This is a genomic window from Pseudomonas stagnisoli (genome assembly GCF_048595745.1).
Classification (GTDB): domain Bacteria; phylum Pseudomonadota; class Gammaproteobacteria; order Pseudomonadales; family Pseudomonadaceae; genus Aquipseudomonas; species Aquipseudomonas alcaligenes_A.
Map to the genome: position 1 here is coordinate 1004586 of NZ_CP184361.1, position 113384 is coordinate 1117969.

Here is a 113384-nt window from a genome sequence, read left to right on the forward strand (position 1 = left end):
CCGCGGAGCGCGACTACCTGGTGGTGTCCAGCCAGGGCAACGACAGCTACCTGCTGCTCGACGCCGAGCCACCCTATGCGCTCAAGGGCGCCTTCCGCGTCGGCCTCAACGGCGACTTGGGTATCGACGGCGCGTCCGAGACCGACGGCCTGGAGGTGACCTCGGCCAACCTTGGCGGGCCCTGGAGCCAGGGCCTGCTGGTGGTGCAGGACGGGCGCAAGCGCATGCCGGAGAGCACGCAGAACTTCAAGCTGGTGCCCTGGGCCGACATCGCCCGCGCCCTCGGCCTGGAATAGCCCTGTCATCAGGCGGTAACCGTCGCGTAATCGAATAGCACCCATTCACCCTCTCCCACTGGGAGAGGGCCGGGGTGAGGGACGTGCAAGCACGACTCGCCCCCATACAAAGGAGGAACCACACCATGCACGCCACCCTGGAACAGATGACCGTCTGGAGCCTGGTCAACGACGCCAGCCTGCTGGTCAAGCTGGTCATGCTGAGCCTGCTCGCCGCTTCGCTGGCCAGCTGGTACCTGATCGTCCAGCGCAGCCTGCTGCTGGGTCGCAGCGAGCGCCTGGCGCGGGATTTCCTGCGCCGCTTCCGCGAGACCGGCGATCTCGCCACTCTGTACCGCGAAGGTGCCGAACGCACTGATGACGACGCTGCGCTGGAGCAGCTGTTTCGTGCCGGCTATGGCGAGTACGCGCAGTTGCGCCGTGATCCACAGGTGGCGCGCGAGACGCTGATCGACGGCGTCGAGCGCAGCCTGCTGGTGGCCATTTCCGAGCAGGAGGCCCGCCTGGAGAAAGGCCTGACGCTGCTCGCCACCATCGGTTCGGTCAGTCCCTACATCGGTCTGTTCGGCACCGTGTGGGGGATCATGAATTCCTTCATCGGCTTGTCGCAGGTGCAGCAGGCGACGCTGTCCACCGTCGCGCCGGGCATCGCCGAGGCGCTGATCGCCACCGCCATCGGTCTGTTCGCCGCCATCCCGGCGGTGGTCGCCTACAACCGCTTCTCCGCCCGCGTGGCGGCCCTGAGCACCCGCCTATATGCCTTCGGTAACGAGCTGCAGGGCCGCCTGCAGCGGCGCCTGCCGGCATCCGGCCTGGCCCAGGCGGCCTGAGGAGCAGGGTGATGCGCAAGCCGCAGTGCAAGCACGGCCCCAAGGCCGAGATGAACGTGGTGCCCTATATCGACGTGATGCTGGTGCTGCTGGTGATCTTCATGGTCACTGCACCCATGCTCACCCAGGGCGTGAAGATCGAGCTACCCAAGGTCGCCGCCGAGGCGCTGCCGACCGACAGCCAGCAGCAGGTGCTGACCCTCTCGGTGCAGGCCGACGGCGGCTACTACTGGAACCTTGGCAGCGAGCTGGACACCGAACACCGCACCGACAGTGCCGTGAGCCTGGAGGAGATGACCAGCAAGGTCGGCGCGCTGATTGCCGCGCGCGGCGACACCCAGGTGTACATCCGCGCCGACGGCCACGCCGACTACGCCACGGTCCTGGCCGGCATGGCTGCGCTGCAGAAGGGCGGGGTGAGCAACCTCGGCCTGATCACCGAGGCACCGCAGTGAGCACGCTGGCCATGTCCCGCCCGTCGTCCTTGGTGTTCGTACCGCTGACCGGCAACGGCTGGCGCAGCTTTGTCGCCGCCGGCGTGGCGGTGGGCCTGCACGCCCTGGTGCTCGCGTTGCTGCTCAGCCACTGGCAGGCCGACACGCCACCCGCACCGCAGGTGCAGACGCTGACCACGCGCCTGGTCACCCTGGCGCCGCCGGCCCCGCCACAGCCCGAGGCCGTGCTGCTGCCCGTGGTGCTGCCCGAGCCCGAGCCGGCCAAGCCGGTAGAGGCACCCAGGCCCGAACCACGCATCGAACAGCAGAAGCTGGAGCAGGCCGCCCTGGCGCGCAAGCGCGTCGAGCAGCAGCGCGAGCGTCAGCGCCTGGAACGCGAACAGGCCGAGCGCCAGCGCATTGAACGCGAGCGCCGTGCGGCCGAGGAACTGGCCCGCCAGCAGGCGCAGCAAGCCCAGGCCCGCGCCGCTGCCGAAGCCGCCGAACGCGCCCGCCAGGCCGAGGCCGCCGCGGCCGCCAGTCGCCAGTACCTGCCGATCGCCAAGGACGCGCCGGATTACCCCGAACGCGCCTTGGACAAGGGTATCGAGGGCGACTGCACGGTGAGCTACCGGGTCAACCCGCAGGGCCGCGTCGAAGACCCGCAGGTGGTGGGTGACTGTCATCCGCTGTTCATACGCCCGTCACTCAACGCCGCTAAAAGCTTCCGCTACCAGCCGCGCCTGGTCGATGGCCGCGCGGTGGCGGTGGAGGGGGTGAGAAACACCTTCCACTACCGCATCGAATGACCCAGAGCGGCCAGCCCACTCCGACCACCCCCTCTCCCTCCGGTAGAGGGCCGGGGTGAGGGTATGGCGACCACCTCAGGCCGTAGCCCGGATGCAATCCGGGAAACCACCACAAAATTCCCAAGAGACCCCTGATGAACGAACACAGCCACTTCCACGCCAGCCTGGAAGCCCACGACGACATCGCCATCAACCCCAGCAGCAACCCGCCGTTGGCCGACCTGATCAACCCGGCCCGGCGCAATGTGCTCAAGGGCGGCCTGACCCTGGCGGCGCTGGGCTTCTTCGGCGGCGGCCTGGCCGCCTGCGCGAAGGCCACTGCCAGCCCGCTGCTGGGCTTCAAGGGCGTGCCGGTGCAGCTCGACCCGCAGTTCGACCGCGTGCTGGTGGCCGAGGGCTATCGCGCCGTGCCGTTCTTCTCCTGGGGCGACCCGGTGGAAGCCGGCGCGCCGGCCTGGAACCCGGACGCCAGTGACGACTGGCAGGCCCAGCTCAAGCAGGCCGGCGACAACCACGACGGCATGAACTTCTTCCCCTTCGCGGGCGAGACGGATCGTGGCCTGCTGGTGATGAATCACGAGTACGTCAACCCGCCGCTGCACCCGTCCGGCAAGATCGACCAGAGCCAGCCGCGCCCGCTGGCCGAGGTACGCAAGGAGCAGGCGGCCCACGGCGTGTCGGTGATCGAAGTGAAGAAGGGCGCCGATGGCCAGTGGCAGCGGGTGATGGACTCGCCCTACAACCGCCGCATCAGCATGCTCACGCCGATGCGCATCGCCGGCCCGCTGGCCGGTCACGCGGTGATGAAGACCGCCAGCGACCCGGCGGGGCTGGAGGTGCTCGGCACCCTCAACAACTGCGCCACCGGCGTCACCCCCTGGGGCACCTTCCTCACTTGCGAGGAGAACTGGCCCAACTACTTCATCAACCGCGACAAGGCCGACTTCGAGGCGCGCGTTTCGCACAGGCGCTACGGCCTGGCCAAGGAAGGCACCAGCAAGAACTACGCGTGGGAGACTGCCGATCCGCGCTTCGACGCCACGCCCTACGCCGACCAGCCCCACGGCGGCCACGTCAACGAGCCGCACCGCTTCGGCTGGGTGGTCGAGATCGACCCCTTCGACCCGCAGGCGCAGCCGATCAAGCGCACCGCCTTCGGCCGCTTCAGCCGCGAGTGCGCGGCGCTGAGCCTGGGCAAGGACGGGCGCATGGCGTTCTACTCCGGCGACGATGCCAAGGGCGAGTACATCTACAAGTTCGTTCCCTCCGGCCGCTTCGATGCCGCCGACCCCAAGGCCGCGCGCAACCTGCTCGATGAGGGCACCCTGTACGTCGCGCGCCTCAATGACGATGGCTCCGGCCAGTGGCTGGCGCTGGTGCACGGGCAGAACGGCCTGACCGCCGAGAACGGCTTCGCCAGCCAGGAAGAGGTGCTGCTCAACGCCCGCGCCGCCGCCGACCGCGCCGGCGCCACGCCGATGGACCGCCCCGAGTGGGCGGCCGTGCACCCCACGACCGGCGAGGTCTACGTGACCCTGACCAACAATGACGGGCGCGGCGACAAACAACCCACCGACAAGGCCAACCCGCGCCCGCACAACCTGCACGGGCAGATCCTGCGCTTCAACGAGCAGGGCGCCGACCCGACCGCCACCGCCTTCGCCTGGGAGCTGTTCCTGCTCGCCGGCGAGGCGCGCGGCGCTAAGGACAAGGACGGCAAGCCGGTGCCGGCCAACCTGACCGGCACCATCAATGGCGACCTGTTCTCCTCGCCGGACGGCCTGGCCTTCGACGCTGCCGGGCGCCTGTGGATCCAGACCGACTACGACGACATCGAGCCGGCCATGCACAACATGGGCTGCAACCAGCTGCTCTGCGCCGATCCCGCCACCCGTGAGGTGCGTCGCTTCCTGGTCGGCCCGCGCGGCTGCGAGATCACCGGCCTGGCCTGGAGCCCGGACGGCAAGGCCATGTGGGCCAATATCCAGCACCCTGGCCTCAGCTTCCCGGCCAGCGACGGCAAAACCCGCCCGCGCTCGACCACGCTGCTGATCACCCGAAATGATGGCGGGGTGATCGGTAGCTGAGGCCACTTCGAGCAGGGCGTGTGCAACTCGCGTGGGCGGCTGCGCGGGCTGCACCCGCCCTACGGATGGGGCTCGGCGCTAGAATGTCGCTCTGTCTTCATGAGGTGCGACATATGAGCGAGCAGTACGGTGTCGGCGACGCGTCCTACCAGGCGGCCGGGGGTATCGAAGGCCTGCGCCGGCTGGTCGAGGATTTCTACCGCTGCATGGACGAGCTGCCCGAGGCGGCCGCCGTGCGCGCCATGCACCCGGCCAGCCTGGAGGTGTCGCGCGACAAGCTGGCCTGCTTCCTCAGCGGCTGGCTCGGTGGCCCCAGGCTGTTCGCCGAGCGCTACGGCTCGATTGCCATCCCCGCGTTCCATGCCCAGTGGCCGATCGACGAGGCCCAGGCCGAGGCATGGCTGACCTGCATGGCCCAGGCCATCGCGCAGCAGGACTACGCGCCGGCCTTCGCCGAGTACCTGCTGACCCAGCTGCGCGTGCCGGCCCGGCGCATCGTCCAGGCCAGCGCCGCGCGGCATGGCTGAGAGCGCAGACATGACTCAGCTGCGCGGCGACCTGATCGATACCCCGCTGGGCTGCATGATCGCCCTGGTGGACGAGCAGGGCGCTCTGCAGCGCCTGGAGTTCCTCGATGAGGTGCCGGGCGAGCCGCTGTACTGGCGGGGTGTGTTGGTGCAGCGCGAGTCGGCCGCCGCGGCCCCGGTAGCCCGGCAGTTGCAGGAATACTTCGCCTGCCGCCGTCGGGTCTTCGACCTGCCGCTGGCGCCCCAGGGCAACGCCTTTCTCCAGGAAGCCTGGCAGCACCTGCGCCAGGTGCCCTATGGCACCACCCTGAGCTATGGCCAGCTGGCCCTGAAGCTCAATCGCCAGACTTCGGCGCGCGCCGTGGGCCGTGCCAATGCGGTCAACCCCATCGCCATCATCGTGCCCTGTCACCGCATCATCGGTGCCGACGGCAAGCTCACCGGCTATGCCGGCGGCCTGCCGCGCAAGCAGGCGCTGCTGGAGCTGGAAGGTGTGCTGGCGCGGCAGTCCGCGCTGTTCTAGGCGAATCTTTACGCTTTTTTAACGCCGGATGCCCAGTCGGTTGGCGAAAATTGACGGCCAGCTATGCTGCGCTGAGCGGTTGCCTGCCGCTCGCCGTATTCGTCAGTCCCAGCGGGTTCCGGGGAGATCCAGGTGAGTTCCAATACTGCAGAGTCGGCCGCCGAGAGCCACGGCCGCACATCATCCTTTGGCCTGCTGGTGGCCGCCGCCGGCGTGGTCTACGGCGACATCGGCACCAGCCCGCTCTACACCCTCAAGGAGGTGTTCGCCGGGCATTACGGCGTGCGAGTCGACGCCGAGGGCGTGCTGGGCATCCTCTCGCTGATCCTCTGGTCGCTGCTCTGGGTGGTGTCGCTGAAGTACGTGCTGTTCATGCTGCGCGCCGACAATGGTGGCGAGGGCGGGGTAATGGCCCTGACCGCCCTGGCCCGCCGCGCCACCGCCGGTTATCCGCGCCTGAGCGCGGTGCTAGTGCTGCTCGGTCTGTTCGGCACGGCGTTGTTCTATGGCGACAGCATGATCACCCCAGCGATATCGGTGCTGTCCGCGGTCGAGGGGCTGGAAGTGGCGTTGCCGGCCCTGGGGCACTGGGTGGTGCCGGTCACCGTGGTGCTGCTGATCGGCCTGTTCGTGATCCAGAAGCACGGTACGGCGCGCATCGGCATTCTGTTCGGGCCGGTGATGGTGCTGTGGTTCGCGGTGCTCGGCGTGCTCGGCATTCAGGGCGTCGTGGTGCGTCCCGAAGTGCTGCAGGCGGTCAACCCGGTGTGGGCGGTGAACTTCTTCATCAGCCATCCGGGCATCGGCATCACCATTCTCGGGGCTGTGGTGCTGGCGCTGACCGGTGCCGAGGCGCTGTATGCCGACATGGGGCATTTCGGCCGCAAGCCGATCGCCCGCGCCTGGTTCGCCCTGGTGCTGCCGGGGCTGGTGCTCAACTACTTCGGCCAGGGCGCGCTGCTGCTGGAAAACCCCGAGGCGGCACGCAACCCCTTCTATCTACTGGCGCCGTCCTGGGCGCTGCTGCCGATGATCGGCCTCGCCACCCTGGCCACCATCATCGCTTCGCAGGCCGTGATTTCCGGCGCCTTCTCGCTCAGCCAGCAGGCCATCCAGCTCGGCTACATCCCGCGCATGCAGGTACAGCACACCTCCAGCGCGGCCCAGGGGCAGATCTACATTGGCGTTGTCAACTGGGCGCTGATGGTCGCCGTGGTGCTGCTGGTGATCGGTTTCGGCTCGTCCGGCGCCCTGGCTTCCGCCTATGGCGTGGCGGTGACCACCACCATGCTGATCGATACCCTGCTGGTGGCTGCCGTGGCTCTGCTGCTGTGGCGCGCGCCGCTGTGGCTGGCGCTGCCGCTGCTGCTTGGTTTCCTGGTGGTGGACGGGCTGTTCTTTGCCGCCAACGTGCCGAAGATCTTCCAGGGCGGCGCCTTTCCGGTGGTGGCCGGGGTGGCGCTGTTCGTCCTGATGACCACCTGGAAGCGCGGCAAACAGATGCTGTTCGCCCGGCTGGACGAGACGGCACTGCCACTGCAGGCCTTCCTCGACAGCATCCGCATCCAGCCGCCGCATCGGGTCGATGGCACCGCCATCTTCCTCAGCGCCCGCCCGGACGCCGTGCCCCATGCCCTGCTGCACAACCTGCTGCATAACCAGGTGCTGCACCAGCAGGTGGTGTTGCTCACGGTGGTGGGTGAGGACTGCCCGCGGGTCGAGGCGGGGCAGCGCATCGAGGTCACGCGGTATGGCGATGGCTTCTTCCGTGTGCTGCTGCACTTCGGTTTCATGGAGGAGCCCAACGTACCGGAGGCCTTGCGTCTGTGCCGGGTCGAAGGGCTGAACGTCGAGCCGATGCGCACCACCTACTTCCTCAGCCGCGAGACGGTGATCCCGACCAAGCGTTTCGGCATGGCGCCCTGGCGCGAGCGCCTGTTCGTGGTGCTGCAGAAGAACGCCAACAGCAGCATGAGTTACTTCCATTTGCCGGTGAACCGGGTGATAGAGCTGGGTACCCAGGTGGAGATCTAACCCGGACGGCGCATCTGCGGTCCAAGTAGAATCGCGCCGAGAACAGTTTTCCGGGACAACCGCGTGGATCTACAGCAGGGCTTCGTCCTGACCCGCCACTGGCGCGACACCGCCGCCGGCAGCGAGGTGGAATTCTGGCTGGCCACGGATGCCGGCCCGCGTCGCCTGCGTCTGGCGCCGCAGCCGGCGGTGGCCTTCGTGCCGCTGCAGCAACGCGCGCAGGCGCAAGCGCTGCTGCAGGGCGAGCGCGGTGTGGAATTGCGCGAGCTGGGCCTGCGCGACTTCCATCAGCGCCCGGTGCTCGGCCTGTACTGCGCCTCCTACCGCCAGCTGCTGAAACTGGAAAAGCGTCTGCGCGAGACCGGCGTGGAGGTCTACGAGGCCGACATCCGGCCGCCCGAACGCTACCTGATGGAGCGCTTCATCACCGCGCCGGTGCTGTTTGCCGGCACGCCGGATGCCGAGGGCGTGCTGTGCAACGGCCTGCTCAAGCCGGCGCCGGACTACCGCCCGCAGCTGCGCCTGGCCTCGCTGGACATCGAGACCAGCGAGCGCGGCGAGCTGTATTCCATCGCCGTGGAAGGTTGCGGCCAGCGCCAGGTGTACATGCTCGGCGAGGGCGCGGCGGTGGACGACTTCGACCTGACCTACTGCGCCAGCCGCGCCGAGCTGCTGCAGCAGCTGAATGACTGGCTGGCCGCGCATGACCCGGACGCCATCATCGGCTGGAACCTGGTGCAGTTCGACCTGCGCGTACTGCTGGCCCACTCCCGCGAGCTCAAGGTGCCGCTGCGCCTCGGCCGCGACGGCGGCGAGCTGCACTGGCGCGAGCATCGCAGCCACAACCACTACTTCGCCGAGGCGGCCGGGCGGCTGATCATCGACGGTATCGAGGCGCTGCGCTCGGCGACCTGGAACTTTCCCTCGTTCAGCCTGGAAAACGTTGCCCAGACCCTGCTCGGCGAGGGCAAGGCGATCGACACGCCCTACGAGCGGATGGACGAGATCAACCGCATGTTCGCCGAGGACAAGCCGGCCCTGGCCCGCTACAACCTCAAGGACTGCGAGCTGGTCACGCGCATCTTCACCCACACCCGGCTGATCGACTTCCTCCTCGAACGCGCCGCCGTCACCGGCCTGCAGGCCGACCGCAGCGGTGGCTCGGTGGCCGCCTTCACCCACCTGTATCTACCGCCGATGCACCGCCTGGGCTTCGTCGCGCCCAACCTGGGCGACATGCAGGGCGACAGCAGCCCCGGCGGCTTCGTCATGGATTCGCGCCCCGGCCTTTACGAATCGGTGCTGGTGCTGGACTACAAGAGCCTGTACCCCTCGATCATCCGCACCTTCCTGATCGACCCGGTCGGGCTGATCGAAGGCCTGCGCGAGCCCGACGATGCGCACTCGGTGGCCGGTTTCCGTGGCGCGCGCTTCTCGCGTACGCGGCATGCCCTGCCGGCCATGGTCGAGCGCGTCTGGCAGGGCCGCGAGGCGGCCAAGCGCGCCGGCAACGCGGCGCTGTCGCAGGCGCTGAAGATCATCATGAATTCCTTCTACGGCGTGCTCGGCTCCAGCGGCTGCCGCTTCTTCGACCCGCGCCTGGCCTCGTCCATCACCCTGCGCGGGCACGAGATCATGCGCCGCACCCGCGAGCTGATCGAGGCCGAGGGCTACCAGGTGATCTATGGCGACACCGACTCCACCTTCGTCTGGCTCGGCCGTGCGCACGAGAACGAGGCGGCGACGGCCATCGGCCGGGCGCTGGTCGAGCGGGTCAACCAGTGGTGGCGCGAGCACCTGCAGGCCGAGATGGGGCTGACCAGCGCCCTGGAGCTGCAGTTCGAGACCCATTACCTGCGCTTTCTGATGCCCACGGTGCGGGGTGCCGAGGAGGGCAGCAAGAAGCGCTACGCCGGCCTGGTCAGGCGTGCCGACGGGCGTGACGAGATGGTGTTCAAGGGCCTGGAAACGGTGCGGACCGACTGGTCGCCGCTGGCCCAGCAGTTCCAGCAGGAGCTGTACCGCCTGATCTTCGCGCGCCAGCCGCACCGCGACTACGTGCGTGACTACGTGCAGCGCACCCTGGATGGCGAGCTGGACGAGTTGCTGGTGTACCGCAAGCGGCTCAAGCGCAACCTCACCGACTACCCGCGTAATGTGCCGCCGCATGTGCGCGCCGCGCGCCTGGCCGACGAACACAACGACCGCCTCGGTCGCCCCCGGCAGTACCGGCGCGGCGCCTGGATCGGCTACCTGATCACCGTCGCCGGCCCCGAGCCGCTGGAGACCCGGCGCTCGGCCATCGACTACGACCACTACATCCAGCGCCAGCTGCGGCCGGTGGCGGACGCCATCCTACCCTTCGTGGGTGACGACTTCGCTGCGCTGATCGAGCGCCAGCTCGGACTGTTCTAAGGCCGGTGCCAGGCACGCACGATCACGCCCCTGCGTCTTGGCCTGATAGAGCGCCTCGTCGGCGCGCTGCAGCAGGTCGTTGACGCTGTCCCCGGCGCCGAGCTGGGCAACCCCCGCACTCAGCGTGCACGGCTTGCCGGTAGCCAGCGGCAGGCTCCGCGCCTGCGCCAGGATGCGCTCGGCCAGTTGCAGCGCCTGCTCGCCACGGGTTTCCGGGCAGATCAGCAGGAACTCCTCGCCACCCCAGCGCCCCAGGCAGTCGCCCTGGCGCACGGCGCGCGCCAGCAGCGCGGCGATGTCGCACAGCACCTGGTCGCCGACCAGATGGCCATGCTGATCGTTCACCACCTTGAAGTGGTCGATGTCGAACAGCACCACCGCCAGCGGCCGATGATGGCGGCGCGCGGTTTCAACGGTGCCCTGGCTGAACCGATTGAGCTGCTTGCGGTTGGCCAGGCCGGTCAGCGCGTCCGTGACCGCCTGGCGCGCCAGCTTGCGGTTCGCCCGGCGCAGGCGCACCACCCAGAACAGGTTGCTGGCCAGGATCAGCACGAACACAGCGACCACCTGCAGCAGCAGGCGATAGTCGACCGGCGTCTCCACCCGCACCGCCACGTAGCGATTGACGATGGCGTTGACCTCGTCCGGGGTGAGCGTGGCGATGGCCTGATCGAGGATGTCGCGCAGCATCGGCTCCGAGCGCAGCACGCCGATGCGGAACAGGTTGTCCAGTTCCGGCACCTGGCCGGCGATCTTCAGGTTGAACCAGCCCTCGTTCTTGATGGTGTCGGCGGCCATCACCAGCGAGCGCAGGGTGAACTCGGCCTGGCGCTCGTTGACCAGGCGCAAGGCCTCCGCCTCGCTGCCGACGATCACGAACTGCAAGCCGGGATAGAGGCGGCGCAACTTTTCCTCGACCGAGGTACCCGAGGGCAGGGCGATACGGGCACCGACGAAGTCGCCCAGGCTGGCGACGCTGGGGTGCTCCTCGCGGCTGATCAGCACATTGGCGTCGGTGAAGTAGGGCTGGGTGAACAGCAGCCAGGCGTCGCGGTCCGGGCTCTGGTTGAGAAAGCCGAGCAACTGGCACTCGCCAGCCTTGGAAGCGGCCAGCGAGGCATCCCAGTCCGGCGTGACGTGGATACGCAGCGTCAGCCCGGCGCGGCTGGCCAGCAGGCGCAGCAGGTCGGCGGCGATGCCCTCATGCTCGCCCCGGGCATTGAGGCGCTCGAACGGCGCCCAGTCCGGGTCGACACACATACTGATTTCGGGGTGGGCGCGCACATAGGCCTGCTGCTCCGGTGACAGCGCCACATCACCCCAGGCGTGGGCGCAGAGCAGGCCCAACATCAACAACAGATACCGCACGAACCGTCTCCCGGTCGATCTGCAAAAACGTCCGGGCTGACCGGTACGCGCAGAGCATACCGCTGCTACCGGCGCTCTGCAGCCTGTGCTGATACAGGGCTGTCCGGGCGCGCTTCAGCCGTGCGGCCTGGCCGCGAGGCCGGTTCCTGCGCGTTCACTGAGCTTCACGCCCTGCGGGCGGCAGCGGAAGCATTTGCATTGATTGACGGGTTGCCGATAGGTACGGCAGATGATGGGTGTACTCATGATGAATGCTCATGTCGGGCGCGCCGACGTTGTGTCTAGGCGCGCATGCGTTATGACCGGTAAGCCAGGCATGCGTTCGCAAGCTGGTTCAGCGGCGGCTAGTTGTCTCGACAGGAGGTGACGCCAGTAGGGACGATTGAGATCAAGCAGAACAGCTGCACGAACCTTGTCGAACAAGGCACTGCAGGGGAGGGGCGGCTTGCATCAATGCTGCACAGTGCATCTGCTCCTGATCTCAGGGGGGCAGAGCGTGTGCTCAAGTGGAGTGGTGTTCCAGATACATGCCAGGTCCGGGAAGGACTGCATTGCCGCATGGCTCAGGATGGCCGTTGCCATCTGCGCCTATCACCTTGCGGGGGCGGCACCATAACACGTTGCGGTGGACGGTTGTCGATTTTTTGATCAGAAAAGAAAAGCCTGATCTTCGGCTGGAAAATCAGGGGTTTGATTTGGTGGAGCGGGGGCGGAACCAGCTTCTAGCTCTGTTCTTTGATGATTTGCGTTAGCCAGAGTAGGTGATTTTAGTGTCTTCAGTCTCGCCCACTCTGGCTAGGGTTGGCATTCATTGGTCTCTGATTTCGACACTTTTTCGACAGTCTCACTAGACATTTTTCCCTCTGCCACCATAGTTTTCTTTCTCAGCAGCACCGCTTGGTGTCATGGTCTTGACGAGTGTTGCTTTTCATCCTGTTGCAAAAGAGGCAATCATGGCTACAACGATGTTTTTCGAAGAAACAGTCAAGTGCCAAGGCGGGAAAGAGGAAATGGATATTGAGTTCGGTCGCTCATCTTACTATGCTGAAGACAGCATCTATCTGAAAGTCGATGGTAAATCTCTAGTAATGGACCGCGAAACAGCTAAGCGATTTGTAGAGGCTGCCGCTGGGGTGGTTTATTACTTTGGCTTTCTCAAGTAGCACTCTAAGATCCTAATAATGGGCTTAAGTCTTCTGCTTCGCTAATTCGTCACGTCTCTGAGCTGTGCTTCGCGCCAGTGATCGGCCAAACGTAGGCCTAAGGAGGAAGTGCCATGGAAGATTTAATTATTCAGGCAATAAATCAAAAGAAACTTATTGAGTTTGCATATCAAGGCAAGTCGCGAACTGCTGAGCCTCACGTATTAGGTGTGACCAACCGCATTGTGCAGGTTCTATGCTATCAAATAGGAGGTCACAGCAGTCGTGGTGATCTTCCTGATTGGCGTCGCTTTGACCTTCATGAAATTGTCGGGCTAAGAGTTCTAGATACAAGTTTTCTCGGTCAGCGCCCTTATCCATCTGGGCGCCACAGCAGTTTTGATCATCGTATTGCCGTTGTGCGGTAATGGCCTAACAAGTCGTCGAAGCCGACCCCTTATGGGGGCGGCTTAATTCCAACGTTAAACATTACGGGGTGGCAGCCGTGGCTCAACTTGTCGATCCGAAACACGAATGGGCTGGTGAGATCGGTCGCATTGTGATTGCATTTGGCAACATCGAGCACATCACTATGCTCTGCCTCAACCAGCTTCCAAATGACCCTATCTATCCAGCGACAAGCCATCTAAATCTGGCGCCGCGGCTTGAACTGCTGGTCGCTGTCCTGCGTGGCAGCACTGATATCGCTGCCGAGAAGCTGGGACAGCTCCTGACGGAGGCCAAGGCTCTCGCTGAAGAGCGGAATCTTGTGGTGCACAACCCGCTGGTGCTGGATGTCTACCAAGATAGCGACGGTGGCTATAAGTTCGAACACACCATTCAGTCACTCCGACGCGTCGAAAAGCGGCTCGCGTTGCGCGACCTAGAAAGTATTAGAGAAAGGGCGGAGCGCCTTGCGACTGACCTCTACGAGGTGGCTTCTCCTATGCTGGAGCGGCGGTATAGGGCGGTGACTGGAAGTGGGGACATTGAAGCCTAACTACTCTGGTCAACTTTGCGTTAATCCCGTCTGACCTTCCGTATCCGGGCATACCAGCGCCTAGCTACTGGAGATCATCACCTTGATTTGTCTGGCCACTGGTACACGCTGGTCAGAGGCCGAGAAGCTCAAGCCAACCGGGCTGCGTTATGGGGTGATCACCTTTAGCGGCACCAAGATCGGCAAGGTTCGATCAGTGCCAATCACGCCCGAGCTGGAAGCCAAGATCGTTCGACACTGGAGAGAACACGGTCAGCCTAACTCCGCCATCACCTCGTTCCGCCGTGCACGATTCAGCTACCGAAGGGCCAGGCCGCACACGCGCCGCGTCATACCTTCGCTAGCCACTTCATCCAAAACGGCGGCAACATCCTCACCCTGCAGAGAATCCTGTGCCATTCCAATTTGGCCATGACTATGCGCTATGCGCATTTAGCTCCAGATTACTTGCTGGATGATGTTTCCAAAAGTCCCGTGGTAAGTCTTTACGATAAGAGTTTTTAATTATCGTCGCCGGAATTTACTTGGGGTGTGACGTCTAGCAGGCCGACTATTTTTGCCGTTGCTAGTTGTGCTGCGCCTTTCGTGAATATGGGGTCGAGCGTGGCGAAATTGGGGATATTTAAGTTGCTAAGGTGCTCAAGCCCTTGGAGTCCTTCAAGTCGAGGCAATGACTTTGTCGCTTCGAAAATAGACTTATATTTTTCATGCAGGTCTGTAATGCCGTTGATTCCAAATGATTTTGTGGGTTGATAGTTTAAATTTTCTAGGGCGGAGTTTTCTTTTAGCTTCTCTAGCTCGCTTTTTAATTTGTTTATGCTTTTCTTGTATTGAGCGCCCTGCCTTTTTTCATCTTGCAGTTCGGCTAGGGCTGCTTCCATTTTCCGCAAGGATTCATCCTTTTCGGCATGGGCAGTAGCTATCGTGTGCTCAGCGGTAAAGAGGGCTAGAGCCAGTTCTTTTACAAAGCCGCCCATTTCGTCTGCTTGCCCTGCGAGGCGGTTAAAAATCCCTAGAAAATAGCCAACTAGTTCATTTTCGGAGAAATTAGGGTAGCGAACTCTATGGTCAATCTCGCTCCATCCTTCTTCAAATATTGTTCTTACCTGTATTTCGGTAAATATTGTTCGGCGTAGAGGTTGCGTGGAGATGATGTAGTGGATTGAGCGATATCCCTTTGGGTGTTCTTGGTGCGCGAAAGAATTGGGGCCGAAATGGCTTTGGGGGGAGTCGTCACCTTTTCGTGTATATACTATCGGCTTTTCAGCAAGGCTCCAGCTTTCTCGAATGGCATCGTCAATATCTTCGCAGTCATTTTTGAAGAGATGTAAAGCTCTAACGCCAATTAGGTCAGTAATAATTGTAAAATAATTACTTGCTGTTATGTCTTGGTATTTGGGCGAGCCTTCACTGCGTTTTCTAACGATTTTTTCAAGCAGGTGCTCAGTGTCTTTGACGCGCCATCGTACTGAGTGCACTCCCTTAAATTTCTGCATCACGCGGGCAGTCATTTCCGCACTTGCGTGTAGCTGTTCCTGATTCGCCTCATGATCGATGCCGATGTCGTGCAAGGCCTTCCAGTCGAGCTTCGCAGCCTCCCAGGTTTCCTGAGTAATGCGATTTCTCTTCAAAAAAGCCTCAAGAGTGAGCTCCATTATCATCGTCGCATCCTTCACTGTGGAGGTTGGCATCTTCCAAAATAATGACACTACCAGCCAATGTGCTGCCGCAGAACCCCCACGAGAACTGGAGGTTACGAGGTAGATCTTGCTTTGGTTTGCGCAGACACGATATTAGATTCGACATTTTTTCGACGCCCAAAGAAAAACCCCTGACTTTCTCTAGGAAAATCAGGGGTTTGATTTGGTGGAGCCGGGGGGATTTGAACCCCCGTCCGCCAGCTCTCCGCTATCGGTTCTACATGCTTAGCCATCTCTACTGAGTTAACTCCGCGCCGCCCGAGTGGCAGGGTGCTTGGAGCGAGCTGCATAAGTTTTAGCCGTTACACCTGCAGCGTGCTTGGCGGCGATCCTGTTCTATCTGACAGACCAAATCTTCGGGTTTACAGGCATCCCCTAGGGTCTGCTGGCGCCCTTAGGCGGCCAGAGCGTAGTTGTCGTCGTTGGCAACTATGAAGTTGTGGCAGCGGATTTACGAGAACTGTCACCTACTCGGCATGCCCCTCAAGTTTTGTTACCGGCGTCGAATCCTAATCGGCCCCAGAACGCTCTTGCGAGGTTGGACGCGCAGTGTACGGCAAAGGTTCCTCAGCGTCGACCATCGTTCTGCCAGTACAATGCCCGGCCTGGGCTGGCCGATCAGCGGCCCTGTGCCATTCTCTTCAGATTGGAATTCGAGGAGCACCGGATGCCGCTTGCACCGCTAAAGCCCCTGCGTCGCTGGATCTGGCGAGCCTTCCTGCAGAGCGCATTGATCCCGCTGGTGCTGGTGGAGTCGGTGCTGATCGGCGTCTACCTCTATACCAATGAGTCCATTCGCGAGTCCCAGGTCGGTTACCTGCAGAGCAGTGCGCTGCAGGACCTGGACAGCGCCGTGCGCCGCGAGGGCAAGGTGATCGACAGCCGCCTGCGCGCCATCGAGGCACAGGTCGGTGTGTATCGCGATGCGGTGGCCGAGGCCCTGGCGGACGAGCGCTTTGAGCCCGATGCCCTGGAGCGCCAGCGCCATGCCAGCACCCCTGGCGGGGTGTTCCACAGCCGCAGCGACGACGGCCGTGCCGCCTCCTTCTATGCCGCCAGCACGCCGGCCGAGCGCCAGGACCGCGACAAGGCGCTGCGTCTGTCGCGGGTGGACCCGCTGATGCGCTCGATCAAGCAGGCCGATCCGCTGGTGGCGGCGGTCTACTTCAACAGCTGGGACAGCTACAACCGCATCTACCCCTATTTCGACGTGCTGCAGCAGTACCCGCACGACATGGTGATCCCGCAGTACAACTTCTATTACCTGGCCGATGCCACGCACAACCCCAAGCGCGGGACGGTGTGGACCGAGGTCTATCTGGACCCGGCCGGCCAGGGCTGGATGATGTCGGCCATTGCGCCGGTGTACCGCGGCGATTTCCTCGAGGGTGTGGTTGGCCTGGACGTGACGGTCGGCCAGATGCTGGCCGAGACCGGTAACCTGCAGGTGCCCTGGCAGGGCTATGCACTGCTGGTGGGGCCGGATAACGCGATCATGGCGCTGCCGGCGGCCGGCGAGAAGGATTTCGGCCTGCGCGAGTTGACCAGCTACTCCTACGCCGAGGCGGTGAGCCGTGAAGTGCTCAAGCCGGAAGATTTCAAGCTGGATCGTCAGCCCGGGCTGCGCCCACTGCTCGACGGCATGGCCGCCAAGCCCCACGGCGTGGTGGAGGTCCAGCTGGGTGGGCGCGGGCAACTGATGGCCTGGAGCGAGGTGCCGCAAACCGGCTGGCGCCTGCTGCTGGTGGTGGACGAGGCGGATATTTTCCGCGAGACCAATCGCCTGGCCGAACAGTACCTGAACATCGGCTACCTGCTGATCGCCGGCCTGGTGTTCTTCTACCTGCTGTTCGGGACCTGGATGTGGCTGCGCTCGCGGCGCCTGAGCGACGAGCTGGCCGAGCCCATCACCGGCATCGTCGGCATGATGCGTCGCCTGGCCGTGGGCGAACGCAAGCCGCAGGCGCCGGAGACGGCCATTCGCGAACTGGCGGAGATGGCCGGCGAGGTGCTGCATGCGGGCGAGCAGCTGCGCGCCAGTGAGGAAAGCCGCCTGCAGGCCCAGCGCACCCTGGAGCTGGTGCTGGAGAGCACCACCGAAAGCCTCTGGGAGGTCGAGGCGCCGAGCCTCAGCATCCGCGTCAGCGAGCGCTTCGTGCGGCGTTTTGGCCTGCCGGCCGACTCAATGCCTTTTGCCGAATTCAATCAGCGCGTTCACCCGGATGACCTGCCGCGCGTGCGCCATCTGCGCCTGAGCATGGCCGACGACAGCGCCGAGGACTTCTTCGAGGCCGAGTACCGCTATGCCGATGCCCAGGGCAACTACGCCTGGCTGCTCAGCCGCGGCAAGGTGATCGAACGTGACGAGCAGGGCCGGGCGGTGCGCGCCGCCGGCACCCATGTCGACATCACCCGGCTCAAGCAGGTGCAGGAAGAGCTGCGCCGCGCCAGCCTGGAGGCGCAGGCCGCCAGCCAGGCCAAGAGCCGCTTCCTGTCCAGCATGAGCCACGAGTTGCGCACGCCGCTCAATGCCATCCATGGTTTCGCCCAGCTGATCGAGCTGGAGGCGCAGGAGCATGCCGAGCGCAGTCAGGAGGCCGAGTACGCCCGCGAGATCGTGCTCGCCAGCCGCCACCTGACCTCGCTGGTGGACGACATCCTCGACCTTTCCAGCATCGAGAGTCGCCAGCAGCAGTTGCAGCTGCAACCGGTGGATATCGGGCCGCTGCTCAAGGGCTGCGCCGAGCTGGTGCAGCCGGAAGTGCAGCAGCGGCGCCTGCAGCTGCATCTGCAGGCCGAGGCCCATCCGCCGCTGTTCGTGCTGGCCGATCCGCGCCGGCTGCGCCAGGTGATGCTCAACCTGCTGTCCAACGCGATCAAGTACAACAGCCCGCAGGGCATGATCCGCCTGGGCTACGAAGTACGCGCCGGCGGTGTGCGGCTATGGGTCGACGACAGTGGCCCGGGGCTCAGCCCCGAGCAGCAGGAGCAGCTGTTCCAGCCGTTCCAGCGCCTGGGGCGGGAGAACTCCAACATCCCCGGAACCGGCATCGGCCTGGTGCTGTGCCGCGAGTTGGCCGAGCTGATGAATGGCGAGATGGGCTTTTCCAGCGATGTCGGGCTGGGCAGTCGCTTCTGGATCGAACTGCCCAGCGCCGCCGAGCCCGTGCCGGCTGCCGAGGTGGCGGGCACGCCGGCAACCGAGTCCGCCACCGCCCTGGCCGAGGTGCTGTGCGTGGAGGATCATCCGGCCTGCCTGCGCGTGTTGCAGGAAGCGCTGCGTGACATGGCGGTGGTCGGGGGCGTGGGCTCGGTACGCCGTGCCCTGCTGCAACTGGCCGAGCAGACGCCGGCGCTGGTGTTGCTCGACCTCGATCTGCCTGACGGCAGCGGCCTGGAGGTGCTCGACTTCATGCGTGGCCAGCCGCGCCTGACCGAGGTGCCGGTGCTGGTGGTGAGTGCCTCCGCCGATCAGGACCTGCTGGCCGAGGCCCGGGCCAGAGGCGCCCAGGCCTGCCTGCTGAAACCGGTGGATCTGCAGCAGTTGCGCCAGATGGCGTTGTCGCTGCTCGGCGAGGTGGTCTGAGGCCCTACTCGCTGGCCTGCAGCAGGTTCAGGGCCTCTTCCAGCACCTTCACCGATTCAGCGTGATTTCCGCTCTTGTGCAGTTGCTCGCCTTCGGCGCGCAGACGCTGCACCTCGGCCAGCACCTCGGTGTCGGCGGGCGGGTCGCTCTTGAGCAGCGCGTCGATCTTGGCCATTTCCTGCGGGCAGTGCATGGCGAATACCGGCGTGCTGAGCAGGGCAGCGGCAAGCAGTAGGGCGGTGCGGCGCATGGCGGTTCTCCCTGATGTGGCTGCAAGCAGTATGGCAGGCAAAAAAAGCCCCGCACGCAGCGGGGCCGAAACACGTGCCGGTGGGCACGCGCCTTGAGTTCAGCGGGCGCGGGTGACGCGGTCCACCAGGTACACCAGCCCGTGGTAGTCGATGCCGCTATGGGTCGACAGGCCGATCTCGCAGGTACGGCTGGTGGAGATGCCTTCCTCGCAGATCTGCACCGCATCCTTCAGCGAGCGCAGCGCATGCGCATTGAGCTCAGGCCTGGTGAAGCCCTTGTCGCCGGCGAAGCCGCAGCAGTGGATGCCCTCGGGGATCACGACCTGGGTCGAGCAGCGGCGGGCGATGTCGATCAGCCCCTGGGCCTCGCCCAGGTGCTGGGTCGAGCAGGTGACATGCACGGCCACCGGCTTGTCCTGCGGGGTGAATTCCAGGCGCTCGAGCAGGTGCTCGCGGATGAACTTCACCGGGTCGTAGAGCCTGAGGCGCGGGTCCAGCCCTTCCTGGACCAGGCGCAGGGTGCAGGGGCTGGTGTCGCAGTAGATCGGGTCGAGGCCGCCACGGCTGGCCTTGAGCAGGGCGTCGAGCAGCTCCTGCTGCTTGGCGGCGGCCTGTTCCGGGTAGCCCTTGGAGGCGAACGGCTGGCCGCAGCACAGGTTGTCCGCATTCTCGGCGAACACCACCTGGTAGCCGGCCTTCTCCAGCAGGGCGCGGGTCTTGTCGATCAGCGGCGTCTGCTCGGCATCGGCGTACGACGGGCCCATGGTGCGTGACACGCAGGCGGCCAGGTAGACCACGCGCGGGCGCTCATCCGTGCTGGGCGCGGCGAGGCGAATCGGCTGCGCCGCCTGCGGCATGGCCGCTGTCCACAGTGGCAGCCCGGCCGTGTCGTGCAGCACGCGCGCGGCCTTGCCCAGCAGCGGCGCGCCGAGCAGGCGGCGCGTGCCATTGGCGAGGTGCAGCATGAGCCGCGCGCCCTGCAGGGTGCGCTGGAAGTTGGCGGCCAGCCAGCTGGCCGTGCCGGTATGGCGGGCATCGCCGGCGCGCAGCTTGCGCACCAGGTCGCCGGTGTTGATGCCCACCGGGCAGCGCTGCGAGCACAGGCCGGTGGCGGCGCAGGTGTCCACGCCCTGGTAGTGGTAGGCGGCTTCCAGCTCGCGGGTGTCGATGCCGGCACGCTTGCGCGCCTGGATATCACGCCAGATGACAATGCGCTGGCGCGGCGTCAGGGTCAGCCCCTTGGACGGACAGACCGGCTCGCAGAAGCCGCACTCGATGCACTTGTCGACGATCTCGTCGGCGGCGGGCAGCGGCTTGAGGTGCTTCAGGTGGATCTGCGGATCTTCCGACAGCACCACATCCGGGTTGAGGATGCCCAGCGGGTCGAACAGGCGCTTGATGGTCCACATCAGCTGGTAGGCCTCGCTGCCCCACTCCAGCTCGACGAAGGGCGCCATGTTGCGCCCGGTGCCGTGCTCGGCCTTGAGCGCGCCGCCGAACTCCACGGCCACCAGCTGCGCAACGTCCTGCATGAAGGCCTCGTAGCGCGCGACCTGAACAGGGTCGTCGAAGCCCTGGGTGAACACGAAGTGCAGGTTGCCCTCCAGGGCGTGGCCGAACAGGATGGCCTCGTCGTAGCGGTGCTTCTCCAGCAGCTCGATCAGGCGGTTGACGCCTTCGGCCAGGCGCTCCACCGGGAAGGTGACGTCCTCGATGATCACCGTGGTGCCGGTCTGGCGCACCGCGCCGACGGCGGGGAAGGTCTCCTTGCGGATCTTCCACAGCTGGTTGTAGACGGCTGGGTCTTCGCTGAAGTCGACCTGCTTCTCCACCGGGAAGTGGGCGATGGACGCCATGATCAGGCCGATCTGCTCGTGCAGCAGCGATTGCGTCGCGGCGCGCGATTCGATCAGCAGCGCACAGGCTCCACTCGACAGGCTTCGCACCCACTCGGGCATGCCCTGCATGTTTTCCACCGAGCGCAGGCTGCGGCGGTCGAGCAGCTCGACGGCGGACACCGGCTGCTGTTTGAGCAGCGGCACCGCCTGGCAGCAGCTCTCCACCGTGGGGAAGACGATCAGCGCGCTGGCCTTGTGTGGGTGCTCCGGTACCGTGTCGTAGGTCACCGCGCTGATAAAGCCCAAGGTGCCCTCGGAGCCGACCATCAGGTGGTTGAGGATGTCGATCGGCTCGTCGAAGTCGACCAGCGCATTGAGCGAGAAGCCGGTGGTGTTCTTCAGCCGGTACTTGTGGCGGATCTTGTCGGCCAGCGCGGTGTTGGCGCGGGTCTGCCGTCCCAGTTCGGCCAGGGTGTCGAGCAGCACGCGGTGGCTCTGGCGGAAGGCGGCGATGCTGACAGGGTCCTCGCTGTCCAGCACGCTGCCGTCGGCCAGCACCACACGCAGGCCCGCGAGGGTCTTGTAGCTGTTCTGCGCCGTACCGCAGCACATGCCGCTGGAGTTGTTGGCGATGATGCCGCCGATCTTCGCCGCATTGATCGAGGCCGGGTCGGGGCCGATCTTGCGCCCCAGCGGCGCCAGCCAGGCGTTGGCCTGGGCGCCGATGACGCCGGGCTGCAGGCGGATCTGTGCGCCATTGGCACGGATGTCGCGGCCGTTCCAGTTGTCGCCGAGGACGATCAGCACCGAGTCGCTGATGGCCTGGCCGGAGAGGCTGGTGCCGGCGGCGCGGAAGGTCACCGGCACGCGCTGGGCGCTGGCCAGTTCGAGCAGGCGTACCACCTCGGCCTCCGACTCGACCCGCACCACCAGCTGGGGAATTAGCCGGTAGAAGCTGGCGTCGGTGCCGAAGGCCAGGGTCGACAGCGGATCGTCGAACAGGCGCTCGCGCGGGATCAGGCGGTGGACGTCGGCGAGGAAGGCGGCGGGCAGGCTCATGCGTGCTCCATATTTCACGGTGTTTTATCTCCCCTCTCCCGCTGGGAGAGGGGCCGGGGGTGAGGGCGCCTTGGGCGAATCGAACTTTCCCTCACCCTAGCCCTGGCTGCGCGCCCCGCTCCAGAGAGAGGGAACGAAAGCGGGCGTCAAACGCCCAGTTCACGCACCAGCGAGTCGCGGCTGATCTCGGCGATCGACTTGGCGCCGGTCAGGACCATGGCCACGTGCATCTCCTTCTCGAACAGGTCGAGCAGGTTGCTCACGCCGGCGCCACCGGCGGCGGCCAGGGCGTAGACGAAGGCGCGGCCGAGCATCACGCCATCGGCGCCGAGGGCGAGCATGCGCACCACATCGAGGCCGGTGCGGATGCCCGAGTCGGCGAGAATCTTCAGCTCGCCCTTCACCGCATCGGCGATGGCCGGCAGGGCGCGGGCGCTGGACAGCACGCCGTCGAGCTGGCGGCCGCCATGGTTGGATACGACGATGCCATCGGCGCCGAATTTCACCGCGTCCTTGGCATCCTCGGGGTCGAGGATGCCCTTGATCACCATTGGGCCGACCCAGAAATCGCGGATCCACTCCAGGTCCTTCCAGGAAATCGACGGATCGAAATTGGCCCCCAGCCAGCCGATATAGTCGGCCAGCCCCGTGGGGTTGCCACGGTAGGTGGAGATGTTGCCCAGATCATGGGGCTTGCCCAAGAGGCCCACATCCCAGGCCCAGGCCGGGTGGGTCATGGCCTGCAGCACCCGGCGCAGGGCGGCGTTGGGGCCGCTCATGCCGGAGTGGGCGTCACGGTAGCGCGCGCCGGGGGTGGGCATGTCGACGGTGAACACCAGGGTGGTGACGCCGGCGGCCTTGGCCCGCTCCAGCGCGTTGCGCATGAAGCCGCGGTCCTTCAGCACATAGAGCTGGAACCACATCGGCCGGTCGATGGCTGGCGCGACCTCCTCGATCGGGCACACCGAGACGGTGGACAGGGTAAAGGGAATGCCCTTGGCCGCTGCCGCGCGGGCGGCCTGTACCTCGCCACGACGGGCGTACATGCCGGTCAGGCCGACCGGGGCCAGGGCCAGCGGCATGGCCAGTTTCTCGCCGAACAGCTCGGTGGACAGGTCCAGCTCTGCCATGTTCCTCAGCACGCGCTGGCGCAGGGCGATGCCGGCCAGGTCCTCGACATTGCGCTTGAGCGTGTACTCGGCATAGGCGCCGCCGTCGATGTAGTGGAACAGGAAGGGCGGCAGCTTGCGTCGTGCGGCTTCGCGGTAGTCGGTGGAGGCGGAGATGATCATGGCGGCAGTTTCCCGAAGAAGATGCCGGGCCTCGCGGCCCGGCGGGTCAAACATCAATGCACCAGCATGCCGGTCAGCCAATAGGCCTGGACCAGCGTGATCAGACCGACGATGGTGGCGAAGATCAGGCTGTGCTTGAGGGTGAAGCGGAACAGGTCGGATTCCTTGCCGACCATGCCGGTGGCCGCGCAGGCCACGGCGATGGATTGCGGCGAGATCATCTTGCCGGTCACGCCGCCGCTGGTGTTGGCGGCCACCAGCAGGGTGTCGTTGACGCCGATCTGGTGCGCGGTGGTGGCCTGCAGCGAGCCGAACAGGGCATTGGACGAGGTGTCCGAGCCGGTCAGGAACACGCCCAGCCAGCCGAGGAACGGCGAGAAGAACGGGAATAGCGCGCCGGTGCCGGCCAGGACCAGAGCCAGTGTGGTGGACATGCCGGAGAAGTTGGTGACGAAGGCGAAGGCCAGCACCATGCCGATCGACAGGATCGGCCACTTCAGCTCGATGAAGGTTTCCTTGAGAGTGGTCAGACCAGTTTTGAGGTCGATCTTCAGTATCAGCATGGAGATCAGTGCCGAGAAGAAGATCGCGGTGCCGGTGGCAGAGATCGGGTCCAGCTTGAACACGGCGGGGATGGCGGTGGGCGCGGCGACGATCGGCGCTACCTTCATCACCAGTTGGTCCAGGTGCGGGATGGCGAACAGGAAGACGAAGCTCTCCAGCGCGCCGCCCGGGGCGAACATGGCCTTGAACGGCTTGAGGGTCCAGAGGGTCACCAGCACGGTCAGCACCAGGAACGGTGACCAGGCCTTGAGGATCTCGCCGAAGCTATAGGGCGACGGGGTGGCGCCGCTGTGGCCACCGAAGCCGCCGAGGGCTGCGGCGCCGCCGGAGACACTGATCACTTCGCTGTCTTCAGCGCGGCGCGGGCTCCAGACCTTGAGGAACAGGGTCAGGCTGATCAGGCTGACCAGGGCCGAGGTGATGTCCGGCAGTTCCGGGCCGATGAAGTTGGAGGTGAAGAACTGGGTGACGGCGAAGCTGCTTCCAGCCACCAGTGCGGCCGGCCAGGTTTCCTTCACGCCTTTCCAGCCATCCATCATCGCTACCAGCCAGAACGGCACGATGATCGACAGCAGCGGCAGCTGGCGGCCGGTCATGGCGCCGATCTTGAACGGGTCGATGCCGGTGACCTGGCCGGCCACAGTGATCGGAATGCCCAGGGCGCCGAAGGCCACCGGCGCGGTGTTGGCGATCAGGCACAGGCCAGCGGCGTACAGCGGGTTGAAACCTAGGCCGACGAGCAGGGCGGCGGTGATCGCCACCGGCGCGCCGAAGCCGGCGGCGCCCTCGAGGAAGGCGCCGAAAGAGAAGCCGATCAGCAGCACCTGCAGGCGCTGGTCGTCGGTGATCGACAGCACCGAGCTGCGAATCACCTCGAACTGACCGCTTTTCACCGTGAGTTTGTAGAGGAATACCGCAGCGACAATGATCCAGGCGATCGGCCACAGGCCGTAGGCGAAGCCGTAGCCGGCAGCGGCGAAGGCCTTCTCGGCCGGCATGTCGAAGGCAAAGATCGCCACCAGCAGCGAGAGTGCCAGGGTGATGGTGCCGGCGATGTGGCCCTTGAGGCGAAACACGGCCAGGGCCAGGAAGAAGAACACGATAGGAATCAGTGCGGCGAGTGCCGACAGGCCGAGGCTGCCGAGCGGAGTGTAGAGCTGTTGCCAGGTTTGCATTGTGGGTGGCTCCCTAATTGTTTTTGGAGGTGCCTCGCTCGGTGATCGACAGGCTTATGGCCTGGCGTCGGCAGCCCGAGCTTCTCAATGACTTTGTGGTAATTGGTAATACCAATTTACAAAGGCGAGGGCTCAGGGTAAAAGCCTGGCTTGTGGTGTGTCAATTTGTCCGCTTGCGACTTTGGTCGAGCATGCTCTTCGATTGCGCTCGCTTGCTGCTCTATACGTGGCTGGTTAGTCTGCTCGACGGAGGCCGTGAATAGCAGGCCAGACGGGCGTCGGGTAGCAGGGGAAGAGGGTGGGAAGTGGTATGACATTCGGTCAGGTGCGGCAGCGCCGCCTGTCGGACGACATCGTCACGCAGCTCGAGTCGATGATCCTCGAGGGCACGCTAAAGGCCGGCGAACGCCTGCCGGCGGAGCGGGCGCTGGCCGAGCAATTCGGCGTTTCACGGCCGTCGCTGCGCGAGGCGATCCAGAAGCTGGTGGCCAAGGGCTTGCTGGTCAGCCGCCAGGGCGGCGGCAACTATGTGGCGGCGGAACTGGGCTCGACCTTCAGCGACCCGTTGTTGCATCTGCTGGAAAGCAACCCGGATGCGCAGCGCGACCTGCTGGAGTTTCGCCACACCCTGGAGGGCTCCTGTGCCTTCTATGCGGCGCAGCGCGCCACGCCGGTCGATCACGAGCGCCTGCGCGCCGCCTTCGATGAACTGCAGCGCTGCTATGCACCGAACAGCAAGGCCAGCCGGGCGGAGGAGGGCGCTGCCGATGCGCGTTTCCACCTGGCGATTGCCGAGGCCAGCCACAACGCGGTGCTGCTGCATACCATCCGCGGGCTGTTCGACCTGCTCAAGCACAACGTGGTGACCAATATCGGTGGCATGTATCTGCAGCGCAGCGAGACCCGCGACCGACTGCGCGAGCAGCATCAGGCGTTGTTCGAGGCGATCATCGAGCGGCGAGCGGATGCGGCGCGCGACTTGTCGCACCAGCACATCCACTACGTGCAGGAGGTGCTGGCCGAGGCGCAGCAGGAGGTCAAACGGCTGGAGCGGGCGCAGCGGCGCCAGGGACTGTAGGGCAGCAATGAAAAAGGGCGGATGACCGCCCTTTTCTTATTCTTCCTTGCCCTTGTTGCGCATGACGCGGGAGATCTCGCGATCGGAGTCGCGTTCCTTCTCCGTGGCGCGCTTGTCGAATTCCTTCTTGCCCTTGGCCAGGGCGATCTCGCACTTGATCAGGTGCTTCTTCCAGTACAGCGCCAGGGCTACGCAGGCGTAGCCTTTCTGCTGCACGGCACCGAACAGCTTGCCCAGCTCGCGCTTGTGCAGAAGCAGCTTGCGGGTGCGGGTCGGGTCGGCAATCACGTGGGTGCTGGCGGTTTTCAGCGGCGTGATGTGGGCGCCGAAGAGGTAGGCTTCGCCGTCCTTGAGCAGCACGTAGCTGTCGACCAGCTGGGCCTTGCCTGCGCGCATGCTCTTCACTTCCCAGCCGGACAGGGCGATGCCGGCCTCGAATTTGTTTTCGATGGAATAGTCGTGCAGCGCCTTTTTGTTCAGCGCGATGGTCCCGGTGGGATGTTTCTTCTGTTTGGCCATAGGGCGCGCATTATAGGGAGTCGGCGCGTCCCTGGCGACAGGCGCGCTTGAGGGGGCTGGTCGAATTCCGCACAATGCGCGCTCCGTGGCGCCGGCAGCCGGCGCAGCAGTTCAGGAATCCAAGGCTGATGAGCACCCGCATCCAACGCTCGGCCCTGTTGCCTTACCCGGCGCAGGCTCTCTACGACCTGGTCAACGACGTGGCCAGTTACCCGCAGTTCCTGCCCTGGTGCGCGGCGTCGGTAGTGCTGGAGGCCAGCGAGAGCGAGATGCGCGCCACCCTGACGGTGGCCAAGGGCGGCATGAGCCAGCAGTTCACCACGCGCAATGTGCTGACGCCGGGTGCGTCCATCGAGATGCGCCTGGTCGACGGGCCGTTTTCCCAGCTGCACGGTCTCTGGGAGTTCAAGGCGTTGGGCGACAAGGCCTGCAAGATCAGCCTGGACCTGACCTTCGATTACGCCGGGCCGCTGGTCAAAGCGACCCTGGGGCCGCTGTTCACCCAGGCTGCCAATACCATGGTCGATGCCTTCTGCCAGCGGGCCAAGCAGCTTCATGGCTGAGATCGAGGTCGAGGTGGTTTATGCCCAGGCCGTCGAGCAGCGGCTGCTGTGCCTGCGGGTGCCAGTTGGCACCACGGTGCGCGAGGCGGCACTGCGTTCTGCCATGGATGAGCATTTCCCCGGCCTCGATCTGAGCAGCGCGCCGCTGGGGATTTTCGGCAGGCTGGTGGCCAAGCCGGAGGAGCGCCTGCTCGAAGCCGGCGATCGGGTGGAGATCTACCGCCCGCTGCTCGCCGATCCCAAGGAAGTGCGCAAGGCGCGCGCGGCGCGAGCGAAGGCGGCACGGCAGGCGGACTGAGTTGCGCAGGCATGAAAAAGCCCGGCATTGCCGGGCTTTTTTCTGTGAGCCGTTTACTGCGGCTGCGGGTCCAGCGGTTCCGGAATCGGCACCGGGATCGGCTCGGCGGCGTCGACTTCGTTCTGGATCTGTTCCAGCAGCGAGCCGGGCTTGGCCGGTTCGTCCCGAACTTCGGTCTGCGGCTGCTGCACGCGGGTGTCGCTGCCTTCGCCGAGGATTTCCTGGTCGCGGCTGACGCCCGGCATGAAGTCGCCGGCCAGGCCGATGAGCTGGTCGTTGCCGTCGAACATCAGGCTGATGCGTTCCTGGTAACGCTGACGGCCACCGGGCTGGATGCTGTACAGATAGTCCCAGCGCTTGGCGTGGAAGGTATCGGTGATCAGCGGATTACCCATGATAAACCGCACTTGGCGTTGGGTCATTCCAGGCTTCAACTGGTCTATCATGTCCTGCGTAACGACATTGCCCTGCTGGATGTCGATCTTGTAGACCCCGGGAAACGAACAGCCGGCGAGTGCGAACAGACCCACGAGGGTGAGGCTGGGCAGCAAGAGCTTGGTGTTTTGCATCGGTGGGTGACTTCCACTATCTTGGCTGGGCAAATTAAACCCCGATCATACCCGCATTAACGGGAGCTGCGAAGCAGCAACCACGAGAAAGCAGACCATGGTTGAAAACAGCGAACTGCGCAAGGCCGGCCTCAAGGTCACCCTGCCGCGTGTGAAGATTCTGCAGATGCTCGATTCGTCCGTCTCCGGACAGCGCCACATGAGCGCCGAGGATGTGTACAAGGCTCTGATGGAAGCCGGTGAGGACGTGGGCCTGGCCACCGTCTACCGCGTACTGACCCAGTTCGAGGCCGCCGGCCTGGTCGAACGCCACAACTTCGATGGTGGTCATGCCGTATTCGAACTGGCGGATGGCGGTCACCATGATCACATGGTCTGCGTGGATTCCGGCGAGGTCATCGAGTTCTTCGATCCGGAGATCGAGAAACTGCAGAAGGAAATCGTCAAGCAGCACGGTTTCGATCTGGTCGATCACAATCTGGTGCTGTACGTGCGCAAGAGAAAGTAAGCGCAGGTCTCAGCGGAATAAAAAAGGCGCCCGATGGGCGCCTTTTTTATTGCTGGCTTTTTCAGGCCTGGGCCTTGGTCACCATCTTGCGCGCATGGGCCAGGGATTCCTCGGTCAGGTCGACGCCGCCGAGCATGCGGGCGATCTCCTCGACCCGGCCTTCCGGCGTCAGGCAGGCGACTGCCGTCTGGGTGCTGTCCTGGCCGCGCGCCTTGTGCACGAACAGGTGCTGGTGACCCTGGGCGGCCACCTGCGGCAGGTGGGTTACGGTCAGCACCTGGCCACGCTCGCCGAGGCGGCGCAGCAGCTGGCCGACCACTTCGGCGGTGGGGCCGCCGATGCCGACATCGACTTCGTCGAATACCAGGGTCGGCACGCGCGAGGTCTGTGCGGTGATCACCTGGATGGCCAGGCTGATCCGTGAAAGCTCGCCGCCGGAGGCGACCTTGGCCAGCGATTTCAGCGGCTGGCCGGGGTTGGCGCTGACCAGGAATTCCACCTGCTCCAGCCCCTGCGGTTGCGGCTCGTCGCTGGTGCCCGCCTGCAGTTCGATGCTGAAGCGACCGCCCGGCATGCCGAGGGTCTGCATCTCCGCCTGCACCGCCTCGGCCAGACGGCTGGCAGCCTGCCGGCGCAGGGTGCTCAGTTCATCGGCCTTCTCCCGGTAGTGACGTTCATAGGCGGCCAGTTCCTCGCCGAGGCGCTCGACCGCCTCGTCGTCGGCGTTCAGGCCTTCCAGTTCCTGCAGCAGGCGTTGCTGCAGCTCGGCCAGTTCGAAGGGCTGCACCCGGTGTTTGCGCGCCAGGCCATAGATGGCGTCCAGGCGCTCCTCCAGCAGCTGCTGGCGCTGCGGGTCGGCATCGAAGTGATCGATGAAGCGGTTCAGTTCGCCGATCGCCTCCTCGACCTGGATCTGCGCGCTGGCCAGCAGGTTGGTGGCTTCGCCCAGTGCTGGCTGGTCACTGAAGCCGCCCAGGCGGTTGAGGCTGGCCGTCAGTGCCGACAGTACGTTGCCGGCATCGCTTTCGCTGCATAGGTCGAGCACCTGACGGCAGGCACCGAGCAGCTGCTCGGCATTGCTCAGGGCCTTGTGCTCCTGCTCCAGCTGTTCCAGCTCGTTGTCGCCCAGGGCCAGGTTCTCCAGCTCTTCCAGCTGGTAGCTGAGCAGCTGATGACGAGCGCGTTGTTCGTCGCCGCTGGAAGACAGGCGCTGCAGTTCCTGGCGCGTCTGGCGCCAGCGTTGCGCGGCCAGCTGCACCTGGCGCGCCAGTTCCTGGCTGCCGGCATACTCGTCGAGCAGGCGGCGGTGGGTGTCGGGTTTGAGCAGCGACTGGTGCTCGTGCTGGCTGTGGATGTCGATCAGCAGTTCGCCGAGGGCCTTGAGATCGCCCAGCGGGCAGGGGGAGCCGTTGATATAGCCGCGCGAGCGCCCTTCGCTGGTGATGACCCGGCGCAGAATGCACGGGCCGTCGTTGTCCAGGTCGCGTTCGGCCAGCCAGGCGCGGGCCTCGGCGATGTCCTCCAAGTCGAAGCTGGCGAGGATGTCCGCCTTGTCCGCGCCGGGGCGGACCACGCCGCTGTCGGCGCGGTCGCCCAAGGCCAGGCCGAGGGCGTCGAGCATGATCGACTTGCCGGCGCCGGTCTCGCCGGTGATCACCGACATGCCGCGCTGCAGTTCGAGGTCCAGATGTTCGACGATGGCGTAGTTGTGAACGGACAGGTGCACCAGCATGGAGAGCGCTCCCAAAAGTTTGTGCTGGGTATTTATACAGTGTTTTGTTTTGTCCGGGCAATAACCCTTGAAACCCTGTGCGCGGCCCCCATATAGGCGGCAAGAAGCGCGGGCCATGACCCGCCGACGTTTAATCAGGAGGACCCAATGGCAGACGAACAGACCCTGGACACCAACCCGCAAGAGCAGCAGGCGAACGAAGCGGTCGCCGGTGACGAGCTGGCTGCGCGCGTGCAGAGCCTCGAAGAGCAGCTGGCCGCTGCCCAGGATCAGTCCCTGCGCATGGCGGCGGACCTGCAGAACGTGCGCCGCCGCGCCGAGCAGGACGTGGAGAAGGCGCACAAGTTCGCCCTGGAGAAGTTTGCCAACGACCTGCTGCCGGTGGTCGACAGCCTGGAGCGCGGCCTGGAGCTGACCAGCGCCGCCGACGAGGCGAGCAAGGCCATCCGCGAAGGCATGGAACTGACCCTCAAGCTGTTCGTTGACACCCTCAAGCGTCACCAACTGGAGGCGGTCGATCCGCACGGTGCACCCTTCAATCCGGAGCACCATCAGGCCATGGCGATGGAAGAAAGCATTCACGCCGAGCCGAACACCGTACTCAAGGTGTTCCAGAAGGGTTACCTGCTGAACGGCCGCCTGCTGCGCCCGGCCATGGTGGTGGTGAGCAAGGCGCCGCTGACCCCGCCGCCGTCGATCGACGAGCAGGCTTGAAATAGTTCGCGGCGACCCCATCTACAGGGCAAGCGATTCATTAGGTGACGGCGGGCAACCAGGCGCGCCGTACTCAAGGTTAAAGACACAGTTTCGGAGATAATGAACATGGGCAAGATCATCGGTATCGACTTGGGAACCACCAACTCCTGCGTCGCCATTCTGGAAAACGGTAACGTCAAGGTCATCGAGAACGCCGAAGGCGCGCGTACCACCCCGTCCATCATCGCCTACACCAATGACGGCGAGACCCTGGTCGGCCAGAGCGCCAAGCGCCAGGCCGTGACCAACCCGCACAACACCCTCTACGCGGTGAAGCGCCTGATCGGCCGCCGCTTCGAGGAAGACGTGGTGCAGAAGGACATCAAGATGGTTCCCTACAAGATCGCCAAGGCCGACAACGGTGACGCCTGGGTGGAAGTGAAGGGCCAGAAGATGGCGCCGCCGCAGATCAGCGCCGAAGTGCTGAAGAAGATGAAGAAGACCGCCGAGGACTACCTGGGCGAGCCGGTCACCGAGGCGGTGATCACCGTTCCGGCCTACTTCAACGACAGCCAGCGCCAGGCCACCAAGGACGCCGGTCGCATCGCCGGTCTGGACGTCAAGCGCATCATCAACGAGCCGACCGCCGCGGCTCTGGCCTATGGCATGGACAAGGCCAAGGGCGACCACACCGTGATCGTCTATGACCTGGGCGGCGGTACCTTCGACGTGTCGGTGATCGAGATCGCCGAAGTCGATGGCGAGCACCAGTTCGAAGTGCTGGCCACCAACGGCGACACCTTCCTCGGTGGTGAAGACTTCGATATCCGCCTGATCGACTACCTCGTCGACGAGTTCAAGAAAGAGTCCGGTATCGACCTGAAAGGCGATCCGCTGGCCATGCAGCGCCTGAAAGAGGCGGCCGAGAAGGCCAAGATCGAGCTGTCCTCCAGCCAGCAGACCGATGTCAACCTGCCGTATATCACTGCCGACGCGACCGGTCCGAAGCACCTCAATGTGAAGATTTCCCGCGCCAAGCTGGAGGCCCTGGTCGAGGAGCTGGTGGCCCGCACCATCGAGCCGTGCCGCATCGCCCTGAAGGACGCCGGCCTGGACGTCGGCAGCATCGATGAGGTGATCCTGGTCGGTGGTCAAACCCGCATGCCGCTGGTGCAGCAGAAGGTCGCCGAGTTCTTCGGCAAGGAAGCGCGCAAGGACGTCAACCCGGACGAAGCCGTGGCCATCGGTGCTGCCATCCAGGGCGCCGTGCTGGCTGGTGACGTGAAAGACGTGCTGCTGCTCGACGTCTCCCCGCTGACCCTGGGCATCGAGACCATGGGCGGCGTGATGACTCCGCTGATCGAGAAGAACACCACCATCCCGACCAAGAAGTCGCAGGTGTTCTCCACCGCCGACGACAACCAGAGCGCCGTGACCATCCACGTGCTGCAGGGCGAGCGCAAGCAGGCCGCGCAGAACAAGTCGCTGGGCAAGTTCGACCTGGCCGAGATCCCGCCGGCCCCGCGTGGCGTGCCTCAGATCGAAGTGACCTTCGATATCGATGCCAACGGCATCCTGCACGTGTCCGCCAAGGACAAGGCCACCGGCAAGCAGCAGTCGATCGTGATCAAGGCCAACTCCGGCCTGTCCGACGAGGAAATCGAGCGCATGGTGCGTGACGCCGAGGCCAACGCCGAGGAAGACCGCAAGTTCGAAGAGCTGGCCGCGGCCCGCAACCAGGGCGACGGTCTGGTCCACGCCACCCGCAAGATGATCACCGAGGCGGGCGACAAGGCCACTGCCGACGAGAAGGCGGCCATCGAGAAGGCCATCGGCGACCTGGAAGTGGCCCTCAAGGGCGACGACAAGGCCGAGATCGAGGCCAAGATCAATGCTCTGTCCGAAGCCACCACCCCGCTGGCGCAGAAGATGTACGCCGAGCAGCCGCAGCCGGGCGCTGCCGCCCAGGGCGCCGAGGGTGCCAAGGACGCGGCCGACGATGTGGTCGATGCCGAGTTCGAAGAGGTCAAGGACAACAAGTAAGCCCCGCTTACTAGGGTGCCAGTCGGCCGCGTTGCGGTCGGCGATTCTCCGCGCGGGGGCTTGCTCCCGCGTTGGCGTGTCTGGAGCCTGTGAATCAGAGGTGTTGAGGATTTATGGCCAAACGTGACTATTACGAAGTGCTCGGAGTCGAGCGCGGCGCCAGCGAAGCGGAGCTGAAAAAAGCTTACCGCCGCCTGGCGATGAAGTACCACCCGGACCGCAACCCGGACGACAAGGGCGCCGAAGAGAAATTCAAGGAGGCCAACGAGGCCTACGAGGTGCTCTCCGACGCCGCCAAGCGTTCGGCCTACGACCAGTACGGCCATGCCGGGGTCGATCCGCAGATGGGCGGCGGCGGTGCCGGCGGCTTCGGCGGCGCCAACTTCTCCGACATCTTCGGTGACGTGTTCAGCGACTTCTTCGGTGGCGGTCGTGGCGGCCAGCGTGGCGGTGCCCAGCGCGGCTCCGACCTGCGCTACACCCTGGAACTGGACCTGGAAGAGGCGGTGCGCGGCACCACCGTGACCATTCGCGTGCCGACCCTGGTCGGTTGCAAGACCTGCGATGGTACTGGCGCCAAGAAGGGCACCAGCCCGGTGACCTGTACCACCTGTGGTGGCATCGGCCAGGTGCGCATGCAGCAGGGCTTCTTCTCGGTGCAGCAGACCTGCCCGCGCTGCCATGGCAGCGGCAAGATGATCACTGACCCCTGTGGCAGCTGCCACGGTCAGGGGCGCGTGGAAGAGAGCAAGACCCTGTCGGTCAAGGTGCCCGCGGGTGTCGATACCGGCGATCGCATCCGCCTGTCCGGCGAGGGCGAGGCGGGCTCCCATGGCGGGCCGGCCGGCGACCTCTACGTGGTGGTCAACGTGCGTGAGCACCCGATCTTCCAGCGTGACGGCAAGCATCTGTATTGCGAGGTGCCGATCAGCTTCGCCGATGCGGCGCTGGGCGGCGAGCTGGAAGTGCCGACCCTGGATGGCCGGGTCAAGCTGAAGATCCCGGAAGGCACCCAGACCGGCAAGCTGTTCCGCCTGCGTGGCAAGGGCGTGGCACCGGTGCGTGGCGGCGGTGCCGGCGATCTGCTGTGCAAGGTGGCGGTGGAAACCCCGGTCAACCTGGACAAGCGCCAGCGCGAGCTGCTGGAAGAGTTCCGCAAGACGCTCGAAGGTGACAGCTCCCACTCGCCCAAGGCCAGTGGCTGGTTCGATGGCATGAAGCGTTTCTTCGGCGATATTTAAGGAATCGGCTATGCGACGTATTGCAGTGATGGGCGCCGCCGGGCGCATGGGCAAGATCCTGATCGAGGCGGTCGGCCAGGCCGAAGGTGCCAAGCTGACCGCGGCTGTGGATCGCCCGGACAGCAGCCTGATCGGTGCCGATGCCGGCGAGCTGGCGGCGCAGGGCAAGATTGGCGTTACCCTGGTGGGTGAGCTGGATGCCGTGCTCGATCAGTTCGACGTGCTGATCGACTTTACCCACCCTTCGGTGACCCTGAAGAATCTGGAAGTATGTCGTCGCGCCGGCAAGGCCATGGTCATCGGCACCACCGGCTTCTCGCCGGAGGAGCGGCAGCAGCTGGAGGCCGCCGCGCAGGAGATCCCGATCGTCTTCGCCGCCAACTACAGCGTGGGTGTCAACCTCTGCCTGAAGCTGCTGGATACCGCCGCGCGGGTGCTGGGCGATGATGTCGACATCGAGATCATCGAAGCGCACCACCGGCACAAGGTCGACGCGCCGTCCGGTACCGCACTGCGCATGGGTGAGGTGGTGGCCAACGCCCTGGGGCGTGATCTGCGCAAGGTCGCGGTCTATGGACGCGAAGGCCAGACCGGTGCGCGTGAGCGCGAGACCATCGGCTTCGCCACCGTGCGTGCCGGCGATGTGGTGGGCGACCACACCGTGCTGTTCGCCGCCGACGGCGAGCGCGTGGAGATCACCCACAAGGCCTCCAGTCGCATGACCTTCGCCAAGGGCGCGGTGCGCGCAGCGCTGTGGCTGCAGGCACAGCCTGCTGGTCTTTATGACATGCAGGACGTGCTGGGCCTGAACTGAAAATACCTTTTCGGTCCATGCAATTGCTGGACCGAAAAGGGCTTTTCCTGTAAGCTGCCCGCTTTAGTGTGTCCACTAAAAGTAACGCAGAATGAATCAGATAAAGAAGCGGGGTGACGGTCAATACGTCATCCCGCTTTTTTACAACCTGCGTTTGAACAAGCAGCAGATCTAAGGGAGGTCTTCTTGACTAAGCCAGCCATACTCGCACTCGCTGACGGCAGCATTTTCCGCGGCGAAGCCATTGGTGCCGATGGCCATACCATTGGTGAGGTGGTGTTCAACACCGCCATGACCGGCTATCAGGAAATCCTCACCGATCCTTCCTATGCCCAGCAGATCGTCACCCTGACCTACCCGCATATCGGCAACACCGGCACCACGCCGGAAGACGCCGAATCCAACCGCGTGTGGGCCGCCGGCCTGATCATTCGCGACCTGCCGCTGATCTCCAGCAACTGGCGTGACAAGCAGCCGCTGGATGAGTACCTGAAGGAAAACGGCACCGTCGCCATCGCCGGCATCGATACCCGTCGCCTGACCCGCATCCTGCGCGAGAAGGGTTCGCAGAACGGCTGCATCCTGGCTGGCGAAGGCGCGACCGAGGAGAAGGCCCTGGAACTGGCGCGCAGCTTCCCCGGCCTCAAGGGCATGGACCTGGCCAAGGTGGTCAGCTGCATCGGGCGCTACGAATGGCGTTCCAGTGTGTGGAATCTGAAAACCGACAGCCACCCGGAAATCGCCGCCAGCGAGCTGCCCTACCATGTGGTCGCCTATGACTACGGGGTCAAGGTCAACATCCTGCGCATGCTGGTCGAGCGTGGCTGCCGCCTGACCGTGGTGCCGGCGCAGACTCCGGCCAAGGACGTGCTGGCGCTGAACCCGGACGGCGTGTTCCTCTCCAACGGCCCCGGCGATCCCGAGCCGTGCGATTACGCCATCGCCGCGATCAAGGAAATTCTCAATACCGAGATTCCGGTATTCGGTATCTGCCTCGGCCACCAGCTGCTGGCCCTGGCCTCCGGTGCCAAAACCCTGAAGATGGGCCACGGCCACCATGGTGCCAACCACCCGGTGCAGGACCTGGACTCCGGCGTGGTGATGATCACCAGCCAGAACCACGGTTTCGCCGTGGACGAAGCCAGCCTGCCGGGCAACCTGCGCGCCACCCACAAGTCGCTGTTCGACGGCACCCTGCAGGGTATCGAGCGCACCGACAAGGCAGCCTTCAGCTTCCAGGGGCACCCGGAGGCAAGCCCCGGCCCGCACGACGTGGCCCCGCTGTTCGATCGCTTCATCGAAGCCATGGCCAAGCGCCGCTAAGCCCCGCCGACTGACCCAAGGATTCGAGTAAGAAACATGCCAAAACGTACAGACATCAAAAGCATCCTGATCCTCGGCGCCGGCCCCATCGTCATCGGCCAGGCCTGCGAGTTCGACTACTCCGGCGCCCAGGCCTGCAAGGCCCTGAAGGAAGAAGGCTTCCGCGTCATCCTGGTGAACTCCAACCCGGCCACCATCATGACCGACCCGGCCATGGCCGACGCCACCTACATCGAGCCGATCAAGTGGGCCACCGTGGCCAAGATCATCGAGAAGGAGCGTCCGGACGCCCTGCTGCCGACCATGGGCGGCCAGACCGCGCTGAACTGCGCTCTGGACCTGGAAAAGCACGGCATCCTGGAAAAATTCGGCGTCGAGATGATCGGTGCCAATGCCGACACCATCGACAAGGCCGAAGACCGTTCGCGCTTCGACAAAGCGATGAAAGACATCGGCCTGGCCTGCCCGGTTTCCGGCATCGCGCACAACATGGAAGAAGCCTACGGCGTGCTGGAGAAGGTCGGCTTCCCCTGCATCATCCGTCCGTCCTTCACCATGGGCGGCACTGGCGGCGGCATCGCCTACAACCGTGAAGAATTCGAAGAAATCTGCGCCCGCGGCCTGGATCTGTCGCCGACCAGCGAGCTGCTGATCGACGAGTCGCTGATCGGCTGGAAGGAATACGAGATGGAGGTGGTCCGCGACAAGAAGGACAACTGCATCATCGTCTGCTCCATCGAAAACTTCGACCCGATGGGCGTGCACACCGGTGACTCGATCACCGTGGCGCCGGCGCAGACCCTGACCGACAAGGAATACCAGATCCTGCGTAACGCCTCCCTGGCGGTGCTGCGCGAGATCGGCGTGGAAACCGGCGGCTCCAACGTGCAGTTCGGCATCTGCCCGAACACCGGTCGCATGGTCGTGATCGAGATGAATCCGCGCGTGTCGCGTTCCTCGGCGCTGGCCTCTAAGGCCACCGGCTTCCCCATCGCCAAGATCGCCGCCAAGCTGGCCGTCGGTTACACCCTCGACGAGCTGAGCAACGACATCACTGGCGGTCGCACCCCGGCCTCGTTCGAGCCGGCCATCGACTACGTCGTCACCAAGATCCCGCGTTTCGCCTTCGAGAAGTTCCCCAAGGCCGACGCCCGCCTGACCACCCAAATGAAGTCCGTGGGTGAAGTCATGGCCATCGGCCGCACTTTCCAGGAGTCCATGCAGAAAGCCCTGCGCGGCCTGGAAGTCGGCGTGGCCGGTTTCGACGAGAAACTCGACCTGAATGACCCGGAAGCCGAGAGCACCTTGCGTCGCGAGTTGACCGTGCCGAGCGCCGACCGCGTCTGGTACGTGGCCGACGCCTTCCGCGCCGGCAAGAGCGTGGCCGAAGTGTTCGAGTTGACCCGCATCGACGAATGGTTCCTGGTGCAGATCGAGGATCTGGTCAAGGAAGAGGAGAAGGTCAAGACCCTCGGCCTGTCCGCCATCGACTACGACCTGATGTTCAAGCTCAAGCGCAAGGGCTTCTCCGACGCACGTCTGGCCAAGCTGCTCGGCGTCTCCGAGAAGAGCCTGCGCGCCCACCGCCACAAGCTGAAAGTGCTGCCGGTGTACAAGCGCGTCGACACCTGCGCCGCCGAGTTCGCCACCGACACCGCCTACATGTACTCGACCTACGAGGAAGAGTGCGAGGCCGCGCCGTCGGGCCGCGACAAGATCATGATCCTCGGCGGCGGTCCCAACCGTATCGGCCAGGGCATCGAGTTCGACTACTGCTGCGTGCACGCCGCGCTGGCGATGCGTGAAGACGGTTACGAGACCATCATGGTCAACTGCAATCCGGAAACCGTCTCCACCGACTACGACACCTCCGATCGTCTGTACTTCGAGCCGGTGACCCTGGAAGACGTGCTGGAAATCGTCCGCGTCGAGCAGCCCAAGGGCGTGATCGTGCAGTACGGTGGCCAGACCCCGCTGAAGATTTGCCGCGCCCTGGAAGAAGCTGGCGTGCCGATCATCGGCACCAGCCCCGAGGCCATCGACCGCGCCGAAGACCGCGAGCGCTTCCAGCAGATGGTCCAGCGCCTCGGCCTGCGTCAGCCGGCCAACGCCACCGCGCGCAGCGAAGACGAGGCCCTGGCCCTGTCCAAGGGCATCGGTTACCCGATGGTGGTGCGTCCGTCCTATGTGCTGGGCGGACGGGCGATGGAAATCGTCTACCAGGAAGAAGAGCTCAAGCGCTACATGCGCGAAGCGGTGAAAGTGTCCAACGACAGCCCGGTGCTGCTCGATCGCTTCCTCAACTGCGCCATCGAAGTGGACGTGGATGCGGTGTGCGACGGCGAGACCGTGGTCATCGGCGCGATCATGCAGCACATCGAACAGGCCGGCGTGCACTCCGGTGACTCCGCCTGCTCGCTGCCGCCATACTCGCTGCCGGCGCACATCCAGGACGAGATCCGCGAGCAGGTCAAGAAGATGGCCCTGGAGCTCGGCGTGGTTGGTCTGATGAACGTGCAGATGGCCGTGCAGGGCGAAGACATCTACGTCATCGAAGTGAACCCGCGCGCCTCGCGTACCGTGCCGTTCGTCTCCAAGTGCGTTGGTGAGTCGCTGGCCAAGGTCGCGGCCCGTGTCATGGCCGGCAAGAGTCTGGCCGAAGTGGGCTACACCCAGGAAATCATCCCGCCGTTCTTCAGCGTCAAGGAGGCGGTGTTCCCCTTCGCCAAGTTCCCGGGTGTCGACCCGATTCTCGGCCCAGAGATGAAGTCCACCGGTGAAGTCATGGGCGTCGGCGATACCTTCGGCGAAGCGTTCGCCAAGGCTCAGCTGGGTGCCAGCGAAATTCTGCCGAACTCTGGCTGTGCTTTCATCAGCGTGCGCGAAGATGACAAGGCCGAGGCCGTTCAGGTTGCGCGCGATCTGGTAGCGCTGGGCTTCGAAGTGGTGGCCACTGCGGGCACCGCCAAAGTGATCGAGGCGGCCGGTTTGCCGGTACGCCGGGTGAACAAGGTGACCGAAGGTCGTCCGCATGTCGTCGACATGATCAAGAACGACGAAGTCACCCTGATCATCAACACCACCGAGGGGCGTCAGTCCATTGCTGACTCCTACTCGATCCGTCGTAACGCTCTGCAGCACAAGATCTACTGCACCACCACCATCGCGGCGGGGCAGGCGGTCTGCGAGGCGCTCAAGTTCGGTCCCGAGAAGACCGTGCGCCGGCTGCAGGATCTGCATGCAGGAATCAAGGCATGAACAAGTACCCCATGACCGTCCAGGGCGCTCGCGCCCTGGAAGAGGAACTCGCGCACCTGACCAAGGTGCGCCGTCCCGCACTCAGTCAGGCGATTGCCGAGGCTCGTGAGCTGGGTGACCTCAAGGAGAATGCCGAGTATCACGCCGCTCGTGAGGAGCAGGGCATGGTCGAGGCGCGCATCCGTGATATCGAGGGGCGCTTGCAGCATGCGGTGGTGATCGACGTCACCACCATCCCGCACAGTGGCAAGGTGATCTTCGGCACCACCGTTGATATCGCCAACTGCGAGACCGACGAGACCGTGACCTACCAGATCGTTGGCGAGGACGAAGCCGACATCAAGATCGGCAAGCTGTCGGTCAGCTCGCCTATCGCCCGTGCCCTGGTGGGCAAGGAGGAGGGTGACGTGGTGGCGGTGCAGACCCCCAGCGGCCTGGTCGAGTACGAGATTGTCGAAGTCCGTCATATTTAAGCGCCAACCGCTGCGCGCGGGCGCCATCAGCTGGCAGCTGGCCCAGACCTTCTGGGTTGGCGGCCTCTGGCTGCTGCACTTCGTTATGCTGCCGGCACTGGAAAAGATGGGCCTGGCGCCGCTGCTGATCGAGGAGGTCGACGCGGCGCTGAGTCCCTTGCTCATCGGTTTTGCAGCATTCTGCGTGTTGGTGCAGGGGATGGTGCTGGTGCAGGCGCACGGACTTTCCAGTCTGTGGCGCGAGTTGCGCGGTCAGTTGCTACTGATTGTACTGGCCATGGCGGTAGCGTTCTTCGCTGTGCGCTACTGGCAGCCGGATGCCGCGCGCTGGCTGCTGTTCAACTACCTGGTGCTGGCGCTGTGCGGTCTGGTACTGGTGCTGCAGCCGCTGCCGGGGCAGCGGAGCGAGTGAGGCGATGGGCCTTCAGGCCTGGTAGCGATGGATGTTGGACAGGTTCTTGTTCGGCTTGGGGTTCTTGCGATAGATCAGTGCCATCTTGCCGATCACCTGGACCAGCTCGCAGCGGCCAACAGTGGCCAGTTCGTCGATCAGGGCGCGGCGGTCGTCACGCTCGGTGAGGCGAAACTGCACCTTGATCAGCTCATGATCGTTGAGCGCGCGCTCCAGCTCGGCCAGTACGCCCTCGGTCAGGCCGTTCTCGGCCACGATCAATACCGGTTTCAGGTGGTGGCCGATAGATTTGAAGTGTTTCTTCTGTTCGTTGGTAAGCGCCATAATCTGACCCTGTTGCAATGGGAGGCGGCTCCGTGCGATGGGGTGACTCCGGTCTACCCATCTCGTGTCCGGCGCGCCGTTCGAAAAGTCGCGTAGTCTACCCGAGCCGGCTCGGCCTTGCCCGTTTCTATTCGTGTGCGAAGCTTGAGATTAGCCCGCGTTGTCCGGGTAGGCCTTGTGATTGTCGATATGGCCCCCATTAAGGGTAGAAATACCCTCCATGCTCTGCATATAGACTGGTATTGGCGCTGTGAGCCTCGGTCGGGGTCTCATAAAGGGTTACAGACGGCTCCTGCCTGTGGCGGGGGTTGTGTAGTAAGTTAGGTTGGTACTCCACCAGCCGTCATGTGAAACGTGTTTCAGGACGGGGCTCGTTTCCGAGGGTAGCGAATTGAACGACATGGCAAAGAACCTGATCCTCTGGCTGATCATCGCAGCCGTCCTGGTCACGGTGATGAACAATTTCTCCAGCCCGAGCGATACCGGCAAGCTGAACTATTCCGAGTTCATCCAGCAGGTTCAGGAAGGCAAGGTCAAACAGGTCACCGTTGATGGGTTCATCATCAGCGGCAAGAACCTGGATGGCACCACCTTCGAAACCGTGCGTCCGGCCATCGAGGATCGTGGTCTGATCAAGGATCTGATCGACAACAATGTCGAGATCGTCGGCAAGCAGCCGGAGCGTCAGAGCATCTGGACCCAGTTGCTGGTAGCCAGCTTCCCGATCCTGGTCATCATCGCCGTATTCATGTTCTTCATGCGCCAGATGCAGGGTGGCGCTGGTGGCCGCGGCGGCCCCATGAGCTTCGGCAAGTCGAAGGCGCGCCTGCTCTCCGAGGATCAGGTCAAGACCACCCTGGCTGACGTTGCCGGTTGCGACGAGGCCAAGGAAGAGGTCGGCGAGCTGGTCGAGTTTCTGCGTGATCCGGGCAAGTTCCAGCGCCTCGGTGGCCGCATCCCGCGCGGCGTGCTGATGGTTGGCCCGCCCGGTACCGGTAAGACCCTGCTGGCCAAGGCCATTGCGGGCGAGGCCAAAGTGCCGTTCTTCACCATTTCCGGTTCCGACTTCGTCGAGATGTTCGTCGGCGTTGGTGCCAGCCGCGTGCGTGACATGTTCGAACAGGCCAAGAAGCATGCGCCCTGCATCATCTTCATCGACGAAATCGACGCAGTCGGTCGCCACCGTGGTGCTGGCCTGGGCGGCGGTCACGACGAGCGCGAGCAGACCCTCAACCAGTTGCTGGTAGAGATGGATGGCTTCGAGATGAACGATGGCATCATCGTCATCGCCGCCACCAACCGCCCGGATGTGCTCGATCCGGCGCTGCTGCGCCCGGGGCGTTTCGACCGCCAGGTGGTGGTCGGGCTGCCGGATATTCGTGGTCGCGAGCAGATTCTGAAAGTGCACATGCGCAAGGTGCCGATCGGCGACAACGTTGAGCCGGCGGTGATCGCTCGTGGTACCCCGGGCTTCTCGGGTGCCGACCTGGCCAACCTGGTCAACGAGGCGTCTCTGTTCGCCGCTCGTGCCAGCAAGCGTCTGGTCGAGATGAAGGAGTTCGAGCTGGCCAAGGACAAGATCATGATGGGCGCCGAGCGCAAGTCCATGGTCATGTCCGAGAAGGAGAAGCTCAACACCGCGTATCACGAAGCCGGACACGCCATCGTCGGTCGTCTGGTGCCGGAGCATGATCCGGTCTACAAGGTGTCGATCATTCCGCGTGGCCGCGCTCTGGGCGTAACCATGTTCCTGCCGGAAGAGGATCGTTACAGCCTGTCCAAACGCGCACTGACCAGCCAGATCTGCTCGTTGTTCGGCGGTCGTATCGCCGAAGAGATGACTCTCGGTTTCGACGGTGTCACCACCGGTGCCTCCAACGACATCATGCGCGCTACTCGACTGGCGCGGAACATGGTGACCAAGTGGGGCCTGTCCGAGAAGCTCGGTCCGCTGATGTATGCGGAGGAGGAGGGCGAGGTGTTCCTCGGTCGCAGTGCCGGCAGTCAGGCCACCAATGTGTCTGGCGAGACCGCCAAGGCCATCGACGAGGAGGTGCGCAGCATCATTGATGGCTGCTACGGCACCGCCAAGCGCCTGCTGGAAGAAAATCGCGACAAGCTGGACATGATGGCTGACGCGCTGATGAAGTACGAGACCATCGATGCCGACCAGATCGACGACATCATGGCTGGTCGTACGCCGCGTGAGCCGCGTGATTGGCAGGGTGGTTCCGGTACGCCGGCTGCCAAGGAGCAGGCTGATCGTCCGGAGGCCCCGATCGGTGGTCCGGCTGGTGAGCACTAAGGCTGGCGAATGATTGTTCCGCAGTACCCGCCCCGGCTGTCCTGTGGCAGCCGGGTGCTCGATCTGGCCCAGCCTCAGGTCATGGGCATACTTAATGTCACGCCCGACTCTTTCTCCGATGGTGGTCGTTACGCTGCCCGTGATGCTGCGCTGCGTCACGCGGCCGAGATGGTGGCGGCCGGCGCAACTCTGATCGATGTGGGTGGCGAATCAACCCGTCCCGGTGCGCGGCCGGTTTCTCCCGTGGAGGAGCTTGAGCGGGTTGCGTCCGTGGTCGAAGCCATTGCCACCGAGCTGGACGTGATCATCTCCCTCGATACCTCGACGCCTGCTGTTATGCGTGAGGGGGCTCGCCTCGGCGCGGGGCTGATCAACGATGTGCGCGCGCTGCGTCGCGAGGGTGCCCTGGAGGCTGCGGCCGATACCGGCTTGCCGGTCTGCCTGATGCATATGCTGGGCGAGCCGGGCAATATGCAGCAGAATCCCTACTATCAGAATGTGGTGAGCGAGGTCCGCGACTTCCTTGCGCAGCGCATGGCTGCCTGTGTAGAGGCGGGTATTCCTGCTGAGCGAGTCGTGCTTGACCCAGGGTTCGGGTTCGCCAAGAACCTGACGCACAATCTGAGTCTGTTCAAACACCTTGAAGCGCTGCATGTGCTGGGGCGGCCCCTGTTGGTAGGGGTGTCGCGCAAAAGCATGATCGGGCAGGCGCTGGGGCGTGAGGTTCATGAGCGTCTCCCCGGTGGGCTGGCGCTGGCGGCCCTGGCGGTTGCCAAGGGGGCCTGCATCCTGCGCGTCCATGACGTGACCGAGACTGTCGATGCGGTGCGCATGGTCGCCGCCGTGCAGGCCGCAGAATAAGAAGTTGGAGTGACTATGAGCAGAAAATACTTCGGTACCGACGGTATCCGCGGGCCTGTCGGCCAGTTTCCCATCACTCCCGAATTCATCCTCAAGCTGGGTTGGGCGGCTGGTATGGCCTTTCGTCGCCAAGGCAAGTGCCGCATCCTGATCGGCAAGGACACCCGTATCTCTGGCTACATGTTCGAGTCCGCCCTAGAGGCCGGTCTTGTGGCAGCCGGGGCAGACGTGATGCTGCTGGGGCCTATGCCGACGCCGGCCATCGCCTACCTGACCCGCACGTTCCAGGCTGATGCCGGCATTGTCATCAGCGCCTCGCACAACCCGCATCACGACAACGGTTTCAAGTTCTTTTCCGGCAAGGGCACCAAGCTGCCGGATGAGATCGAACTGATGATCGAGGAGCTGCTTGATCAGCCGATGAGCGTGGTGGAGTCGGACCAGATCGGCAAGGTGTCGCGGATCAACGATGCGGCCGGGCGCTACATCGAGTTCTGCAAGAGCAGCGTGCCGAGCAGTACCAGTTTTGCCGGGCTCAAGCTGGTCATCGACTGTGCTCATGGTGCCACCTATAAAGTTGCGCCCAGCGTATTCCGCGAGCTGGGCGCGCAGGTCTCGGTCCTCTCGGCCCAGCCTAACGGCCTGAATATCAACGACAACTGTGGCTCGACCCATGTCGAGGCGCTGCAGGCCGAGGTGTTGGCCCAGCAGGCTGATCTCGGCATCGCCTTCGACGGGGATGGTGATCGCGTGCTGATGGTGGATCACACCGGCGCGGCGGTCGATGGTGATGAGCTGCTCTACATCATCGCTCGCGACCTTCAGGAGCGCGACAGGCTTCATGGGGGGGTGGTTGGCACCCTGATGAGCAACCTCGGGCTGGAGCTTGCGCTAGGCGAACTGAAGATTCCTTTCGTCAGAGCCAAGGTCGGTGACCGCTACGTGATGGCTGAGCTGCAAGAGCGCGAATGGCAGTTGGGCGGCGAAAACTCAGGGCATCTGGTGTGCTGTCAGCACACCACCACCGGTGATGCGATCATTGCCGCGCTGCAGGTGCTGATGGCGCTCAAGCGCAGTGGGCAGATTCTCGCCGAGGCGCGTCAGGCGGTGCGCAAGTGCCCGCAGGTGCTGATCAATGTGCGTTTCTCCGGCGATGTCGATCCGGTCGAGCATGTTGCGGTCAAGGATGCCTGTGCTCGCGTGACCGACCTGATGGCGGGGCGCGGTCGCGTGTTGTTGCGCAAGTCCGGTACCGAGCCGTTGGTGCGTGTCATGGTCGAAGGTGATGACGAAGCCCAGGTGCGCGCCTATGCCGAAGAGCTGGCCAAGGCGGTTGGCGAGGTTTGTGCCTGAATCGGCTTGCGAGGGTAGAGGCTCTTGGGTAACATCTGCGCCCACTTTGAACGACGAGGTTCGGCATGCGTCGCCCCCTGGTAGCTGGTAACTGGAAAATGCACGGTACCCGCGCCAGTGTCGCAGAGCTGATCAAGGGTCTGCGCCAGTTGGCGTTGCCGACAGGCGTTGAGGTCGCAGTCATGCCGCCTTGTCTGTATATCAGTCAGGTGCTGGTGGGGCTGGACGGCAAGGCGATTGCCGTCGGTGCGCAGAACTGCGCGGTAGAGCCGATGCAGGGTGCGCTGACCGGCGAGATTGCGCCGAGCCAGCTGGCTGATGCCGGTTGCACCATGGTGCTTGTCGGTCACTCGGAGCGTCGCCTGATTCTGGGTGAGCGCGATGAGCAGGTCAGTCGCAAGTTTGCTGCGGCGCAGTCCTGTGGTCTGATTCCGGTGCTGTGCGTCGGTGAGACCTTGGAGCAGCGCCAGGCAGGCAAGACACTCGAAGTGGTTGCTGCGCAGCTGGGTAGTGTGATCGAAGAGCTCGGTGTGGGCGCTTTCGCGCGGGCCGTAGTGGCTTACGAGCCGGTCTGGGCCATTGGCACCGGGCTGACGGCGTCACCGCAGGAGGCGCAGGAAGTCCATGCTGCCATTCGTGCGCAGCTGGCTGCCGAAAGTGCTGAAGTGGCGCGCGGTGTAAGAATTCTGTATGGCGGTAGTGTCAAGGCCGCCAATGCTGTCGAACTGTTCGGCATGCAGGATATCGATGGGGGGCTCATTGGTGGGGCTTCCTTGAACGCAGATGAGTTTGGTGCGATCTGTCGCGCCGCAGGAAACAGATAAATGCTGGAAACAGTCGTAATTGTCGTACATCTGCTGGGCGCTATTGGCGTTGTTGCTCTGGTTCTGCTGCAGCAGGGCAAGGGTGCTGACGCGGGTGCCTCCTTTGGTGCTGGCGCTTCGGCTACCGTGTTCGGCAGTCAAGGTTCTGCTACCTTTCTGAGTCGTTTTACTGCTATACTCGCCGCAGCTTTTTTCATTACCAGCTTGGGTTTAGCCTTCTTTGCTAAAGAAAAAGCTGATAACCTGACGCAAGCAGGTCTGCCGGATCCGGCGGTTCTTGAAGTGCAGCAGAAGCCGGCCGTCGAAGACGTTCCGGTGCTCGAAGAGCAGAAGAGCGCAGCCGGTCAGGCTGACGTTCCGGAAGCTCCGGAGCAGAAGTAATACCCTCTTTGCCGAGGTGGTGGAATTGGTAGACACGCTACCTTGAGGTGGTAGTGGCCATAGGCTGTAGGGGTTCGAGTCCCCTCCTCGGTACCATATTTCGGCAGGGCCCGCACTTCGCGGGCCTTGTCGTTTCCCGGAGTTCGGTTGACCCTCAGGGGTAACGTCCGTATACTCTTGGCCCAGCTTTGGCGCGGGGTGGAGCAGTCTGGTAGCTCGTCGGGCTCATAACCCGAAGGTCGTTGGTTCAAATCCAGCCCCCGCAACCAGTTGTAGAGAAGCCCCTTATTCAGGGGCTTTTTGCTAGCTGGACAATCCGCCACCGGCGTTATGCACGGTTGGCACGATGGATGGGCGTTTCGCCCATTTTTTATTTCTACGGCATGCGCGGAGGGCTTCGGGTGTCGAGCAAGCTGGAACAGTTGCAGGCCATGTTGGCCCCGGTGGTTGAATCGCTCGGCTATGAATGCTGGGGTGTCGAATTCATTTCCCAGGGGCGGCATTCCCTGCTGCGTGTGTACATCGACCATGCCAACGGCATTCTGGTCGACGATTGCGAGGCCGTGAGTCGGCAGGTCAGCGCCGTGCTGGATGTCGAGGACCCGATCAGCAGCGAATACACCCTTGAGGTGTCCTCGCCGGGCATGGATCGGCCGTTGTTCACCCTCGAACAGTTCGCCAAGCACGTTGGCGAGCAGGTGAAGATCAAGCTGCGCTCGCCCTTCGACGGGCGGCGCAATTTCCAGGGGCTCCTCCGCGGTGTGGAGGATCAGGATGTGGTGGTGCTGGTGGATGACCACGAATTCCTGCTGCCGATCGATCTGATCGACAAGGCCAATATTATTCCCCGTTTTGACTGAGACGCGGATCCCGCGGATCCAATGGATTGCGAAAGGCGAGGCGTACGATGAGTAAAGAAGTACTGCTGGTTGTAGAGTCGGTGTCCAACGAGAAGGGCGTGCCGGCCAATGTTATTTTCGAAGCGCTGGAACTGGCTCTGGCGACGGCGACCAAGAAGCGTTTCGACGATGAAGTCGAGTTGCGCGTGGCGATCAATCGCCAGAACGGCAACTACGAAACCTTCCGCCGCTGGGAAGTGGTAGCCGAGGATGACCTGGAAAATCCGGCCGCCCAGCTGACCGTCGAGCAGGCGCAGGAACGCGAGGCCGGTGCCAAGGTCGGCGACTTCATCGAAGAGCCGGTCGAGTCCATCGAGTTCGGTCGCATCGCCGCGCAGACCGCCAAGCAGGTCATCGTGCAGAAGGTGCGCGAGGCTGAGCGCGCGCAAGTGGTCGATGCCTATCGCGAACGTGTCGGCGAGATCATCTCCGGTACCGTTAAGAAGGTGACCCGCGACAGCGTGATCGTCGATCTTGGCAATAACGCCGAGGCGCTTCTGGCCCGTGAAGACATCATCCCGCGCGAGACTTTCCGCGTCGGCGCCCGCGTGCGTGCGCTGCTCAAGGAAATCCGCACCGAGAACCGTGGCCCGCAGCTGATCCTGTCGCGCACTGCGCCGCAGATGCTGATCGAACTGTTCACCATCGAAGTGCCGGAAATCGCCGAAGGCCTGATCGAAGTGATGGCCGCTTCCCGTGATCCGGGTTCGCGCGCCAAGATCGCCGTGCGCTCCAAGGACAAGCGTATCGACCCGCAGGGTGCCTGCATCGGCATGCGCGGCTCGCGTGTTCAGGCTGTCTCCGGCGAGATCGGCGGCGAGCGCGTGGACATCGTGCTGTGGGACGAGAACGTCGCGCAGTTCGTGATCAATGCCATGGCTCCGGCCGAAGTGGCGGCGATCATCGTCGACGAAGATGCCCATGCCATGGATATCGCCGTGGCCGAAGACAATCTCGCCCAGGCCATCGGTCGTGGCGGTCAAAACGTGCGCCTGGCCAGTCAGCTGACCGGCTGGACCCTCAACGTGATGACCGAGGCCGATATCCAGGCCAAGCAGCAGGCCGAGACCGGCGACATTCTGCAGCGCTTCGTCGAAGAGCTGGATGTCGACGAGGAGCTGGCTCAGGTACTGGTTGAAGAGGGTTTCACCAGCCTGGAAGAGATTGCCTACGTACCGATGGAAGAGATGCTCAGCATCGATGGTTTCGACGAGGACATCGTCAACGAGCTGCGCGCTCGTGCCAAGGACCGTCTGCTGACCAAGGCCATCGCCAGCGAAGAGAAACTGGCCGATGCCCATCCCGCCGAAGACCTGCTGTCCCTGGACGGCATGGACAAGACCCTGGCTCACGAGCTGGCGGTGCGTGGCGTGGTAAATCGCGAAGACCTGGCCGAGCAGTCGATTGACGACCTGCTCGACATCGACGGCATGGACGAAGAGCGTGCCGGCAAGCTGATCATGGCCGCCCGAGCCCATTGGTTCGAGTAAGCGGTTGCGGCCTGAGGAGAGAGATGCATGACGCAAGTCACGGTGAAAGAACTGGCCCAAGTGGTCGACACACCAGTGGAGCGCCTGCTGCAGCAGATGCGTGAGGCAGGTCTGCCGCACACCAGCGCCGAGCAAGTGGTAACTGACAACGAAAAGCAGGCGCTGCTGGCTCACCTGAAGAGCAGCCACGGCGAGAAGCTGGAAGAGCCGCGCAAGATCACCTTGCAGCGCAAGACCACCACCACCCTGAAGGTCGCCGGTAGCAAGACCATCAGCGTGGAAGTGCGCAAGAAGAAGACCTACGTCAAGCGCAGCCCTGACGAGATCGAAGCCGAGAAGCAGCGCGAGCTGGAAGAGCAGCGTGCCGCCGAAGAGGCAGCCCGCCTGAAGGCCGAGGAAGAGGCACGCAAGCAGGCCGAGGCCGAAGCACGCAAGCAGCAGGACGCTGCCGCGCTGGCGGCCGTTGCTCCGGCTGCGGAAGTGGTGGCCGCGGCTCCTGCCGCCGAGCCGGCTTCTGCAGCCGTAGCTGCCGAGCGCAAGAAAGAAGAACTGCGTCGCGTCGAGAAAGACAAGCCGGCGCGCACCGACGACGACGAACGTCGTGATCGCAAGCATGCCCAGCATCGTCCTGCTCCGAAGGACAAGGCGCCGACACCGCGCGTTGCGCCGCGCAGCACCGACGAGGAAGTGGATGACTTCCGTCGCGGTCGTGGCGGCCGGATGAAGCCGAAGAAGCGTAATCAGCACGGGTTCCAGAGCCCGACAGGACCTATTGTGCGCGAAGTAGCGATCGGCGAGACCATTACCGTTGCCGACCTGGCCGCCCAGATGTCGGTCAAAGGCGCCGAAGTGGTCAAGTTCATGTTCAAGATGGGCACCCCGGTGACCATCAACCAGGTCCTGGACCAGGAGACCGCACAACTGGTCGCCGAGGAAATGGGCCACAAGGTCAAACTGGTCAGCGAGAACGCGCTCGAAGAGCAGCTGGCCGAGTCGCTGAAGTACGAAGGTGAGGCCTTCTCCCGTGCGCCGGTGGTGACCGTGATGGGTCACGTCGACCACGGCAAGACCTCGCTGCTCGACTACATTCGTCGCGCCAAGGTGGCCGCTGGTGAAGCCGGTGGCATCACCCAGCACATCGGTGCCTACCACGTGGAAACCGACCGCGGCATGGTCACCTTCCTCGATACGCCCGGCCACGCTGCATTCACCCAGATGCGTGCCCGTGGTGCCAAGGCCACCGACATCGTCATCCTGGTGGTGGCGGCAGACGACGGCGTGATGCCGCAGACCCAGGAAGCCGTGCAGCATGCGAAAGCGGCTGGCGTGCCGATCGTGGTCGCGATCAACAAGATGGATAAGCCGGATGCCAACCCGGACAACATCAAGAACGGCCTGGCCGCGCTGGATGTGATTCCGGAAGAGTGGGGCGGCGATGCTCCGTTCGTCGGTGTCTCGGCCAAGGCTGGTACCGGCGTCGACGAGCTGCTGGAAGCCGTGCTGCTGCAAGCCGAGGTACTCGAGCTTACCGCCACGCCGTCGGCCCCTGGCCGTGGTGTCGTGGTCGAGTCGCGCCTGGACAAGGGCCGCGGTCCGGTGGCCACGGTGCTGGTCCAGGACGGTACCCTGCGCCAGGGCGACATGGTTCTGGTCGGCGTCAATTATGGTCGCGTGCGTGCCATGCTCGACGAGAACGGCAAGGCCATCAAGGAAGCCGGTCCGTCGATTCCGGTCGAGATCCTGGGTCTGGACGGTACGCCGGATGCCGGTGACGAGATGACCGTGGTTGCCGACGAGAAGAAGGCACGCGAAGTCGCGCTGTTCCGTCAGGGCAAGTTCCGCGAAGTGAAGCTGGCCCGTGCTCACGCCGGCAAGCTGGAAAACATCTTCGAGAACATGGGCCAGGAAGAGAAGAAGACCCTCAACATCGTCCTCAAGGCCGACGTGCGTGGTTCTCTGGAGGCGCTGCAGGGCTCGCTCAGCGGCCTGGGCAACGACGAAGTGCAGGTGCGTGTGGTCGGTGGCGGCGTCGGTGGTATCACCGAGTCCGATGCCAACCTGGCGCTGGCCTCCAACGCGGTGCTGTTCGGCTTCAACGTGCGTGCCGATGCCGGTGCGCGCAAGATCGTCGAGGCCGAAGGCCTGGACATGCGTTACTACAACGTGATCTACGACATCATCGAAGACGTCAAGAAGGCCCTGACCGGCATGCTCGGCAGCGATGTCCGCGAGAACATCCTGGGTACCGCCGAAGTGCGTGACGTGTTCCGTTCGCCGAAGTTCGGCGCTGTCGCCGGCTGCATGGTCATCGAGGGCACCGTCTATCGCAACCGTCCGATCCGCGTACTGCGCGAGGACGTGGTGATCTTCGAGGGCGAGCTGGAATCCCTGCGTCGCTTCAAGGACGACGTCGCCGAAGTGCGTAACGGCATGGAGTGCGGTATCGGCGTGAAGAGCTACAACGACGTCAAGGTCGGGGACAAGATCGAAGTGTTCGAGAAGGTCCAGGTGGCGCGTACCCTGTAAGGGACGGCCCGCAACACCGGACGCCCGGCCCCGCATCAGCGCGGCCGGGCGTTTGCCGCTTGTGAGCCTGCTGCCAGTAGCGGCGGGCGAGGTAGGAAGAAATGGCAAAAGTGTATAGCCGTACCCAGCGTATCGGCGATCAGATCCAGCGCGAGCTGGCGCAGATGATTCCGCGCGAGGTCAAGGACCCGCGCCTTGGCTTCGTCACCATCACTGCCGTGGAAGTCAGTCGCGACGTCGGTCACGCCAAGGTATTCGTGACCGTGATGGGTGAGAACGATGCGGAGAAAATCCAGCAGAATGTACGCGTGCTCAATGACGCGGCAGGTTACCTGCGCATGCTGCTGGGCAAGGCGATGAAGCTGCGCAGCGTGCCGCAGCTGCATTTCCACTACGATGAGAGCATCACCCGTGGTACGCACCTGTCGGCACTGATCGAACGTGCGATTTCCGAAGACAGCAAACATCAGGACGACTGAACGTGGCGCAGGTGAAACGCATCCGCCGCAACGTCAGCGGCATCCTGATTCTCGACAAGCCACGCGGCATGAGCTCCAACCAGGCCCTGCAGAAGGTGCGCTGGCTGCTCAACGCCGAAAAGGCCGGGCACACCGGCAGCCTCGATCCGCTGGCCACTGGTGTACTGCCGCTGTGCTTTGGCGAGGCCACCAAGTTTTCCCAGTACCTGCTGGACGCCGACAAGGGTTACGAGACCGTTGCTCAGCTGGGCGTGACCACCACCACCGGCGATGCCGAAGGTGAAGTTGTGGAGCGCCGCGAGGTGACCGTCGGTCGGGATGAGATCGAGGCACTTTTGCCGCGTTTTCGCGGCGAAATCAAACAGATACCGCCCATGTACTCGGCCCTGAAGAAGGACGGCCAGCCGCTGTACAAGCTGGCGCGTGCCGGCGAAGTAGTGGAGCGCGAGGCGCGATCTGTTAATATCGCGCGCCTGGAGTTACTGGCTCTGGACAACGCGCAGCTGCGCCTGTCCGTGGCCTGCAGCAAAGGCACCTACATCCGCACCCTGGTCGAGGACATCGGCCGCGAACTGGGCTGCGGTGGTCACGTTGCCGAGCTGCGTCGGACCCAGGCCGGTCCCTTCGTGCTGGCCCAGGCGGTCAGCCTGGAAGCGCTGGAAAAGGCCCATGCCGAGGGCGGTAGCGAGGCTCTGGATCATTTCCTGCTGCCGGCCGACAGTGGCCTGGAGCACTGGCCGCTGCTGCAGCTGTCCGAGCACAGTGCCTATTACTGGCTGCACGGTCAGCCGGTCCGTGCCCCGGAAGCGCCGAAGTTCGGCATGGTCAGGGTGCACGACCACACCGGTCGTTTCATTGGCATCGGTGAAGTCAGCGATGACGGGCGCATTGCGCCGAAAAGATTGATCTCTACCAGCTTCTAGGGCGGGTAGGGGCCGGGGCTCAGGCCCAGGCAAGCGATTCGGTCGAAATGACCGGAACGAGGGTGGCTGTCAGCAGGCATGGTCATTCCTCTTTTTAAAACACGGGACTGGTTCCCGGCCTGTTCACTCAAGGAGCCCATCATGGCACTGAGCGTTGAAGAAAAAGCCCAGATCGTTAACGACTACAAGCAAGCTGAAGGCGATACCGGTAGCCCGGAAGTGCAGGTTGCCCTGCTGACCGCCAACATCAACAAGCTGCAGGACCACTTCAAGGCCAACGGCAAAGACCACCACTCCCGTCGTGGTCTGATCCGCATGGTTAACCAGCGCCGCAAGCTGCTGGACTACCTGAAGGGTAAGGACACCAGTCGTTACAGCGCCCTTATCGGTCGCCTGGGTCTGCGTCGCTAAGACGTACACCTGAAGTGAGAAGCTGGAAGCTCGGAGTTGCAGGTCGGTTGATACCGGCCCGTGGCTTCGGTCTTCCAGCTTCTGGCTTTCTACAGAATGGAATTTGAAACCCGTTCAAAAATCGGTTCCGACGAGCCGAGTTCTGAACAGGTTTCAGGGGCAATAGACCCCTGTTGCAGCAGTTTCCCCCAAGGCAACAAAGAGAAGGAAAATACCGTGACTCCGGTTATTAAAAAGTTCCAGTTCGGTCAGTCGACCGTCACCCTCGAAACCGGGCGCATTGCCCGTCAGGCTTCCGGTGCCGTCCTGGTTACCGTGGACAACGATGTCAGCGTGCTGTGTACCGTGGTTGGCGCCAAGCAGGCCGACCCGGGTAAAGGCTTCTTCCCGCTGTCCGTGCACTACCAGGAAAAAACCTACGCTGCCGGCAAGATCCCGGGTGGCTACTTCAAGCGTGAAGCGCGTCCTTCCGAGAAAGAGACCCTGACCTCGCGCCTGATCGACCGTCCGATTCGTCCGCTGTTCCCGGAAGGCTTCCTCAACGAAGTGCAGGTCATCTGCACCGTGGTTTCGACCAGCAAGAAGACTGATCCGGACATTGCCGCCATGATCGGCACCTCGGCCGCCCTGGCTATCTCCGGTATCCCGTTCGACGGCCCGATCGGCGCCGCGCGCGTGGCCTTCCACCCGGAAACCGGCTACCTGCTGAACCCGACCTACGAGCAGCTCAAGGCTTCCAGCCTGGACATGGTCGTGGCCGGTACCAAAGATGCCGTACTGATGGTCGAATCCGAAGCCAAAGAGCTGACCGAAGACCAGATGCTGGGCGCCGTGCTGTTCGCCCATGAAGAGTTCCAGGCCGTGATCAAGGCCGTGAGCGAACTGGCTGCCGAAGCCGGCAAGCCGCGCTGGAACTGGACCGCTCCGGCCGAGAACACTGCCCTGCTCAGCGCCATCAAGGCCGAGTTCGGCGAAGCCATCTCCCAGGCCTACACCATCACCATCAAGCAGGATCGCTACAACCGTCTGGACGAACTGCGCGACCAGGCCGTTGCCAAGTTCTCCGGCGAAGAAGGCCAGCCGTCTGCCGGTGAGGTCAAAGACGCTTTCGGTCTGATCGAATACCGTACCGTTCGCCAGAACATCGTCGACGGCAAGCCGCGTATCGACGGTCGTGACACCCGTACCGTGCGCGGTCTGAACATCGAAGTCGGCGTACTCGACAAGACCCATGGTTCGGCGCTGTTCACCCGTGGTGAAACCCAGGCCCTGGTCGTTGCCACCCTCGGTACCGCTCGCGATGCCCAGCTGCTGGACACCCTGGAAGGCGAGAAGCGCGATCCGTTCATGCTGCACTACAACTTCCCGCCTTACTCGGTGGGCGAATGTGGTCGCATGGGGGCTACCGGCCGTCGCGAAATCGGTCACGGTCGCCTGGCCCGTCGTGGCGTTGCCGCCATGCTGCCGAGCAATGACGACTTCCCGTACACCATCCGTATCGTCTCGGAGATCACCGAGTCCAACGGTTCGTCTTCCATGGCTTCCGTGTGCGGCGCTTCCCTGGCCCTGATGGATGCTGGTGTGCCGATGAAAGCGCCGGTTGCCGGTATCGCCATGGGTCTGGTCAAGGAAGGTGACAAGTTCGCCGTACTGACCGACATCCTAGGTGACGAAGACCACCTGGGCGACATGGACTTCAAAGTGGCCGGTACCGCCAATGGCGTTACCGCGCTGCAGATGGACATCAAGATCCAGGGCATCACCGAGGAGATCATGGAGATCGCCCTGGGTCAGGCTCTGGAAGCCCGTCTGAACATCCTCGGCCAGATGAACCAGGTCATCTCCCAGTCGCGCAGCGAGCTGTCGGCCAACGCCCCGACCATGCTGGCGATGAAGATCGACCAGGACAAGATCCGCGACGTGATCGGCAAGGGCGGCGCGACCATCCGTGCCATCTGCGAAGAGACCAAGGCCTCGATCGATATCGAAGACGACGGTTCGATCAAGATCTTCGGCGAGACCAAGGAAGCTGCCGAGGCTGCCAAGCAACGCGTCCTGGCGATCACCGCCGAGGCCGAGATCGGCAAGATCTACGTCGGCAAGGTCGAGCGCATCGTCGACTTCGGCGCCTTCGTCAACATCCTGCCGGGCAAGGACGGCCTGGTGCACATCTCGATGCTGAGCGATCAGCGCGTCGAGAAGGTCACCGACGTGCTGAAGGAAGGTCAGGAAGTCGAAGTGCTGGTACTGGACGTCGACAACCGCGGCCGTATCAAGCTGTCGATCAAGGACGTTGCTGCCGCCAAGGCCTCGGGCGTCTAAGCCGTTGGGGCTGCTCGCCAGCCCCTCAGCCTGGTTGTGCAAGAAAGAGGGCCCCTGCTGGGGCCCTCTTTTTTTGCCTGCGGTTTACCCCGACAATGGCGCGCTCCGCAGTACCCAACAAGGACGTCTGGCGATGGAAATCACCTACTGCCGTTACCACCCCGCGCAACCCGCCACCTGGCACTGTTCGCCCTGCCAGCGCGACTTCGGTGATTGCTGCATTCCTCTCAACGCCGATGCTCCGGAGCTGGAGCCGCAGTGTCCGCTGTGTGCCGGCAAGCTGCAGTTCCTCGGCGCAGCCAATACCGCGCAGCCGTTCTGGCAGCGCATTCCGCTGTTCTTCCGTTACGGCCTGCAGCCGGGGCCGCTGCTGTTTGCGGCGGCACTTTGCCTGGCCAGCCTGTTCATGCCAGCCTGGAAACTGCTGTGGCTGGCGCTGTTCTGCGTCGCCACCAAGTACCTGCAAAGCGTGATCGAGAGCTCCAGCCAGGGTGTACGCGAGGCGCCGGCGCTGCAGGGCGCCTTCGATGGTGAGGGCTTCAGCCTGTTCTGGCGCCTGCTGGTGATCTTCTTCATCGCCTTCGCCGTGGTCTGGCTGGCGGCCGACTTCGACAGCGAGGCGCTGTTCTGGACGGCGACGTTGGGGGTGCAGCTGCTGATTCCAGCGAGCATCATCCGCCTGGCTCTGGACAAGACCCTCAGCGATGCCCTGAGTCCCGATCAGGTCGGCGCGGTGATCAAGGCGATGGGCTGGCGCTACCTGATCCTTTGGGGGTTCCTGTTCATTCTCTGGCAGTCGCCGGACGCGGTGGTCTACATGCTCTCCAGCGGCTTGCCGCGGGTGGTGCTGATGCCCATCGCGGCGCTGTTGTTCGGCTACTTCAGTGTGGTGATGTGCGCCATGATGGGGTATGCCGTGTTCCAGTATCAGGGCGCGCTGGGTTACGTGGCGGTGGACGACTCGGCGCCGCGTGGCGTTCCCGCCGAAGAATACCGCCGCCGCCGTGCTCTGGCTGACGCCGAGGTGCGCGTCAAGGAAGGGCAGAGTGCTCAGGCGCTGGAGGTGCTGGCCAAGGCACTGGACGTGGCGCCCAATGATCTCAAGCTCAACGAACGCTTCCACCAGCTGCTGTTCGGTCTCGGCGCTCGCGAGCGCTGCCTGCGCCATCTCGAGCATTACCTGCCGCTGGCGGCGCGGCTGAATCCGGCGCAGGGCGCCTTTGCGCTGCTCAACGCACGCCAGTTCAAGGCGGACTATCTGCCCGAGGATGCGCTGGTCTGCGAACGGCTGGCCGAGGCCCTGCTGCAGCGCCACAAGACCCGCGAAGGGCTGAGCCTGTTGCGCAACCTGCACCAGCGTTTTCCCGACTATCCGCATATCCCGCGTGCCTACCTGCTGGCCGCCCGTGGCTTTGCCGAGGGTCTGGGGCAGGTGGAGACGGCGCAGAAGCTGCTGGCTTACATTCGCGCCCGATACCCGCAATCGCCGCTGCTGGGCGAGGTGGCCAGCCTCGAGGAGACCCTGCGCCGCCTGGCGGCACAGGCCTGAATCAGCGCGCCAGGTGCTGTTGCAACAGGGCCAGCTGGCGGGTCTGTTCGGCTTCCGGATAGCGGCTGTGCAGGAAGCGGGTGAGCTCGCCGATACCGCGTAGATCCCGTCCCTGCCCAAGCAGTCTGGCCAGCTGCAGGGTCAGACCCGGCAGCTGTGTCGGGCTTGGGTTCGCCTGGCTCAGGCGACGCCAGCAGGCCAGTGCACGCTGGCCCTCGCCAGCACGGATCAGCGGCGGCAGCAGGTGCAGCTGTACAGCCGCATGGCGGAGCAGTGGCTGCTCATCGGCCGCGCTGTCATCGGCAAGGCGCTTGAGCAGGAGCAGGCGCTCCGTGCTGTCGGGCAGGGCAAACAGTTGCTTCAGCAGTGCGCTCAGCAGGGCACGGTCCTGGCGTCCGCTGGCGATGGCATAGAGGCGCTCCAGCAGGGGCAGACGGCCGGGGTAGCGGTTCAACAGGTCCGGTCCGCGGCTGGCCGCCTGGGCCAGGTCGAACTGCGCGATCAATCGGTCTAGCGCTGCCAGTTCACGCTTGAAGGGCGCGTCCGGATCCACCTTGTGCAGGTAGTCTTCGTCCATCCGCAGGCGTCCGGACAGGCGCGCCAGCCAGATGGCAAGGAAGCCCGCCCCGAGGCCGCCGAGGTGGGCGTAGTAGTTGATGTGATCGTCCGATGCCAACAGGCCGTAGAGTTCCTTGCCCATCCACACCGGCAGCACCCACAGCGCCGGTGCCTTGAAGTAGCCGATCAGCGGGCCCAGCCAGTAGAAGAAGTTGATCTTGCGCAGGCCGTAAACACCGATGTACATGCCCATCAACCCGGAGATCGCCCCGGATGCGCCCACGCCTGTCACCCATACCGGGTCCAGCGCCCACCACAGCAGGTGCGAAGCCACGCCACTGAGCAGATACAAGCCCAGATAGACCCAGCGGCCCAGCGCGATTTCCAGGGCGAAGCCGAAGATGAACAGGAACAGCATGTTGCCCAGCAGGTGGTCGAAGCTGCCGTGCAGGAACATGGCACCGAACAGCCCCTCCATGCTGAAACGCGCCGGAATGAAGCCGAAGCGGAAGGTGCTGAGTTGGTCACGCAGCGCCTCGGCCCGGTCACGAGCCTGCTGCCAGGCGGGGTCGGCTTGGTATTGCGGGCTCTGGTGCAGGCGTTGCTCGAACTGCAGGTCGTGTAGTATCGCGGACGCCAGATCCTGGCGGCGCATGCCGTCGACGTATTCGCGCTCGCCTTCCTCGAGCCGGTCGCGGCGGACCAGGTCGTCGACGAACAACGGGCGCTCGCGGCTCAGCAGGCCACTGTCGAGGTAGGCCTGCACGGCCTGCTCGCGACGCTCTTCGTCACCGCCCTGGTAGCCGAAGTAGATCAGGGTGTTGAGCAGGATCAGCAGCAGGGTGATGACGGGGGGACGCTTCCAGTCCAGCGGATGCTCGGCGGGAATGATCAGCATCAGCCACCACGCTTGCTGTCGACGCGAACCAGTCGCTCACCCTCGAACTGCAGGAAGTACAGCATGCCGTTGTCACGGCTGTAGACCCATTCTTCCTTGATGAACTGCGCCTTGCCGTTGCGATCCAGGGTATGACCGGTAACCGCCTGGCTGACCGGTGTGCCGCACTTCTGCAGCACCTCGGTGGTACGGTCGCCCTTGTCGGCGATGCCATGTTCGCAGCGCAGTGTGGCCGCCTGGGCCTGCAGACTGGTGAGGACGAGGAGGGCGGTCAGTAGCTGTTTTCGCATGTCGAGCATCCTTGTTCTGTCTTGGCGGTCAGCGACCGCGTTTACTTTCGATCTTGGTCACGCGATTGCCTTCGAAGCGGAGGAAATACAGCATGCCGTTCTTCGGCCCGTAGACCCACTCCTCCAGGGCGACCTCGGTGACGAAACCGTAGTAGTCGACCACCTCCTTGTAACCGAGGAAGTCGCGCCGCACCGGCGCTCCGCATTTGGCCGCGACTTCCTCGACGTGATCCTCGAGGCTGATCAGCTTGCTGCCGCAACGCAGTGTGGACCCCGCTTCGGCGGTGCTGGCCAGCATCAGGCCGATGAGTGGGAGAGCGAGTCTGAAAGGCATGAGCGCGCGCCGTGATGTGGACACGCGCAGCCTACATCCTGGGCCTGCGGCTGTCAGTCGGCGCGTTTGGTCTCGATGCGGGTCAGGCGGTTGCCCTGAAACGTGAGGATGCTGAGCATGCCGTTGGTGGGACCGTACACCCACTCCTCGATCACCATTTCCCGGTCCCCGTAGTAGCCGCCGGTGTAGCCGACCAGATCGGTGCGTGCGGGTTTGCCACACTTGCGCTCCACCTCGAAGGCGCGATCACCTTCGTTGACCAGCTTGCTGCCGCAGCGCAGCGTACCGGCTTCGGCCAACCCGCAGGCCAGCGCCAGCGTGACGAGTAGCAGATTTCCCTTCATTACAGGCTCCCCAGATGTAATGCACTGGCTACCTGGGCGCTGGCCTGTTCCTGAACAAGGCCAACATCGAGCAGGTAGATGCGCTGGTCCTCCAGACCGCCACGCTCCACCAGATAGTCCTTGATGCTGGCTGCCCGCGCCTGGCCCAGCTGGCGCAGCAGCAGTTCGCTCTTGGCCCAGGACTGCAGCACGGCGGCGCGCATTTTCGCCGTGCGCTCCTCGTCCGGCAACTCCTTCCATTCGGCTGGCGGCTGCTGCTTGAGGCGTGTGCGGTAGATGCCCTCCAGCAGTACGGCCTTGTCGTCCTCCTCGACCACCAGTTCCTCGGGCGTGGCAGGTACCTTCTCCCCGCTGCGCTGGAGAATCTTGTACTGGGTGCTCTGGTACTCGCGCTCCAGGCGCTGTTCCGCCAGCAGCGGACCATCGCTGGCGGCGGCGCTCATGCCTTCCACTTCCAGGCGCAGCATCGGACGCTCCTTGAGGGCGGCGGCCAGGGTATCCAGGGTCTTCTGCGCCGTGCCATCCAGTTCGTCGCTACCGGCGGCGAACTGCACCTGGCTGAGGTCGGCGTCGCCACCACCGACCAGGCCGGCGATGAACTTGAAGGGCGCCTGGGCGGCACGCAGCACCAGGTTGCGCAGGGTCTGCCAGACGATGGGCATCACGCTGAACTCGGGGTTGTTCAGGTTGCCCTGCACCGGCAGCTGGATGTCGATATTGCCCTGGGTGTCCTTGAGCAGCGCCACGGCCAGGCGGATCGGCAGGTCCACGGCGTCCTTGCTGTCCACCTGCTCGCCCAGCTGCAGGTCTTCCAGCAGCAGCTTGTTCTCGGCGTTCAGCTGGCCCTTCTCGATGCGGTAGTGCAGGTCGAGGTTGAGACGGCCCTTGCGGATGCGGTAGCCGGCGAACTTGCCGGAGTAGGGGGTGAGGGTGGTCAGCTCGACATTCTTGAAGCTGGTGGCGATGTCCAGGCTGTTCATCGGATCGAACGGCGTCAGCTGGCCCTTGATGCTGACCGGCGCGTACTTGTCGACCTTGCCCTTGATATCGACGCCGGCGGTTTTCGGGCTCTGGTTGTCGAGGGTACCGATCTGGCCGTTGAGCTGCTGAATAGCGGTGGCGAAGTTGGGCGTCAGGCTGAAATCGGCGAAGTTGGCCGAGCCATCTTTGATGGCGATGCCGCCGATACGGATCGGCAGAGGCTTACCGGCCGGCTCGGCCTTGGCATTGGGCTGCCCAGGCTGCGGGATCATCAGGTCGTTGACGTTGGTGGTCAGGTCTTCGTTGATGATGAAGCGCACGTAGGGCTGCTGCAGATTGACCTTGCCAATGGCCAGACCCTCGCCATGGCGATAGTCGAGGCCCTCGACGACCAGGTGCTGCCACTTGAGGAAGTCGCGCTCCTTGAGGGTGTCCAGGGTATGCAGCTGGTTGACCTCGGCCTTGCCGCCGATGCTGAAGGCCAGCGGCTCGACACTTTTCAGGTCGACGGCCAGGTCGCTGCCGAGCATGCCGCTGCGCAGCTCCAGGCGCACGAAGGGGCTGATGTAGGCCTGTGCCAGGCGCAGGTCGATGTCGCGGGTGACGACCTGCAGCTTGGCCCAGGTCGGGCTGATCTGCACCTGGCCGGCAACCTGGATCTGCCCGTTCTTGTTGACCCCGGTATCCAGCTTGAGGCCGAAGGGCGAAGTGCCCAGGCTGTCGAAGTCCTTGAGGTCAAGATTCAGCGGAGCCAGGTCGAGCTTCACTTCCTGGCTGCCGGCAGCACGGTCGGCCAGGTGGATCTGGTAGTCGCGCAGCTGCACGTCGCGCAGCAGCACCTGCCAGGGCTTGGCCGGCTCTGCCGGAGGCGCGGTGCTGGCGGTCTGCTGCTGTGCATCTGCAGGCGTGGCTGCGGTCTTCTCGGCAGCTCCGGCCGCTTCCGCGCTGGGCGCCGGAGCTTCAGGAGTCGCTGCGGCCGCCGCTGTGGTTGCCGGCGTCGTCTGGCTATGGCTGGCGAACAGCTTCTGCCAGTCCAGCTGGCCGTCCTTCTCGCGGGCCGCCCAGGTCTCCAGCTTCTGGCTGCGGATGGTGCCGATCACCACCTGCTGCTTGGCCAGGTCCAGGCTGGTGTCGCCAACTTCCAGGCGCTCCAGGCGCAGCAGGGGTTTGTCCTCCGGGCTCTTGATGGCGAACCGGGCGAGGGTGGCGCTGACCTGGCTCAATTGCAGCTCGGTGCCCTTGGCCAGGTTCAGCGAATACTCGGCGCTGAGGTCGAGCACGCCGTCTTCCAGCACCAGCGGCACGGCGTCGCGCACATAGGGCCAGACGCCCTTGAGCTGGCCGTCGCTGATCTTCAGCTGGCCTTTGGAGGCGATGGGGGAAAGGCTGACCTGGCCCTGCCAGTCGATGCGCCCGCCGCGCGGGCCGATGGCGACCATCTGCATGTCGGCGTTGTCGTCGGGCAGGGTGCTGAGGTTGGTCAGCTCCAGGTTCAGTGAGTCGTAGACGAACTCCACCGGCTCGCTGGGGCGCAGATCCTCGAAGTGCAGGCCGTTCTCGATCAGGGCAATGCGGCCGATGCGCAGCGGGAAAGGCTCGCTCGGCTCTTCCGCAGCGGGCTTCTCCTCGGACGGTGGCAGCTTGAACAGGCCGGTCAGATTGAGCGTGCCGTCCTTGGCGAACAGCACTTCGGTGTGGGCCTTTTCCAGCTCGATATCGGCCAGGTGCACGGCGCCGCTCCACAGGCTGTCCAGCTGCAGGTTGGCATACAGGCGCTGGAAGGCGATCTGCGGCTTCTCCGCCTCGCCGATATGCAGACCCCAGAGTTGCAGTTCCAGGCTGAAGGGGTTGAGCTCGACGCGCGCGATGTGCGCCGGAACGGTGGCCAGCTGCGCCAGTTGCTGGTTGGCGACCCGTTGCCCGATGCCGGGCAGGATCAGAAAGCCGAGCAGGCTGTACAGGCCGAGGGCGATGGCCAGGGCATAGGCGGTACGTTGCAATCCTTTGAGCATGGTACGGCGTCATCTTCCAGTCTGTGGAATCTGGAGTATGGCATGGCCGTTGCCGCTTTGTGGGCCATCAGAGTGCCGCCCAGGGTGCCTCAGAAGCGCAGGATCAGGGTCTTCAGCGGTGGCCGGCCATCGCGCGAGGGGAAGTCGGCGGCTGGCAGCAGCTGCATGCAGTCGCGTACCGGCCGGCCGAGTTTCTCGGCGCAGCGCAGCACCTGATCGCGCCACTCCTCCAGCTCGACTTTTGCCAGGTTGTTGCAGCAGATCAGCACGCCATCCTCGGCCGTGGCGAGGATCGCCGGCTTGAGCAGGCTCTGGTAGTCGCGCAGCAGGTCGACGGTGCCGAAGGCGCTCTTGGCCCAGGCCGGGGGGTCGAGCAGCACCAGGTCGAACTGCTGCTGCTCCAGGCGCGGATAGCTCGGCAGCTTGTGCCCGCGGCGAGTGGCGATGGGCAGGCCGGCCAGCTGGCGGATGGCCGGGAAGTAGTCGGACTGCACGAAGTCCATGGCCAGCCCCGGGTTGAGCGCCAGGTTCTCCCGGCCCACCGCCAGGTTGCCCTCGGCGAAGTCCAGATTGAGCACCTCGCGCGCGCCACCGGCCGCCGCGCACAGGCCGACGCCGCAGGTGTAGGCGAACAGGTTGAGTACGCGCTTGCCGGCGCTGTGGCGCTTGACCCAGCCGCGCGCCTCGCGCAGGTCGAGGAACAGCAGCGGGTCTTGTCCCGGATGGCGACCGCGCACCCGGTAGTTGAGGCCCCATTCCCGGCCGATGCCGTCTTCCAGCGCTTCGGGAGTGGCCTGATACACCGGGTCGCGCCGGTCGATGCGCGAGTTGCCGCCGGATCGGTCGTTGTAGACCAGCTGCAGGTCGAGGCCCAGCTGCGCGTTGATGACCGCGTGCAGGTCGAGCAGGGCATCCTGTGCAAGCGGCTGGTGGAAGCTCTGCACCATCAGTTGCGCGCCGTAGCGGTCGACGGTGAGACCGGGTGCGCCTTCCTGGCTGCCATGGAACAGCCGGTAGCAGTCGGTCTGCTGCTGGTGCAGCTCGGCCAGCAGTGGCTGGCGAGCGTCGAGGGCGGCGCGCAGCGCCTGGTCGAGAGAGGACATGCGCGGCGTCTCGGGATGGGAAGGGCGCGCAGTTTACCAAGAAAAACGCCGGCTCTCGGCCGGCGTCATTCTCTTGTCAGTCTGTAGGGTGGATGACGTTGTGTTCATCCACCAATGGCCCCGCCCGGTGGATCGGTGAGGCGCGATCCACCCGAAGATCAGGCGCGTTCGATGGCCAGGGCTACGCCCTGCCCGCCGCCGATGCACAGGGTGGCCAGGCCCTTCCGCGCATCGCGCTTGATCATCTCGTGCAGCAGGGTCACCAGCACGCGGCAGCCGGAGGCGCCGATGGGATGGCCGAGGGCGATGGCACCGCCGTTGACGTTGACCTTGGCGGCATCCCAGCCCAGTTCCTTGCCGACCGACAGGGCCTGGGCGGCGAAGGCCTCGTTGGCCTCGATCAGGTCGAGGTCGGCCAGCTGCCAGCCGGCCTTGTCCAGGCAGCGGCGGGTGGCGGAGACCGGGCCGATGCCCATGATCGCGGGGTCGACGCCGGCGTTGGCATAGGCGGCGATCCGCGCCAGTACCGGCAGGCCGAGGGCCTTGGCCTTGTCTGCGCTCATCAGCAGCACGGCAGCGGCGCCGTCGTTGAGGCTGGAGGCGTTGCCGGCGGTGACGCTGCCGTCCTTCTTGAACGCCGGCTTGAGCTTGGCGAGGGACTCGGCGGTGGTGCCGGCGCGTGGCTGCTCGTCGCTGGCGAAGCTGACCGGCTCGCCCTTGCGCGAGGGGATCAGGATCGGGGTGATCTCGTCGGCGAAGCGGCCGGCTTCGATGGCCGTCACGGCCTTCTGCTGCGAGGCGGCGGCGAAGGCGTCCTGCTCCTCGCGGCTGATGCCGTACTTGTCCACCAGGTTCTCGGCAGTGATGCCCATGTGGTAGTCGTTGAAGGCGTCCCACAGGCCATCCTGGATCATGCTGTCGATCAGCTTGCCGTGGCCCATGCGCTGGCCGGTACGGGCGGCGGGCATGACGTAGGGCGCCTGGCTCATGTTCTCCATGCCGCCGGCGATGATGACGTCGGCGTCGCCGCAGCGGATCGCCTGGGCGCCCAGGTGCAGGGCCTTGAGGCCCGAGCCGCAGACCTTGTTCAGGGTCATGGCCGGTACGGCATTCGGCAGGCCGGCCTTGATCGCAGCCTGGCGGGCGGTGTTCTGCCCGGCGCCGGCGGTCAGCACGTGGCCGAGGATCACTTCATCCACTTCGCTGCCGTCGAGGCCGCTCTGCTCCAGCAGGCGCTTGATCACGGCGGCGCCCAGCTCGACGGCGGGCACGCCGGCCAGGGAGCCCTGGAAGCTGCCGATGGCGGTGCGGGTAGCGGCAACTATGACAACGTCTTGCATGTTCATGTCCTCGATGCAGTTCAGGCTGTGACCGGAAGGGCGCTTATGGTCGCATAGCGGATTCTGACCGGCCAGCCACCAGCAGTCGCCGCCGGGCGCGCTGCGCTGCGGTGTTGTCGGCCACGCCCCAGCGCAGCAGCTGGGCCGTGCGTTGCACGCCGGCGCGGATCAACGGGCGGCGCCAGGCCGGGACGCTCTCGCCGAGCAGTGCGCTGGCCCAGGTGGGCAGCAGGTCGAAGCTGGCCTGCATCATCAGCCCGCCGAAGGGGCGGGCCAGCAGGCTGGGCATGGGAGCGGCGTGCAGCAGGCGTACCACTTCGCGGGTGCGTTCGTCGCACAGCAACTGGGGGCGCATCGCCTCGAGGTAGGCTGCGACCGCCTGGCGCGAATCGGGGACCTCCTGCGCGCCGAGGCGCCGGGCGATCAGCGCCACTTCGGCGTAGTAGCGATCCTGCTCGGCTTCCGGCAGGTCAGGATTGCAGTAGCGCAGGTAGCCGTTGAGGAAACAGTGCACCTCGGCCACATGCACCCAGGTCAGCAGGGCCGGGTCACTGGCGGCATAGGGGCGCCCATCAAGCCCCTGACCCACTACCTGCTGGTGGATGCTGCGTACCTTGTCGATCAGACGCTCGGCGTCCGCGACGCCGCCGTAGCTGGTGCCAGCGATGAACAGGCTGGTGCGGCGCAGGCGACCGATCAGGTCCTGGCGGAAATTGGAGTGGTCCCACACCCCGGCCAGGGCCAGTGGGTGGAGCATCTGCAGGAGCAGCGCGGCGATGCCGCCGACCATCATCGAGGTGAAGTCGGCGTGCACTTCCCAGACCATCGAGGCGGGCCCGAACAGGCCGGGGTCGCCTCGTGGCTGGTCGAGGTCGAGTTGGTTGAGTGAGGCGCCGGTGAGGCTGTGGACCTGGGCGGCGATCTGGCGACGGAGGCTTTCCATGGTCGCCAGTGTCGACGCTCGCGCCGGACGGATCAAGCGGGGCAGGGCCCCGCAGCCACTCAGCGGTTGAGGCGCCGTTCGATCAGGCTGTCGACCACCGAGGGATCAGCCAGGGTCGAGGTATCGCCCATGTTCTCCAGCTCGTTGCAGGCGATCTTGCGCAGGATGCGCCGCATGATCTTGCCCGAGCGCGTCTTGGGCAGGCCCGGTGCCCACTGGATCAGCTCCGGCTTGGCGAAGCTGCCGATTTCCTTGCCGACCAGGGCCAGCAGCTCCTTGGTCAGCGCCTCGCTCGGCTCGCTGCCTTTCATCAGCGTGACATAGGCGTAGATGCCCTGGCCTTTCACGTCGTGCGGGTAGCCAACCACCGCCGCTTCGGCCACCGCATCGTGCAGGACCAGGGCGCTCTCCACCTCGGCGGTGCCGATGCGGTGGCCGGAGACGTTGATCACGTCGTCCACACGGCCGGTGATCCACCAGTAGCCGTCCTCGTCGCGGCGCGCGCCGTCGCCGGTGAAGTAGTAGCCGGGGTAGGGCTTGAAGTAGGTGTCGATCATCCGCTGGTGGTCGCCATACACGCTGCGGATCTGGCTCGGCCAGCTGGCCTTGATCGCCAGGACGCCGGCGCCGGGGCCCTCGATCTCCTTGCCCTGCTCGTCGAGCAGGACCGGCTGTACGCCGAAGAACGGCCGGGTCGCCGAGCCGGGCTTGAGGTCGGTGGCGCCAGGCAGTGGGGTGATCAGGATCGAGCCGGTCTCGGTCTGCCACCAGGTGTCGACGATTGGGCAGCGGGTATCGCCGACCACGTGGTAGTACCACTCCCAGGCTTCCGGGTTGATCGGCTCGCCCACTGAGCCGAGCAGGCGCAGGCTCGAGCGCGAAGTGGCCTTGACCGGGCCTTCACCTTCGCGCATCAGCGCGCGCAGGGCGGTCGGCGCGGTGTAGAAGATGTTCACCTGGTGCTTGTCGATCACCTGCCAGAAGCGCGAGGCGTCCGGGTAGTTGGGCACGCCCTCGAACATCAGGGTAGTGGCGCCGTTGGCCAGCGGCCCGTAGACGATGTAGCTGTGGCCGGTGACCCAGCCGACGTCGGCGGTGCACCAGTAGATGTCGCCCTCGTGGTAGTCGAACACGTACTTGTGGGTCATCGCCGCGCCCAGCAGGTAGCCGCCGGTGGTATGCAGCACGCCCTTCGGCTTGCCCGTGGAGCCCGAGGTGTAGAGGATGAACAGCGGGTCTTCGGCGTCCATCGGCTCGGCCGGGCAGTCGCTGCTCGCGTCCTCCAGGGCCTGGTGGTACCAGAGGTCACGGCCCTCCACCCAGGCGATCTCGCCCTGGGTGCGCTCGACCACCACCACAGTGCTGACCTTCGGGCAGCTCTGCAGCGCCTTGTCGACGTTGTTCTTCAGGGGGATGTACTTGCCGCCGCGCACGCCTTCGTCGGCGGTGATCACGGTGCGGCAGTCGGCATCGAGGATGCGATCGCGCAGGGCGTCCGGGGAGAAGCCGCCGAACACCACCGAGTGGATGGCGCCGATGCGTGCGCAGGCCAGCATGGCGTAGGCCGCTTCGGGGATCATCGGCATGTAGATGCACACCCGGTCGCCCTTCTGCACGCCGCGGCTCTTCAGCACGTTGGCCAGGCGGCTGACGTTTTGGTGCAGCTGGTTGTAGGTGATGTGTGCCGACTCGGCCGGGTTGTCGCCCTCCCAGATGATGGCGATCTGTTCGCCGCGCTCCGGCAGATGGCGGTCGATGCAATTGTGGGCGACGTTGAGCTGGCCGCCGGCGAACCACTGGGCCTCACCCTGGGTCAGGTCGCAGTGCTGCACGCGGTCCCAGGGCTTGAACCAGTGCAGAAACTGGCGTGCCTGCTCGCCCCAGAATGCATCCGGCTGTTCGATGGACTGGCGATAGAGACGCTGGTAAGCCTCGTTGTCCAGGTGCGCGCGCTGGCGCACCTCATCCTTGACCGGGTGAAGGCTGATTTCGAACATGGCGGGTTCCTTGTCTTATTGTTGAGCCGCGATGTCCATTAGGGTGAACCAAGCAATTGCTTGGTTCAAGTGCCGACGCCGCGTGCTGCGTGCCGCATCCTGCAAAAAGCCCGGCGCAGGGCCGGGCTTTGGGGGGCTTAACCGCGGTGACGACCGCGGAAGAAGTCGATCAGTCCCTGGGTCGAGGCGTCCTCGGCCGGCGGCTGGTCCCAGCCGGTGAGGCGCTGGTAGACGCCCTTGCCGAGCTCCTTGCCCAGCTCCACGCCCCACTGGTCGAAGGCGTTGATGCCCCAGATCACGCTCTGTACGAACACCTTGTGCTCGTACATCGCTACCAGCGCGCCGAGGCGGCGCGGGCTGATGCGTTCCAACACCAGGGTGTTGCTCGGGCGGTTGCCGGGGATCACCTTGTGCGGTGCCAGGCGCTGTACCTCATCCTCGGACAGGCCCTTGGCGCGCAGTTCGGCCTCGGCCTCGTTGCGGCACTTGCCGAGCATCAGCGCCTGGCTCTGCGACAGGCAGTTGGCGTACAGCCACTGGTGGTGGTCGGCCACCGGGTTATAGCTGACCACCGGCACGATGAAGTCGGCCGGAATCAGCTGGGTGCCCTGGTGCAGCAACTGGTGGTATGCGTGCTGGCCGTTGCAACCGACGCCGCCCCAGATCACCGGGCCGGTGTCGGTGCTGACCGGGCTGCCGTCCTGGCGCACGCGCTTGCCGTTGGACTCCATGTCCAGCTGCTGCAGGTGCTTGGTGATGTTGCGCAGGTAGTGGTCGTACGGCAGGATCGCGTGGCTCTGGGCGCCCCAGAAGTTGCCGTACCAGACGCCAAGCAGGGCCAGCAGCACCGGCATGTTCTTCTCGAACGGGGTGCTGCGGAAATGCGTGTCCATGCTGTAGGCGCCGGACAGCAACTCCTTGAAGTTGGACATGCCGATGGCCAGGGCGATCGGCAGGCCGATGGCCGACCACAGCGAGTAGCGCCCGCCGACCCAGTCCCACATCGGGAAGATGTTCTTCTCGCGGATGCCGAACTCGATAGCCGCCTGGTTGTTGCTGGTCACCGCGATGAAGTGGCGGTAGAGCTTTTCCTCGGTGCCGCCGCGGGCCAGGTACCAGGTACGTGCGGCCTGGGCGTTCTTCAGGGTTTCCAGGGTGCCGAACGACTTCGACGAGACGATGAACAGGGTGGTCTCGGCATTCAGCTTGGCGGCCAGTTCATGGAACTCACTGCCGTCGATATTGGCCAGGTAGTGGCAGCGCACGCCGTGTTGAGTGAAGGGCAGCAGGGCTTCGGAGACCAGTTGCGGGCCGAGGAAGGAGCCGCCGATGCCGATATTGACCACATCGGTGATGGCCTTCTCGCTGTAGCCGCGCCACAGGTTGCTGTGGATGCGCCCGACGATGTCGGTCATCTGGTTGAGCACCCGGTGCACATCGGGCATCACGTTGACCCCGTCGACCCTGACGCAGTCGCCGATCGGTCGGCGCAGGGCAGTGTGCAGCGCCGGGCGTCCTTCCGAGGCGTTGACCCGTTCGCCGTTGAACAGGGCTTCAATGGCGTCCTGCAGGCCGGCTTCGCGGGCCAGACCGACCAGCAGGTCGCGGGTCTGGGTGCTGAGCAGGTTCTTCGAGTAGTCGAGGAAGATGCCGCTGGTGCTCATGGAGAAACGCTCGAAACGCTTGGCGTCGTCCGCGAAGGCCTCGCGCATGCTGAAGCCCTGCATGTCCTGACGGTGCTTGAGCAGGGCCTGCCAGGCCGGCAGGGTAGTGACGTCGAGCGGTTGCTGGTAGTACGCCATGGCGGCAAGTTCCTTGTTGTGCGGCGTGTCGGGCATGAAAAAGCCCGGAGATTCCGGGCTTGGAGTGTAGCGGGGCGCGTCCCGCTCAGGCGACTTGTACGGGGATCGCGTTGCTGGTGTGGCTCAGCTCGCCGTCTGCGCCCATGTAGAGCACGCGTGGCTGGAAGTTGGCCAGCTCGGCTTCGCTGTAGTGGGCGTAGGCGCAGATGATCACGCGGTGGCCGACGCCGGCCTTGTGCGCAGCGGCACCATTGACCGAGATGATCTTCGAACCCTCTTCACCGCGGATGGCGTAGGTGGTGAAGCGCTCGCCGTTGTCCACGTTGTAGATCTGGATCTGCTCATATTCGCGGATGCCGGACAGGTCCAGCCATTCGCCGTCGATGGCGCAGGAGCCTTCATAGTCGAGCACCGCGTGGGTGACGATGGCGCGGTGCAGCTTGGCCTTGAGCATGATGGCGTGCATGACTATTTCCCTCTCGGAACACGGCGGCGGCAGAGTGTGCCCGAACCCCCGAGGGGGTTCAAGACCAGACGATGTGCAGGGTATGGCCTTTCGCTATGCCGCGTTGGCCTGTTTGGCTGATTCAGATGTGCAACGGAGGGTTGCTGCGTCTTGCCGGCCAACCCTCGCAGATGGCTAGAGCTGGAATGCGAGATTGTCGATCAGGCGCGTGGTGCCCATGAAGGCGGCGCCCAGTATCACCAGTTGCGTGTCGTTCGCCTCGGCCGGACGCAGGCTGCTGGCCTCGCGGATCTCCAGGTAGTCGGGGCGGAAGCCGGCGCTCTCCAGGCTGGCCTGACCGCCTTCGATCAGTTGGGCGAAATCGCGGTTGCCTTCGCGGATGGCGCTGGCCAGCTGCTGCAGGGTGCGATACAGCGCTGGCGCGGCGGCACGTTGCTCGGCGCTCAGATAACCATTGCGCGAGGACAGGGCCAGGCCGTCTTCGGCGCGTACGGTCGGTTCGCCAATGATCTGGATCGGCATGTTCAGGTCGCGCACCAGGGTGCGGATCACCGCCAGCTGCTGGAAGTCCTTCTCGCCGAACACGGCGAGGTCTGGCTGGACCATGTTGAACAGCTTGGTCACCACCGTGGCCACGCCCTCGAAGTGGCCGGGGCGGCTGCCGCCACACAGGCCCTCGGAGACGCCAGGTACGCTGACGCGAGTCTGACCTTGCTGACCGTGCGGGTACATCTCCTCCACGTCCGGATGGAACAGCAGCTGGCATCCGGCGGCGACCAGTTTCTCCTGGTCGGCGATCAGGGTGCGCGGGTACTTCGCCAGGTCCTCGTTGGGACCGAACTGCAGCGGGTTGACGAAGATACTGGCGACCACGAAGTCGGCACGCTGGCCGGCTTTCTCCACCAGGGCGACATGCCCCTCATGCAGGTTGCCCATGGTCGGCACGAAAGCGATGCGCTTGCCTTCGTCGCGCGCGCGCGCCACGGCGGCGCGCAGTTCCAGTACGGTCTTGACGGTATTCATGCGGAGAATCCGTGCTCCTCGGCGGGGAAACTGATGTCCTTGACGGCGCGCACGTAGGCGGCGAAAGCGGCTTGCACGTTGGGCTGACCTTCCATGAAGTTCTTCACGAACTTCGGCGTGCGGCCGCTCAGCGACAGGCCGAGCAGGTCGTGCATCACCAGTACCTGACCATCGGTGGCAGAGCCGGCACCGATGCCGATCACCGGGATCTTCACCGACTGAGTGATCTCCGCCGCCAGCTCGCTGGGTACGCACTCGAGCAGCAGCATGGCGGCGCCAGCCTGTTCCAGCGCCATGGCGTCGGCGCGCAGCTGGCGTGCGGCGGCATCACCACGCCCCTGCACCTTGTAGCCGCCGAACACGTTGACCGCCTGTGGGGTCAGCCCCAGGTGGGCGCACACCGGCACACCGCGCTCGGCCAGCTGGCGGATCGGTTCGGCCAGCCAGGCAGCGCCTTCCAGCTTGATCATATGGGCGCCAGCCTGCATCAGCGCCGCGCAGCTGGCGAAGGTCTGCTCCAGGGTGGCATAGGCCATGAAGGGCAGGTCGGCAAGGATCAGCGCGCCCTGGTTGCCGCGTTTCACGGCTGCGGTGTGATAGGCCATATCTGCGAGCGACACCGGCAAGGTGCTGTCGTGGCCCTGCAGGACCATGCCCAGGGAGTCGCCCACCAGCAGCACTTCCACTCCGGCCTGGCAGGCTGCCTGGGCGAAGGTGGCGTCGTAGGCGGTGAGCATGGCGATCTTCTCGCCCTTCTGCTTCAGGCCCAGCAGGGTGCTTACGGTTACATCAGGCATGGAGGATTCCTCATCAGCAGGCCGTATTGCGGCGCTTTTGGCACCGTCTCGGGGCCTCATGGGCGGGGGTGTCTGCACCGCCTCGGGGCAACGGGACGCCTATAGTCCCGATGGGGGGGCGTGAAGTCAATCACGGGTGTTACCGCGCTGTTACGGCGTTACCAGGCGCTCCAGGCCCACATAGGGGCAGGCGGCCAGCAGCTGCTCCAGGCGACGACCATCGGGCAGTTGCAGGTCGGTCGGGGCAATCTCGGCCAGCGGGTAGAGGACGAAGGCGCGGGCATGCATGTGATAGTGCGGCACGGTCAGGCGCGTCTCGCTCAGCAGCCGGTCGCCGAACAGCAGGATGTCCAGGTCGAGGGTGCGGGGCCCCCAGCGTTCAGCCTTGCGCACGCGGCCCTGTTCCTGCTCGATGCGCTGCAGGGCATCGAGCAGTTCGAGTGGCGCCAGCGCGGTGTCCAGCGCGGCCACGGCGTTGACGTAGCGCGGCTGGTCGGGCGGGCCGAGCGGGTCGCTGGCATAAAAGGAAGAGGTGGCGACCAGGTGGCTATGCGGCAGCTCGGCGATGGCGGTGAGTGCCGCCTGCAATTGCCGCAGTGGCTCGGCCAGGTTGCTGCCGAGACCGATGTAGACCCGCTCCACTTATTCGCCGGCCGGGGCATCGCCCCGTGGTCCGCGCTTGCGATTGCGCCCGCCACGGCGGCGCTTGCGTGCCGGTGCACCGTCGCCGCTTTCTTCCGGCCGGCTGTTGAGTTCGCGGATCATCGCGCGACGCTCACTGTCGCTGGCGTCCTGGTACTCGGTCCACCAGTCGCCAAGGCCGCCGGTTTGCTCGCCGGCGTCTTCGCGCAGCAGGAGGAAGTCGTAGCCGGCGCGGAAACGCGGGTTCTCCAGCAGCAGGTCGGCGCGCTTGCCCTGGCGGCGCGGCAGGCGCTCCTGCATGTCCCAGATCTCGCGGATCGGGATGGTGAAACGCTTGGGAATGGCGATGCGTTTGCACTGCTCGACGATCAGGTCGTGGGCGGCTTCCTGCATCGCCGGGATCGGCGGCATACCGCGTTCCTGCAGTTGCGCGGCGCGTGCCGGCAGGGCCGGCCAGAGCAGGGCGGCGAACAGGAAGGCCGGTGTGACCGGCTTGCCCAGGGCGATGCGTTCATCGGTGTTGGCCAGGGCCTGGCGAATCAGGTCGCCGGTATAGTCGGGATCGCGTTCCAGGGCGCGGGCACTGGCCGGGAACAGCGGGGCGAACAGGTCGTACTCGACCAGCAGCTCGAAGGTGCGTTCGGCGCGGCCGGCGAGGAACAGCTTGAGCACTTCGTCGAACAGGCGGGCCGAGGGAATGTCGCGCAGCATCGGCGCCAGGCGGCGGATCGGTGCGGCGCTGTGCTTTTCGATCTCGAAGTCGAGCTTGGCGGCGAAGCGCACCGCGCGCAGCATGCGCACCGGGTCTTCGAGGTAGCGTTGCTCGGGATCGCCGATCAGGCGGATCAGGCGATTGCGGATGTCGTGCACGCCATGGGCGTAGTCCAGTACGCGCTCGCCGGTGATGTCGAAGTACAGGGCGTTGATGGTGAAGTCGCGACGCTGGGCATCGCTCTCCTGCGAGCCGTAGACGTTGTCGCGCAGGATGCGGCCGCTCTCGTTGCGTGCCGACTGATGGCTGTCTTCCTCGTCGTCGCCCTGCGGGTGATTGCTGCGGAAGGTGGCTACTTCGATGATCTCGCGACCGAAGTGCACATGCGCCAGCTTGAAGCGCCGGCCGATCACCCGCGCATTGCGAAACTCGGCTCGCACCTGCTCGGGCGTGGCGCTGGTAGCGACGTCGAAATCCTTGGGTTGTACGCCGATCAGCAGGTCACGCACGCAGCCGCCAACCAGGTAGGCCTGGTAGCCGGCCTTTTGCAGGCGGTCCACCACGCTCACCGCGTTGCGGCTGAACTGGCCGCGCTGCAGCGAGTGCTGACGCGGGCCGAGCACTTCGGGCGTGCTGCGGGGGCGGGCTTGGCGCTTGAGCGAGAGCGGTGAGCGGAGGGACTTGAACAGCTTTTTCAGCATGGGAGGCACTGTTTGCAGGAATAAGCGGCCGGAAATGCCGGTAACCGCACGAATGGCGCGGATTCTAGCATCGAGAGTAGGAAGGATGGTAAAGGCAGGCTGGGGATGACGAGGGGACTGAAGCTACTGGGGGAGCCGAAGCTCCCCCCCAAATTGGTGCGTGCTTTGTTTTTATTGTTATAGCGGGCCTGTTGTTCTTGTTGTAGGCCCGTTCTAGGTATCCCAAATCGGGTACCAGTAGCAAACGGATTGCTTTGGATGCTGATGCTGCCATGATCCATCCTGGATCCAATCAGTGCGGGCTCTGCTTTAGTGCAGTTTTTGTTGTTCTCGGCCTGATCGTGGGGCGAACCCCGAAGGCAAATCCTCTCCAAAAGAATCAGTTAGCTGCGCCTCCGCGTTATTGTTTTTGTTGTGCTGGAGCCGTTCTGTATTGTTTTTATTGTGGGGGTTTCAAACGTTTTTATTGTTGTTGTGCCAGAGATAAAGCAGAAGCCGTGCCAGTTTTTTGAAATCCTTTATTTTCAAAGGCTTAGCGTTTTTAGGGGTGAGGCGTGGGCAGAAAAAAGCCGGGTTCCCGTTACCGATGAACCCGGCTTTTGTTACGCGATGTTTGTCTGGGGGTAACAGCGTGGAACTCATGGCGCACACATGTGTCACCGCCCCTGGTCTCAGGAGCCGGTAGCGGCTCCCGATTTGCGTCGCGGGATGCCCAGGCGCTGGCGGCGCTCCCACAGGCACTTGCGGCTGATACCCAGCTTGCGTGCCAGCTCGGTCTCGGTCATGTGGTCCTGGTGTTCGAGCACGAAGTGCTGGAAGTAGTCCTCCAGTGACAGGTCCTCGGTCGGCTCGTGGTTGCCGCCGCTGCCTTGCTGCATGGACTGTTCGGTGAAGTCGCCGTCTTCCAGGTCATCCAGCTCGATGTCGATGCCCAGCAGCTCGGCTGAGATATCGCTGCCCTCGCAGAGGATCACCGAGCGCTCGATGGCGTTCTCCAGTTCGCGCACGTTACCCGGCCAGGGGTAGTGACGAATCGCCTGTTCGGCATCCTGGGCGAAGCGCAGGTTGTCGCGCCCCATGCGCTCGCTCTGGCGGGTGAGGAAGGACTGGGCGATTTCCACCACGTCGGCGCCACGCTCGCGCAGCGGCGGCAACTTGAGGGCGATGACGTGCAGGCGGTAGTAGAGGTCTTCACGGAACTGGCCGGTTTTGGCCAGGGTCTTGAGGTCGCGGTGGGTGGCCGCGATCAGGCGCACATCGACCTTTTGTGACTGCACCGAGCCAACCCGGCGGATCTCGCCTTCCTGCAGCACGCGCAGCAGGCGTGCCTGCGCCTCCAGCGGCAGTTCGCCGATCTCGTCGAGGAACAGGGTGCCGCCGTCGGCCGCCTCGACCAGGCCTGCACGGCCGGCACTGGCACCGGTAAAGGCACCTTTCTCATGGCCGAACAGTTCGGACTCGATCAGGGTTTCCGGGATTGCCGCGCAGTTGACCGAGATTAGCGGCGCCTTGGCGCGCTTGGACAGGTTGTGCAGGGCGCGGGCGACCAGCTCCTTGCCGGTGCCGGACTCGCCCTGGATCAACACGTTGGAGTCGGTGGGCGCGACCTTGCGAATCTTGCCGTAGAGGTCCTGCATCGCGGTGCAGGAGCCGATGATGCCGATCTCGCCCTCGGCGGCAGCGCTGCCCTTGCCGGCGGACTTGCTTGGCGCCTCGCTCGGCGGGTTGCGCTTGGCTTCCTGGTGATCGCGCAGGATGCGCGCCACGGCCTGGAGCATTTCGTCGTGGTCGAAGGGCTTGGCGATGTAGTCCACCGCGCCCATCTTCATCGAGTCCACTGCCGAGCGCAGGCTGGCGTAGCTGGTCATGATCAGCACCGGGGTGCCCTCGGCGAGCTTGATCAGCTCGGTGCCGGGGGCGCCGGGCAGGCGCAGGTCGCTGACCACCAGGTCGAAGGTCGGAATGCTGTAGCGCTCCTGGGCCTCCTGCACCGAACCGGCCTCGCTGACCTGGTACTGGTTGCGTTCCAGCAGGCGGCGCAGCGCGGAGCGGATGATGGTTTCGTCTTCGACGATGAGGATGTGCGGCATTGATGTTCTCTCGACGGTCTCCGAATCCGCCGGGCTTATGGCCCCTTGGCGGTTCTAGGTCACTACTCAGGTCGCTGTGGACGTCGCTTCGACATAGCGCGGCAGGGTCACGCGGAAACGGGTTCCGCGCTGGTGCTCGGGATCGGCCGGGCTGTCGATGGTGATCTGTCCATAATGCTCTTCCACGATCGAATAGACCAGCGCGAGCCCCAAACCGGTGCCCTTGCCGGGGTCCTTGGTGGTGAAGAAGGGTTCGAACAGGCGGTCCATGATCGCCTGCGGAATGCCCGTGCCTTCGTCCTCGACGATCAGCACCACGCTCTGTTCCTCGACCTCGCTGCGCACGCGGATGGCGCCGCCGGCCGGCGACGCATCACGGGCGTTGGACAGCAGGTTGATCAGGACCTGGGCCAGGCGCTGCGGGTCGCCCTTGGCCAGGTGCTCCGGGTCGCACAGGTTGAAGAACTGCACTTCGGTGCTGTTGCGGTTCAGTGCCAGCAGGCCGATGGCGTCCTGTGCCACTTCGGCCAGGCTCACCGGGTATTCGGCGCGTTGCTGCTGGCCGGCGTGGGCGAAATTCATCAGCGACTGGACGATGCGCGAGATGCGCTTGGTCTGGTCGAGGATCTGGCTGCTGATTTCGTCCAGCTCGTCGTCGCCTTCGCGCTCCTCGCGCAGGTTCTGTGCCAGGCAGGCGATGCCGGTGATCGGGTTGCCGATCTCGTGGGCCACCCCGGCGGCCAGACGACCGATGCTGGCCAGGCGCTCGGAGTGCACCAGCTGGTCCTCCAGTACGCGGGTCTCGGTAACGTCTTCAACCAGCAGCACCAGGCCGCTATTGCCCGGCGCCAGTGGTTCGTCGATGGCTGCCTTGTGCAGGTTGAGCCAGCGCATCTCGCCGTCCAGTTGCAGCTGCTGCTTGTGCAGGTGTTCTTCGTCCTGGGCGATGAAATCCTGCAGCAGCTCACGCCAGGGGTGCTCCAGGCTGAGCAGGCGCGAGCCGACCACCTGTTGTGCGCTGATGCCGGTGAGCTCCTCCATGGCGCGGTTCCACATCAGCACTTCCTGGTCCTTGGCCAGGGAGCACACGCCCATCGGCAGTTCCTGCAGGGTCTGGCGGTGGAAGCGGCGCAGGGCATCCAGCTCGGCGGCCAGGCCGGTCAGGCGCGACTGATAGTCCTCCAGACGGCTCTCGATGAAGTGGATGTCCTCGCTGACATAGGCCTCGCTGCCCGATTTGTACGGCAGGAAGGTCTCCACCATGTCCTGCGCCACGCTGGGGCCCATCAGTCCGGACAGGTTGGCCTCGATGCGGTCACGCAGGCGGCGAAGGGCGTAGGGGCGGCGTTCGTCGAAGGGCAGGTGCAGGTCGCGCAGGGCGCGTTCCACCTCTTTCTGCGCGGTCACGGCACCGAGCGGCTTGGCCAGCTCGGCGGCGAACTCCTGCGGCGAGCCGGCCACCAGCTCGCGGCGCTGCGGGCGGCGCACGTTGTCCACGGTGCAGGCCTCGGCGGCGCTTTTTTCTTCATCGCTGGCTTCGGTGAACAGCGAGACCAGGGTGAACACCAGCACGTTGGCGGCCAGCGAGCCGATGGCCGCGAAGTGCCAGCTGTTCTCGTCCAGCACGTAGACGATGTCAAACAGCGGCAGGTGGATGCCCTGCAGATTGCTGACCAGCGGCACCAGCATGCTCACGGCCCACACGGCGATACCGGTGAGCAGGCCGGCGATGAAGCCGCGGCGGTTGGCGGTCGGCCAGTACAGCACCGAGAGCACGCCGGGGAGGAACTGCAGGGTGGCGACGAAGGCGACTATGCCGAGGTTGGCCAGGTCCTGCTCGGCGCCGAGCAATAGATAGAAGCCGTAGGCCGCGGCGATAATGGCGATGATCAGGCCGCGGCGCGTCCACTTCAGCCAGCGGTAGATGTTGCCTTCGGCCGGCGGCTGGTAGAGCGGCAGCACCAGGTGGTTGAGCGCCATGCCGGACAGTGCCAGGGTACTGACGATGATCAGCCCGCTGGACGCCGACAGGCCACCGACATAGGCCAGCAGGGCCAGGCTGCGGTCGCCCAGGGCCAGCCCCAGGCCCAGGGTGAAGTACTCGGGGTTGGTGGTGGCGCCGATCTTCAGGCTGGCCCAGAGAATCAGCGGCACCGACAGGCTCATCAGCAACAGCAGCAGCGGCAGGCCCCAGCTGGCGCTGACGATGGCGCGCGGGTTGAGGTTTTCGGTAAAGGTCATGTGGTACATGTGCGGCATGACGATGGCCGAGGCGAAGAACACCAGCAGCAGGGTGCGCCAGGGGCCTTCCTGCAGCGGTGTGTGCAGGGCGGTGAGGGCCTGCTGGTTCTGCAGCAGCCACTGCTCCAGTTCGCCGGGACCGCCGAACACCTCGTACAGCGCATACAGACCGATGCCGCCAAGGGCAATCAGCTTGACCACCGACTCGAAGGCAATGGCGAACACCAGGCCTTCATGCTTTTCCCTCGTGGCGATATGGCGCGCGCCGAAGAGGATGGTGAACAGGGTGATCAGGGCGCAGAAGCCGAGGGCGAAGCGGTCCTGCAGTGGTTCGCGGGTGAGGATGCCGATGGAATCGGCTACCGCCTGGATCTGCAGGGCGAGCAGCGGCAGCAGGCCGACCAGCATGAACAGGGTGGTGAGTACCCCGGCCCAGGTGCTGCGAAAGCGGAAGGCGAACAGGTCGGCCAGCGATGACAGCTGATAGGTGCGGGTAACCCGCAGGATCGGGTAGAGCAGCACGGGCGCCAGGAGGAAGGCGCCGGTCACGCCCAGGTAGCTGGCGAGGAAGCCGAAGCCGTACTGATAGGCCAGGCCGACCGTGCCGTAGAAGGCCCAGGCACTGGCGTAGACGCCCAGCGACAGGGTGTAGGTCAGCGGATGGCGGATCACCCAGCGCGGGATCAGGCCCTTCTCGCTGGTCCAGGCCACGCCGAACAGCAGCAGCAGGTAGGCGGCGCTGATCAGGATCAGCTGGCTGAGTTCAAAGCTCGTCGGCATCGCGCTGGCTCTGCAGGATCAGGGTAACGACGATGAGGATCAGCCACAGCAGGTAGGGCCTGTACCAGGCGCCGTTGGGGTCGATCCACCAGTCCATGATGGCGGGGGAGAACAGGTAGATGCCCACCACCAGGATCAGCACCAGTCGGTAGATGTACATAGGTCGGGTCCGAAGGGGATGGCCGGATGGTACGGGAGCCCGCCGCGACGGGAAAGCGTCAGCGCAGTTGTGCTTCGGCCAGGGTGCGGCTGCGCGGGATGCGACTGGCATCCCAGTGGGCGATGCCCCAGGCCAGTACCTCGCGCGGCGTGCCCTCGGCCAGCTCGGCCGGCGGTTGCTGGCCGAGTGCTCGCAGGGCGCGGGCCAGCAAGGGTGGTGCCTGGTCGGCCGGCAGTGGTGGCGAGCGGTAGCTCTTGCCCAGCTTGTGCCCATCCGGCTGGATGACCAGCGGCACGTGCAGGTAGCGTGGCTGCGGCAGACCGAGCAGCTCCTGCAGATAGAGCTGGCGCGGCGTGGAGTCGAGCAGGTCGGCGCCACGCACCACATCGGTGACGCCCTGCCAGGCATCGTCCAGCACCACGGCCAGCTGGTAGGCGAACAGGCCGTCGCGGCGACGGATGACGAAGTCGCCGACTTCGCGGCCCAGGTGCTGGCGGAACTCGCCTTGCACGCGATCGGTGAAGCGGTATTCCAGCTCCGGCACGCGCAGGCGGATGGCGGCATCGTGATCGGGATGGCCGGCGTTGCGGCAGGTGCCGGGGTAGATGCCGCCCGTGCCTTCCAGCTGCTTGCGCGAGCAGGTGCAGGCATAGGCCAGGCCCTGGGCGAACAGGCGCTGGATCAGCGCGGCGTACTCGGCATGGCGCTCGCTCTGGCGCACCAGCGCGCCGTCCCACTCGAAACCGTAGGTCTCCAGGCTGCGCAGGATGGCCTCCTGCGCGCCAGGCATCTCGCGCGGTGGGTCGAGGTCTTCCATGCGCAGCAGCCAAAGGCCGCCGACACTGCGGGCGTCCAGGTAGGAGGCGAGGGCGGCCACCAGCGAGCCGAAGTGCAGGTAGCCGCTGGGGGTGGGGGCGAAACGCCCGATGTAGGGGGTGTCGTTCATGCTCGCGAGGCTATCGATTGATGCGGCGCGATGCCAGCCCGCCTATCGGCGGGCGGAAATGAAACGGGGCGCCGTGGCGCCCCGTCTGCAGATTCAGGAACCGATCTGCTTTTCCTTGATTTCCGCGAGCGTCTTGCAGTCGATGCACAGGGTCGCGGTGGGGCGGGCTTCGAGACGGCGGATGCCGATTTCCACGCCGCAGGAGTCGCACCAGCCGTAATCGTTGTCTTCGATCAGCTGCAGGGTCTCGTCGATCTTCTTGATCAGCTTGCGCTCGCGGTCACGGGCGCGCAGTTCCAGGCTGAACTCTTCTTCCTGGCTGGCACGGTCGGCCGGGTCCGGGAAGTTGGCGGCTTCGTCCTGCATGTGGTGCACGGTGCGATCCACTTCCTGCATCAGCTCCAGCTTCCACTTGTTGAGGATGCTGGTGAAGTGAGCGCGCATCGGATCGCTCATGTACTCCTCACCCTTCTTCTCTTTATAGGGTTCGAAGCCACGAATCAGCTGGTTGCCGTTCTGTTTTGCTTTGGTGGGCATGGGACCGCCTCTCACTCTCTCTGATCCATTGCGCAGGATCTGTTCCTTTGCCGGCAAGTGGCGCCGGGCCTGCGGCTGCAAGCGGGCGAACTTACCAGATCGATTCCGGCGATGCTACTCCCGGTTGTCTCGCCTGTTACAGGGTTACGGGACAGTTGGTTAGAATCCCTCCTTTTCCTCAATAAAGGAAGGCCAATGGCCCAGTCCTTCAGTGCGCGCAGCCGCGCCATCGAACCCTTCCACGTCATGGCCCTGCTGGCCCGCGCCAACGAGCTGCAGGCCGCCGGCCATGATGTGATCCACCTGGAGATCGGCGAGCCGGACTTCAGCACCGCCGCGCCGATCGTCGCCGCCGGGCAGGCCGCGCTGGCCGCCGGACACACCCGCTACACCGCGGCGCGTGGCATTCCTCAGCTGCGCGAGGCGCTGGCCGGTTTCTATGCTCAGCGCTATGGCGTGTCGCTCAACCCCGAGCGCATCCTGATCACCCCCGGCGGCTCCGGTGCCCTGCTGCTGGCCGCCAGCCTGCTGGTCGACCCCGGCAAGCACTGGCTGCTGGCCGATCCCGGCTACCCGTGCAACCGCCACTTCCTGCGCTTGGTCGAGGGTGCCGCGCAGCTGGTGCCGGTCGGCCCGGAGAGCCGCTACCAGCTGACCCCGCAGCTGGTCGAGCGGCACTGGGATGGCGACAGTGTCGGCGCCCTGGTCGCCTCGCCGGCCGACCCGACCGGCACCCTGCTGCACAAGGACGAGCTGGCGGCGCTGGCGAGCAGCCTGAAACAGCGCGGTGGCCATCTGGTGGTGGACGAGATCTACCACGGTCTGACCTATGGCTGCGATGCGTCCAGCGTGCTGGAGGTGGACGACGACGCCTTCGTGCTCAACAGCTTCTCCAAGTACTTCGGCATGACCGGCTGGCGCCTGGGCTGGCTGGTGGCGCCAGAGAACGCGGTACCGGAGCTGGAAAAGCTGGCGCAGAACCTCTACATCAGCGCGCCGAGCATGGCCCAGTACGCCGCGCTGGCCTGCTTCACGCCTGAGAGCCTGGCGATCTTCGAGGCGCGTCGCCACGAGTTCCAGCGCCGCCGCGACTACCTGCTGCCGGCCCTGCGCGAGCTGGGCTTCCGCATCGCCGTGGAGCCGGAAGGCGCCTTCTATTTATATGCCGACATCTCCGCCTTCGGCGGCGATGCCTTTGCCTTCTGCCGGCACTTCATCGAGACCGAGCACGTAGCCTTCACCCCGGGCCTGGATTTCGGCCGCCACCTGGCCGGGCACCATGTGCGCTTCGCCTACACGCAGAGCGTCGAGCGCCTGCAGCAGGCGGTCGAGCGCATCGCCCGCGGCCTCAAGACCTGGCAGCCCGATGCGCTTTGAGCCGGCGCTGGAGGAAGGGCGGCTGGTAAGGCGCTATAAGCGCTTTTTCGCCGATATCGAGACGGCGAGCGGGCCGCTGACCATCCACTGTCCCAACACCGGCTCCATGCTCAACTGCCTGCACCCGGGCGGGCGGGTCTGGTTCAGCCGCAACGACGACCCGAAACGCAAGCTGCGCGGCACATGGGAGCTGGGCGAGACGCCGCACGGGCGCCTGGCCTGCTTCAACACCGGGCGCGCCAATGCGCTGGTGGAGGAGGCTCTGCGGGCCGGGGTGATCGCCGAGCTGGCCGGCTTCGCTGAGCTGCGCCGCGAGGTGCGCTATGGCGCGGAGAACAGCCGAGCCGACTTTCGCCTGGAGTTCGTCCGCGGGCCGGCCTATGTCGAGGTCAAGAGCGTGACGCTGGGCTATGCCGACTCGACCGTGGCGGCCTTCCCCGATGCGGTGACCGAACGTGGCACCAAGCACCTGCGTGAGCTGGCGACACTGGCGCGGCAGGGCGTGCGTGCGGTGCTGCTGTACTGCGTGAACCTGTCCGGTATCGAGGCGGTGCGGGTGGCGCGGGAGATCGATCCGACCTATGCGGCTGCCTGGCAGGAAGCGCGGGCGGCGGGGGTCGAGATGCTGGCTTACGGCGTGCAGCTCGCTCCCGACGAACTGCGCCTGGCCCGACGCCTGGCGCTGGAGGACTGATGCGCATTCTGCCGTTGGACGCCAGGCAGGCGCAGGCATTCGACGCGGCCGAGAACGAGTTCGAGGTGCGCGAGGTGTACGAACTGGGCTTCGAGCAGGGCGACTGGTTGCTCCGGGTGCGAGCGGTAGAGCCTTATCTCAAGCGCTATATCGGTGACCTGGAGGACATGGCCGGGGCCCAGTATTTTGCCGCACGCGAGGGTGATGAGCTGGTCGGCATGTTGGCGCTGAGCGATGCCTGGAACGAACTGGCCTCGCTTGACCAGTTGCTGGTCGCGCGTGCCTGGCGTGGGCGGGGTGTGGCCACCGCGCTGCTCGACTTCGCGAAAGCCTGGGCCCGGCAGAGCGGTTTGGCCGGTGTGCGCCTGGAGACGCAGAGCACCAATGTGCCGGCCTGTCGTTTGTACCAGCGCCATGGTTTCGTGCTCGGTGGTGCCGACCGCCTGGTCTATCGCGCCGATCCGGCGCTGGCCCATGAGGTGGCGTTGTACTGGTACTGGTTCGACACGCGCGCCTAGAGCGTCAGCCACAGCCCTGCGGCATCCTCATGGCAGGCGATCTTCTCCAGGGCCTGGCCGGCGCAGGGGCCGGTCACGCACTCGCCGCTTTCGATCAGGAACAGCGCGCCGTGATGGGCGCATTGCAGCAGGCTGCCGCTGGCGTCGAGAAAGTCGTCGGCGCGCCACTCCAATGTCAGGCCACGATGCGGGCAGCGGTTCAGGTAGGCATAGGCGCGGCCGTCGCGGCGTACCGCCAGTACCTTGCGCCCTGCAACGAAAAAGCCCCGGCTCTGGCCTTCGACCAGCTCATCCGGGGCACATAGATGAATCATGAGCATCTCCACGCCGGAGCGGGGATTATCCCGCAGGGCGTGGCGCTGGGGTAGGGCGCGCGTCCTTGCGCTAAGTTGAACTCAGTACTGCCAGGAGGCGGAAACGCGGAAGTTGCGGCCGACCTCGCTGTAGTAGTCGTCCGGCTGCGCCAGGGTGCCGGTGGGCACGTTCAGCGCATTCCAGTACTTCTTGTCGAGGGCGTTGAACAGGCCAGCCTGGAACTTCACGCCTTTCAGCTCGGCGGGCTGCCACCAGCCGGTCATGTCGACCACGCCGTAGCCCGGGGCCTCGAAGTCGCCTGCGTTCTCCACCTTGTCGCGGGCCGCTGCAGCACGCAGCATCAGGTCGGCGCCGTACTGGTCACGCGTATAGCTCAGGCCGAGCAGACTGGTGATCGGCGCCACCGAACTCAGGCGCTGATTGGTTTCCAGATCTTCGCCGTTGGCCCAGGCCACGGAACCCCAGAGCTTCCAGTGCGGCACGAACTCCCAGTGCGCGGCCACCTCAGCGCCGTAGATCTGCACGCGGGCGCGGTTTTCGGTGCGGGTCACGCCCATCGGGTAGTCGGCGGCGCTGAGGCCGATGGCGGCCAGTTCGGCGGCGCTCATCGCCACGTCATCGTCGATGAAGTTCTTGTAGTGGTTATCGAACAGGCTGAGCGAGCCGCCCAGCTTGTCGTTGCCCAGTTGCGCGCCGATCTCGTAGCCGTTGCTTTCTTCCGGCTTGAGGTCGGTGTTGCCCAGGCGCAGGTAGCTGCCTTCGGCGCCGTAGTTCATGTACAGCTGAGTGGCGTCCGGCGCCTTGAAGCCCTGGGCCCATTGCGCGTAAAGCAGCGCTTCCTCGGCCACCTGCCAGGTCGCCAGCAGGCTGCCGGACAGCTTGTGGTCGGTGCTGGCCTGCAGGGTCTGGTCGTTGGTCGGGTTGACGTTGTTGGCGAAGTCGCCGGTGGCTTTCGGGTCCTGCTTGTAGTGGTCGTAGCGCAGGCCCGGGGTCAGCTTGACGCGGCCATCGGCGAAGCTGATCTCGTCGGTGGCGTAGAGCGCCCACTGGGTGCCTTCGGCCTTGGGCATGTCGGCCTGGTTGGTGTGCAGGAAGTCACAGGCGGCCGGGCCCATGTACATCGGATGGCTCGGCGAAATGCTGAAGCCCGGGCAGTTGTCGTAGCCCTCGGAAACCTGCTCGGTGTTGATCTGGTAAAGCTCGCCGCCCAGGGTCAGCTTGTTCGGCAGTCCGGCGATATCGAGGGTCTTGCCGAGATTGCCGGAGACGCCGTAAAGCTCTTTCTCGATCTGGTTGTCGCGGCCGAAGTTGCCGCTCGGGTACTTGTAGGGGTTGCCTGGCAGGCCAAAGCGCCGGAAAGTCGAGTCCGGAATGCGAGCTCGCGAGTCGGATACCGTACGCACGCCGTTCTGGTCGTCATGGCGGCGCAGCTTCTGCCAGTAGACGATGGCGTTGGCGCTGTCGATCAGGCCCTGGTCGTCTTCGGTCTGGAAGGCGTAGTCGACGGACAGGCGCTGGCGCTTGTTGTTTTCCTCGGTGCTGTTTTCACCGATCAGGTAGGTGCTGCCCTGGTTGGTGCGGCTGTCGATGTCGTTCTGCCGCTCGAACAGCTCGGCGGTGAAACCGACCTTGTGGCCACCGTCGAAACGCTGCTGCAGTTTGACCAGCAGGCTCTGCTGTTCGGTATCGGCCGGGTTGGCTTCGGTACGGCGGGTGCCGTAGCTGTTGGCGTCGCCGCCGCTTTCCAGTTCATGGCCCTGGCGCTGTCCGGCCTGCAGCAACCACGCGGTGTCCTGGTAGCGGCCGGCCATTGCGCCGTTGAGGCCCCAGCTGTGGTCGGCGCTGTCGTAGTCGCTCTTGACCAGGCTGCCGAAGTCCTTGCCCTCGGACAGCAGGTCTTCCGGGTTGAGGGTGAACAGCTGCACGGCGCCACCCAGGGCACCGGAGCCGACCAGGCTGGAGTTGGCGCCGCGCACGATATCCACCGCGGACAGGCCGTTGAAATCGATCGAATCCAGGCCGCCCTGAGCACCGCCGGTCGGGCCCTGACTGCGTGCGCCGTCGGTCAGCCACGGCACGCGGATACCGTCGATAGTGGTCAGCACGCGGTCGCGGTCCAGGCCGCGGATGTTGATGCTTTCGCTGGTGCGGCTGTAATTCACGCCGGGCTCTGAGCGCTTGCCGAGATCATCGAAGCTGCGGATCTGGCGCTCGTCCAGGGTCTTGGCGTCGGTGCGGCTGGTAGTGGGCAGCTCATCCTGCACGGCATTACCGGTGACCAGGGTGGTATCGAGCGTGGCGCTGCTGGTAGTGGTCTGTGCGAATGCCAGCGACGGGCTGAGCAGCAACAGCGCCATCCAGGGGCGCAGGGCGAAGGGTGGTGTGGGCATGGCATGACTCCCGCAAGTGGCTCTTGGTGGCCGGTGGATTTGGCGGGCAGCACGTTACTGGATTGATCCATTCAAATGCAAACAATTCTCACAAGCATTGGAAAATGATTAGTGTTGATGTAGTCTGCGCCGACTCGAGCGAGCCGTCGTACCCATGGGGGTAGGGGGTGTGCTCGCCCAATAGCGCTAAGAGGTAGCACCATGACCATGCCGATGACCCTTTCCAACGCCAGCCATCTGTACCAGGAATGGCAGCGCCTGCGCGCCGCACAGCCCGGACTGCGTGCGCGTGATGCCGCCGCCCGGCTTGGCGTCAGCGAGGCCGAACTCACCGCCGGCCGCCTCGGCGTAGATGCCGTGCGCCTGCGTACCGATTGGGCCGCGCTGCTGCCGGCCCTGGGTGAGCTGGGCTACATCATGGCGCTGACGCGTAACGAGCATTGCGTGCATGAGCGCAAGGGCTACTACCGCGATGTCTCGGTCAGCGCCAACGGCGCCATGGGCCTGGTGGTGTCCGCCGATATCGACCTGCGCCTGTTCATGACTCAGTGGGCCAGCGTGTTCGCCGTCGCCGAGCAGACCGAACGCGGCCTGCAGCGCAGCATCCAGGTGTTCGACCGGCAGGGCACGGCCGTACACAAGGTCTACCTGACCGAGCGAAGCGAGGAGGCGGCCTGGGCGCCGCTGGTCGAGCGTTTCCGTGCCGAGGTGCAGAGCGCCGAGCTGGACCTGCAGCCGCTGCCGGAGGCCAAGGCCCCGCGTGCCGATGCCGAAGTGGATGCCGCCGCCCTGCGCGCCGACTGGGCGCAGCTGAAGGACACCCATCATTTCTTCGCCATGCTCAAGCGCCATGACGTGGCGCGCACCCAGGCCCTGCGCCTGGCCGGTCGCGACTGGGCCGAGCCGCTGGCCACCGCCGAGCTGCCCAAGTTGCTGGAAGAAGCGGGGGCGCGTGAAGTCCCGATCATGGTGTTCGTTGGCAACCCGCACTGCATCCAGATCCACTCCGGCACCGTGAGCAACCTGCGCTGGATGGGCGACTGGTTCAATGTGCTCGATCCCGAGTTCAACCTGCATCTGAAGACGCCGGGCGTGGTCGAGCTGTGGCGTGTGCGCAAGCCCAGCAGCGACGGCGTGATCACCAGCTACGAGGCGTTCGATGCCGCTGGCGAGCTGGTGGTGCAGCTGTTTGGCGCGCGCAAGCCGGGCATCCCGGAGCTGGCCGAATGGCGTGACCTGGCCGAAACCGCCGTTGCTCTGGAGGCCTGATATGCGCCTCGCCAACTGCGTTCTGCTGTGCAGCAGCCTGCTGTTCAGCCATGCCGCTGCGGCCGCCGAGTTGCCGCAGCGCTGGGTCAGCTCGGGAGGCTCCCTCAGCGAGTGGGTGGTGCGCCTCGGGGGGGAGAGCAAACTGGTCGGCGTTGACACCACCAGCCTGCACCCGCAGTCGCTGCGCCAGTTGCCGAGTGTCGGCTATCAGCGTGCGCTGTCCGCGGAAGGCGTGCTTTCGCTGCGCCCGGATATCCTGATCGGCAGCGAGGAAATGGGCCCGCCGCCAGTGGTGGCGCAGATCGCGGCGGCCGGGGTGCGGGTGGAGAGCCTGTCGGCCAAGCCTGACCTTGCGACCCTGGAACACAATGTCCTGCGCCTGGGCGAGCTGCTAGGCGTGCCCGCGCAGGCGCGCGAACAGATGGCCGCCTATCGCCAACAGCTGCAAGACCAGGCGCAATGGGTAACAGAGGCACAGCGCAGGCAGGCGCCACCGCGAGTGTTGATGCTGCTCGGGCATGCCGGCAGCAACCTCATGGCGGCCGGCCAGGGCAGCCTGGCGGTGTGGCTGATTGAGCAGGCTGGCGGCGAGAGCCCGGTGGCGCATCAGGGCTACAAGGCGCTCTCCAACGAGGCGCTGCTGGCGCTGGACCCGCAGGTGCTGATCGTCGCCGACCGCAGCCTGCACGGCGAGGAGGCGCGCCAGGCACTGCTCAAGCATAATCCGTTGTTGCAGCAGACCCGTGCGGTGCGCGATGGCCGCCTACTGACCCTCGACCCGACCCTGCTGGTTGGCGGCCTGGGTCCGCGTCTGCCCGAGGGGCTGGCCGAGCTGTCGGCGGCCTTTTATCCTTCCGCGCAAGCACTGACGGCCGAACTCGACCGATGAACCCTGTTTTCCGACCCCGCCCCTTGCTGCTGGCGCTGGGCGCGCTGCTCCTACTCGCGTTCTGGCTGTCGCTGGCCCTGGGGCCGGTGAGCCTGCCGCTGGGCGATACCCTGCTGGCCGCGCTGCGCCTGCTCGGCGTGCCGGTCGGCAGCGCCGAGCTGCAGCAGGCCGAGCTGATCCTTGGTCAGATCCGCCTGCCGCGCAGCCTGCTCGGCCTCTGCGTGGGCGCAGTGCTGGCCCTGTCCGGCGTGGCCATGCAGGGCCTGTTCCGCAACCCGCTGGCCGACCCCGGCCTGGTCGGCGTGGCCGGCGGTGCGGCGCTGGGGGCGGCCATCGCCATCGTCGGCGGCAGCCTGATTGGCGGCCTGCCAGCAGCCTGGTCGCCCTACCTGCTGTCGATCTGTGCCTTCGCAGGCGGCCTGCTGGTCACGGCGATCGTCTACCGCTTTGGTCGCCGCGACGGGCAGACCCATGTCGCCACCATGCTGCTGGCCGGCGTGGCGATGACCGCCATGTCCGGTGCCGGCGTCGGCCTGTTCACCTACCTGGCCGACGATGCCACCCTGCGCAGCCTGACGTTCTGGAACCTCGGCAGCCTCAACGGTGCCAGCTACCCAAGGCTATGGCCGTTGCTGCTGGTGACCCTCGGCGTGGCGCTGTGGTTGCCACGCCGCGCCGACGCGCTCAATGCCCTGCTGCTGGGGGAATCGGAGGCACGCCATCTGGGCTTCAACGTCGAACGGATCAAGCTGGAGCTGGTGCTGTGCACCGCCCTGGGCGTCGGTGCCGCCGTGGCGGCCGCCGGCCTGATCGGTTTCATCGGCCTGGTGGTGCCGCACCTGATGCGCCTGCTGGTCGGGCCGGATCACCGCGTGCTGCTGCCGGCCTCCCTGCTGGCCGGGGCCAGCCTACTGTTGCTGGCTGACCTCGCCGCACGCCTGGTGCTCGCGCCGGCCGAGCTGCCGATCGGCATCATCACGGCGCTGCTCGGCGGGCCCTTCTTCCTTTATCTGCTGGTGCGGGGGCGAGCCTGATGCTGCGTGCCGATAATCTCAGCGTCCGGCGCGGGCCCTGCACCGTGCTGGCCGATATCGACCTGCACCTGCAGCCGGGCCAGGTGCTCGGCGTGCTCGGCCCCAACGGGGCCGGCAAGAGCACGCTGCTCGGTGCCCTCAGTGGCGAGCTGGAGGCCGCCGCCGGCAGCGTGACCCTAGACGGGCGCGCGCTGGGTGCCTGGTCCGGCCTGGAGCGTGCGCGGCGCCTGGCCGTGTTGCCGCAGAGTTCGACCCTGAATTTCGCCTTTCCGGTACTCGACGTGGTCGGCATGGGGCGCCTGCCGCATGCCAGCGGCCGCGTACGCGATGGCGAAATCGTCGAGGCGGCGCTGCGTGCCGCAGACGCCGAGCACCTGCGCGGGCGCAGCTACCTGGCGCTGTCTGGCGGCGAGCGCCAGCGTGTGCACCTGGCACGGGTGCTGGCGCAACTGTGGCCGGGTGGGGAAGGGCAGGTGTTGCTGCTGGACGAGCCGACTTCGGCCCTCGACCCGCTGCACCAGCACACCACCCTGCAGGCCGTGCGCGATTTCGCCAGCCAGGGCGCGGCGGTGCTGGTCATCCTGCACGACCTTAATCTGGCGGCGCGCTACTGTGACCGTATCCTGCTGCTGCAGCACGGGCGGCCACACGGTTACGGCACGCCGGACGAGGTGCTGCAGGCCGAGCCGCTGCGCCAGGTGTTCGGCCTCGACGTGCTGATCCAGCGCCACCCGGAGCGTAGGCATCCGCTGATAGTGGCGCGATAAATATGTAGCCCGAACGAACTCCCCTCGCCCACTTGTGGGAGAGGGGCCGGGGGAGAGGGTCGGGCCTATAACCCTCTCCCTAACCCTCTCCACTAGGCGTGCCCTCGTAAACAGTAGAGGGGACCTATCCATTAAGGAACCTGCATGCGCATCCTGCTGCTCTGCCTCATTCCCCTGCTGGCCGCCTGCCATTCGCGTGGTGTGCTGCCGCCGCCGTCGCCCATCGCGCCCGAGGGGCGAGACCATGCCCAGCTGGGGCAGATCGTCGAGCTGGCCAGCGGCCAGGTCATCACCCCGCAGCAACTGGTCGAGCGCCTGGCCAAGGCACCGCGGGTGCTGGTCGGCGAACAGCACGACAACCCCGATCATCACGCCCTGCAACTATGGCTGTCGCGCGAACTGGCGGCGCAGCGCCCGCAAGGCAGCCTGCTGCTGGAGATGCTCAATCCCGACCAGCAGGCCAGGGTCGAGCAGGTACAGGCCGACGTGCGCGCCGGCCGTGCGCCGCGGGATACCTTCGCCGCGCTGGCCTGGCAGCCAGGCTGGGACTGGGGGCTCTACGGCGCGCTGGTGCAGTACCAGTTGCGCCAGCCTTACCCCTTGCTCGCGGCCAACCTGGACCGTGCCGAGATCATGCAGATCTATCGGGCGCGCCCGACTTTGCAGGGTGCGGCCTCCACCGCGCCGGCCGTGCAGGAAAAGCTGCAGGCAGACATTCGTGAGTCGCATTGCGGCCTGCTGCCGGACAGCCAGATCCCGGCCATGCTTGCCGTGCAGCAGCAGCGCGACCGACGCATGGCCGAGCGTCTGCTCGCCGCACCGCAACCGGCCATGTTGCTGGCCGGTGCCTTCCACGTGCGCAAGGACCTCGGCGTACCGCTGCATCTGGCCGACCTCGGCGCAAGCGAAGGCAACCTGGTGCTGATCCTCGCCGAAGTCGGCAAGCAGCCGGCTGCCGACAGCGCCGATTACGTCTGGTACACCGCCGCCAATGCGCCGGAGGATCACTGCGCCAAGCTGCTCAAGAAGTAGGGCCAGGGCTATCACACAACAAAAAGCCCCGCATTGCGGGGCTTTTTGTTGGCGGAGCTAAGTCTCGACTCTGCGAGCTAGAGCCAGCCGAGGCAGCAGCGCTCGCGGGCGCGGAGTTTACGCGCGGTAAATGAGCAAGCCCGCGAGTGCTGCTAACAACGGCTGGCCGACGCGCAGCAAGTCGAAACGGTGTTACAGGCGCAGGCCGCCGTCGAGTTCCAGGATCCGCCCGGTGTAGTAGTCGTTCTCCATGATGTAAGCCACCGAGTGAGCGATCTCGGCCGGCTTGCCCATGCGCCGCAGCGGGATGCCGGAGGTCATCTTCTCCAGGGCTTCCGGCTTCATGCTGCCGGTCATCTCGGTCTCGATGAAGCCCGGGGCCACGCCGGCCACGCGGATGCCGTAACGTGCCAGTTCCTTGGCCCACACCACGGTGTCGGCAGCAACGCCGGCCTTGGCCGCGGAGTAGTTGGCCTGGCCCATGTTGCCGGCGCGGGAGATGGAGGAGATGTTGACGATGGCGCCAGTGTTCTTCAGTTCGATCATCTTGGCGGCCACTTCGCGGGTGCAGAGGAACACGCCGGTCAGGTTGACGTCGATCACCGACTGCCACTGGGCCAGGCTCATTTTGGTCATTTCGCCATCCTTGATCTTGATGGTCAGACCATCACGCAGGATGCCGGCGTTGTTGACCAGGCCATTGATGGCGCCGAAGTCTTCGGCCACCTGGGCGACCATGTGGGTCACCTGCTCTTCGTTGGCCACGTTGCACAGGTAGGCGCGGGCGTCGCCACCAGCGGCCTTGCAGGCGGCCACGGCGTCGTCGAGTTTCTCCTGGTTGAGGTCGACCAGGGCCAGCTTGGCGCCCTTGGCGGCGAGGTACTCGCCCATGGCTCGGCCCAGGCCCTGACAGCCGCCGGTGATGATGATGACTTTGTCTTTGAGTTCCATAACACTACCCCTCAAATGGTCTAGCAGGTGGCCTCGCCGGCGTTTCGGTGATTACGAACGCCTGTTCGTCTCGTTTTCGACGAATTCTTTGCGAGGAGTCATAAATTGAGCGAAAACGCCGTAAAGCATGCCCGAGAATTGCTGCTCAAGGAATACCGCGGGGTGCTTTCCACCCACTCCAAGAGCATGCCGGGCTTCCCTTTCGGATCAGTGGTGCCCTATTGCCTAGATGCGCAGGGGCGGCCGCTGATCCTGATCAGCCGTATTGCCCAGCACACCCACAATCTGCAGCGCGATGGCAAGTGTTCGCTGCTGGTCGGTGAGCGCGGCGCCGAGGATGTGCAGGCCGCCGGGCGCCTGACCCTGCTGGCCGAGGCCCGCCAGCTGGTCGAACCCTCCGCCATCGAGGCGGCTGCTGAGCGCTACTACCGCTATTTTCCCGACTCGAGCGACTACCACAGCGCCCATGACTTCGATTTCTGGGTACTGCAGCCGGTGCGCTGGCGTTTCATCGGCGGTTTCGGCGCGATCCACTGGCTGCAGGACGTCGAGTTGGCCAATCCGCACGCTGGCGACGCCGAGCGCGGCATGCTCGAGCACATGAACGCCGATCACGCCGCCGCCATCGCCCATTACGTGCAGCTGGCCGGACTGCCCACGCATAGCCCGGCCCAACTGGTCGGCATCGACAGCGAAGGTTTCCACCTGCGCATCGGCAAGGGCCTGCACTGGCTGGCGTTGCCAACATCCTGTAACAACCCTGGCGCGGTGCGCCAGGCCTTGGTGTTGCTGGCTCGGGCCGAGGTCTGGCCGACCGCCGGGCAGGTGTCAGCTTGAATTAAGCCGCTGGCCCCATACTTCATTCCCATCGGAAGCCGTTCTTCCGTCAAGGACCCTCGCGATGCGCGCTTTTCTGTTTCTGTTCCTGCTGTTCCCCATCCTCGAACTGGCCGTGCTGATCCAGGTCGGCAGCGCCATCGGCGTGCTGCCCACCCTGCTGCTGGTGATCGGAACCGCCATCCTCGGCAGCGTGCTGCTGCGCGTGGCCGGTGTGGCCACGGCCTGGCGTGCCCGCGAGAAGCTGGCGCGTGGCGAGATGCCTGAGCAGGAATTGTTCGAGGGCCTGCTGATTGCCGTTGGTGGCGGCCTGCTGCTGTTGCCGGGCTTCATCAGCGACGTATTCGGCCTGCTCTGCCTGATCCCCTTCACCCGCCGCCTGATGATCGGCCGGCTGCAGCGCCGCGCCCAGGAGCAGGCGCTGCGTCAGCGCGCGTTCTTCGATGACCCGGCCGCGCGCAGCGGCCAGACCCAGCCGCAGGTCATCGAAGGCGAGTACCAGCGCCGCGATTGAGCGCCGCTGCACGCCGGGGCGGTGCTGAGGCAGAAAAATTTTCACTCGCCGCCCTTGAAATGCCCTTGAGCGCCCCTATCTAGCTTTCACCGCAAGGTTTCCACCGCTGGTGGAACAGACTTCCGCGGCTCGCCACTGGCGTGCCGCGCCCGGCCCCAAGCCGGTTTTGCCTAACCCGCCGGCGCATTCGCCGGCCAGTGAAACCACTATCAGGAGAGATCGACAATGAAGCTTCGTCCTCTGCATGACCGCGTCGTCATCCGTCGCAGCGAAGAAGAGACCAAAACCGCTGGCGGCATCGTGCTGCCGGGCTCGGCCGCCGAGAAGCCGAACCAGGGTGAAGTCGTCGCCGTCGGTACCGGCAAAGTCCTGGACAACGGCGAAGTTCGCCCGCTGGCCGTCAAGGTCGGTGACAAGGTGGTGTTTGGCCCGTACAGCGGCAGCAACACCGTCAAGGTCGACGGCGAAGACCTGCTGGTGATGGGCGAGCACGAAATCCTCGCCGTCATCGAAGCCTGATCCGACGCATCTCCGTCCTAACGTACAGAATTGAGGAACAAGCAAAATGGCTGCTAAAGAAGTCAAATTCGGCGATTCCGCTCGCAAGAAAATGCTGGTTGGCGTCAACGTCCTGGCCGACGCCGTCAAAGCCACCCTCGGCCCGAAAGGCCGCAACGTGGTCCTGGATCGCAGCTTCGGTGCTCCGCTGATCACCAAGGACGGCGTGTCCGTGGCCAAGGAAATCGAGCTGAAAGACAAGTTCGAGAACATGGGCGCCCAGCTGGTCAAGGACGTTGCGTCCAAGGCCAACGACGCTGCCGGTGATGGCACCACCACCGCCACCGTACTGGCCCAGGCCATCGTCAATGAAGGCCTGAAGTCGGTTGCCGCCGGTATGAACCCGATGGATCTGAAGCGCGGCATCGACAAGGCCACCGCGGCCATCGTTGCCCAGCTGAAAGACCTGGCCAAGCCGTGCACCGACACCAAGGCCATCGCCCAGGTTGGCACCATCTCCGCCAACTCCGACAACTCCATCGGCGACATCATCGCCGAAGCCATGGAGAAGGTTGGCAAGGAAGGCGTGATCACCGTTGAAGAAGGTTCCGGCCTGGAAAACGAACTGTCCGTCGTGGAAGGCATGCAGTTCGACCGTGGCTACCTGTCCCCGTACTTCATCAACAAGCCAGACACCATGGTGGCCGAGTTGGAAGGCCCGCTGCTGCTGCTGGTCGACAAGAAGATCTCCAACATCCGCGAACTGCTGCCGGTGCTGGAAGCCGTGGCCAAGTCCGGCCGTCCGCTGCTGATCGTGGCCGAGGACGTGGAAGGCGAAGCCCTGGCCACCCTGGTGGTCAACAACATGCGCGGCATCGTCAAAGTGGCTGCCGTCAAGGCTCCGGGCTTCGGCGATCGCCGCAAGGCCATGCTGCAGGACATCGCCATCCTGACCGGCGGTACCGTGATTTCCGAGGAAGTCGGCCTGTCGCTGGAAGGCGCCACTCTGGAGCACCTGGGTAACGCCAAGCGCGTCGTACTGAACAAGGAAAACACCACCATCATCGACGGTGCCGGCGCTCAGGCCGACATCGAAGCTCGCGTGGCGCAGATCCGCAAGCAGGTTGAAGAAACCTCTTCCGACTACGACAAAGAGAAGCTGCAAGAGCGTCTGGCCAAGCTGGCCGGCGGTGTTGCCGTGATCAAGGTCGGCGCTGCCACCGAAGTCGAGATGAAAGAGAAGAAGGCCCGTGTCGAAGACGCCCTGCACGCTACCCGTGCTGCCGTCGAAGAAGGCGTGGTACCTGGCGGCGGCGTGGCTCTGGTACGTGCCCTGCAGGCCATCGAAGGTCTGAAAGGCGACAACGAAGACCAGAACGTCGGTATCGCCCTGCTGCGTCGCGCTGTTGAAGCGCCGCTGCGCCAGATCGTCTCCAACGCCGGCGGCGAGCCGAGCGTAGTGGTCGACAAGGTGAAGAACGGTTCCGGCAACTTCGGCTTCAACGCCGCCACCGACACCTACGGCGACATGATCGAGATGGGCATCCTGGACCCGGCCAAGGTCACTCGTTCCGCCCTGCAGGCTGCGGCCTCCATCGGCGGTCTGATGATCACCACCGAAGCCATGGTCGCCGACATCGTCGAAGACAAAGCCGCTCCGGCCATGCCGGACATGGGCGGCATGGGTGGCATGGGCGGTATGATGTAAGCCGACCCAGCTTCCTAAGCTGAGCGAGAAAGCCCCGCCTTATGCGGGGCTTTTTCTTGCGCATGAAAAATCCGTCAAAGCCGGCAGTCAGTGAGGTGTTCCACGTTATCTTTGCAGGCAGCGTAACAATGAGGTGACTTCCCCATGCGCATCCTCCTGGTCGAGGACAATCGCGACATCCTGGCCAACATGGCCGACTACCTGCAGATCAAGGGCTATACGGTGGATTGCGCCCAGGACGGTCTTTCCGGGCTGCGCCTGGCCAGCAGCGAGCACTACGACCTGCTGGTACTGGACATCATGCTGCCGGGTATCGACGGCTACACCCTCTGTCGGCGCCTGCGCGAGGAGGCGCGGCGCGATACGCCGGTGATCATGCTCACCGCCCGGGATCAGCTGGAGGATCGCCTGCAGGGGTTTCAGGCCGGTGCCGACGATTATCTGGTCAAGCCGTTCGCCCTCTCCGAGCTGGCCGCGCGTATCGAGGCGGTGCTGCGCCGCAGCCTGGGCGGTGGTAAGCGTTTGCTGCAGGTGGGCGATCTCAGTTACGACCTCGATACCCTGGAGATCGCCCGTGCCGGCAAGCCGCTCAAACTCAACCCGGTCGGCCTCAAGCTGCTGGCCCTGCTGATGCAGAGGAGTCCGCATGTGGTGCGGCGGGAAGTCCTGGAGGAAGCTCTGTGGGGCGACGACTGCCCGGACAGTGACAGCCTGCGCAGCCATGTCCACCAGTTGCGCCAGGTGATCGACAAGCCCTTCGAGCAGGCGCTGCTGCACACGGTGCACGGGGTAGGTTACCGATTGGCGGAGCGCGTCGATGGCGTTTGACCCTGTTCTGTTCAGGCAGAGCCTGTCGCGCCGTATCGTGATCGCCTTCGTCCTGATGACGCTGCTGGTGGGCGGCACCTTTGCCATCGGTATTGTGGAAACGGTACATCAGGTCGAGGAACGCCTGATCTCCAGTGAGCTGGGCGGTGATCTCGGGCGCTTTCTGCAGATGGAGAGCATGTCCGATTGGCGTCATGAACCGGAGCCCGGCCAGCTGTTCTATTTCAGTGGCGGCCTCGGTGCTTTTGCGCTGCCGGCAGATCTGCAGGAGCTGTCGCCGGGCTTCCATGAAGTCTTTCGCGAGGACAAGTCGTTTCACGGCTTCGTCCAACTGGTCGATGGTCGGCGTTATGTGTTGCTGCAGGACCAGAGCGAGTTCGAGGACCGCGAGCAGTTGCTGTTCGCCGTGGTTCTGGTGGGTTTTTTGATCAGCCTGGCGCTGTCCGGCCTGCTCGGCTGGTTGCTGGCCCGCAAGGTGATTGAGCCGGTGGTGCGCCTGTCGCGCCAGGTGCGGCACCCGGACCAGCTGCTCGACGAGGCACCGCAACTGGCCCGCGATTACGCGGGCGACGAAGTGGGTCAGCTGGCGGCTTCCTTCGATACCACCTTGGGCCTGTTGCGCCGCGCGCTGATGCGCGAGCGGCTGTTCACCAGCGATGTCAGCCATGAGTTACGTACGCCGCTGATGGTGTTGGCCAGTTCCTGCGAGCTGCTGCTGGAAAGTCCTGGCCTGGACGAGCGTGGTCGCGACCGGGTGCGGCGCATGGCCGCTGCCACCGAGGAAATGCGCGGGCTGGTACAGACCTTTCTGTTGTTGGCGCGCGCGCGTCAGGACGATGGTGGCGCTACCCAGTCCAGCCTGCGCGAGGTAGCCGATGCCCTGGTCGAGCAGTGGCGGCCCGCGATCGAGGCCAAAGGCTTGCATTTCGACTACCGCCCGCAACAGGCGGGCATTGCCCAGTACAACGGCCCGCTGCTGCGCTCGGTGATGGGCAACTTGCTGCGCAATGCCTGGCATTACACCGAGCGGGGGCGGATTGTCCTGTGCCTGGGTGAGCATGGCTTCATGGTCGAGGACAGCGGGGTGGGCATCCCTGTGGCGGAGCGCGAGGCAATGTTCCAGCCCTTCGTGCGCGGCGGCTCGGCGCGCGGCGAGGGCTTGGGGCTGGGGCTGTCGCTGGTGCAGCGTATTTGCGAGAGCCAGGGCTGGAATGTTGAGTTGTCCGATGCGCAGCCGAGCGGGTGCCGGTTTCTGGTCAGCCTGGGATGAAGTCTGCCCGGCGCGCGGCCGAGGAACTTCATGCTCGTGCGATGCTCAGATAGGTGCTGATCCCCAGGTCGACACACCACTCGTCGGTCGGGGCGTTGCCAAGGAATGGTCTGAACTAGTTTTGTTGTTAGGCGTTTGGCAGCGCTATCAAGGGGTTATCGAAATGAAATTAGAAATTGCTAGAGGATTGTTCCTCGTCGGTGCCCTCAGCGTCACGGCCCTGGCCACTGCCGCCTGGCAGGAGCCCGCGCCGCGGGTGCTGGACGCCGCCAGCTGTGGCGCACAGCCGTGCCCAGTGGTTTCCAGCCGCCATGTGGATATCAGCAAGATCGAGGCTGACAGCGACAATCTGCTGTTGCTGATGTACGGCCTTTCCCATGCCATGAAGGGCGAGCAGTAATCGAATTCGGTGCATGAAAAAGCCCCGCCTAGGCGGGGCTTTTTTGTGGCGGCTGACGGCTCAGTGAGCCGCTATGCCGACGGGCTTGGGGGCTTTGTCCGGGCTGGCCAGCAGGGTGTAGACGCACGGCAGCACGAACAGGGTGAACAGGGTGCCGATCGACATGCCGGTGGCGATCACCAGGCCGATGTCGAAGCGGCTCACGGCACCTGCACCGGTAGCGAGGATCAGCGGCACCATGCCGAACACCATCGCGGCGGTGGTCATCAGCACCGGACGCAGGCGGATCGAGGCGGCTTCCTCGATGGCCTCGCGGATGCTCAGCCCTTTGTCGCGGCGCAGCTGGTTGGCGAACTCGACGATCAGGATGCCGTGCTTGCTGATCAGGCCGATCAACGTCACCAGGCCCACCTGGGTGTAGATGTTCATGCTGGAGAAGCCGAGGAAGATCGGGATCAGCGCGCCGCAGATCGACAGCGGCACGGTGACCAGGATCACCAGCGGGTCGCGGAAGCTTTCGAACTGCGCGGCCAGCACCAGGAAGATGATCGCCAGGGCCAGGCCGAAGGTGGCATACAGCGCACTGCCTTCCTGGATGTACTGGCGCGAGGCGCCAGCGTAGTCGAAGGTGTAGCCGCGTGGCGCTTCCTCGCGGGCGATCTGCGCCACCGTCTCCACGGCCTCGCCCATGCTGACGATCGGCACGCCTTCGATGATTGCCGCGTTGAGCTGCTGGAACTGGTTGAGCTTGGTTGGCCGTGCGCGGTCGCTGACCTTGATCAGGGTGCCCAGGGGCACCATCTGGCCGCTCTCGCTCTTGACGTAGTAGTTGCTCAGCCAGCCTGGGTTATCGCGGTAGGCGCGCTCGACCTGCGCAATGACCTTGTAGCTGCGACCGTCGATGGTGAAGCGGTTGATCTCGCCCTCACCGAGCAGGATGGCCAGGGTGGCACCCAGGTCCTGCATCGATACACCCATCTGCGCGGCTTTCTCGCGGTCGATATCGACCACCACCTCGGGTTTGTCGAAGGCCAGGTCGACGTTGAGGAAGGCGAACTTGCCGGACTCCATGGCCTTCTGCTTGACCCGCTCGGCCACCTGCAGCAGTGACTCGTAGTCATTCGGCGTGTTGATCACGAACTGGAATGGCAGGCCTTCACCGGTGCCCGGCAGCGACGGCAGGTTGAAGCCGAAGATCTGCAGGCCGGGAATGTCGTTGAGGCGACCCTGGACGATCGGCAGCAGTTCCATCTGGGTACGCTCGCGTTCGTCCCAGGGTTTGAGCAGGAAGCCGCCGATGCCCGACTGTACACCGTTGAAGCCGTTGATCTGGAAGGACGAGTAGTACTCGGGGAACTCCTTGAAGATCTTCACGAACTGGTCGGTGTAGGCGTTCATGTAGTCGAGGTTGGTCGGCTGCGGCGCATTGGCGAACAGGAATACGATGCCCTGATCCTCCTCCGGTGCCAGCTCGCTCTTGCTGAACATCAGCAGCACCGGGATCAGGCACAGCACGATGACGGCGAACACCAGCACCACCGGGCGGGTATTCAGCGTGCCGTGCAGGGCCTTCTGGTAGCGGCGCTTGAGGCTGTCGAAGATCAGGTCCAGCTTGTGTGCCAGGCCGGACGGATTCTCTTCATGGCGCAGCAGCTTGGAGCACATCATCGGCGACAGGGTCAGCGCCACCACGCCGGAGATGATCACCGCGCCGGCCAGAGTCAGGGCGAACTCCTTGAACAGGGCGCCGGTCAGGCCCTCGAGGAAGCCGATGGGCGCATACACGGCGGCCAGGGTGATGGTCATCGAGATCACCGGCACGGCGATCTCGCGGGCGCCCTCGATGGCGGCATCGAAGGGCGTTTTGCCCTCCTCGATATGGCGGTGGATGTTTTCCACCACCACGATGGCGTCGTCCACCACCAGGCCAATGGCCAGGACCATCGCCAGCAGGGTCAGCAGGTTGATCGAGTAGCCCATCAGCTGCATGAAGAACAGTACGCCGATCATCGACAGCGGGATGGTGATCACCGGGATCAGCACCGAACGGAATGCGCCGAGGAACAGGAAGACCACGACGATGACGATCAGCACCGCCTCGGCCAGGGTCTTCACCACCTCGTCGATGGAGGCGCGGATGAACTCGGTGGCGTCGTAGGCGATGGAGACCTTCAGGCTGGGCGGTAGCTGCGCTTCCAGCTCCGGCAGGGCGGCGCGCACGTGCTTGATCACGTCCAGCGGGTTGGCGCTCGGCGTGCCCTTGATGGCGATGTAGACGGACGGAATGCCGTCAAACGAGCTGATCGAGTCATAGTTGGCCGCGCCCATTTCCACCCGCGCGATGTCACGCACCAGCACGCGGCTGTCGCCGTCGGTCTTCACCGGAATGGCGCCGAAGGCCTCGGCCGACTTGAGGTCGGTGGTGGCGTTGATGCTGGTGACCACGTACTGGCCCTTCACTTCGCCGGCAGCGGCGAGGAAGTTGTAGCGCTGCACGGCATTGGTCACGTCAGTGGCGGCAATACCGTAGGCGGCCATCTTCACCGGGTCCAGCCACAGACGCATGGCGAATACCTGGTTGCCGAGAATCTCGGCCTCGGCCATGCCGGGCAGGGTGGCCAGCTTGGGCTGGATCACGCGCGACAGGTAGTCGGTGATCTGCGGGTTGGACAGTTGGTCGCTGTAGAAACTGACATACATCAGCGCCGAGGCATCGGCCGCTTCCTTGGACAGCACGGGGTCTTCGGCATCCTGCGGCAACTGGTTCTTCACCTCGTTGGCCTTGGCCAGCAGTTCGGTGAACAGACGGTCGGTGTCGGCGCCGATGCGCGCATAGATGGAAATGGTGGAGAAGTTCTGCTGGCTCGACGACGTCATGTAGTCGATGCCCTCGGCGCTCGCCAGACTCTGCTGCAGCGGCTGGGTGATGTAGCCCTGGATGGTCTCGGCGTTGGCGCCCGGGTAGGCGGTGGTGACCGTGATCAGGGCATTTTCCATCTGTGGGTACTGGCGGATCACCAGTTTGCTGAAGGCCTGTATGCCCAGCAGGATGATCAGCAGGCTGACCACGGTCGCTAGGACCGGGCGCCGAATAAAGGGATCTGTGAAAGCCATGCTTGGCTCCTGGAGTCTGAGTCGGTGCGGGCTGCTGGTGCAGGCCCGCGCCTATGTTCAGTACTTGGCTTGGGCCTACTTGAGAACCTGGGCCTGGTCTTCGACGATGGCTACGTGGGCGCCATTGTCGAGTTTGAGCTGGCCGGCCGTGACCACCTGCTCGCCGGCCTTCAGGCCCTTGAGCACCAGTACCTGGCCGTCGCGGCGCTCACCGGTTTCGACGAAGCGGCGCTCGACCACCAGTCGTACCTGGCCTTTGTCGTCCTTGACCACGGCGCCCTTGTCGTCCTTCTGCTCGCCGATCACGTACACCGAGTTGCCATAGAGGGTGTAGGTGATGGCGGTTTCCGGCACCAGTACCTGCGGCTGCTCGCCCGGCAACAGTACTTCCAGGTTGGCGAACATGCCCGGTAGCAGCTTGTTGTCCGGGTTGGGCAGCATGGCGCGGACCTGTACGTTGCGCGTGGTTTCCTCGACCTTGGGGTTGAGTGCGCTGATCTCGCCGCTGAAGACCTCGCCCGGGTAAGCGGCCACCGACAGACGTACACGCTGGCCGATTGCCAGCTTCGGGTAGTCCTGTTCCGGCAGGAAGAAGTCGACGTACAGCCTGGACAGGTCCTGCAGGGTGGCGAAGGAGGTGCCGGGGCTCAGGTAGTCACCGGTGTCCACCTGGCGAATGCCGATGGTGCCGGCGAACGGCGCGAGGATGCGCTTCTTGTCCAGCTCGGCCTTGAGCTGGGTGACGCTGGCCTCGGCCTTGAGCAGTTCGGCGTTGAGGCGGTCGAACTCGCTCTTGGAAATGGCCTGGCGCTTGATCAGGTCCTGGCCGCGCTGATACTCGACGCGAGCCAGTGCGCGCACCGCTTCGGCGGTGGCAAGGATGGCGCGCTCGACCTCGCTGTCCAGTTGCAGCAATGGCTGGCCGAGGCTGACCTTCTCGCCGGACTGGAACAGCACTTCCTTGACCGTGCCCAGCACCTCGGCGGTCAGGTCCACACCCTGATAGGCCTTGAGCGTGCCGATGGCCGGCAGTCGGCTCTGCCAGGGTTGTTCACGGGCGACGGCGGCGGAGACGCTGATGGCCGGCTGTGGCGCCGAGAACATCTGAATCTGCTGGTAGATGGAGAAGCCTTTGTAGGCGGCGAGGGCGAGCACCACGGCGAGCACGACGCCCAGCATGATGAGCATACGGCGGAGCAACATATCCGAATCCTTGGCGGGCGGAGAGGGGGCCTTTGACAGGCGAAGCCGGCACCATAGTGCTACTTGACTGGCAAGTCAAAAGCCGGGAATTTGCAAAAGGTTGCCAGGTGATTATCGCGCAACAGATCGTTGCAAGAACCACACAGATGGCCGCAGAAACGATCCCTCCCTGTATCGTTTCGCGGCACTTCGAGGCGGGTCAGGAGCCCAGGCGGCGGGTGACCTCGTTCAGCTCCCCGGACAGGCTGTGCAGTGTATGGCTGGCGGCCTGGGTGCGCTCGACGTTGTCCTGATTGGCGCTGGCGATGGCAGTGATTTCCGTGAGGTTGCGCGAGATGTCCTCGGCGACCGAGGTCTGCTCCTCGGCGGCGGTGGCAATCTGCCGGTTCATGTCGCGGATGGCCTCCACCGCAGCGGTGATGCGTTCGAGCATGGCGCCGGCCTGGGTCACCTGGGTGACGCCCTCCTCGCTGCGGCTCTGACCGCTCTCGATGGCGCGCACGGCGTTGAGTGCGCCGGTTTGCACCGTATCGATGATCTGGTTGATCTCGGCAGTGGACTCGGCGGTGCGCTGAGCCAGGTGGCGTACTTCGTCCGCTACCACCGCAAAGCCACGGCCCTGCTCGCCGGCGCGCGCGGCTTCGATGGCGGCGTTGAGGGCCAGCAGGTTGGTCTGCTCGGCGATGCCACGGATCACCTCCAGCACCTTGCCAATGCGCCCACTATCGGCCTCCAGGCGACGGATCACCTCGGCGGTGTTGGCGATCTCGCCACGCATGCCGGTGATGGTCTGGATAGTCGACTCCATGACCTTGCCACCCTGGCGGGCCGAGCTGTCCGCATCATCAGCCGCATGCGCGGCCTCGACGGCGTGACGCGCCACTTCCTGTGCGGTGGCCGACATCTCGTGCATGGCGGTGGCGACCTGATCGGTACGCTCGAACTGTTCGTTGATGCCCAGCGTCATGCGCGAGGCAATCTGGTTCAGCTCGCCGCTGGCGTTATCCAGGTTGCTGCTGCTCAGGCGCAGGCTTTCCGTGGTGCTGGCAAGGAAATCCCGCAGCTTATTGGCTGCGCGCGCCAGCAGGCCCAGTTCGTCATGCCGGTTGGACTCCACGCGCTGGTCGAAGCGCCCGTGGCTGAGCTGGTCGACATGATTGATCAGGTGGCGAATCGGAATGATCAGATGGCGATTGACCAGCCACAGGCTGAACAACGCGACCACCACGCTGGCGCCAAGCATGATCAGGGTGCCCAGCAGAATGGTGCGTTCCGCCGCGCCATTGATCTGCTTGGCCTGCGCCAGGCTCTGCTCGTGCAACTGGCTGACCAGCTTGCTCATCTGCTCGCTGGTGGCGCGGTCGATGCCCTTGACCGCGGCATCACCGACCTTGCTGTCGCCGCCGGCGGCGACAAAGGCATCGCGGCCCTTGCGGTAGTTGGCGCCCAGGGTCTGATGCTCGCTGCGCAGGCGTTCGACCTGATTCCTCAGCGCCGTATCGTCCTTGGCCAGCACGGCCAGTTCACCGAGGATGTCCTGCACCTTGCGCTCCTGGGTTTCGAACTGCCCCCAGAATTTGTTCAGGTTTTCACTATCCTGGCCGCGCAGCAGAACGTTTTTCCATTCCTGTACCTGGATCTTGAATTCGACGTTGGCCGAGTCCACCAGCCGGGAGGCCTCCAGCGGCCCTCCCAGCAAATCGCGGTAGGCCTGCAAGCCGCCGGACAGGAAGCTGAAGCAGGCCAGGGCGGTGACCAGGATCAGAGCCAGGCTACCGCCAAGCAGGGCGAGTATCTGAGCGCGCAGGGATTTCTGCAGGAACATGGGGGGAACCTCGTGGGTGGAAGCCCTCCGCCACCCGGATGGGGGCGGGATTACGGATATCCTTATCGGCCGGCCGTGGCAGGCGAGTGACAGCGATCTACGCCATCTGTCTCAGTATAGGTCGGCAGTTTGTTGCTGGCCTGAAGTCCCAGCTTGCGCGGGGTAACGCCGCGCAGTCGTCAGGCGAGGCGCAAATGGTTGTCCCAGAGCCCCGCAGGCAGCTCCAACGGGCGCGCGGTGATGGTCTCGCCGCGACAGTCGTAGAGACGGCAGCGGCCCTGGCCGGAGGTGACCACGAAACCATCTGCAACTGCGCCGACTCCCGCGCAGTCCGGCAGCGGCGTATCCAGCAGCAGTTCGGTGCTGTCCAGGTGCCAGACGAAGAAGCGGTTGCCGCGCGGTGCGGTCAGCGCCAGCAGGCGCAGCTCATCGTGGATCGCCAGGCTGGCGGTGTACTGGTTCATGGCTGCCCGCTGCGCCTCGCCCAGCGGGAAGGGCTGGAAGACCTGGCCGGGGCGCTTGATCGCCAGCAGCGGCACGCTGTCCTGCGGGTCGCCCTCGTACTGCTGGCCGGAGACGATGGTGCCGTCGGCGGCCACGGCCAGGTGACGCACGCTGTTCATCTGCTGAGGCAACCTCTCCTTGCTGATCAGGCTGCCATCGCGGCGCATCAGCACCAGGCTCGGCTCCATGGCGTCGAGGTTCATCATTACTCGGCTATCGGCCTCGGTGCGAATGCCGCCGTTGGCCACCACCAGATTCTCGCCGCCGGGCAGCCACAGCAGTTGGTGCGGCCCTACGCCGTGGGTCGTGTGTTCGCCCACCCGCTGCAGCCGGTTGCTCTGCAGGCGATAGACGCCGAGCACGCCACGGCCGGGCTCGCGGGTGTCGTTCTCGGTGCTGTAGAACCATTCGCCTTCCCTGTGAAACAGGCCGTGGCCGTAGAAGTGGCGGTCCGGCGCCGAGGCCAGCGTCTGCAGCAGGCGGCCGTCGCGGGTGTCGATCAGATAACTCTCTCGACTTGGCCGGCGGCCGACAAACACGGCCAGCGGCAGGCTGGGGTGTGGCACCACGTCGTGACAACGCTCGGCGACGCGGGTGGCGAATGCTTGGCTGCCGTCCAGACGGTAGCCGACGGCATAGTGATTACCGTCTACATCATTGCGGGCCGAGAGCAGCAGCGGTTGCGGGCCATGGCCGAGCAACTTCCAGCCACCCAGCGCGCCTGCTGCCAGGGCCAGGCTGCCGAGACCGATAAAGGCTCTGCGCTTCATTCAGTCACCGTCGTGGGCATTGAAGCCCAGCTGGATGCCGAGCACCTTGGCCAGCTCTCCGCCCTGCAGGCGGTGGATTTGGTCGAGGGCGTCGTAGACGGCATTCAACTCGACACGGCCTGCCTCATCGGCGAGCAGTTCGCCGAGTGGACGCTGCAGGGCGGCCAGTTGTTGACGAGTGGTGGCGTACTGCTGGTCGATGCGTTCGGCCAGTTCCTGCTGGTCGTCGCCCAGCAGGCTGCGCAGGCCGTCCTGATCGGTACCCAGCCACAGACGCTCGGCGCTGGCCAGGGCGGCGGCCAGGCTGGCCAGGCTGGCGTTGCTGCGCCAGAACTCGGCCTGGTAGGGCTGCGGGACGCCCTTGCTCTGGCGGCCAAGGGCGGCGCCGAGCTTCTTCTTCATGCCGTCGAGAGCATTGACCTGAGCACGCAGCAGTTCGGCCACTGCTTCGGGGGCTTCGGCGTAGCGGGTGTTGGGGAATGCACGCAGCTGTGCGGCCATGCCGTCCTTGGCCTGCCACTGGTCGAGCACCGCGCCTGAGAGCTTCTGCTGGTGTGCGCCAATGCCGATCAGCAGCGGGCAGTAGCGGGCCTTCTGGGCGGCGTCGGAGAGGTCGATGGCGGCGTCGAACAGCACGTATTCATAGGCGGTCAGACCCTGCAGCACCACGCTGGCCTGTTCCACGTCAGCCTGGCTGAGCTGCGGCTTGTTCTTCAGCAGGGACTCGACCTGGCGCTGTACCAGGTTCTTCTTGTCTGGCCAGAACTGTACCTGCCAGGCGCGGTTGCCTTCGGCCAGCGGGCCGATCAGCAGCGGCTGCAGGGCCGCCCAGCTGGCCGCGTCGGTGAGGAACACCTGTTGCGCGGCGCCGAGGTCCTGCTGGCCGGCGCAGAAGGCCTGGGCGCTCTCGGCGAGTTTCTGGTTGGACTGGTGCCAGGCGCCATAGGCCGGCAGCAGCACGCTGTCGGTGAGGGTGGCGCTGACGCGCTGCTGCGGGTCCTGCGGGCTGCAGGCGGCGAGACCGAGGGCGAGCAGGGCGATGGCGAAGGGGGAGCGGTGCATGTCGAACTCCTTACAGGGAGTTGAGGAAGGCCAGCAGCGCGCCGCGCTCGCTGGCATCGAATTGGCTGACGGCCTGACGCGCCTGTTCGGCTTCGCCGCCATGCCAGAGGATGGCCTCCAGCAGGTTGCGCGCACGACCATCATGCAGGAACTGGGTGTGGCCATTGACCGTCTTGGTCAGGCCGATGCCCCAGAGCGGCGCTGTGCGCCACTGCCGGCCACTGGCCTGGAACTCCGGACGGCCATCGGCCAGGCCTTCGCCCATGTCGTGCAGCAGCAGGTCGCTGTAGGGGCGGATGGTCTGCCGGGCCAGTTCCGGCTCGGCGGCATCTGCTGCAGTGACGAAGCTGGGCGTGTGGCATTTGCCGCAGCCGGCTTCCGTGAACAGCTGTTTGCCCCGGCGCACCTCCAGAGCGTCTACATCCCGGCGCGCCGGGACGGCCAGGTTGCGCGTGTAGAACAGCACGCTGGCGAGGATGTTGTCACTGACCTCGGGCTGGCCGCCATGCGGCATGGCGCGGCAGTCGGCCTGCGCCGCCGTGCATTCGTCGTGGGGCAGCAGGTGGGTGGTCAGGCCCATGTCGCTGGAGAAGGCGTGCATGTTCTGCTGGTTGAGGTTGGGCTGGCCGGCCTTCCAGCCGAAGCGACCGAGTACGGTCGTGCCACGGGCATCGTCCCAGACCCGGTTGGCCACCCCGCGGATGCCGTCGCCGTCGCGATCCTGCGGGTCTTCGCCGGCCAGGATCGCGCTCTCGGGAATCGCTTCCAGCAGGCCCAGGCCGATCATCGGCGGGGCTACCCGGGCGGAGAACAGGGTGTCGGCGTGCATCTCGCCGTAGCCGAGCTGGCTGATCTGCAGGCGCGGCTTGCGTAGCTCGACCTGGGTGCCGTCGCCGAGGGTCACCGTCAGCAGGTCGTACGCCACGCGGACCTTGCCCTCGGGCGCCACGCCGGGGTTGCTCATGTCCTGCAGCTGGCCGCCGTAGACCGGTTCGGGCACCACGCCCTGGCGGCGCAGCAGTTCGGCGTGAGCGGCCGAGTCATTCGCGGGAATGGACAGGCGTACCAGCATCGAGGCAGCGCTGGCGGCGTTCGCTGCCGGTGGATGACCGCGGCCGTCCTTGATATGGCAGTTCTGGCAGGCATTGGTGTTGAAAAGCGGACCGAGGCCGTCGCGCGCCGTGGTGGTGGACGGGGCGATCACCCAGGGGTTACGGAAGAAGCTGTTGCCCACCGCGAAATCCAGGCGGCGCGACGGTGACAGGTTGGCGGAGGGCAGGGAGAACGCGTTGCGGTCGGCCTGGTGCACCGTGGTGGCGCCGCCGGACAGGGCTTCGCCGGGTTCTGCCGGTGCCGGTGTGCGTTCGCAGGCCGAAAGAAGCAGGGCCAGCGGCAGGAGGCAGAGGCGCAGCGCGGGGGGCATCGGTAAAAAACCTGAACGGATAATCAGGCGGGCAATCTTAGCAGGCTAATGGAGGTCAAATAAGAGGAATTAGCGTTTGTGCCTTGGCCAGATTGTCGCGGGGAGGCATTGATTCGGGGGCACTGCTCGCGTGCAAAAAAAACGGATGCGCCTTGTGGGCGCATCCGTTCTGCACAGTTCTGCGGGTATCAGAACTGGTGATCGGCGGTATCCGGGTTCAGGTCGCTGATGCCCAGGGTGGCGGAGGCCTTTTCGATCGCCGCGGTCTGCTTGACCAGGGCGGCGATGGCATCGCGGACCTTCTGCTGGCCTTCCTTGTTTTCGGCGGCGATCAGTTGGTCGAAGTGCAGGTTGTTCTTCTCAGCGCTGTCGACCAGCACCTGCAGCTTGGCTTCGGTGGCTTCCAGGTCGGCCTTCAGGGTGGCATCGGCCTGGGCATCCAGCTTGGCAACCAGGGCAGACAGGCTCGGACCGCTCAGGGTGGTGCCGTCGACCTTCTTGTATTCGCCCAGATAGACGTTGCGAATGCCCTTGCCGTTGTAGAAGTGCGAGTTGTGGGTGTTGTCGCTGAAGCAGTCGTGCTCGTCCTCGGTGGAGTTGGCTTCCAGGGCGACCTTCATGCGCTCGCCGGCCAGCTCGCCAAGGGAAAGGCTGCCCATGCCGAACAGCATCTTGCGCAGGCCGCTCTCGGCCGGCTCGGCCTCCAGCTTGGCGCGGTAGTTGTCGGCGCTGCCGGCCTGCCACTGCACGACCATGCTGTCCAGGTCGGCGACCAGCAGGTCGGTGGCGGCTTTCAGGTAGGCGCGGCGACGCTCGTTGTGCTCGCCGGTAGCGCCGGCGCCGACGATGAAGTCGCTGGCCGGGCGGGCGCCGGCACCCGGGTTGGTACCGTTCAGGTCCTGGCCCCAGAGGAGGAACTCGATGGCGTGGTAGCCGGTGGCGACGTTGGCTTCGGAGCCGCCCAGCTCGTTCAGCTCGGCCAGCTTCTCGCCGGTGATCTCGCTGACGTCGATCTTGTCTTCGCCGACCTGGAGGGTGGTGTTGGCAATGATGTTGGCGCTGGCGCCCGGGTTGCCCAGGGCGTGCTGATAGTCCTTGGCCACGTAGTCGATCAGGCCCTCGTCCAGCGGCCAGGCATTGAGCTGGCCTTCCCAGTCGTCAACCACGGCGTTGCCGAAGCGGAATACCTCGGTCTGCATGTAAGGCACGCGGGCAGCCAGCCAGGCCTGCTTGGCGGCCTTCAGGGTGTCTTCGCTGGGATTGGCCAGCAGGGCGTCGATGGCGCTCTGCAGTTGCTTGCCGGTGCTGGCGGCATCGCTGAATACGGCGAAGGCGAGGTCGGCATAGTGGCTGACTACGGCCTTGGCGGCGGCTTCCTCGACCTTGCCGGCTGCCGCGGTGTTGGCCGCGGCCGGCGCGGTAGCCTGCGGCGCAGTGGCCTCTTGCTTGTCGTCGCCGCAGCCGGCGAGGGAAATGGCAAGAGCCAGCAGGCCGGCGGTGGCCAGGGGCATGCGAGTCATGGCGAAGTCCTTGTATGGTGATTGGGAAGGCTGTGCAAATGCATCGGAAAACCGCCCAATAATGCGAAAGATTTGCATTTTATGCAAAGGCGATTTGATCTCACCTCCGGTGTCACGCAGTAGACGCCTTGCCCGGCATCGCTAGAATGCCGGCAGTTCACAAGGAGTGTTGCCATGCTGACCACTGTTGTCGTTTTCGTCGTGCTTTTTCTTCTCGCCGCCTGGGCGGTGGTGCTCTACAACGGCCTGGTGCGCCTCAAGCACGGGGTGAGCAAGGCCTGGTCGAATATCGACGTGCTGCTCAAGCAGCGTCACGACGAGCTGCCCAAGCTGGTAGAGACCTGCAAGCAGTACATGCAGCATGAGCGCACGACGTTGGAGCGCGTGATTGCCGCGCGCAGCGCCGTGGCCAGTGCCCGCGAGCAGCATGATGTGGGGGCATTGGGAAAGGCCGAGAGCAGCCTCCGCGCTGGCCTCGGTCAACTGTTCGCGCTGGCCGAGAACTACCCGGATCTCAAGGCCAACGACAGTTTCCAGCACCTGCAGCAGCGCATCTCCGGCCTGGAGAATGCCATCGCCGATCGCCGCGAGCTGTACAACGAGGCGGTCAACCTCAACAACGTGCGTATCGAGCAGTTTCCCGACGTGATCCTGGCGCGCCTGTTTGCCTTCAAGGCGGCTGAACTGCTGCAGTTCAGCGAGGAAGAGAAGGCCGACGTCGACCTCAAGTCGCTGTTCAACTGAGATGGATGTCGGTGGGCTGGCCATCAGCATGGCCTTCAGTGTCGGCGCCTGCGTTGGCGGCGGCTGGTGGTGCATCAAGCGCCTGTCCGAGGCGCGCTTCCTGCTCAATACGCCGACGTCGAAGATCCGCTCGGCGGCGCAGGGTTATGTCGAGCTGTACGGTGTGCTGGACGAACTGCCCGATGGCCAGCTGCAAGCGCCGCTGACTGGCATCCCCTGCCTGTGGTGGCGCTTCAAAATCGAAGAGTACGACGACGATGGCAAGCGCAAGCGCTGGCGAGTGATCGAGAGTGGCGTCAGCGAGGCGCTGGTGCGCCTCAGGGATGCTACCGGCGAGTGCCTGATCAACCCCAAGGGTGCCGAAGTGCGGCCGAGCACGCGTCAGGTCTGGAGTGGTAGCGAGCGGCATCCTCGCGGCCTCAGTGGTAGCGTTGGGTTGCTCGGCATGCTGTTTTCCGCTGGCAGCTTGTACCGTTACACCGAGGAGCGCCTGCATGTCGGACAACCGCTCTATGCCATCGGCGATTTCCGCACCCAGGGCGGTGCCGAGGCGTTCGACCTGACCCTGGCGCAGGGGGCGGTGGTGCGCGAGTGGAAGAGCGATTTCGCCGGCATGCTGCAGCGCTTTGACAGCAATGGCGATGGCCAGCTGGACCCCGCCGAGTGGGAGCGCATGCGCGAATCGGCCAGGGTCGAGGCGCAGCGCCGGCATGTCGGGCGTGGCGAGGTGCCGGTGCATCACCAGCTACGCAAGCCGGGCGAGACCTACCCCTTCATTCTCTCCAATCATGGCGAGGACCAGCTGGCCCGCGGTTTCTACTGGCAGGCTGCCGGCGGGGCGCTGCTCTGCTTACTGGGTGCACTGGCCAGTGCCTGGCTGGTCGGCAATGTGCTGCTGCCCGGGCTGGCCGCCGGCTGAGGCCGGTTACTTCTTGTGGATGTTCTTCGGCAGCTGGACGACGCGGCTCTCTGAGTAGATGTCGTGCCAGCTGCGCTTGTCCTTGTCCCACAGGACCCAGAGGAAGCCCAGGCCACAGAACAGCCAGGAACCAATGGCCACCACGAAGCGCAGCAGCGCCTGCCACAGGGTGATGGCCGAGCCGTCGGCATTCTGGATGCGCAGGCCCCAGACCTGCATGCCGAGGGTCTGGCCGTTATGGGTCCAGAATTTGGCGAAGAAGCCGAACAGGCTCATTACCAGCACGGTCGACAGCAGCGGGTCGCCATCCAGGACGCCGGCATCGGACATCTGGCGCAGCTGCTGCTCACCGACGATGGCCATCTGCGCCATCTTGTAGAGCAGGGTAACCACCATCAGCAGGGCAATGCTCAGCAGGAAGTCGTAGAAGATCGCGGCGCAACGGCGGGTCAGACCGGCGCTGGGGAATTCGCCCTGGGGGCGCAGCATGTGCTTGGGCATGGCTAGCTCGGGTGCAGAGAATTGCGCGGGATTGTACGGGGTGTCGGGAGCAGGAACAAAAACCTGCAGGCGAAAAAAAGCCCCTGATGTTGCCATCAGGGGCTCTTTCGTAGCAGCAGCGATTAGCCCAGAACCTGGACCTTGTCAGCTTGCATGCCTTTCTGGCCTTGCACGGCTTCGAAGGTGACCTTCTGGCCTTCTTTCAGGCTGCGGAAGCCCGAACCTTCGATAGCGCGGAAGTGCACGAACAGATCCGGACCGCTCTCGGGGGTGATGAAGCCGAAGCCCTTCTCGTCGTTGAACCACTTGACGGTGCCGGTTTGACGATTCGACATTGTCTTATTTCCTTGAAACTAGAGTTGATGACAGCCTCGCGGATTTTTGGCGCGCGAGGGCTGGAACTGGTTGCAGAGAGTAAGAGAAGTCGAGCGGGATGTAGCGGATCTAGGATCTACTGCACCAGGTCACGATTCAAGGCGACCCATGCAAACACAGTTGACCCACTCTACGCTAACTCAAACGGATTTGCCAACCCCCCTGAAACAGCTGATTCCAGAGGCTTTGCAGGCAGTTTTGAGGGAAGAAATCGTGGTGCCCCGGGAGAGACTCGAACTCTCACTCCTTTCGAAAACGGATTTTGAATCCGCCGCGTCTACCGATTCCGCCACCGAGGCACGATGGGCGCGCAGTATAGGGAGGCGACCGGGGGTGGTCAATCGCGCCACGGGCATGCGCGGGAGTGTCGCCGCAGGCCGCAAAGCTGGCGACGTTCGTCAAGTTTGTCGGTTATTCTCGCGCCGATGAGATCCGGTGGGGGAGAGGTGGGTGCTCGGAGTTGTTCGCAGTGGGCTTGCTGGCCTGATCTTCATGCTGCCAACAATGGCGGCGGCCGATACCCTGACCTATGCCGTGAGCGATGAGAGCTGGGTGCCTTACTGGGTGGTCGGCGACGACCAGGTCACTGGCGTGCTCAGCGATGTCATGCACGCGCTGGACGAGCAGCTGGCCGTCGAGCTGCAGGCCGCGCGCCCTGCGCCGCCCCTGCGTGCGCAGAAGATGTTCCGTGACGGCCAGGTGCAGCTCGAGTGTTGTGTCAGCCGGCAATGGCGCACGGCGCCCGACCAGGTCGCGGTGACCCTGTGGACCGAGCCGGTACTTGAGGCGCACGAGGTGCTGGTGTTTGCGCCGGGACGCGCTTTTGCCTTCACTCAGCTCGCCGACCTGCGCGGCAAGACCATCGCCACCGTGCGTGGCTATGGCTATGCCGGTAGCGAGTATTTTCGTCGACATGACAGTCCGGATGCGATTGCCCTGCTGTACAAGGTGGCACATGGGCGCAGCCAGGCTGGCATCATCGACCGATTGGAGTTGGCCTACCTGCGCCACAGGCATCCGGAGCTGCAGTCGGGCAGTGCGCGGGTGGAGGAGGGGCCGGTGATCAACAGCTCCGAGCTGCGCATCCGCCTGCATCGCTCGCGTGCCGAGCTGTTGCCGGTACTCAATGCCGCGATCGCGCAGCTGCGCCGGGATGGCAGTCTGCAGCGCATCATGAGCCGCTATGCACCACCGCCGCCGCAGTGACGACAGCCGGCGCGTGGTCGCGCGGGAGGCTTTCCGGTAAGCTTGACGCCCCGCGGAGATGTGCCTGCCATGCGTGTTGCTGACTTCCAATTCGACCTTCCCGATTCCCTGATCGCCCGTCACCCA

Annotated in this window: 100 protein-coding genes, 3 tRNA genes, 1 other RNA gene and 1 pseudogene (2 of these 105 cut by a window edge); 60 read left to right on the forward strand and 45 right to left on the reverse strand. The window is 64.8% G+C overall.

Annotation, left to right across the window (positions count from 1 at the left end):
* The 9 genes from ACOAPY_RS04780 to ACOAPY_RS04820 form a co-directional block, all read left to right on the forward strand.
* Nucleotides 1-296 carry the final stretch of a phytase gene (locus ACOAPY_RS04780; protein WP_465155315.1) on the forward strand. Its footprint begins 1621 nt before the window's first position, so 296 of the gene's 1917 nt are visible here — the last part of the coding sequence; the start codon falls outside the window, past its left edge; its stop codon occupies nt 294-296.
* 125 nt (nt 297-421) lie between these two features.
* Nucleotides 422-1126: a protein TolQ gene (tolQ, locus tag ACOAPY_RS04785; RefSeq protein WP_061905307.1), complete on the forward strand. Its 705-nt coding sequence runs from the start codon at nt 422-424 to the stop codon at nt 1124-1126.
* A gap of 11 nt (nt 1127-1137) precedes the next feature.
* Nucleotides 1138-1581 (forward strand): protein TolR, encoded by a 444-nt coding sequence (tolR, locus tag ACOAPY_RS04790; protein WP_076427069.1) that lies wholly within the window; start codon nt 1138-1140, stop codon nt 1579-1581.
* A complete protein-coding gene (locus tag ACOAPY_RS04795) occupies nt 1578-2369 on the forward strand; it encodes an energy transducer TonB (protein WP_465155317.1) in 792 nt (263 codons plus the stop codon). Before tolR ends, ACOAPY_RS04795 begins: the two co-directional genes overlap by 4 nt.
* A gap of 134 nt (nt 2370-2503) precedes the next feature.
* A complete protein-coding gene (locus tag ACOAPY_RS04800; protein ID WP_465155319.1) occupies nt 2504-4456 on the forward strand; it encodes a PhoX family protein in 1953 nt (650 codons plus the stop codon).
* 113 nt (nt 4457-4569) lie between these two features.
* The gene (locus ACOAPY_RS04805; RefSeq protein ID WP_465155321.1) at nt 4570-4983 is read left to right on the forward strand and encodes a group II truncated hemoglobin; all 414 of its coding nucleotides are present in this window, start codon (nt 4570-4572) and stop codon (nt 4981-4983) included.
* Between the two features lie 10 nt (nt 4984-4993).
* Entirely contained in the window at nt 4994-5506 is a 513-nt protein-coding gene (locus ACOAPY_RS04810; protein ID WP_465155323.1) for a methylated-DNA--[protein]-cysteine S-methyltransferase, read from the forward strand.
* A 132-nt stretch (nt 5507-5638) separates the two neighbouring features.
* The gene (locus tag ACOAPY_RS04815) at nt 5639-7540 is read left to right on the forward strand and encodes a potassium transporter Kup (RefSeq protein WP_465155326.1); all 1902 of its coding nucleotides are present in this window, start codon (nt 5639-5641) and stop codon (nt 7538-7540) included.
* A 63-nt stretch (nt 7541-7603) separates the two neighbouring features.
* Nucleotides 7604-9955: a DNA polymerase II gene (locus ACOAPY_RS04820; protein ID WP_465155328.1), complete on the forward strand. Its 2352-nt coding sequence runs from the start codon at nt 7604-7606 to the stop codon at nt 9953-9955.
* On the opposite strand, the gene ACOAPY_RS04825 is transcribed toward ACOAPY_RS04820, so the two are convergent.
* A complete protein-coding gene (locus ACOAPY_RS04825; RefSeq protein WP_465156720.1) occupies nt 9896-11305 on the reverse strand; it encodes a diguanylate cyclase in 1410 nt (469 codons plus the stop codon). The genes ACOAPY_RS04820 and ACOAPY_RS04825 overlap by 60 nt on opposite strands.
* Nucleotides 11306-12276: 971 nt before the next feature.
* Here ACOAPY_RS04825 and ACOAPY_RS04830 point away from each other — a divergent pair.
* The 4 genes from ACOAPY_RS04830 to ACOAPY_RS04845 all read left to right on the forward strand — a co-directional run bounded on the left by ACOAPY_RS04830 (nt 12277) and on the right by ACOAPY_RS04845 (nt 13969).
* Complete coding sequence (locus ACOAPY_RS04830; RefSeq protein WP_330099024.1) at nt 12277-12486, forward strand: hypothetical protein; 210 nt, start codon at nt 12277-12279, stop codon at nt 12484-12486.
* Between the two features lie 113 nt (nt 12487-12599).
* Nucleotides 12600-12893 carry a hypothetical protein gene (locus ACOAPY_RS04835; RefSeq protein ID WP_465155330.1) on the forward strand — a complete coding sequence of 98 codons (294 nt, stop codon included), beginning with the start codon at nt 12600-12602 and terminating at the stop codon, nt 12891-12893.
* A gap of 77 nt (nt 12894-12970) precedes the next feature.
* A complete protein-coding gene (locus ACOAPY_RS04840; RefSeq protein ID WP_330099025.1) occupies nt 12971-13465 on the forward strand; it encodes a hypothetical protein in 495 nt (164 codons plus the stop codon).
* Between the two features lie 369 nt (nt 13466-13834).
* Nucleotides 13835-13969: a hypothetical protein gene (locus ACOAPY_RS04845; protein WP_330099099.1), complete on the forward strand. Its 135-nt coding sequence runs from the start codon at nt 13835-13837 to the stop codon at nt 13967-13969.
* Here ACOAPY_RS04845 and ACOAPY_RS04850 read toward each other — a convergent pair.
* Together ACOAPY_RS04850 and ssrA are read right to left on the reverse strand one after the other, a co-directional pair.
* On the reverse strand, nt 13966-15126 hold the full coding sequence (locus ACOAPY_RS04850) for a RelA/SpoT domain-containing protein (protein ID WP_465155332.1): 1161 nt from the start codon (nt 15124-15126) through the stop codon (nt 13966-13968). The two genes, ACOAPY_RS04845 and ACOAPY_RS04850, sit on opposite strands and share 4 nt — an antisense overlap.
* A gap of 203 nt (nt 15127-15329) precedes the next feature.
* Nucleotides 15330-15686, reverse strand: a transfer-messenger RNA (tmRNA) gene (gene ssrA / locus ACOAPY_RS04855).
* A 146-nt stretch (nt 15687-15832) separates the two neighbouring features.
* Here ssrA and ACOAPY_RS04860 point away from each other — a divergent pair.
* Nucleotides 15833-18751 carry an ATP-binding protein gene (locus tag ACOAPY_RS04860; RefSeq protein ID WP_465155334.1) on the forward strand — a complete coding sequence of 973 codons (2919 nt, stop codon included), beginning with the start codon at nt 15833-15835 and terminating at the stop codon, nt 18749-18751.
* A gap of 4 nt (nt 18752-18755) precedes the next feature.
* Here ACOAPY_RS04860 and ACOAPY_RS04865 read toward each other — a convergent pair whose 3' ends face one another.
* The 4 genes from ACOAPY_RS04865 to ACOAPY_RS04880 form a co-directional block, all read right to left on the reverse strand.
* Nucleotides 18756-19001 (reverse strand): hypothetical protein, encoded by a 246-nt coding sequence (locus ACOAPY_RS04865; protein WP_280052787.1) that lies wholly within the window; start codon nt 18999-19001, stop codon nt 18756-18758.
* A 99-nt stretch (nt 19002-19100) separates the two neighbouring features.
* Complete coding sequence (locus tag ACOAPY_RS04870; RefSeq protein WP_465155336.1) at nt 19101-21899, reverse strand: FAD-binding and (Fe-S)-binding domain-containing protein; 2799 nt, start codon at nt 21897-21899, stop codon at nt 19101-19103.
* Between the two features lie 146 nt (nt 21900-22045).
* On the reverse strand, nt 22046-23191 hold the full coding sequence (gene lldD / locus ACOAPY_RS04875) for an FMN-dependent L-lactate dehydrogenase LldD (RefSeq protein ID WP_465155338.1): 1146 nt from the start codon (nt 23189-23191) through the stop codon (nt 22046-22048).
* Between the two features lie 53 nt (nt 23192-23244).
* The gene (locus ACOAPY_RS04880; protein WP_465155340.1) at nt 23245-24930 is read right to left on the reverse strand and encodes a lactate permease LctP family transporter; all 1686 of its coding nucleotides are present in this window, start codon (nt 24928-24930) and stop codon (nt 23245-23247) included.
* A 310-nt stretch (nt 24931-25240) separates the two neighbouring features.
* Here ACOAPY_RS04880 and ACOAPY_RS04885 point away from each other — a divergent pair, with 310 nt between their 5' ends.
* Entirely contained in the window at nt 25241-26008 is a 768-nt protein-coding gene (locus ACOAPY_RS04885) for an FCD domain-containing protein (protein ID WP_330099031.1), read from the forward strand.
* Between the two features lie 36 nt (nt 26009-26044).
* On the opposite strand, the gene smpB is transcribed toward ACOAPY_RS04885, so the two are convergent.
* Nucleotides 26045-26527, reverse strand: coding sequence for an SsrA-binding protein SmpB (gene smpB, locus ACOAPY_RS04890; RefSeq protein WP_465155342.1), 483 nt, complete (start codon nt 26525-26527; stop codon nt 26045-26047).
* 128 nt (nt 26528-26655) lie between these two features.
* Here smpB and ACOAPY_RS04895 point away from each other — a divergent pair, with 128 nt between their 5' ends.
* Together ACOAPY_RS04895 and ACOAPY_RS04900 are read left to right on the forward strand one after the other, a co-directional pair.
* Nucleotides 26656-27090: a type II toxin-antitoxin system RatA family toxin gene (locus tag ACOAPY_RS04895; protein WP_021700445.1), complete on the forward strand. Its 435-nt coding sequence runs from the start codon at nt 26656-26658 to the stop codon at nt 27088-27090.
* Complete coding sequence (locus tag ACOAPY_RS04900; RefSeq protein WP_465155344.1) at nt 27083-27388, forward strand: RnfH family protein; 306 nt, start codon at nt 27083-27085, stop codon at nt 27386-27388. The genes ACOAPY_RS04895 and ACOAPY_RS04900 overlap by 8 nt, the downstream gene beginning before the upstream one ends.
* 53 nt (nt 27389-27441) lie before the next feature.
* On the opposite strand, the gene ACOAPY_RS04905 is transcribed toward ACOAPY_RS04900, so the two are convergent.
* Nucleotides 27442-27957, reverse strand: coding sequence for an outer membrane protein assembly factor BamE (locus ACOAPY_RS04905; protein ID WP_076580461.1), 516 nt, complete (start codon nt 27955-27957; stop codon nt 27442-27444).
* Nucleotides 27958-28054: 97 nt separating this feature from the next.
* Here ACOAPY_RS04905 and fur point away from each other — a divergent pair, with 97 nt between their 5' ends.
* Nucleotides 28055-28465: a ferric iron uptake transcriptional regulator gene (gene fur / locus ACOAPY_RS04910; protein WP_021700442.1), complete on the forward strand. Its 411-nt coding sequence runs from the start codon at nt 28055-28057 to the stop codon at nt 28463-28465.
* A 61-nt stretch (nt 28466-28526) separates the two neighbouring features.
* On the opposite strand, the gene recN is transcribed toward fur, so the two are convergent.
* Nucleotides 28527-30197 (reverse strand): DNA repair protein RecN, encoded by a 1671-nt coding sequence (gene recN / locus ACOAPY_RS04915; RefSeq protein ID WP_465155346.1) that lies wholly within the window; start codon nt 30195-30197, stop codon nt 28527-28529.
* A 144-nt stretch (nt 30198-30341) separates the two neighbouring features.
* Here recN and grpE point away from each other — a divergent pair.
* The 8 genes and pseudogenes from grpE to ACOAPY_RS04955 form a co-directional block, all read left to right on the forward strand.
* Nucleotides 30342-30911 (forward strand): annotated as a pseudogene (gene grpE, locus ACOAPY_RS04920) (nucleotide exchange factor GrpE); the annotation flags it as partial.
* Between the two features lie 108 nt (nt 30912-31019).
* Nucleotides 31020-32936: a molecular chaperone DnaK gene (gene dnaK / locus ACOAPY_RS04925; protein ID WP_465155348.1), complete on the forward strand. Its 1917-nt coding sequence runs from the start codon at nt 31020-31022 to the stop codon at nt 32934-32936.
* Nucleotides 32937-33049: 113 nt separating this feature from the next.
* Complete coding sequence (gene dnaJ, locus ACOAPY_RS04930) at nt 33050-34177, forward strand: molecular chaperone DnaJ (protein ID WP_465155351.1); 1128 nt, start codon at nt 33050-33052, stop codon at nt 34175-34177.
* Nucleotides 34178-34187: 10 nt separating this feature from the next.
* Nucleotides 34188-34991: a 4-hydroxy-tetrahydrodipicolinate reductase gene (dapB, locus tag ACOAPY_RS04935; protein ID WP_465155353.1), complete on the forward strand. Its 804-nt coding sequence runs from the start codon at nt 34188-34190 to the stop codon at nt 34989-34991.
* 186 nt (nt 34992-35177) lie between these two features.
* On the forward strand, nt 35178-36314 hold the full coding sequence (gene carA / locus ACOAPY_RS04940; RefSeq protein WP_465155355.1) for a glutamine-hydrolyzing carbamoyl-phosphate synthase small subunit: 1137 nt from the start codon (nt 35178-35180) through the stop codon (nt 36312-36314).
* A gap of 36 nt (nt 36315-36350) precedes the next feature.
* Nucleotides 36351-39572, forward strand: coding sequence for a carbamoyl-phosphate synthase large subunit (gene carB, locus ACOAPY_RS04945; protein WP_465155357.1), 3222 nt, complete (start codon nt 36351-36353; stop codon nt 39570-39572).
* The gene (gene greA / locus ACOAPY_RS04950) at nt 39569-40045 is read left to right on the forward strand and encodes a transcription elongation factor GreA (protein WP_076580475.1); all 477 of its coding nucleotides are present in this window, start codon (nt 39569-39571) and stop codon (nt 40043-40045) included. The genes carB and greA overlap by 4 nt, the downstream gene beginning before the upstream one ends.
* A 10-nt stretch (nt 40046-40055) precedes the next feature.
* Nucleotides 40056-40457, forward strand: coding sequence for a DUF4149 domain-containing protein (locus ACOAPY_RS04955; RefSeq protein ID WP_076580975.1), 402 nt, complete (start codon nt 40056-40058; stop codon nt 40455-40457).
* Between the two features lie 12 nt (nt 40458-40469).
* Here ACOAPY_RS04955 and yhbY read toward each other — a convergent pair whose 3' ends face one another.
* Nucleotides 40470-40781: a ribosome assembly RNA-binding protein YhbY gene (yhbY, locus tag ACOAPY_RS04960; RefSeq protein ID WP_076425951.1), complete on the reverse strand. Its 312-nt coding sequence runs from the start codon at nt 40779-40781 to the stop codon at nt 40470-40472.
* 400 nt (nt 40782-41181) lie between these two features.
* Between yhbY and ftsH the strand changes: the two genes are divergently transcribed.
* The 15 genes from ftsH to ACOAPY_RS05035 all read left to right on the forward strand — a co-directional run bounded on the left by ftsH (nt 41182) and on the right by ACOAPY_RS05035 (nt 57104).
* Nucleotides 41182-43086, forward strand: coding sequence for an ATP-dependent zinc metalloprotease FtsH (gene ftsH / locus ACOAPY_RS04965; protein ID WP_465155359.1), 1905 nt, complete (start codon nt 41182-41184; stop codon nt 43084-43086).
* 9 nt (nt 43087-43095) lie between these two features.
* Complete coding sequence (gene folP, locus ACOAPY_RS04970) at nt 43096-43947, forward strand: dihydropteroate synthase (protein ID WP_465155361.1); 852 nt, start codon at nt 43096-43098, stop codon at nt 43945-43947.
* Between the two features lie 15 nt (nt 43948-43962).
* The gene (gene glmM / locus ACOAPY_RS04975; protein ID WP_465155363.1) at nt 43963-45300 is read left to right on the forward strand and encodes a phosphoglucosamine mutase; all 1338 of its coding nucleotides are present in this window, start codon (nt 43963-43965) and stop codon (nt 45298-45300) included.
* A 65-nt stretch (nt 45301-45365) separates the two neighbouring features.
* Nucleotides 45366-46124, forward strand: a complete 759-nt coding sequence (gene tpiA / locus ACOAPY_RS04980) for a triose-phosphate isomerase (RefSeq protein WP_465155365.1) — start codon at nt 45366-45368, stop codon at nt 46122-46124.
* Nucleotides 46125-46505 (forward strand): preprotein translocase subunit SecG, encoded by a 381-nt coding sequence (gene secG, locus ACOAPY_RS04985; protein ID WP_465155367.1) that lies wholly within the window; start codon nt 46125-46127, stop codon nt 46503-46505. It abuts the gene before it with no gap.
* A gap of 10 nt (nt 46506-46515) precedes the next feature.
* Nucleotides 46516-46601, forward strand: a tRNA-Leu gene (locus ACOAPY_RS04990).
* A 96-nt stretch (nt 46602-46697) separates the two neighbouring features.
* A tRNA-Met gene (locus ACOAPY_RS04995) sits at nt 46698-46774 on the forward strand.
* A gap of 132 nt (nt 46775-46906) precedes the next feature.
* Nucleotides 46907-47365 (forward strand): ribosome maturation factor RimP, encoded by a 459-nt coding sequence (gene rimP / locus ACOAPY_RS05000; protein ID WP_021700426.1) that lies wholly within the window; start codon nt 46907-46909, stop codon nt 47363-47365.
* Between the two features lie 47 nt (nt 47366-47412).
* A complete protein-coding gene (nusA, locus tag ACOAPY_RS05005; RefSeq protein ID WP_076580487.1) occupies nt 47413-48894 on the forward strand; it encodes a transcription termination factor NusA in 1482 nt (493 codons plus the stop codon).
* 27 nt (nt 48895-48921) lie between these two features.
* Entirely contained in the window at nt 48922-51420 is a 2499-nt protein-coding gene (gene infB / locus ACOAPY_RS05010; RefSeq protein WP_076580489.1) for a translation initiation factor IF-2, read from the forward strand.
* Between the two features lie 101 nt (nt 51421-51521).
* Nucleotides 51522-51899, forward strand: coding sequence for a 30S ribosome-binding factor RbfA (gene rbfA, locus ACOAPY_RS05015; protein WP_076425943.1), 378 nt, complete (start codon nt 51522-51524; stop codon nt 51897-51899).
* 2 nt (nt 51900-51901) lie between these two features.
* On the forward strand, nt 51902-52822 hold the full coding sequence (gene truB, locus ACOAPY_RS05020; RefSeq protein WP_465155369.1) for a tRNA pseudouridine(55) synthase TruB: 921 nt from the start codon (nt 51902-51904) through the stop codon (nt 52820-52822).
* A 141-nt stretch (nt 52823-52963) separates the two neighbouring features.
* Nucleotides 52964-53233, forward strand: a complete 270-nt coding sequence (gene rpsO, locus ACOAPY_RS05025; protein ID WP_021700421.1) for a 30S ribosomal protein S15 — start codon at nt 52964-52966, stop codon at nt 53231-53233.
* 216 nt (nt 53234-53449) lie between these two features.
* On the forward strand, nt 53450-55555 hold the full coding sequence (gene pnp / locus ACOAPY_RS05030) for a polyribonucleotide nucleotidyltransferase (protein ID WP_465155371.1): 2106 nt from the start codon (nt 53450-53452) through the stop codon (nt 55553-55555).
* 133 nt (nt 55556-55688) lie between these two features.
* Complete coding sequence (locus tag ACOAPY_RS05035; RefSeq protein ID WP_465155373.1) at nt 55689-57104, forward strand: hypothetical protein; 1416 nt, start codon at nt 55689-55691, stop codon at nt 57102-57104.
* A 1-nt stretch (nt 57105) separates the two neighbouring features.
* Here the strand turns inward: ACOAPY_RS05035 and ACOAPY_RS05040 are convergent, their stop codons facing one another.
* The 21 genes from ACOAPY_RS05040 to dksA all read right to left on the reverse strand — a co-directional run bounded on the left by ACOAPY_RS05040 (nt 57106) and on the right by dksA (nt 80801).
* Nucleotides 57106-58560 carry a rhomboid family intramembrane serine protease gene (locus ACOAPY_RS05040; RefSeq protein WP_465155375.1) on the reverse strand — a complete coding sequence of 485 codons (1455 nt, stop codon included), beginning with the start codon at nt 58558-58560 and terminating at the stop codon, nt 57106-57108.
* On the reverse strand, nt 58560-58850 hold the full coding sequence (locus ACOAPY_RS05045; RefSeq protein ID WP_465155377.1) for a DUF2845 domain-containing protein: 291 nt from the start codon (nt 58848-58850) through the stop codon (nt 58560-58562). Before ACOAPY_RS05045 ends, ACOAPY_RS05040 begins: the two co-directional genes overlap by 1 nt.
* 28 nt (nt 58851-58878) lie before the next feature.
* Nucleotides 58879-59184 carry a DUF2845 domain-containing protein gene (locus tag ACOAPY_RS05050; protein WP_465155378.1) on the reverse strand — a complete coding sequence of 102 codons (306 nt, stop codon included), beginning with the start codon at nt 59182-59184 and terminating at the stop codon, nt 58879-58881.
* 53 nt (nt 59185-59237) lie between these two features.
* A complete protein-coding gene (locus ACOAPY_RS05055) occupies nt 59238-59528 on the reverse strand; it encodes a DUF2845 domain-containing protein (RefSeq protein ID WP_021700415.1) in 291 nt (96 codons plus the stop codon).
* Complete coding sequence (locus tag ACOAPY_RS05060; protein ID WP_465155379.1) at nt 59528-62521, reverse strand: DUF748 domain-containing protein; 2994 nt, start codon at nt 62519-62521, stop codon at nt 59528-59530. The genes ACOAPY_RS05055 and ACOAPY_RS05060 overlap by 1 nt, the downstream gene beginning before the upstream one ends.
* Nucleotides 62522-62610: 89 nt before the next feature.
* The gene (locus ACOAPY_RS05065) at nt 62611-63624 is read right to left on the reverse strand and encodes a class I SAM-dependent rRNA methyltransferase (RefSeq protein WP_465155380.1); all 1014 of its coding nucleotides are present in this window, start codon (nt 63622-63624) and stop codon (nt 62611-62613) included.
* Between the two features lie 158 nt (nt 63625-63782).
* Nucleotides 63783-64964, reverse strand: coding sequence for an acetyl-CoA C-acetyltransferase (locus tag ACOAPY_RS05070; RefSeq protein ID WP_465155381.1), 1182 nt, complete (start codon nt 64962-64964; stop codon nt 63783-63785).
* 43 nt (nt 64965-65007) lie between these two features.
* A complete protein-coding gene (locus ACOAPY_RS05075) occupies nt 65008-65907 on the reverse strand; it encodes an oxygenase MpaB family protein (protein ID WP_465155382.1) in 900 nt (299 codons plus the stop codon).
* Between the two features lie 59 nt (nt 65908-65966).
* The gene (gene acs, locus ACOAPY_RS05080) at nt 65967-67904 is read right to left on the reverse strand and encodes an acetate--CoA ligase (RefSeq protein WP_465155383.1); all 1938 of its coding nucleotides are present in this window, start codon (nt 67902-67904) and stop codon (nt 65967-65969) included.
* 137 nt (nt 67905-68041) lie between these two features.
* Entirely contained in the window at nt 68042-69706 is a 1665-nt protein-coding gene (gene pgi, locus ACOAPY_RS05085; protein ID WP_237046585.1) for a glucose-6-phosphate isomerase, read from the reverse strand.
* 85 nt (nt 69707-69791) lie between these two features.
* Nucleotides 69792-70172, reverse strand: coding sequence for an aspartate 1-decarboxylase (gene panD / locus ACOAPY_RS05090; protein WP_021700408.1), 381 nt, complete (start codon nt 70170-70172; stop codon nt 69792-69794).
* A 174-nt stretch (nt 70173-70346) separates the two neighbouring features.
* On the reverse strand, nt 70347-71195 hold the full coding sequence (panC, locus tag ACOAPY_RS05095; protein WP_465155384.1) for a pantoate--beta-alanine ligase: 849 nt from the start codon (nt 71193-71195) through the stop codon (nt 70347-70349).
* Nucleotides 71192-71992: a 3-methyl-2-oxobutanoate hydroxymethyltransferase gene (gene panB, locus ACOAPY_RS05100; protein ID WP_076580513.1), complete on the reverse strand. Its 801-nt coding sequence runs from the start codon at nt 71990-71992 to the stop codon at nt 71192-71194. Before panB ends, panC begins: the two co-directional genes overlap by 4 nt.
* Nucleotides 71993-72142: 150 nt before the next feature.
* Nucleotides 72143-72634 carry a 2-amino-4-hydroxy-6-hydroxymethyldihydropteridine diphosphokinase gene (gene folK / locus ACOAPY_RS05105; RefSeq protein WP_465155385.1) on the reverse strand — a complete coding sequence of 164 codons (492 nt, stop codon included), beginning with the start codon at nt 72632-72634 and terminating at the stop codon, nt 72143-72145.
* Entirely contained in the window at nt 72635-74047 is a 1413-nt protein-coding gene (locus ACOAPY_RS05110; RefSeq protein ID WP_280052814.1) for a polynucleotide adenylyltransferase PcnB, read from the reverse strand.
* 453 nt (nt 74048-74500) lie between these two features.
* The gene (locus ACOAPY_RS05115) at nt 74501-74689 is read right to left on the reverse strand and encodes a hypothetical protein (RefSeq protein ID WP_465155386.1); all 189 of its coding nucleotides are present in this window, start codon (nt 74687-74689) and stop codon (nt 74501-74503) included.
* 29 nt (nt 74690-74718) lie between these two features.
* Complete coding sequence (locus tag ACOAPY_RS05120) at nt 74719-76137, reverse strand: sigma-54-dependent transcriptional regulator (RefSeq protein ID WP_465155387.1); 1419 nt, start codon at nt 76135-76137, stop codon at nt 74719-74721.
* Nucleotides 76138-76203: 66 nt separating this feature from the next.
* Nucleotides 76204-79158, reverse strand: coding sequence for an ATP-binding protein (locus ACOAPY_RS05125; protein ID WP_465155388.1), 2955 nt, complete (start codon nt 79156-79158; stop codon nt 76204-76206).
* Nucleotides 79142-79318 (reverse strand): hypothetical protein, encoded by a 177-nt coding sequence (locus tag ACOAPY_RS05130; RefSeq protein WP_137971060.1) that lies wholly within the window; start codon nt 79316-79318, stop codon nt 79142-79144. The genes ACOAPY_RS05125 and ACOAPY_RS05130 overlap by 17 nt, the downstream gene beginning before the upstream one ends.
* Before the next feature lie 58 nt (nt 79319-79376).
* Nucleotides 79377-80264: a tRNA glutamyl-Q(34) synthetase GluQRS gene (gene gluQRS / locus ACOAPY_RS05135; protein ID WP_465155389.1), complete on the reverse strand. Its 888-nt coding sequence runs from the start codon at nt 80262-80264 to the stop codon at nt 79377-79379.
* A 93-nt stretch (nt 80265-80357) separates the two neighbouring features.
* Nucleotides 80358-80801, reverse strand: coding sequence for an RNA polymerase-binding protein DksA (gene dksA, locus ACOAPY_RS05140; RefSeq protein ID WP_021700399.1), 444 nt, complete (start codon nt 80799-80801; stop codon nt 80358-80360).
* Nucleotides 80802-80996: 195 nt separating this feature from the next.
* Here dksA and ACOAPY_RS05145 point away from each other — a divergent pair, with 195 nt between their 5' ends.
* From ACOAPY_RS05145 to ACOAPY_RS05155, 3 genes are read left to right on the forward strand one after another with little or no spacing between them, the layout of a single operon-like run.
* A complete protein-coding gene (locus ACOAPY_RS05145) occupies nt 80997-82178 on the forward strand; it encodes a pyridoxal phosphate-dependent aminotransferase (RefSeq protein ID WP_465155390.1) in 1182 nt (393 codons plus the stop codon).
* Nucleotides 82168-82872: a DNA/RNA nuclease SfsA gene (gene sfsA, locus ACOAPY_RS05150; protein WP_465155391.1), complete on the forward strand. Its 705-nt coding sequence runs from the start codon at nt 82168-82170 to the stop codon at nt 82870-82872. The genes ACOAPY_RS05145 and sfsA overlap by 11 nt, the downstream gene beginning before the upstream one ends.
* Nucleotides 82872-83390: a GNAT family N-acetyltransferase gene (locus ACOAPY_RS05155; protein WP_465155392.1), complete on the forward strand. Its 519-nt coding sequence runs from the start codon at nt 82872-82874 to the stop codon at nt 83388-83390. The genes sfsA and ACOAPY_RS05155 overlap by 1 nt, the downstream gene beginning before the upstream one ends.
* On the opposite strand, the gene ACOAPY_RS05160 is transcribed toward ACOAPY_RS05155, so the two are convergent.
* The gene (locus ACOAPY_RS05160) at nt 83387-83704 is read right to left on the reverse strand and encodes a Rieske (2Fe-2S) protein (RefSeq protein WP_076425919.1); all 318 of its coding nucleotides are present in this window, start codon (nt 83702-83704) and stop codon (nt 83387-83389) included. The two genes, ACOAPY_RS05155 and ACOAPY_RS05160, sit on opposite strands and share 4 nt — an antisense overlap.
* Before the next feature lie 81 nt (nt 83705-83785).
* The gene (locus tag ACOAPY_RS05165) at nt 83786-86095 is read right to left on the reverse strand and encodes a TonB-dependent hemoglobin/transferrin/lactoferrin family receptor (protein WP_465155393.1); all 2310 of its coding nucleotides are present in this window, start codon (nt 86093-86095) and stop codon (nt 83786-83788) included.
* A 201-nt stretch (nt 86096-86296) separates the two neighbouring features.
* Between ACOAPY_RS05165 and ACOAPY_RS05170 the strand changes: the two genes are divergently transcribed.
* The 5 genes from ACOAPY_RS05170 (at nt 86297) to ACOAPY_RS05190 (ending at nt 91086) form a co-directional block, all read left to right on the forward strand.
* Nucleotides 86297-87364, forward strand: a complete 1068-nt coding sequence (locus tag ACOAPY_RS05170; protein WP_465155395.1) for a hemin-degrading factor — start codon at nt 86297-86299, stop codon at nt 87362-87364.
* A 1-nt stretch (nt 87365) separates the two neighbouring features.
* Entirely contained in the window at nt 87366-88253 is an 888-nt protein-coding gene (locus tag ACOAPY_RS05175; protein WP_465155397.1) for a heme/hemin ABC transporter substrate-binding protein, read from the forward strand.
* Nucleotides 88250-89287, forward strand: a complete 1038-nt coding sequence (locus tag ACOAPY_RS05180; RefSeq protein ID WP_076580534.1) for a FecCD family ABC transporter permease — start codon at nt 88250-88252, stop codon at nt 89285-89287. The genes ACOAPY_RS05175 and ACOAPY_RS05180 overlap by 4 nt, the downstream gene beginning before the upstream one ends.
* Nucleotides 89287-90054 (forward strand): heme ABC transporter ATP-binding protein, encoded by a 768-nt coding sequence (locus ACOAPY_RS05185; RefSeq protein ID WP_465155399.1) that lies wholly within the window; start codon nt 89287-89289, stop codon nt 90052-90054. Before ACOAPY_RS05180 ends, ACOAPY_RS05185 begins: the two co-directional genes overlap by 1 nt.
* 144 nt (nt 90055-90198) lie before the next feature.
* On the forward strand, nt 90199-91086 hold the full coding sequence (locus tag ACOAPY_RS05190; protein ID WP_465155401.1) for a ChaN family lipoprotein: 888 nt from the start codon (nt 90199-90201) through the stop codon (nt 91084-91086).
* 192 nt (nt 91087-91278) lie between these two features.
* Here ACOAPY_RS05190 and ACOAPY_RS05195 read toward each other — a convergent pair whose 3' ends face one another.
* Complete coding sequence (locus tag ACOAPY_RS05195; protein WP_021700388.1) at nt 91279-92037, reverse strand: SDR family oxidoreductase; 759 nt, start codon at nt 92035-92037, stop codon at nt 91279-91281.
* 105 nt (nt 92038-92142) lie between these two features.
* Between ACOAPY_RS05195 and ACOAPY_RS05200 the strand changes: the two genes are divergently transcribed.
* The 7 genes from ACOAPY_RS05200 to ACOAPY_RS05230 all read left to right on the forward strand — a co-directional run bounded on the left by ACOAPY_RS05200 (nt 92143) and on the right by ACOAPY_RS05230 (nt 98092).
* A complete protein-coding gene (locus tag ACOAPY_RS05200) occupies nt 92143-92874 on the forward strand; it encodes a HugZ family pyridoxamine 5'-phosphate oxidase (protein WP_465155403.1) in 732 nt (243 codons plus the stop codon).
* A gap of 64 nt (nt 92875-92938) precedes the next feature.
* Nucleotides 92939-93388 (forward strand): FxsA family protein, encoded by a 450-nt coding sequence (locus tag ACOAPY_RS05205; protein WP_076425910.1) that lies wholly within the window; start codon nt 92939-92941, stop codon nt 93386-93388.
* A gap of 225 nt (nt 93389-93613) precedes the next feature.
* The gene (locus ACOAPY_RS05210) at nt 93614-93907 is read left to right on the forward strand and encodes a co-chaperone GroES (protein WP_021700385.1); all 294 of its coding nucleotides are present in this window, start codon (nt 93614-93616) and stop codon (nt 93905-93907) included.
* A gap of 46 nt (nt 93908-93953) precedes the next feature.
* Nucleotides 93954-95594 carry a chaperonin GroEL gene (groL, locus tag ACOAPY_RS05215; protein ID WP_021700384.1) on the forward strand — a complete coding sequence of 547 codons (1641 nt, stop codon included), beginning with the start codon at nt 93954-93956 and terminating at the stop codon, nt 95592-95594.
* 144 nt (nt 95595-95738) lie between these two features.
* Nucleotides 95739-96422 carry a response regulator transcription factor gene (locus tag ACOAPY_RS05220; RefSeq protein WP_076580546.1) on the forward strand — a complete coding sequence of 228 codons (684 nt, stop codon included), beginning with the start codon at nt 95739-95741 and terminating at the stop codon, nt 96420-96422.
* Complete coding sequence (locus tag ACOAPY_RS05225; protein WP_465155405.1) at nt 96412-97692, forward strand: sensor histidine kinase; 1281 nt, start codon at nt 96412-96414, stop codon at nt 97690-97692. The genes ACOAPY_RS05220 and ACOAPY_RS05225 overlap by 11 nt, the downstream gene beginning before the upstream one ends.
* A 163-nt stretch (nt 97693-97855) precedes the next feature.
* Nucleotides 97856-98092 (forward strand): hypothetical protein, encoded by a 237-nt coding sequence (locus ACOAPY_RS05230; RefSeq protein ID WP_076580979.1) that lies wholly within the window; start codon nt 97856-97858, stop codon nt 98090-98092.
* Nucleotides 98093-98152: 60 nt separating this feature from the next.
* Here the strand turns inward: ACOAPY_RS05230 and ACOAPY_RS05235 are convergent, their stop codons facing one another.
* The 7 genes from ACOAPY_RS05235 to ACOAPY_RS05265 all read right to left on the reverse strand — a co-directional run bounded on the left by ACOAPY_RS05235 (nt 98153) and on the right by ACOAPY_RS05265 (nt 109513).
* A complete protein-coding gene (locus tag ACOAPY_RS05235) occupies nt 98153-101206 on the reverse strand; it encodes a multidrug efflux RND transporter permease subunit (protein WP_465155408.1) in 3054 nt (1017 codons plus the stop codon).
* Between the two features lie 75 nt (nt 101207-101281).
* On the reverse strand, nt 101282-102409 hold the full coding sequence (locus ACOAPY_RS05240) for an efflux RND transporter periplasmic adaptor subunit (protein WP_465155410.1): 1128 nt from the start codon (nt 102407-102409) through the stop codon (nt 101282-101284).
* A 199-nt stretch (nt 102410-102608) separates the two neighbouring features.
* A complete protein-coding gene (locus ACOAPY_RS05245; RefSeq protein ID WP_465155412.1) occupies nt 102609-104234 on the reverse strand; it encodes a methyl-accepting chemotaxis protein in 1626 nt (541 codons plus the stop codon).
* Between the two features lie 179 nt (nt 104235-104413).
* Entirely contained in the window at nt 104414-105508 is a 1095-nt protein-coding gene (locus ACOAPY_RS05250; protein WP_465155414.1) for a DUF1513 domain-containing protein, read from the reverse strand.
* Entirely contained in the window at nt 105509-106570 is a 1062-nt protein-coding gene (locus ACOAPY_RS05255) for an imelysin family protein (protein ID WP_465155417.1), read from the reverse strand.
* 10 nt (nt 106571-106580) lie between these two features.
* On the reverse strand, nt 106581-107993 hold the full coding sequence (locus ACOAPY_RS05260; protein ID WP_465155419.1) for a di-heme oxidoreductase family protein: 1413 nt from the start codon (nt 107991-107993) through the stop codon (nt 106581-106583).
* A 188-nt stretch (nt 107994-108181) separates the two neighbouring features.
* Nucleotides 108182-109513, reverse strand: coding sequence for an imelysin family protein (locus ACOAPY_RS05265; protein WP_076580562.1), 1332 nt, complete (start codon nt 109511-109513; stop codon nt 108182-108184).
* Between the two features lie 174 nt (nt 109514-109687).
* On the opposite strand from ACOAPY_RS05265, the gene ACOAPY_RS05270 reads away from it, so the two are divergent.
* The gene (locus ACOAPY_RS05270) at nt 109688-110257 is read left to right on the forward strand and encodes a LemA family protein (protein WP_076580564.1); all 570 of its coding nucleotides are present in this window, start codon (nt 109688-109690) and stop codon (nt 110255-110257) included.
* A gap of 1 nt (nt 110258) precedes the next feature.
* Nucleotides 110259-111176, forward strand: a complete 918-nt coding sequence (locus tag ACOAPY_RS05275) for a GIDE domain-containing protein (protein WP_465155421.1) — start codon at nt 110259-110261, stop codon at nt 111174-111176.
* A 6-nt stretch (nt 111177-111182) separates the two neighbouring features.
* Here ACOAPY_RS05275 and ACOAPY_RS05280 read toward each other — a convergent pair whose 3' ends face one another.
* From ACOAPY_RS05280 to ACOAPY_RS05290, 3 genes are all read right to left on the reverse strand, one after another.
* Nucleotides 111183-111677, reverse strand: a complete 495-nt coding sequence (locus tag ACOAPY_RS05280) for an RDD family protein (protein ID WP_465155423.1) — start codon at nt 111675-111677, stop codon at nt 111183-111185.
* Between the two features lie 122 nt (nt 111678-111799).
* The gene (locus ACOAPY_RS05285; protein WP_021700367.1) at nt 111800-112012 is read right to left on the reverse strand and encodes a cold-shock protein; all 213 of its coding nucleotides are present in this window, start codon (nt 112010-112012) and stop codon (nt 111800-111802) included.
* 254 nt (nt 112013-112266) lie between these two features.
* Nucleotides 112267-112351 (reverse strand) — tRNA-Leu (locus tag ACOAPY_RS05290).
* 151 nt (nt 112352-112502) lie between these two features.
* Here ACOAPY_RS05290 and ACOAPY_RS05295 point away from each other — a divergent pair.
* Together ACOAPY_RS05295 and queA are read left to right on the forward strand one after the other, a co-directional pair.
* Nucleotides 112503-113258, forward strand: a complete 756-nt coding sequence (locus ACOAPY_RS05295) for a substrate-binding periplasmic protein (protein WP_465155425.1) — start codon at nt 112503-112505, stop codon at nt 113256-113258.
* 69 nt (nt 113259-113327) lie between these two features.
* A protein-coding gene (gene queA / locus ACOAPY_RS05300) for a tRNA preQ1(34) S-adenosylmethionine ribosyltransferase-isomerase QueA (protein ID WP_465155427.1) crosses the window boundary here: on the forward strand, nt 113328-113384 show its 5' portion. Its footprint extends 999 nt past the window's final position; the window shows 57 of its 1056 coding nt (coding positions 1-57); it begins with the start codon at nt 113328-113330; the stop codon falls past the right edge of the window.

Excerpts from the sequence above, each read along its gene's own strand:
- tolQ (WP_061905307.1), top strand. The coding sequence starts at position 422 with ATGCACGCCACCCTGGAACAGATGACCGTCTGGAGCCTGGTCAACGAC.
- tolR (WP_076427069.1), top strand. The coding sequence starts at position 1,138 with ATGCGCAAGCCGCAGTGCAAGCACGGCCCCAAGGCCGAGATGAACGTG.
- ACOAPY_RS04800 (WP_465155319.1), top strand. The coding sequence starts at position 2,504 with ATGAACGAACACAGCCACTTCCACGCCAGCCTGGAAGCCCACGACGAC.
- ACOAPY_RS04805 (WP_465155321.1), top strand. The coding sequence starts at position 4,570 with ATGAGCGAGCAGTACGGTGTCGGCGACGCGTCCTACCAGGCGGCCGGG.
- ACOAPY_RS04810 (WP_465155323.1), top strand. The coding sequence starts at position 4,994 with ATGACTCAGCTGCGCGGCGACCTGATCGATACCCCGCTGGGCTGCATG.
- ACOAPY_RS04825 (WP_465156720.1), bottom strand. The coding sequence starts at position 11,305 with ATGTTGGGCCTGCTCTGCGCCCACGCCTGGGGTGATGTGGCGCTGTCA.
- ACOAPY_RS04830 (WP_330099024.1), top strand. The coding sequence starts at position 12,277 with ATGGCTACAACGATGTTTTTCGAAGAAACAGTCAAGTGCCAAGGCGGG.
- ACOAPY_RS04835 (WP_465155330.1), top strand. The coding sequence starts at position 12,600 with ATGGAAGATTTAATTATTCAGGCAATAAATCAAAAGAAACTTATTGAG.
- ACOAPY_RS04850 (WP_465155332.1), bottom strand. The coding sequence starts at position 15,126 with ATGATAATGGAGCTCACTCTTGAGGCTTTTTTGAAGAGAAATCGCATT.
- ACOAPY_RS04860 (WP_465155334.1), top strand. The coding sequence starts at position 15,833 with ATGCCGCTTGCACCGCTAAAGCCCCTGCGTCGCTGGATCTGGCGAGCC.
- ACOAPY_RS04865 (WP_280052787.1), bottom strand. The coding sequence starts at position 19,001 with ATGCGCCGCACCGCCCTACTGCTTGCCGCTGCCCTGCTCAGCACGCCG.
- ACOAPY_RS04870 (WP_465155336.1), bottom strand. The coding sequence starts at position 21,899 with ATGAGCCTGCCCGCCGCCTTCCTCGCCGACGTCCACCGCCTGATCCCG.
- lldD (WP_465155338.1), bottom strand. The coding sequence starts at position 23,191 with ATGATCATCTCCGCCTCCACCGACTACCGCGAAGCCGCACGACGCAAG.
- ACOAPY_RS04880 (WP_465155340.1), bottom strand. The coding sequence starts at position 24,930 with ATGCAAACCTGGCAACAGCTCTACACTCCGCTCGGCAGCCTCGGCCTG.
- ACOAPY_RS04885 (WP_330099031.1), top strand. The coding sequence starts at position 25,241 with ATGACATTCGGTCAGGTGCGGCAGCGCCGCCTGTCGGACGACATCGTC.
- smpB (WP_465155342.1), bottom strand. The coding sequence starts at position 26,527 with ATGGCCAAACAGAAGAAACATCCCACCGGGACCATCGCGCTGAACAAA.
- ACOAPY_RS04895 (WP_021700445.1), top strand. The coding sequence starts at position 26,656 with ATGAGCACCCGCATCCAACGCTCGGCCCTGTTGCCTTACCCGGCGCAG.
- ACOAPY_RS04900 (WP_465155344.1), top strand. The coding sequence starts at position 27,083 with ATGGCTGAGATCGAGGTCGAGGTGGTTTATGCCCAGGCCGTCGAGCAG.
- ACOAPY_RS04905 (WP_076580461.1), bottom strand. The coding sequence starts at position 27,957 with ATGCAAAACACCAAGCTCTTGCTGCCCAGCCTCACCCTCGTGGGTCTG.
- fur (WP_021700442.1), top strand. The coding sequence starts at position 28,055 with ATGGTTGAAAACAGCGAACTGCGCAAGGCCGGCCTCAAGGTCACCCTG.
- recN (WP_465155346.1), bottom strand. The coding sequence starts at position 30,197 with ATGCTGGTGCACCTGTCCGTTCACAACTACGCCATCGTCGAACATCTG.
- dnaK (WP_465155348.1), top strand. The coding sequence starts at position 31,020 with ATGGGCAAGATCATCGGTATCGACTTGGGAACCACCAACTCCTGCGTC.
- dnaJ (WP_465155351.1), top strand. The coding sequence starts at position 33,050 with ATGGCCAAACGTGACTATTACGAAGTGCTCGGAGTCGAGCGCGGCGCC.
- dapB (WP_465155353.1), top strand. The coding sequence starts at position 34,188 with ATGCGACGTATTGCAGTGATGGGCGCCGCCGGGCGCATGGGCAAGATC.
- carB (WP_465155357.1), top strand. The coding sequence starts at position 36,351 with ATGCCAAAACGTACAGACATCAAAAGCATCCTGATCCTCGGCGCCGGC.
- greA (WP_076580475.1), top strand. The coding sequence starts at position 39,569 with ATGAACAAGTACCCCATGACCGTCCAGGGCGCTCGCGCCCTGGAAGAG.
- yhbY (WP_076425951.1), bottom strand. The coding sequence starts at position 40,781 with ATGGCGCTTACCAACGAACAGAAGAAACACTTCAAATCTATCGGCCAC.
- ftsH (WP_465155359.1), top strand. The coding sequence starts at position 41,182 with ATGGCAAAGAACCTGATCCTCTGGCTGATCATCGCAGCCGTCCTGGTC.
- folP (WP_465155361.1), top strand. The coding sequence starts at position 43,096 with ATGATTGTTCCGCAGTACCCGCCCCGGCTGTCCTGTGGCAGCCGGGTG.
- glmM (WP_465155363.1), top strand. The coding sequence starts at position 43,963 with ATGAGCAGAAAATACTTCGGTACCGACGGTATCCGCGGGCCTGTCGGC.
- tpiA (WP_465155365.1), top strand. The coding sequence starts at position 45,366 with ATGCGTCGCCCCCTGGTAGCTGGTAACTGGAAAATGCACGGTACCCGC.
- secG (WP_465155367.1), top strand. The coding sequence starts at position 46,125 with ATGCTGGAAACAGTCGTAATTGTCGTACATCTGCTGGGCGCTATTGGC.
- nusA (WP_076580487.1), top strand. The coding sequence starts at position 47,413 with ATGAGTAAAGAAGTACTGCTGGTTGTAGAGTCGGTGTCCAACGAGAAG.
- infB (WP_076580489.1), top strand. The coding sequence starts at position 48,922 with ATGACGCAAGTCACGGTGAAAGAACTGGCCCAAGTGGTCGACACACCA.
- rbfA (WP_076425943.1), top strand. The coding sequence starts at position 51,522 with ATGGCAAAAGTGTATAGCCGTACCCAGCGTATCGGCGATCAGATCCAG.
- rpsO (WP_021700421.1), top strand. The coding sequence starts at position 52,964 with ATGGCACTGAGCGTTGAAGAAAAAGCCCAGATCGTTAACGACTACAAG.
- ACOAPY_RS05035 (WP_465155373.1), top strand. The coding sequence starts at position 55,689 with ATGGAAATCACCTACTGCCGTTACCACCCCGCGCAACCCGCCACCTGG.
- ACOAPY_RS05040 (WP_465155375.1), bottom strand. The coding sequence starts at position 58,560 with ATGCTGATCATTCCCGCCGAGCATCCGCTGGACTGGAAGCGTCCCCCC.
- ACOAPY_RS05045 (WP_465155377.1), bottom strand. The coding sequence starts at position 58,850 with ATGCGAAAACAGCTACTGACCGCCCTCCTCGTCCTCACCAGTCTGCAG.
- ACOAPY_RS05050 (WP_465155378.1), bottom strand. The coding sequence starts at position 59,184 with ATGCCTTTCAGACTCGCTCTCCCACTCATCGGCCTGATGCTGGCCAGC.
- ACOAPY_RS05055 (WP_021700415.1), bottom strand. The coding sequence starts at position 59,528 with ATGAAGGGAAATCTGCTACTCGTCACGCTGGCGCTGGCCTGCGGGTTG.
- ACOAPY_RS05060 (WP_465155379.1), bottom strand. The coding sequence starts at position 62,521 with ATGCTCAAAGGATTGCAACGTACCGCCTATGCCCTGGCCATCGCCCTC.
- ACOAPY_RS05065 (WP_465155380.1), bottom strand. The coding sequence starts at position 63,624 with ATGTCCTCTCTCGACCAGGCGCTGCGCGCCGCCCTCGACGCTCGCCAG.
- ACOAPY_RS05070 (WP_465155381.1), bottom strand. The coding sequence starts at position 64,964 with ATGCAAGACGTTGTCATAGTTGCCGCTACCCGCACCGCCATCGGCAGC.
- ACOAPY_RS05075 (WP_465155382.1), bottom strand. The coding sequence starts at position 65,907 with ATGGAAAGCCTCCGTCGCCAGATCGCCGCCCAGGTCCACAGCCTCACC.
- acs (WP_465155383.1), bottom strand. The coding sequence starts at position 67,904 with ATGTTCGAAATCAGCCTTCACCCGGTCAAGGATGAGGTGCGCCAGCGC.
- pgi (WP_237046585.1), bottom strand. The coding sequence starts at position 69,706 with ATGGCGTACTACCAGCAACCGCTCGACGTCACTACCCTGCCGGCCTGG.
- panD (WP_021700408.1), bottom strand. The coding sequence starts at position 70,172 with ATGCACGCCATCATGCTCAAGGCCAAGCTGCACCGCGCCATCGTCACC.
- panC (WP_465155384.1), bottom strand. The coding sequence starts at position 71,195 with ATGAATACCGTCAAGACCGTACTGGAACTGCGCGCCGCCGTGGCGCGC.
- panB (WP_076580513.1), bottom strand. The coding sequence starts at position 71,992 with ATGCCTGATGTAACCGTAAGCACCCTGCTGGGCCTGAAGCAGAAGGGC.
- ACOAPY_RS05110 (WP_280052814.1), bottom strand. The coding sequence starts at position 74,047 with ATGCTGAAAAAGCTGTTCAAGTCCCTCCGCTCACCGCTCTCGCTCAAG.
- ACOAPY_RS05115 (WP_465155386.1), bottom strand. The coding sequence starts at position 74,689 with ATGAGTTCCACGCTGTTACCCCCAGACAAACATCGCGTAACAAAAGCC.
- ACOAPY_RS05120 (WP_465155387.1), bottom strand. The coding sequence starts at position 76,137 with ATGCCGCACATCCTCATCGTCGAAGACGAAACCATCATCCGCTCCGCG.
- ACOAPY_RS05125 (WP_465155388.1), bottom strand. The coding sequence starts at position 79,158 with ATGCCGACGAGCTTTGAACTCAGCCAGCTGATCCTGATCAGCGCCGCC.
- ACOAPY_RS05130 (WP_137971060.1), bottom strand. The coding sequence starts at position 79,318 with ATGTACATCTACCGACTGGTGCTGATCCTGGTGGTGGGCATCTACCTG.
- gluQRS (WP_465155389.1), bottom strand. The coding sequence starts at position 80,264 with ATGAACGACACCCCCTACATCGGGCGTTTCGCCCCCACCCCCAGCGGC.
- dksA (WP_021700399.1), bottom strand. The coding sequence starts at position 80,801 with ATGCCCACCAAAGCAAAACAGAACGGCAACCAGCTGATTCGTGGCTTC.
- ACOAPY_RS05145 (WP_465155390.1), top strand. The coding sequence starts at position 80,997 with ATGGCCCAGTCCTTCAGTGCGCGCAGCCGCGCCATCGAACCCTTCCAC.
- sfsA (WP_465155391.1), top strand. The coding sequence starts at position 82,168 with ATGCGCTTTGAGCCGGCGCTGGAGGAAGGGCGGCTGGTAAGGCGCTAT.
- ACOAPY_RS05155 (WP_465155392.1), top strand. The coding sequence starts at position 82,872 with ATGCGCATTCTGCCGTTGGACGCCAGGCAGGCGCAGGCATTCGACGCG.
- ACOAPY_RS05160 (WP_076425919.1), bottom strand. The coding sequence starts at position 83,704 with ATGATTCATCTATGTGCCCCGGATGAGCTGGTCGAAGGCCAGAGCCGG.
- ACOAPY_RS05165 (WP_465155393.1), bottom strand. The coding sequence starts at position 86,095 with ATGCCCACACCACCCTTCGCCCTGCGCCCCTGGATGGCGCTGTTGCTG.
- ACOAPY_RS05170 (WP_465155395.1), top strand. The coding sequence starts at position 86,297 with ATGACCATGCCGATGACCCTTTCCAACGCCAGCCATCTGTACCAGGAA.
- ACOAPY_RS05175 (WP_465155397.1), top strand. The coding sequence starts at position 87,366 with ATGCGCCTCGCCAACTGCGTTCTGCTGTGCAGCAGCCTGCTGTTCAGC.
- ACOAPY_RS05180 (WP_076580534.1), top strand. The coding sequence starts at position 88,250 with ATGAACCCTGTTTTCCGACCCCGCCCCTTGCTGCTGGCGCTGGGCGCG.
- ACOAPY_RS05185 (WP_465155399.1), top strand. The coding sequence starts at position 89,287 with ATGCTGCGTGCCGATAATCTCAGCGTCCGGCGCGGGCCCTGCACCGTG.
- ACOAPY_RS05190 (WP_465155401.1), top strand. The coding sequence starts at position 90,199 with ATGCGCATCCTGCTGCTCTGCCTCATTCCCCTGCTGGCCGCCTGCCAT.
- ACOAPY_RS05195 (WP_021700388.1), bottom strand. The coding sequence starts at position 92,037 with ATGGAACTCAAAGACAAAGTCATCATCATCACCGGCGGCTGTCAGGGC.
- ACOAPY_RS05205 (WP_076425910.1), top strand. The coding sequence starts at position 92,939 with ATGCGCGCTTTTCTGTTTCTGTTCCTGCTGTTCCCCATCCTCGAACTG.
- ACOAPY_RS05210 (WP_021700385.1), top strand. The coding sequence starts at position 93,614 with ATGAAGCTTCGTCCTCTGCATGACCGCGTCGTCATCCGTCGCAGCGAA.
- groL (WP_021700384.1), top strand. The coding sequence starts at position 93,954 with ATGGCTGCTAAAGAAGTCAAATTCGGCGATTCCGCTCGCAAGAAAATG.
- ACOAPY_RS05220 (WP_076580546.1), top strand. The coding sequence starts at position 95,739 with ATGCGCATCCTCCTGGTCGAGGACAATCGCGACATCCTGGCCAACATG.
- ACOAPY_RS05225 (WP_465155405.1), top strand. The coding sequence starts at position 96,412 with ATGGCGTTTGACCCTGTTCTGTTCAGGCAGAGCCTGTCGCGCCGTATC.
- ACOAPY_RS05230 (WP_076580979.1), top strand. The coding sequence starts at position 97,856 with ATGAAATTAGAAATTGCTAGAGGATTGTTCCTCGTCGGTGCCCTCAGC.
- ACOAPY_RS05235 (WP_465155408.1), bottom strand. The coding sequence starts at position 101,206 with ATGGCTTTCACAGATCCCTTTATTCGGCGCCCGGTCCTAGCGACCGTG.
- ACOAPY_RS05240 (WP_465155410.1), bottom strand. The coding sequence starts at position 102,409 with ATGTTGCTCCGCCGTATGCTCATCATGCTGGGCGTCGTGCTCGCCGTG.
- ACOAPY_RS05245 (WP_465155412.1), bottom strand. The coding sequence starts at position 104,234 with ATGTTCCTGCAGAAATCCCTGCGCGCTCAGATACTCGCCCTGCTTGGC.
- ACOAPY_RS05250 (WP_465155414.1), bottom strand. The coding sequence starts at position 105,508 with ATGAAGCGCAGAGCCTTTATCGGTCTCGGCAGCCTGGCCCTGGCAGCA.
- ACOAPY_RS05255 (WP_465155417.1), bottom strand. The coding sequence starts at position 106,570 with ATGCACCGCTCCCCCTTCGCCATCGCCCTGCTCGCCCTCGGTCTCGCC.
- ACOAPY_RS05260 (WP_465155419.1), bottom strand. The coding sequence starts at position 107,993 with ATGCCCCCCGCGCTGCGCCTCTGCCTCCTGCCGCTGGCCCTGCTTCTT.
- ACOAPY_RS05265 (WP_076580562.1), bottom strand. The coding sequence starts at position 109,513 with ATGACTCGCATGCCCCTGGCCACCGCCGGCCTGCTGGCTCTTGCCATT.
- ACOAPY_RS05270 (WP_076580564.1), top strand. The coding sequence starts at position 109,688 with ATGCTGACCACTGTTGTCGTTTTCGTCGTGCTTTTTCTTCTCGCCGCC.
- ACOAPY_RS05275 (WP_465155421.1), top strand. The coding sequence starts at position 110,259 with ATGGATGTCGGTGGGCTGGCCATCAGCATGGCCTTCAGTGTCGGCGCC.
- ACOAPY_RS05280 (WP_465155423.1), bottom strand. The coding sequence starts at position 111,677 with ATGCCCAAGCACATGCTGCGCCCCCAGGGCGAATTCCCCAGCGCCGGT.
- ACOAPY_RS05285 (WP_021700367.1), bottom strand. The coding sequence starts at position 112,012 with ATGTCGAATCGTCAAACCGGCACCGTCAAGTGGTTCAACGACGAGAAG.